98 protein-coding genes, 1 tRNA gene and 1 pseudogene (1 of these 100 running past the window's edge) are annotated in these 104,671 nt (G+C 54.2%); 41 read left to right on the top strand and 59 right to left on the bottom strand.

Annotated elements, in window-relative coordinates:
- Positions 1–335: 335 nt before the first annotated feature.
- Together msrQ and msrP are read right to left on the bottom strand one after the other, a co-directional pair.
- The gene (gene msrQ, locus ACR0I8_RS05835) at positions 336–950 is read right to left on the bottom strand and encodes a protein-methionine-sulfoxide reductase heme-binding subunit MsrQ (protein WP_170689299.1); all 615 of its coding nucleotides are present in this window, start codon (positions 948–950) and stop codon (positions 336–338) included.
- 3 nt (positions 951–953) lie between these two features.
- Positions 954–1,856 (bottom strand): protein-methionine-sulfoxide reductase catalytic subunit MsrP, encoded by a 903-nt coding sequence (gene msrP, locus ACR0I8_RS05830; protein ID WP_170689300.1) that lies wholly within the window; start codon positions 1,854–1,856, stop codon positions 954–956.
- A gap of 198 nt (positions 1,857–2,054) precedes the next feature.
- On the opposite strand from msrP, the gene ACR0I8_RS05825 reads away from it, so the two are divergent.
- From ACR0I8_RS05825 to ACR0I8_RS05815, 3 genes are all read left to right on the top strand, one after another.
- Complete coding sequence (locus ACR0I8_RS05825) at positions 2,055–3,014, top strand: hypothetical protein (protein ID WP_170689301.1); 960 nt, start codon at positions 2,055–2,057, stop codon at positions 3,012–3,014.
- A 128-nt stretch (positions 3,015–3,142) separates the two neighbouring features.
- Positions 3,143–3,958 (top strand): cyclase family protein, encoded by an 816-nt coding sequence (locus ACR0I8_RS05820; protein ID WP_170689302.1) that lies wholly within the window; start codon positions 3,143–3,145, stop codon positions 3,956–3,958.
- 102 nt (positions 3,959–4,060) lie between these two features.
- Complete coding sequence (locus ACR0I8_RS05815; RefSeq protein WP_170689303.1) at positions 4,061–4,819, top strand: class I SAM-dependent methyltransferase; 759 nt, start codon at positions 4,061–4,063, stop codon at positions 4,817–4,819.
- Positions 4,820–4,964: 145 nt separating this feature from the next.
- Here the strand turns inward: ACR0I8_RS05815 and clpB are convergent, their stop codons facing one another.
- Positions 4,965–7,583, bottom strand: coding sequence for an ATP-dependent chaperone ClpB (gene clpB / locus ACR0I8_RS05810; protein ID WP_170689304.1), 2,619 nt, complete (start codon positions 7,581–7,583; stop codon positions 4,965–4,967).
- Between the two features lie 192 nt (positions 7,584–7,775).
- Here clpB and ACR0I8_RS05805 point away from each other — a divergent pair, with 192 nt between their 5' ends.
- Positions 7,776–8,360 (top strand): isopropylmalate isomerase, encoded by a 585-nt coding sequence (locus ACR0I8_RS05805; RefSeq protein WP_170689305.1) that lies wholly within the window; start codon positions 7,776–7,778, stop codon positions 8,358–8,360.
- On the opposite strand, the gene ACR0I8_RS05800 is transcribed toward ACR0I8_RS05805, so the two are convergent.
- On the bottom strand, positions 8,330–8,647 hold the full coding sequence (locus tag ACR0I8_RS05800) for a hypothetical protein (RefSeq protein WP_170689306.1): 318 nt from the start codon (positions 8,645–8,647) through the stop codon (positions 8,330–8,332). The two genes, ACR0I8_RS05805 and ACR0I8_RS05800, sit on opposite strands and share 31 nt — an antisense overlap.
- A 139-nt stretch (positions 8,648–8,786) precedes the next feature.
- Here ACR0I8_RS05800 and pyrF point away from each other — a divergent pair, with 139 nt between their 5' ends.
- Both pyrF and ACR0I8_RS05790 read left to right on the top strand, forming a co-directional pair.
- A complete protein-coding gene (gene pyrF, locus ACR0I8_RS05795) occupies positions 8,787–9,491 on the top strand; it encodes an orotidine-5'-phosphate decarboxylase (RefSeq protein ID WP_170689307.1) in 705 nt (234 codons plus the stop codon).
- 388 nt (positions 9,492–9,879) lie between these two features.
- Positions 9,880–11,133 carry a DNA polymerase IV gene (locus ACR0I8_RS05790; protein ID WP_170689308.1) on the top strand — a complete coding sequence of 418 codons (1,254 nt, stop codon included), beginning with the start codon at positions 9,880–9,882 and terminating at the stop codon, positions 11,131–11,133.
- A 3-nt stretch (positions 11,134–11,136) separates the two neighbouring features.
- Here ACR0I8_RS05790 and ACR0I8_RS05785 read toward each other — a convergent pair whose 3' ends face one another.
- Entirely contained in the window at positions 11,137–11,997 is an 861-nt protein-coding gene (locus ACR0I8_RS05785; RefSeq protein WP_170689309.1) for an N-formylglutamate amidohydrolase, read from the bottom strand.
- Between the two features lie 147 nt (positions 11,998–12,144).
- On the opposite strand from ACR0I8_RS05785, the gene ACR0I8_RS05780 reads away from it, so the two are divergent.
- The 5 genes from ACR0I8_RS05780 (at position 12,145) to ACR0I8_RS05760 (ending at position 14,860) form a co-directional block, all read left to right on the top strand.
- Positions 12,145–12,219 (top strand) — tRNA-Val (locus ACR0I8_RS05780).
- Between the two features lie 91 nt (positions 12,220–12,310).
- Positions 12,311–12,436 carry a type B 50S ribosomal protein L36 gene (gene ykgO / locus ACR0I8_RS05775; RefSeq protein WP_008755722.1) on the top strand — a complete coding sequence of 42 codons (126 nt, stop codon included), beginning with the start codon at positions 12,311–12,313 and terminating at the stop codon, positions 12,434–12,436.
- A 203-nt stretch (positions 12,437–12,639) separates the two neighbouring features.
- Positions 12,640–13,656, top strand: coding sequence for a Fe(3+) ABC transporter substrate-binding protein (locus ACR0I8_RS05770; RefSeq protein ID WP_170689310.1), 1,017 nt, complete (start codon positions 12,640–12,642; stop codon positions 13,654–13,656).
- 119 nt (positions 13,657–13,775) lie between these two features.
- On the top strand, positions 13,776–14,330 hold the full coding sequence (locus tag ACR0I8_RS05765) for a helix-turn-helix transcriptional regulator (protein WP_170380113.1): 555 nt from the start codon (positions 13,776–13,778) through the stop codon (positions 14,328–14,330).
- Positions 14,327–14,860 carry a GNAT family N-acetyltransferase gene (locus ACR0I8_RS05760; protein ID WP_170380112.1) on the top strand — a complete coding sequence of 178 codons (534 nt, stop codon included), beginning with the start codon at positions 14,327–14,329 and terminating at the stop codon, positions 14,858–14,860. The genes ACR0I8_RS05765 and ACR0I8_RS05760 overlap by 4 nt, the downstream gene beginning before the upstream one ends.
- A 164-nt stretch (positions 14,861–15,024) precedes the next feature.
- Here ACR0I8_RS05760 and ACR0I8_RS05755 read toward each other — a convergent pair whose 3' ends face one another.
- From ACR0I8_RS05755 to ACR0I8_RS05745, 3 genes are all read right to left on the bottom strand, one after another.
- On the bottom strand, positions 15,025–15,681 hold the full coding sequence (locus ACR0I8_RS05755; RefSeq protein WP_480702853.1) for a lipid-binding SYLF domain-containing protein: 657 nt from the start codon (positions 15,679–15,681) through the stop codon (positions 15,025–15,027).
- A 166-nt stretch (positions 15,682–15,847) separates the two neighbouring features.
- Positions 15,848–16,708, bottom strand: a complete 861-nt coding sequence (locus tag ACR0I8_RS05750) for a tyrosine-protein phosphatase (RefSeq protein WP_170689311.1) — start codon at positions 16,706–16,708, stop codon at positions 15,848–15,850.
- A 67-nt stretch (positions 16,709–16,775) separates the two neighbouring features.
- Positions 16,776–18,434: a sulfatase-like hydrolase/transferase gene (locus tag ACR0I8_RS05745; protein WP_480702851.1), complete on the bottom strand. Its 1,659-nt coding sequence runs from the start codon at positions 18,432–18,434 to the stop codon at positions 16,776–16,778.
- 342 nt (positions 18,435–18,776) lie between these two features.
- Between ACR0I8_RS05745 and ACR0I8_RS05740 the strand changes: the two genes are divergently transcribed.
- A complete protein-coding gene (locus ACR0I8_RS05740; protein WP_170689312.1) occupies positions 18,777–19,670 on the top strand; it encodes a helix-turn-helix domain-containing protein in 894 nt (297 codons plus the stop codon).
- A gap of 21 nt (positions 19,671–19,691) precedes the next feature.
- Here the strand turns inward: ACR0I8_RS05740 and ACR0I8_RS05735 are convergent, their stop codons facing one another.
- Together ACR0I8_RS05735 and ACR0I8_RS05730 are read right to left on the bottom strand one after the other, a co-directional pair.
- Positions 19,692–20,462, bottom strand: coding sequence for a hypothetical protein (locus ACR0I8_RS05735; protein WP_170689313.1), 771 nt, complete (start codon positions 20,460–20,462; stop codon positions 19,692–19,694).
- A 74-nt stretch (positions 20,463–20,536) separates the two neighbouring features.
- On the bottom strand, positions 20,537–21,052 hold the full coding sequence (locus ACR0I8_RS05730; protein ID WP_170689314.1) for a DUF805 domain-containing protein: 516 nt from the start codon (positions 21,050–21,052) through the stop codon (positions 20,537–20,539).
- A 392-nt stretch (positions 21,053–21,444) separates the two neighbouring features.
- Here ACR0I8_RS05730 and ACR0I8_RS05725 point away from each other — a divergent pair, with 392 nt between their 5' ends.
- Positions 21,445–21,744, top strand: coding sequence for a hypothetical protein (locus ACR0I8_RS05725; RefSeq protein ID WP_170550033.1), 300 nt, complete (start codon positions 21,445–21,447; stop codon positions 21,742–21,744).
- A 124-nt stretch (positions 21,745–21,868) separates the two neighbouring features.
- The gene (locus ACR0I8_RS05720) at positions 21,869–23,413 is read left to right on the top strand and encodes a ShlB/FhaC/HecB family hemolysin secretion/activation protein (RefSeq protein WP_170689315.1); all 1,545 of its coding nucleotides are present in this window, start codon (positions 21,869–21,871) and stop codon (positions 23,411–23,413) included.
- A 1,524-nt stretch (positions 23,414–24,937) separates the two neighbouring features.
- On the opposite strand, the gene ACR0I8_RS05715 is transcribed toward ACR0I8_RS05720, so the two are convergent.
- Positions 24,938–25,963 carry a helix-turn-helix domain-containing protein gene (locus ACR0I8_RS05715; RefSeq protein WP_170689316.1) on the bottom strand — a complete coding sequence of 342 codons (1,026 nt, stop codon included), beginning with the start codon at positions 25,961–25,963 and terminating at the stop codon, positions 24,938–24,940.
- Between the two features lie 182 nt (positions 25,964–26,145).
- Between ACR0I8_RS05715 and ACR0I8_RS05710 the strand changes: the two genes are divergently transcribed.
- The 6 genes from ACR0I8_RS05710 to ACR0I8_RS05685 all read left to right on the top strand — a co-directional run bounded on the left by ACR0I8_RS05710 (position 26,146) and on the right by ACR0I8_RS05685 (position 33,701).
- Positions 26,146–27,507 (top strand): amidohydrolase family protein, encoded by a 1,362-nt coding sequence (locus ACR0I8_RS05710; RefSeq protein WP_170689317.1) that lies wholly within the window; start codon positions 26,146–26,148, stop codon positions 27,505–27,507.
- Positions 27,508–27,575: 68 nt separating this feature from the next.
- Positions 27,576–28,967 (top strand): amidohydrolase family protein, encoded by a 1,392-nt coding sequence (locus ACR0I8_RS05705; protein WP_170643603.1) that lies wholly within the window; start codon positions 27,576–27,578, stop codon positions 28,965–28,967.
- 64 nt (positions 28,968–29,031) lie between these two features.
- Positions 29,032–29,430 (top strand): hypothetical protein, encoded by a 399-nt coding sequence (locus ACR0I8_RS05700; protein WP_170380100.1) that lies wholly within the window; start codon positions 29,032–29,034, stop codon positions 29,428–29,430.
- 24 nt (positions 29,431–29,454) lie between these two features.
- Positions 29,455–29,835 carry a hypothetical protein gene (locus tag ACR0I8_RS05695; RefSeq protein WP_170380099.1) on the top strand — a complete coding sequence of 127 codons (381 nt, stop codon included), beginning with the start codon at positions 29,455–29,457 and terminating at the stop codon, positions 29,833–29,835.
- A 188-nt stretch (positions 29,836–30,023) separates the two neighbouring features.
- Positions 30,024–30,848 carry a DUF3299 domain-containing protein gene (locus ACR0I8_RS05690; RefSeq protein ID WP_170689318.1) on the top strand — a complete coding sequence of 275 codons (825 nt, stop codon included), beginning with the start codon at positions 30,024–30,026 and terminating at the stop codon, positions 30,846–30,848.
- Positions 30,849–30,956: 108 nt separating this feature from the next.
- Positions 30,957–33,701, top strand: a complete 2,745-nt coding sequence (locus tag ACR0I8_RS05685; RefSeq protein ID WP_170689319.1) for an AsmA family protein — start codon at positions 30,957–30,959, stop codon at positions 33,699–33,701.
- Positions 33,702–33,712: 11 nt separating this feature from the next.
- Here ACR0I8_RS05685 and ACR0I8_RS05680 read toward each other — a convergent pair whose 3' ends face one another.
- Both ACR0I8_RS05680 and ACR0I8_RS05675 read right to left on the bottom strand, forming a co-directional pair.
- A complete protein-coding gene (locus tag ACR0I8_RS05680; protein WP_170689320.1) occupies positions 33,713–34,213 on the bottom strand; it encodes a hypothetical protein in 501 nt (166 codons plus the stop codon).
- A 577-nt stretch (positions 34,214–34,790) separates the two neighbouring features.
- On the bottom strand, positions 34,791–35,972 hold the full coding sequence (locus ACR0I8_RS05675; RefSeq protein WP_480523911.1) for an adenylate/guanylate cyclase domain-containing protein: 1,182 nt from the start codon (positions 35,970–35,972) through the stop codon (positions 34,791–34,793).
- A 194-nt stretch (positions 35,973–36,166) separates the two neighbouring features.
- Here ACR0I8_RS05675 and ACR0I8_RS05670 point away from each other — a divergent pair, with 194 nt between their 5' ends.
- Positions 36,167–37,699 (top strand): phospholipase D family protein, encoded by a 1,533-nt coding sequence (locus ACR0I8_RS05670; RefSeq protein ID WP_170689322.1) that lies wholly within the window; start codon positions 36,167–36,169, stop codon positions 37,697–37,699.
- A 488-nt stretch (positions 37,700–38,187) separates the two neighbouring features.
- Here the strand turns inward: ACR0I8_RS05670 and otnC are convergent, their stop codons facing one another.
- From otnC to ACR0I8_RS05635, 7 genes are read right to left on the bottom strand one after another with little or no spacing between them, the layout of a single operon-like run.
- On the bottom strand, positions 38,188–38,829 hold the full coding sequence (otnC, locus tag ACR0I8_RS05665) for a 3-oxo-tetronate 4-phosphate decarboxylase (protein WP_170689323.1): 642 nt from the start codon (positions 38,827–38,829) through the stop codon (positions 38,188–38,190).
- Complete coding sequence (gene otnK / locus ACR0I8_RS05660) at positions 38,826–40,103, bottom strand: 3-oxo-tetronate kinase (RefSeq protein ID WP_170689324.1); 1,278 nt, start codon at positions 40,101–40,103, stop codon at positions 38,826–38,828. The genes otnC and otnK overlap by 4 nt, the downstream gene beginning before the upstream one ends.
- Entirely contained in the window at positions 40,100–40,897 is a 798-nt protein-coding gene (locus tag ACR0I8_RS05655) for an N-acyl homoserine lactonase family protein (protein ID WP_170689325.1), read from the bottom strand. Before ACR0I8_RS05655 ends, otnK begins: the two co-directional genes overlap by 4 nt.
- Complete coding sequence (locus ACR0I8_RS05650; protein WP_170689326.1) at positions 40,894–41,181, bottom strand: putative quinol monooxygenase; 288 nt, start codon at positions 41,179–41,181, stop codon at positions 40,894–40,896. Before ACR0I8_RS05650 ends, ACR0I8_RS05655 begins: the two co-directional genes overlap by 4 nt.
- Positions 41,181–42,692: a tripartite tricarboxylate transporter permease gene (locus ACR0I8_RS05645; RefSeq protein ID WP_170689327.1), complete on the bottom strand. Its 1,512-nt coding sequence runs from the start codon at positions 42,690–42,692 to the stop codon at positions 41,181–41,183. The genes ACR0I8_RS05650 and ACR0I8_RS05645 overlap by 1 nt, the downstream gene beginning before the upstream one ends.
- A gap of 4 nt (positions 42,693–42,696) precedes the next feature.
- Complete coding sequence (locus tag ACR0I8_RS05640; RefSeq protein ID WP_170689328.1) at positions 42,697–43,446, bottom strand: hypothetical protein; 750 nt, start codon at positions 43,444–43,446, stop codon at positions 42,697–42,699.
- 57 nt (positions 43,447–43,503) lie between these two features.
- Complete coding sequence (locus ACR0I8_RS05635; protein ID WP_170689329.1) at positions 43,504–44,511, bottom strand: tripartite tricarboxylate transporter substrate binding protein; 1,008 nt, start codon at positions 44,509–44,511, stop codon at positions 43,504–43,506.
- Positions 44,512–44,646: 135 nt separating this feature from the next.
- Between ACR0I8_RS05635 and ACR0I8_RS05630 the strand changes: the two genes are divergently transcribed.
- The 6 genes and pseudogenes from ACR0I8_RS05630 (at position 44,647) to ACR0I8_RS05605 (ending at position 49,192) form a co-directional block, all read left to right on the top strand.
- Complete coding sequence (locus tag ACR0I8_RS05630; RefSeq protein ID WP_170641690.1) at positions 44,647–45,735, top strand: isocitrate/isopropylmalate family dehydrogenase; 1,089 nt, start codon at positions 44,647–44,649, stop codon at positions 45,733–45,735.
- A complete protein-coding gene (locus tag ACR0I8_RS05625; protein ID WP_170689330.1) occupies positions 45,732–46,763 on the top strand; it encodes a Gfo/Idh/MocA family protein in 1,032 nt (343 codons plus the stop codon). The genes ACR0I8_RS05630 and ACR0I8_RS05625 overlap by 4 nt, the downstream gene beginning before the upstream one ends.
- Positions 46,760–46,966: pseudogene (locus ACR0I8_RS05620) on the top strand (winged helix-turn-helix domain-containing protein); the annotation flags it as partial. The gene ACR0I8_RS05625 and the pseudogene ACR0I8_RS05620, both read left to right, overlap by 4 nt.
- 33 nt (positions 46,967–46,999) lie before the next feature.
- A complete protein-coding gene (locus ACR0I8_RS05615) occupies positions 47,000–47,437 on the top strand; it encodes a GntR family transcriptional regulator (RefSeq protein WP_480702869.1) in 438 nt (145 codons plus the stop codon).
- Between the two features lie 215 nt (positions 47,438–47,652).
- Positions 47,653–48,753, top strand: a complete 1,101-nt coding sequence (locus tag ACR0I8_RS05610; RefSeq protein ID WP_170689332.1) for an Acg family FMN-binding oxidoreductase — start codon at positions 47,653–47,655, stop codon at positions 48,751–48,753.
- Positions 48,743–49,192 (top strand): MarR family transcriptional regulator, encoded by a 450-nt coding sequence (locus ACR0I8_RS05605; protein ID WP_170641682.1) that lies wholly within the window; start codon positions 48,743–48,745, stop codon positions 49,190–49,192. The genes ACR0I8_RS05610 and ACR0I8_RS05605 overlap by 11 nt, the downstream gene beginning before the upstream one ends.
- 38 nt (positions 49,193–49,230) lie before the next feature.
- Here the strand turns inward: ACR0I8_RS05605 and ACR0I8_RS05600 are convergent, their stop codons facing one another.
- The 9 genes from ACR0I8_RS05600 to ACR0I8_RS05560 form a co-directional block, all read right to left on the bottom strand.
- Positions 49,231–49,977 (bottom strand): hypothetical protein, encoded by a 747-nt coding sequence (locus tag ACR0I8_RS05600; protein WP_480702845.1) that lies wholly within the window; start codon positions 49,975–49,977, stop codon positions 49,231–49,233.
- Positions 49,978–50,362: 385 nt separating this feature from the next.
- Positions 50,363–50,533 carry a hypothetical protein gene (locus tag ACR0I8_RS05595; protein WP_170380082.1) on the bottom strand — a complete coding sequence of 57 codons (171 nt, stop codon included), beginning with the start codon at positions 50,531–50,533 and terminating at the stop codon, positions 50,363–50,365.
- 263 nt (positions 50,534–50,796) lie between these two features.
- Positions 50,797–51,351, bottom strand: a complete 555-nt coding sequence (locus ACR0I8_RS05590; protein WP_480702843.1) for a CIA30 family protein — start codon at positions 51,349–51,351, stop codon at positions 50,797–50,799.
- Between the two features lie 11 nt (positions 51,352–51,362).
- Complete coding sequence (locus ACR0I8_RS05585) at positions 51,363–51,776, bottom strand: TspO/MBR family protein (protein WP_480702867.1); 414 nt, start codon at positions 51,774–51,776, stop codon at positions 51,363–51,365.
- Positions 51,777–51,828: 52 nt separating this feature from the next.
- On the bottom strand, positions 51,829–52,332 hold the full coding sequence (locus ACR0I8_RS05580) for an aggregation factor core (RefSeq protein WP_170380079.1): 504 nt from the start codon (positions 52,330–52,332) through the stop codon (positions 51,829–51,831).
- Positions 52,333–52,468: 136 nt separating this feature from the next.
- A complete protein-coding gene (locus ACR0I8_RS05575; protein WP_170380078.1) occupies positions 52,469–52,852 on the bottom strand; it encodes a nuclear transport factor 2 family protein in 384 nt (127 codons plus the stop codon).
- 143 nt (positions 52,853–52,995) lie between these two features.
- Positions 52,996–53,376 carry a VOC family protein gene (locus ACR0I8_RS05570; RefSeq protein ID WP_170380077.1) on the bottom strand — a complete coding sequence of 127 codons (381 nt, stop codon included), beginning with the start codon at positions 53,374–53,376 and terminating at the stop codon, positions 52,996–52,998.
- Complete coding sequence (locus tag ACR0I8_RS05565; protein WP_170689335.1) at positions 53,377–54,390, bottom strand: zinc-binding alcohol dehydrogenase family protein; 1,014 nt, start codon at positions 54,388–54,390, stop codon at positions 53,377–53,379.
- A 26-nt stretch (positions 54,391–54,416) separates the two neighbouring features.
- Complete coding sequence (locus tag ACR0I8_RS05560; RefSeq protein ID WP_170507787.1) at positions 54,417–54,707, bottom strand: putative quinol monooxygenase; 291 nt, start codon at positions 54,705–54,707, stop codon at positions 54,417–54,419.
- Positions 54,708–54,811: 104 nt separating this feature from the next.
- Here ACR0I8_RS05560 and ACR0I8_RS05555 point away from each other — a divergent pair, with 104 nt between their 5' ends.
- Positions 54,812–55,699: a LysR family transcriptional regulator gene (locus tag ACR0I8_RS05555; protein WP_170689336.1), complete on the top strand. Its 888-nt coding sequence runs from the start codon at positions 54,812–54,814 to the stop codon at positions 55,697–55,699.
- A gap of 31 nt (positions 55,700–55,730) precedes the next feature.
- Here the strand turns inward: ACR0I8_RS05555 and ACR0I8_RS05550 are convergent, their stop codons facing one another.
- The 9 genes from ACR0I8_RS05550 to ACR0I8_RS05510 form a co-directional block, all read right to left on the bottom strand.
- Complete coding sequence (locus ACR0I8_RS05550; protein WP_480702840.1) at positions 55,731–56,714, bottom strand: haloalkane dehalogenase; 984 nt, start codon at positions 56,712–56,714, stop codon at positions 55,731–55,733.
- A 172-nt stretch (positions 56,715–56,886) separates the two neighbouring features.
- Positions 56,887–58,776 carry an SLC13 family permease gene (locus tag ACR0I8_RS05545; RefSeq protein ID WP_170689337.1) on the bottom strand — a complete coding sequence of 630 codons (1,890 nt, stop codon included), beginning with the start codon at positions 58,774–58,776 and terminating at the stop codon, positions 56,887–56,889.
- 340 nt (positions 58,777–59,116) lie between these two features.
- Positions 59,117–60,223: an alkene reductase gene (locus ACR0I8_RS05540; protein WP_170689338.1), complete on the bottom strand. Its 1,107-nt coding sequence runs from the start codon at positions 60,221–60,223 to the stop codon at positions 59,117–59,119.
- A 112-nt stretch (positions 60,224–60,335) separates the two neighbouring features.
- Positions 60,336–60,932, bottom strand: a complete 597-nt coding sequence (locus ACR0I8_RS05535) for a TetR/AcrR family transcriptional regulator (RefSeq protein WP_170689339.1) — start codon at positions 60,930–60,932, stop codon at positions 60,336–60,338.
- Between the two features lie 213 nt (positions 60,933–61,145).
- Positions 61,146–61,337 (bottom strand): hypothetical protein, encoded by a 192-nt coding sequence (locus ACR0I8_RS05530; protein WP_480523943.1) that lies wholly within the window; start codon positions 61,335–61,337, stop codon positions 61,146–61,148.
- A gap of 36 nt (positions 61,338–61,373) precedes the next feature.
- Complete coding sequence (locus ACR0I8_RS05525; protein WP_480702838.1) at positions 61,374–61,682, bottom strand: aspartate/glutamate racemase family protein; 309 nt, start codon at positions 61,680–61,682, stop codon at positions 61,374–61,376.
- Between the two features lie 45 nt (positions 61,683–61,727).
- Positions 61,728–61,850, bottom strand: coding sequence for a hypothetical protein (locus tag ACR0I8_RS05520; protein WP_480702836.1), 123 nt, complete (start codon positions 61,848–61,850; stop codon positions 61,728–61,730).
- A gap of 149 nt (positions 61,851–61,999) precedes the next feature.
- Complete coding sequence (locus ACR0I8_RS05515) at positions 62,000–62,848, bottom strand: alpha/beta fold hydrolase (protein WP_170689340.1); 849 nt, start codon at positions 62,846–62,848, stop codon at positions 62,000–62,002.
- A 75-nt stretch (positions 62,849–62,923) separates the two neighbouring features.
- Positions 62,924–63,157 (bottom strand): hypothetical protein, encoded by a 234-nt coding sequence (locus ACR0I8_RS05510; protein ID WP_170689341.1) that lies wholly within the window; start codon positions 63,155–63,157, stop codon positions 62,924–62,926.
- Between the two features lie 105 nt (positions 63,158–63,262).
- On the opposite strand from ACR0I8_RS05510, the gene ACR0I8_RS05505 reads away from it, so the two are divergent.
- Together ACR0I8_RS05505 and ACR0I8_RS05500 are read left to right on the top strand one after the other, a co-directional pair.
- Positions 63,263–64,138: a LysR family transcriptional regulator gene (locus ACR0I8_RS05505; RefSeq protein ID WP_170689342.1), complete on the top strand. Its 876-nt coding sequence runs from the start codon at positions 63,263–63,265 to the stop codon at positions 64,136–64,138.
- On the top strand, positions 64,113–65,255 hold the full coding sequence (locus tag ACR0I8_RS05500) for a trimethylamine methyltransferase family protein (protein ID WP_170689343.1): 1,143 nt from the start codon (positions 64,113–64,115) through the stop codon (positions 65,253–65,255). Before ACR0I8_RS05505 ends, ACR0I8_RS05500 begins: the two co-directional genes overlap by 26 nt.
- Positions 65,256–65,541: 286 nt before the next feature.
- Here ACR0I8_RS05500 and ACR0I8_RS05495 read toward each other — a convergent pair whose 3' ends face one another.
- From ACR0I8_RS05495 to ACR0I8_RS05485, 3 genes are read right to left on the bottom strand one after another with little or no spacing between them, the layout of a single operon-like run.
- On the bottom strand, positions 65,542–66,567 hold the full coding sequence (locus ACR0I8_RS05495; RefSeq protein ID WP_170380065.1) for a response regulator: 1,026 nt from the start codon (positions 66,565–66,567) through the stop codon (positions 65,542–65,544).
- Complete coding sequence (locus ACR0I8_RS05490; protein WP_170380064.1) at positions 66,560–66,901, bottom strand: Hpt domain-containing protein; 342 nt, start codon at positions 66,899–66,901, stop codon at positions 66,560–66,562. Before ACR0I8_RS05490 ends, ACR0I8_RS05495 begins: the two co-directional genes overlap by 8 nt.
- A gap of 3 nt (positions 66,902–66,904) precedes the next feature.
- Positions 66,905–73,900 carry a GAF domain-containing protein gene (locus tag ACR0I8_RS05485; protein WP_480702833.1) on the bottom strand — a complete coding sequence of 2,332 codons (6,996 nt, stop codon included), beginning with the start codon at positions 73,898–73,900 and terminating at the stop codon, positions 66,905–66,907.
- A gap of 397 nt (positions 73,901–74,297) precedes the next feature.
- Here ACR0I8_RS05485 and ACR0I8_RS05480 point away from each other — a divergent pair, with 397 nt between their 5' ends.
- From ACR0I8_RS05480 to ACR0I8_RS05465, 4 genes are all read left to right on the top strand, one after another.
- Positions 74,298–75,008 carry a M48 family metalloprotease gene (locus tag ACR0I8_RS05480; protein ID WP_170689345.1) on the top strand — a complete coding sequence of 237 codons (711 nt, stop codon included), beginning with the start codon at positions 74,298–74,300 and terminating at the stop codon, positions 75,006–75,008.
- Between the two features lie 365 nt (positions 75,009–75,373).
- Positions 75,374–75,913, top strand: coding sequence for a dihydrofolate reductase family protein (locus tag ACR0I8_RS05475; RefSeq protein ID WP_170689346.1), 540 nt, complete (start codon positions 75,374–75,376; stop codon positions 75,911–75,913).
- A complete protein-coding gene (locus ACR0I8_RS05470; protein ID WP_170689347.1) occupies positions 75,910–76,488 on the top strand; it encodes a TetR family transcriptional regulator in 579 nt (192 codons plus the stop codon). Before ACR0I8_RS05475 ends, ACR0I8_RS05470 begins: the two co-directional genes overlap by 4 nt.
- Before the next feature lie 858 nt (positions 76,489–77,346).
- The gene (locus ACR0I8_RS05465) at positions 77,347–78,441 is read left to right on the top strand and encodes an AI-2E family transporter (RefSeq protein ID WP_170380059.1); all 1,095 of its coding nucleotides are present in this window, start codon (positions 77,347–77,349) and stop codon (positions 78,439–78,441) included.
- A 121-nt stretch (positions 78,442–78,562) separates the two neighbouring features.
- On the opposite strand, the gene ACR0I8_RS05460 is transcribed toward ACR0I8_RS05465, so the two are convergent.
- Positions 78,563–79,456, bottom strand: coding sequence for a YegS/Rv2252/BmrU family lipid kinase (locus ACR0I8_RS05460; protein ID WP_170380058.1), 894 nt, complete (start codon positions 79,454–79,456; stop codon positions 78,563–78,565).
- Between the two features lie 934 nt (positions 79,457–80,390).
- Here ACR0I8_RS05460 and ACR0I8_RS05455 point away from each other — a divergent pair.
- Together ACR0I8_RS05455 and ACR0I8_RS05450 are read left to right on the top strand one after the other, a co-directional pair.
- Positions 80,391–81,314 carry an MBL fold metallo-hydrolase gene (locus tag ACR0I8_RS05455; RefSeq protein ID WP_170380057.1) on the top strand — a complete coding sequence of 308 codons (924 nt, stop codon included), beginning with the start codon at positions 80,391–80,393 and terminating at the stop codon, positions 81,312–81,314.
- A 2-nt stretch (positions 81,315–81,316) separates the two neighbouring features.
- Entirely contained in the window at positions 81,317–82,258 is a 942-nt protein-coding gene (locus ACR0I8_RS05450) for an MBL fold metallo-hydrolase (RefSeq protein ID WP_480702865.1), read from the top strand.
- 1 nt (position 82,259) lies between these two features.
- Here ACR0I8_RS05450 and ACR0I8_RS05445 read toward each other — a convergent pair whose 3' ends face one another.
- The 14 genes from ACR0I8_RS05445 to ACR0I8_RS05380 all read right to left on the bottom strand — a co-directional run bounded on the left by ACR0I8_RS05445 (position 82,260) and on the right by ACR0I8_RS05380 (position 95,182).
- Entirely contained in the window at positions 82,260–83,318 is a 1,059-nt protein-coding gene (locus ACR0I8_RS05445; RefSeq protein ID WP_480702831.1) for a YeeE/YedE family protein, read from the bottom strand.
- Between the two features lie 58 nt (positions 83,319–83,376).
- Positions 83,377–84,600, bottom strand: coding sequence for a 5-aminolevulinate synthase (hemA, locus tag ACR0I8_RS05440; RefSeq protein WP_170689350.1), 1,224 nt, complete (start codon positions 84,598–84,600; stop codon positions 83,377–83,379).
- 1 nt (position 84,601) lies between these two features.
- The gene (locus ACR0I8_RS05435) at positions 84,602–85,036 is read right to left on the bottom strand and encodes a DUF302 domain-containing protein (protein ID WP_170689638.1); all 435 of its coding nucleotides are present in this window, start codon (positions 85,034–85,036) and stop codon (positions 84,602–84,604) included.
- An 80-nt stretch (positions 85,037–85,116) separates the two neighbouring features.
- On the bottom strand, positions 85,117–86,379 hold the full coding sequence (locus ACR0I8_RS05430) for an NAD(P)/FAD-dependent oxidoreductase (RefSeq protein WP_170689351.1): 1,263 nt from the start codon (positions 86,377–86,379) through the stop codon (positions 85,117–85,119).
- A gap of 24 nt (positions 86,380–86,403) precedes the next feature.
- Complete coding sequence (locus ACR0I8_RS05425) at positions 86,404–87,075, bottom strand: c-type cytochrome (RefSeq protein ID WP_475217571.1); 672 nt, start codon at positions 87,073–87,075, stop codon at positions 86,404–86,406.
- 41 nt (positions 87,076–87,116) lie between these two features.
- Positions 87,117–88,442, bottom strand: a complete 1,326-nt coding sequence (locus ACR0I8_RS05420; protein ID WP_170689353.1) for a c-type cytochrome — start codon at positions 88,440–88,442, stop codon at positions 87,117–87,119.
- Positions 88,426–89,688, bottom strand: a complete 1,263-nt coding sequence (gene soxC, locus ACR0I8_RS05415) for a sulfite dehydrogenase (RefSeq protein ID WP_170689354.1) — start codon at positions 89,686–89,688, stop codon at positions 88,426–88,428. Before soxC ends, ACR0I8_RS05420 begins: the two co-directional genes overlap by 17 nt.
- A gap of 24 nt (positions 89,689–89,712) precedes the next feature.
- Complete coding sequence (soxB, locus tag ACR0I8_RS05410; protein WP_170689355.1) at positions 89,713–91,410, bottom strand: thiosulfohydrolase SoxB; 1,698 nt, start codon at positions 91,408–91,410, stop codon at positions 89,713–89,715.
- An 87-nt stretch (positions 91,411–91,497) separates the two neighbouring features.
- Positions 91,498–92,343 carry a sulfur oxidation c-type cytochrome SoxA gene (gene soxA / locus ACR0I8_RS05405; protein WP_170471064.1) on the bottom strand — a complete coding sequence of 282 codons (846 nt, stop codon included), beginning with the start codon at positions 92,341–92,343 and terminating at the stop codon, positions 91,498–91,500.
- A 70-nt stretch (positions 92,344–92,413) separates the two neighbouring features.
- A complete protein-coding gene (soxZ, locus tag ACR0I8_RS05400; RefSeq protein WP_170380046.1) occupies positions 92,414–92,743 on the bottom strand; it encodes a thiosulfate oxidation carrier complex protein SoxZ in 330 nt (109 codons plus the stop codon).
- 34 nt (positions 92,744–92,777) lie between these two features.
- The gene (soxY, locus tag ACR0I8_RS05395) at positions 92,778–93,194 is read right to left on the bottom strand and encodes a thiosulfate oxidation carrier protein SoxY (protein WP_058275041.1); all 417 of its coding nucleotides are present in this window, start codon (positions 93,192–93,194) and stop codon (positions 92,778–92,780) included.
- Between the two features lie 46 nt (positions 93,195–93,240).
- Positions 93,241–93,717 (bottom strand): sulfur oxidation c-type cytochrome SoxX, encoded by a 477-nt coding sequence (gene soxX / locus ACR0I8_RS05390; protein WP_170689356.1) that lies wholly within the window; start codon positions 93,715–93,717, stop codon positions 93,241–93,243.
- Between the two features lie 131 nt (positions 93,718–93,848).
- The gene (locus tag ACR0I8_RS05385; protein WP_170689357.1) at positions 93,849–94,427 is read right to left on the bottom strand and encodes a SoxW family protein; all 579 of its coding nucleotides are present in this window, start codon (positions 94,425–94,427) and stop codon (positions 93,849–93,851) included.
- Positions 94,428–94,441: 14 nt separating this feature from the next.
- Positions 94,442–95,182 (bottom strand): cytochrome c biogenesis protein CcdA, encoded by a 741-nt coding sequence (locus tag ACR0I8_RS05380; RefSeq protein WP_170689358.1) that lies wholly within the window; start codon positions 95,180–95,182, stop codon positions 94,442–94,444.
- A gap of 80 nt (positions 95,183–95,262) precedes the next feature.
- Between ACR0I8_RS05380 and ACR0I8_RS05375 the strand changes: the two genes are divergently transcribed.
- The 5 genes from ACR0I8_RS05375 (at position 95,263) to ACR0I8_RS05355 (ending at position 100,080) form a co-directional block, all read left to right on the top strand.
- The gene (locus ACR0I8_RS05375; RefSeq protein ID WP_170689359.1) at positions 95,263–95,637 is read left to right on the top strand and encodes a thioredoxin domain-containing protein; all 375 of its coding nucleotides are present in this window, start codon (positions 95,263–95,265) and stop codon (positions 95,635–95,637) included.
- A gap of 100 nt (positions 95,638–95,737) precedes the next feature.
- The gene (locus ACR0I8_RS05370) at positions 95,738–96,046 is read left to right on the top strand and encodes an ArsR/SmtB family transcription factor (protein ID WP_170380040.1); all 309 of its coding nucleotides are present in this window, start codon (positions 95,738–95,740) and stop codon (positions 96,044–96,046) included.
- A 42-nt stretch (positions 96,047–96,088) separates the two neighbouring features.
- On the top strand, positions 96,089–97,150 hold the full coding sequence (locus ACR0I8_RS05365; RefSeq protein ID WP_170689360.1) for a YeeE/YedE family protein: 1,062 nt from the start codon (positions 96,089–96,091) through the stop codon (positions 97,148–97,150).
- A 440-nt stretch (positions 97,151–97,590) separates the two neighbouring features.
- Positions 97,591–98,622 carry an L-glyceraldehyde 3-phosphate reductase gene (gene mgrA / locus ACR0I8_RS05360; RefSeq protein WP_480702862.1) on the top strand — a complete coding sequence of 344 codons (1,032 nt, stop codon included), beginning with the start codon at positions 97,591–97,593 and terminating at the stop codon, positions 98,620–98,622.
- A 273-nt stretch (positions 98,623–98,895) separates the two neighbouring features.
- A complete protein-coding gene (locus tag ACR0I8_RS05355) occupies positions 98,896–100,080 on the top strand; it encodes an alpha/beta hydrolase (protein WP_170689362.1) in 1,185 nt (394 codons plus the stop codon).
- Positions 100,081–100,774: 694 nt separating this feature from the next.
- Here ACR0I8_RS05355 and ACR0I8_RS05350 read toward each other — a convergent pair.
- The 3 genes in view from ACR0I8_RS05350 to ACR0I8_RS05340 are tightly spaced (each overlapping or abutting the next) and all read right to left on the bottom strand, a layout consistent with a single transcriptional unit that may run on beyond the window.
- Positions 100,775–101,899 (bottom strand): ABC transporter permease, encoded by a 1,125-nt coding sequence (locus ACR0I8_RS05350; protein ID WP_170689363.1) that lies wholly within the window; start codon positions 101,897–101,899, stop codon positions 100,775–100,777.
- Complete coding sequence (gene rbbA / locus ACR0I8_RS05345) at positions 101,900–104,599, bottom strand: ribosome-associated ATPase/putative transporter RbbA (protein ID WP_170689364.1); 2,700 nt, start codon at positions 104,597–104,599, stop codon at positions 101,900–101,902.
- A protein-coding gene (locus tag ACR0I8_RS05340; protein ID WP_170689365.1) for an HlyD family secretion protein crosses the window boundary here: on the bottom strand, positions 104,596–104,671 show its end. The gene runs 920 nt beyond the window's last position; the window shows 76 of its 996 coding nt (coding positions 921–996); its start codon lies beyond the right edge, outside the window; its stop codon occupies positions 104,596–104,598. Before ACR0I8_RS05340 ends, rbbA begins: the two co-directional genes overlap by 4 nt.

The following is a 104,671-nucleotide window of genomic DNA, read 5'->3' as shown; positions in this document are numbered from 1 at the left end:
AGCCAAAAACCAGACCGTTGCGCCAATCCCTCAGCGCGCCCGCCTAAAACTCAACCTCAGATGCCCCCAGTCTATCCTGAGCGTCCCCGCCACCTCAGCAGCGCCCCAGCGCCTCAGCAGCGCCGGTGAAGGGGGTTCTAAGGTTTACCCCACAAAGCCGCAAGCGGAAAAAGCAAAAAAGTGGAGAAAAGTTTGAAATCTCCATTTTACAACATAAAAACAAAAACTTAATGGATGCAATTACCGCGCAGGCACACCCAATCACCGCTCCAACTACCCGGAATCACTGCCACCAGATCATTGTCCACACAGTTACCCACAGACTCGGTCAAAGCTCACGCGGAATCGGCCTGCCTCAGCCGGGTCAGCAGGCCCGGTATCGGCAGACGCGCGAGCAGCAGCCCTATGATCGCGGCGAGATAGAGAAGTGGCTCCAGCTGGAAACCCTTCGCCAACATCACATAGTGGATACCGCCAAGCAGAACGGCCGGATAGACCAGTTTGTGCAGCTTGCGCCAGCGCGGGCCAAGTTTGCGTACTGACCAATTGTTCGATGTCACGGCCAAAGGCAGCAGCAGAATGAACCCGGTCATGCCGACAGTTATATAAGGACGCTTGAGGATATCAGCCCAAATCTGGCCAAGCAGCTGAACGTCCAGCACCAGCCAGACCAGCAGGTGCAGCGCAACATAGGCAAAAGCCAGCACGCCGATCGCTCGACGGAACTTCACAAGGCTCAAGCCAAGATGCTGGCGTAGCGGGGTTACCGCCAGACCAAGAATGAGCAGTTGCAGGGCCAGCTCCCCCAACTTATGTTCGAGCGCTGTGATCGGCTCGACCCCGAGCCCCCCTGTGAGCGCAAGATACAGGAACCAAGGGGCCGGAAGGGCCCCAGCCAGATAGACCGCCCAAACGGGGATCTTGCGTATGGCCTGGTTCACTGCTTGCATGGCTCAATAGTATTCCTTGAGGTCCATACCTTCATACAGGCTGGCGACCTCTTGTTCATAGCCATTGAACATGAGGGTCGGGATACGCTTGGCAAACAGACCGCCGCCGATCTGGCGCTCGGACGCCTGCGACCAACGCGGATGGTCCACATTCGGGTTCACGTTACTATAGAAGCCATACTCGCGCGGTGCGGACATGTTCCAGCTGGTGGGCGGCTCATCCTCGGTCAGAGTGATCTTCACGATCGACTTGATCGACTTGAACCCGTATTTCCACGGCACCACCAACCGCAGCGGAGCGCCGTTCTGGTTGGGGATCGGACGGTCATAGATGCCTGTCGCCATGATGGTCAGCGGGTGCATCGCCTCATCCAGACGCAGACCCTCGCGGTAGGGCCATTCCAGAATCGGGAAGCGCGTGCCGGGCATCTCATCGGGACGGTAGGCCGTTTCAAAGGCCACATACTTCGCGCCCTCCTGCACACCCGCCATATTCAACAGGTCGGCCAGTTCGAACCCGTTCCACGGAATCACCATCGACCAGGCCTCGACACAGCGGAAGCGGTAGATGCGTTCTTCGACTGTCATCTCGGAAATGATGTCCTTGAAGTCATATGTTCCGGGGCGATCCACCAGACCGTCGATCTCAATGCTCCAGGGTTCGGTCACGAGGGTATGGGCATACTTGGCCGGGTCGTCCTTGCCAGTGCCAAACTCGTAAAAGTTATTGTAGCTGGTGATCTCTTCCCAGGTGTTCGGCTCCAGCGCCTCTTGCGCCGCAGCGGGGCGGGCCATCGCGGTCAGCCCGACACCTGCCAGCCCGGACATAACCTGCCGCCGGTTCAGAAACGCCGCCCTTGGGGTGACGTCGGCATGTGTCAAAGTGTTGGTCCAGCGATGCGCCATTTGGGTCTCCGTATTGAATCCGCCTCAGGGTGAGGTAGTCCGCTGATAGCACAGAGCCAAGGAAACAGGCGTCACGATTGAGCGAACAGACTGTAACGCAACTGCGTCAGCCCGCGACTAATGCGTTTTGGGCGGCTGGTTCTAACAGTCTCAATTAGGTATGCGGGAATCATCCAATAGTTGATCAGAGTTGATCCCGTGCTCGTATTTCAGGCCTTTCCTTTTTCGCTGTCCGTTTTGTGGCGCTATATCATTGTCTTTCCCGTCCTGCTGGTCGCGCTTATCGTCTACGGGTTGATAGGCGGGATACTGAGCGCGCTGATCGGGCTGCTCATTCCGGGACTGTCGGTTTTGATTTCGTTTTTTGTAGGCGCATCCTCAGGCGTCATCCCGATGTTGGTCGGCAGCCGTTTGGGCCTGCAAGCCTGCGAGGTTTCTCCGAGTAACAGTTACCGCAAGTTTGTCTTTCCGGCGGTTATCTACGGCGCCGTCGAAGCCATTGGGATCAGTGTGGCCGCCGCGCTAATCGCCGCGCTCTCCATCGGTGCCGTCAGCGTAGGGGGCGGCGTTCCCGAGGACCCGGCCGCGTTCTTCGCGACCCTGTCGCCCGTGCATATCCTGATGTTCTCGGGTGTTGTGATCCTGCTCTTTGCAGCGATCTGCGCGCTAAGGGCCGGGTTTCTGGTGCCAATTGCCGCGGCCTCGATCGGGCGGGACCCCAATGGCCGCCCTTATACCCCATTCAACCATTTCGGTGCTTTCTTTCTGCAGCTTTTCGCCGTGGTGGCGATCAGCTTTGTCGGTGCTATCTTTTTCTTTGCTCTGTTTATCGTTGGACTTACCGCAATCTACGGTCCGAGCACACTGGTCAACGACGTTCAATTGATCGGCGAGATGACGGCCGGGACAGCCCCGTTTTCCGTCACTGCGCCGATGATCGCAACTGTCGTGGCCTATATCCTCCTTGCCAGCTGGGCCTTCAGCTATCAATGCGCAGGCGGGGTTCTGGCTTATCTGCGCCTCAGCGGTGGTGCCGCGCGCAAGACCCCAAGCACCGAGACATTGATTCAACCCACGCCGCAGCCCACGACCAGCTCAGGCCCCAAAATGAGTTCGGAAGAGCTGCGCGCCCTGCGTAAAAGCCGTGAGTTCCGCTAGGACGCCCCGTACGCCACAACAGACAGCACCCTTTACACAGAAGGGGTCAGCGCGGCACTCTACTTGACAGGTGGTACGGTCCGCGACACCGGTCGCCCGACCCTGCCACCCATCAGGGAGGATACCGTATGTGTGATATCTGCGTAGTGAATGCCGTCAAAGACAAGATGCTGTCCCGTCGGAGCTTCTTCAGGGCCGCCGCAGCCACTGGCGTGGCAGCCGCCGCAACAGGCGCGCGTGCTCCGGCGGCCTTGGCCGCAGGGCATGGCGGGGTCGAGGACATGACCCACACCCTCAGCCCCGAGTTTCCGACATGGGGAGGAGAACCCGGCGTCTCCGCCGAACAGGCGTTCAACTTTGCGGATCACGGGTTCAACCTGTTCAACCTGTCGATCAACGAACATACTGGCACCCATATCGATGCGCCCCTGCATTTCTCGGCCGACGGAACCTCAGTCGATGAGATTCCAGTGACAGATCTGGTTGCGCCGCTCTGCGTCGTGGATATCGCCGCCCGCGCCGCCGAAGATGCCGATACTCGCGTGACGCCCGATGACCTCAAGGCATGGATCGCGGCGAACGGAGACATCCCCGACGGCGCCTGTGTCGCCATGCATTCCGGCTGGGGTGGAAAAACGGCGACCGACGAGTTTCGCAATTTCGACGGAGAAGCGCAGCACTATCCCGGCTTCCACGTCGAGGCCGCCCAGATGCTGATGGAGGAAACCGGCGCGCGATCCTTGGCGGTCGACACGCTGTCGCTGGATCACGGCATGTCCGCCGATTTCGCCACCCACTACGCCTGGCTGCCCACCGGCCGGTTCGGGATCGAGTGTCTGGCCAATCTCGACCGCGTCCCAGCCGCCGGGGCCACCCTGGTGATAGGAGCGCCCAAACACAAGGGCGGCACCGGAGGCCCCGCCCGGATTTTCGCGTTGATCTAGAGGCATCTAAACGCAGAGACTTGTTCGACCTTCTCTTGTAAGCCGGGTGGATCTGCATCATCGTCCAAAATCCACCCGGTTCCTTGAGAAGACGCAAAACCAATGATCACAAGTCAACAAATGATGGATGCAACGGCCCTGCCCCCCGTGGCCGAACTCTGCTTTGATGCTTTTTCCGAACAGGATCTTGTGAACCTGATCATGCAAAGATCCAGGATTATTTTCGACCAACCTCGCTCTGGTAGAATAACCAAGGCATGGAGCGCCGGAAACACTGACCCCGCTCTATCGCTGGTCGAAAAACACGGTATCGAGTTGGCCAAACGAGCCGCTGCTGTCATTTATCTTGAATACCTGCAGATCCGAGACACGATCCAGGACCTGAATCCACGATCTGTCGCCGACATCGGGTGCGGCTACGCCATGTTTGATCTGTTTTTGTGGAAAGATCGCCAATGCAGCCTGAACCTCATTGATCTAGAAACCTCTGAGGAAAGGCATTTCGGTTATCAGGAAAAGGGAGCAGCCTATTCGAGCTTGTCTGTCGCTCATTCGTTTTTGACACAAAATGGCGTCGACAGTAGCGACATAACTTGCTTGAATCCCAGAACAGACGATCTGGGCGAGGTTGGAACGATCGACCTTGCCATGAGTTTCATCTCCTGCGGCTTTCACTATCCGGTAAAAACCTACGAGACGTTCTTCAAGACCGCCGTCAAACCGAACGGTGCCATAATTCTTGACCTGAGACCGCGTCAATCAAGAGAGGGCAGGCGAATCCTCAAAGAACTTGGATCAGTTTCTAGCCTTATTGACACTGAAACAGGTGGTACGGATCGGGTGCTGGTCAGAAAACAGTAGCAGATTGCCAATCTTTTGCTCATCTGCGTGACTATGAGTAGATCCGCGAACCTTTTGTTTTACGGTCCAGATTGAACGGTTTGGAACTCAACACCTTAAAGTGGCGACCCGCCGCGTTTGGCGGGTCGCCTTTCACTCAACGTATTTAATGCACTACGGCATCATCCGGGCGGGGCCGGTCGGAGGTGCCCAGCCGATCGCCGATGATCAGGCCTTCAGCGCCAGCGGTGACGGGGACGGTCTCGCCATCCTTGATCTCACCGGCCAGCAGTGCCTCGGCCAAGGGGTTCTGCAACGCACGCTGGATCACGCGCTTCAGTGGGCGCGCACCGAAGACCGGGTCATACCCTTCATCGGCCAGCCACTGTTTTGCGCCCTCGTCCAGAACCAGCTCGATCTTTCGAGCGGCCAGACGTTTTTGCAGACGTGCCATCTGGATATCGACGATACCATCCATATCGGCCCGCTTGAGCCTGTCAAAGATGATCGTTTCATCGAGTCGGTTCAGGAATTCCGGCCGGAAATGTGCCCGGACCGCGTCCATCACGTCGCGCCGCGCCTGCGCGCTGTCTGCACCTTCGGGCAACTGGCTGAGCGCCTGAGACCCGAGGTTCGACGTCAGGATGATCAGCGTCTGCTTGAAGTCTACGGTACGGCCCTGACCGTCAGTCAGTACGCCATCATCGAGAACCTGCAACAGCACGTTGAACACATCCGGGTGCGCCTTTTCAACCTCATCGAACAGCACGACCTGATAGGGTCTGCGCCGCACGGCTTCGGTCAGCACACCGCCTTCGTCATACCCGACATAGCCGGGAGGGGCACCAATCAGACGAGCGACCGCGTGTTTCTCCATGAATTCGGACATGTCGATGCGCACCATCGCATTGTCGTCATCGAACAGGAAGTTCGCCACGGCCTTGGTCAGTTCGGTCTTACCCACACCGGTCGGGCCTAGGAACAGGAACGAGCCCAGCGGGCGGTTCTCGTCATTCAGACCCGCACGCGCTCGGCGAACGGCGTTGGACACGGCGGTCACGGCGGCATCCTGGCCGATCACACGGGAATGCAGATCGTCTTCCATCCGCAGCAGCTTCTCGCGCTCCCCTTCCAGCATCTTGGCGGTTGGAATACCGGTCCAGCGTTCGACCACGGATGCGATCTGTTCCGGGCGCACCGTTTCCTCGGCCATCATGGCGTTGCTTTCGGCGTTTTCGGCCTCGGTCAGCTTTTTCTCAAGCTCGGGGATGATGCCGTAGGACAGCTCACCGGCCTTTGCCAGATTGCCTTCGCGTTTGGCGATTTCCAGATCAGCCCGCGCCTTGTCGAGCTGTTCTTTCAGATCACGCGCACCCGCGAGCTTGTCACGTTCGGCCTGCCACTGGGCGGTCATCTCGGCGGATTGCTCCTGCAGATCAGCCAGATCCTTTTGCAAGGTTTCCAGACGATCCTTCGAGGCCGCGTCGTCTTCCAGTTTCAGCGCCTCTTCCTCGATCTGCATCTGCAGGATCTGGCGATCCAACTGATCGAGCTCTTCCGGCTTGGAGTCCACCTCCATCCGCAACCGCGACGCCGCCTCATCGACAAGGTCAATGGCCTTGTCGGGCAGGAACCGGTCGGTGATATAACGATGCGACAAGGTCGCCGCCGACACCAATGCGGAATCCGAAATACGCACACCGTGGTGCAGCTCGTACTTTTCCTTGATGCCTCGCAGTATGCTGATCGTGTCCTCGACGGTCGGTTCGGTGACCATCACGGGCTGGAACCGGCGCGCAAGGGCCGCGTCTTTTTCCACGTACTTGCGATACTCATCCAACGTGGTCGCGCCGATACAATGCAGCTCACCCCGAGCAAGCGCAGGCTTGATCAGATTGGCGGCATCCATCGCGCCGTCAGATTTGCCGGCACCGACCAGCGTGTGCATCTCGTCGATGAAAAGGATGATCTCACCAGCGGCCTCGGTCACTTCGGTCAGCACCGCCTTGAGGCGCTCTTCGAACTCACCGCGATACTTCGCACCAGCAATCAGCGCGCCCATGTCAAGCGCCAGCAGCTTCTTTTCTTTCAGCGATTCCGGCACGTCACCGTTGATGATGCGCAGGGCCATACCCTCGGCAATCGCGGTTTTACCAACGCCGGGTTCCCCGATCAGAACAGGGTTGTTCTTGGTACGGCGCGACAGAACCTGCATCGAGCGGCGAATTTCCTCATCCCGCCCGATGATCGGATCGATCTTACCCTCGGCCGCGGCCTCGGTCAGATCGCGCGCATATTTCTTGAGCGCGTCATAGCCCTCTTCCGCCGACGCGGTGTCCGCGGTGCGACCCTTACGGATATCATTGATGGCTTCGTTCAGTTTCTGAGCAGAAACGGCCCCGGCTTCCAAAGCGTCCTTGGCTTTGGATTTGACCATGCAGAGCGCCATCAGCACCCGTTCCACGGGCACAAAGCTATCGCCCGCCTTGGTGGCAATCTTCTCGGCCTCGTCCAAAACCTTGGCGGTCTGGCCATCCATGTAAATCTGGCTCGCGTCGCCGCTGACCTGCGGGATTTTCCCCATCGCAACGTCCAGCGCTTCAACCACGCGGTTCGGCGCTCCGCCCGCGCGGGTGATCAGGTTGCTCGCCAGCCCCTGATCGTCATCCATCAATGCCTTTAGTATGTGTGTGGGCTCCAACCTCTGGTGCCCCTCGCGCAACGCAATGGTCTGCGCGCCCTGCACGAATCCCCGTGCCCGCTCGGTGAACTTGTTCAAGTCCATAGCATTCTCCTTTTCTCAAGCGCCCCGTTTTGATGCGCCCGCTTGGCGGCACGCGTCGATTGAGGCCTCACATTCAATTTGGGTAATGTCGGCGTGTATTCAAGATTGTCTTGGCAGAATAACATGATGCATGCTGGGAACCTGAATGATCTCGGTCAATTGCGAAAAAAACCGTCTTAGGAGCGCGCCTCTATGATCTCAGCCACCGCGCTACGCAGCTGCATTGCAGAACAATGGTCGCCCACCATTGGCGACCCAAGCGTGATCGGTTGGCTCACGGTTGCCGCATACGGTTTCGCCGCACTGCTATGCCTGCGCGCAAGGCGAAATTCCCACGTCCGATGGTTCTGGCTGATCCTCGCGCTGCTGTTGTTTGCTTTGATGATCAACAAACAACTGGATCTGCAATCCGCGCTTACGGCCAGCGCCCGCTGTCTGTCGCAGATGCAAGGCTGGTACGAGGATCGCAAGTCTGTCCAGATCGGCTTTATCATTGTTGTCGTGTTCAGCGGCTTCTGGGTCTCACTTGTCAGCCTCTGGTTCCTTCGTAAACACTTGCGAGAGGTCGGCATCGCCCTGATCGGCTTTGTCACTCTTATCTGCTTTGTGATGATCCGCGCCGCCGGGTTTCACAACTTCGATGCGTTTTTGGGTGCCGAGATCATGTCGATCCGAATGAACTGGCTTCTGGAACTATCCGGAATCGCCCTGATTGCGGCGAATGCAGCATGGGTGGGCAGACGCCGTCAGCCGCGCGGAATGGAGTATACCGAATAGCCGCCGGTTTGCGCCACCGGCTCTAACGTATATGTCTCGACCAAGGATTGTTCGGCGCTGCTGCCGGTCGGGCACGAGACAAGATCGGCGGTGTGATCCAGAAATTCGACGGTAAAGGCGCTCTCACCTGTAAGCTGGCACCAATCATCCTCGGATCGGTAGCCGCGGACCAGAGGCAGGTTGTCATTGGTCGGCGCGGGCGCCGCGCCTGTGTCAGATGTGCCTGAGGCGGGTTCATCGCAGGCGCCCATCATCAGCGCCACTCCCAGCAAGGCAAGCTTTCTCATCTTCTGTCCCTTCATGTGAGCTATTGATCGATTTGAGCCACTGTAACACAGATCATCCTCTTTCGATTGGACGGACCCGCATGGACAGTTGCGCCCGAACCCGCTAGGAGGCAGACGTTTGCCAGCAAGGAGACCCAACATGTCCGATGACCGCCTGATCGTAGCCCTTGACGTCCCGAACGCTCTGCAAGGTTTGGCGATGGCCGAACGGCTGGGTGATGCGGTGTCGTTCTACAAGATCGGGCTGGGAATGCTGACGGGCGGCGGTCTGGCTCTGGCCAATGAACTGAAACAGGACCATGGCAAGCGCATCTTTCTGGACATGAAGCTGTTCGACATCAGCAACACGGTGGAAAACGCGGTGCGTGGTCTGGCGCAGTTCGATCTTGATTTCCTGACCGTTCATGGCGACCCGCATGTGGTACGCGCGGCGAAAGAAGGTGCATCCGGCAAAGACCTGAAGATCCTTGCAGTAACTATCCTCACCTCGCTCAACCGCGATGATTTGGATGCCAGCCTGTTGAAGGCAGGCGATGTGCAGGATCTGGTGGTTGAGCGCGCGACCAAAGCGCTGGAGGCCGGAGCCGACGGTGTGATCGCCAGCCCGCAAGAGGCCGCGCTGATCCGCGCCCTGCCCCAGGCCGAGGGCCGCTTGATCGTGACACCGGGCGTGCGCCCTGCCGGGGCTGCTCTGGGCGATCAAAAACGCGTCGCAACGCCGGCCAGTGCGATCGGAGATGGGGCGGATCATATTGTTGTCGGGCGTCCTATCTATCAGGCGGAGGACCCGAAAGCCGCAGCCGAGGCCGTTCTGGCCGAGTTAAAATCATTGACACGCCACTGATCGCGGACGGGCATTCAACGCCTCAGACCTCCGAAACAGCAGTGATATCTTTACCTTAGGTCAATAGAGGGAATGTTCCCCTGATTTCCCCCTGTGCCCGAAAACACACAAACCCGGCACAAGTTTTAGGGAATAACGCGGCCACCTATCTAAATATAGCGTTTTGAGCGATTCTGGGGCGGAGTTACTCCCCAACGAACTACCTCTTCCTGTGGTTCGTTACCTTCCCCCCGCCCCAAGCGGGGGGTTTTCTTGACAGTGCGACTCTCAGCTCAAACCACTAGATTTCTGAAGACTGTCCAAGCCTCTGTTGCGTTCACACGAAAGCCGATAGACACTATAGCTTCGAACACCCAGAGCCACCCTTTTCGGGTCGCGAAAAGTAGCCATGCCCACGATCTGCCGCGAATGCCTGACCAGTTTCCCGGACGCGCCGCGCTGCCCGTCCTGCGGTAGCCCGCGGCTGAAATCGCACCCTGAGCTGTTTGACCTTTCGATTGCGCACATGGATTGTGACGCGTTCTATGCCTCGGTTGAAAAGCGCGACAATCCTGAATTGGCGGACAAGGCAGTGATTGTGGGGGGCGGGAGACGCGGGGTCGTTTCGACCGCTTGCTACGTGGCGCGCATCCGGGGCGTGCGCTCGGCCATGCCGATGTTCAAAGCGCTGCAACTGTGTCCGGACGCTGTGGTGATCAAACCGCGCATGTCGGTCTACGCCGAGGTATCTCGTCAGATCCGCGCGATGATGGATGAGCTGACGCCCAAGGTCGAACCACTGTCGCTGGACGAGGCTTTCCTCGATCTGTCCGGCACCGAACGCCTGCATGGCGCGCCGCCTGCGGTGATGCTGGCGCGTTTGGTCAAGCGCATGAAGGATGAATTGGGGCTGACAGGCTCCATCGGTTTAAGCCACAACAAGTTTCTGGCCAAGGTCGCCTCGGACCTCGACAAGCCGCGCGGGTTTTCCGTGATCGGGAAGGCCGAAACGGCTGACTTCCTGCACGACAAACCTGTATGGCTGATCTGGGGCATCGGCCCGGCAGCGCAGGAATCGTTGGAGCGCGCGGGGATCCGTACCTTCTCGGACCTGCTGCGCTGGGATCAGGAGGCGCTGACCGCGCGGTTCGGATCGATGGGGTATCGCCTGTGGCATCTGGCACGCGGCCAGGACAAGCGCCGGGTCTCGGCCCACGAACCGATGAAATCGATCAGCAACGAAACCACGTTTTTCGAAGACACCTCCAACCTCGAGATTCTGGATGGGCATCTGTGGCGCATGGCGCTGAAGGTCTCGGACCGGGCCAAGGCCAAGGATCTGGCGGGTCGGGTGGTGACGCTGAAGCTGAAAAAGGCCAATCACAAGATCATCACGCGCCGCGTTTCGCTGCGCGATGCGACGCAAATCGCGGATCGCATCTACAGAACCGCTCGCGGGCTGTTCGATCAGGTGGGAGATAAGGGTCCCTATCGCCTGTTGGGATGCGGGCTGTCCGATCTGTGCCCAGCGGAGCAGGCAGACATCTCAGGCGACTTACTGGACCCTAACGCGACACGCAGGTCTCAGGCCGAACGCGCCACGGATGAGATTCGCAAACGGTTTGGAACCGATGCAATCGTTAAAGGCCGCGCGCTGCGGTGACGCCTATTCCGCCGCCAGCCGCTGCGGTTCGGAACCGATCTCGGCAATCTCCGCGATCACTTGCCGCAGTATCTTGGAGAACGCCATGAAATTGGCATTGGGCGAGATCGTGTCTTCGTTCATGTAGATCGAGCGGTCGATTTCAACCTGAATCGCGTGTTGCTGACGACCAGGGCGACCGTAGGTTTGGGTCACATAAGCCCCAGCAAAGGGCGCGTTCCGCGCGACGACCAATCCCGCCGAGGTAAAGGCAGCCTCAATTCGGTCCACGATCTCGGTTGATGCCGATGCACCGAAACGATCGCCCAGCACGATCTCGGGGCGTGTGTTGCGTGCGGTACTGGCCATGGCCACCGCCTCATGCGGCATCGAATGGCAATCGACCAGAATCGCCTGCCCGAATTTCGCATGTGACTCCGCCAGCAAGGTCTTGAGGCGGCTGTGATAGGGGCGCCAATAGGTGTCGATGCGCAGGCGCGCCTCATCCATGGTCAGTTTGCCACGATAAATCGCACGCCCATTTGCCACCACGCGGGGAATCACCCCAAGCCCCGAGGCCACGCGCGGATTGTGCCCTTGCCGTTTTGCGCCTTGAATCAGGGCTGGGTCCAGTTCATCCGCGCTGCGGTTGAGGTCCAAATAAGCCCGTGGCATTGCCGCCTTGATCAGCGGCGCCCCGAAATCCGAGGCCGAGGCAAAGAGCTGATCTACAAAGGCATCTTCCGAGGATCGAATCACATCAGACCCCAAAACCGAGCGCTTCAGAAACGCCTCTGGATAGTCACGGCCACTATGCGGCGATGAAAAAACAACGCATGAACTGCGGTTTTCGGGCATATCCAGAAAATAGGAAGGGTTCTTCATGGTCTCTCCGTGTTCAGGATTAACATAGACTGGAAAATAGTTCTTCCAAACCCCTTGAACCCATTTGCGACTCCTTTTATAGACCCCGCTACCGGCGCGGGTATCCGCGCCCCATTTCGTTATGGGGCAGGACACGCAAAGGGACGTGGGCGGTTAGCTCAGCGGTAGAGCACTTCGTTGACATCGAAGGGGTCACAAGTTCGATCCTTGTACCGCCCACCATCTATTCACTGCTTCGGCTTGCCGGGGCACCCGACAAACCCAGGCGCTGGCCACGTCTTTGATGAAGGCGCCGCAGATTGGAGACAGACCCATGAAGGTCAAGAACTCGCTCCGCTCGCTCAAGAACCGGCACCGCGATTGCCGTATTGTGCGTCGCAAAGGCCGCGTCTACGTGATCAACAAGACGCAGCGCAAGTTCAAAGCTCGCCAGGGCTAAGAACTGCACTTATATCCTCGAAAGAACCGCGCCTTTGGGTGCGGTTTTTTTTGTGCCTGTTGGCTTTGTTCACCGTCGCTGCCCAAAGCGCTCCATATGTCGCACGATTTTTGTCGGGTTTCGCTTGCAAACGATATCCAATGCGTTAATTGAGTGTTTAACTCGGGTTTACCCCGGTGGAATACTCAATGTTGGGAGCAATCATGTTTAAATCCACGACCTGTATCGCGGCTGGCCTTGCGGCCATGGTCGCCACGTCCGCAGCAGCAGAAGGCGAGCTGAACATCTACTCTTCGCGCCACTACGACACCGACGAGCGCCTTTATTCGGATTTCGAGGATGCAACCGGCATCACCATCAACCGAATCGAAGGCAAAGCAGACGAGCTGATCGCGCGTATGGAAGCCGAGGGTGTGAACTCCCCTGCTGATATTCTGCTGACCGTCGACACCTCGCGGCTTGCGCGCGCGAAGAACGCGGGCGTACTGCAGACAATTGACAGCGCCGTATTGGAAGAGCGTATCCCGTCGAACCTTCAGGACAGCGACAACCAGTGGTTCGGTTTCTCGCAGCGGGCGCGCATCATATTCTACAACAAGAACGCGGTCTCTGAGCCGCCGCAAACCTACGCTGATCTGGCAGACCCCAAATACAAAGGTCAGCTGTGCATCCGCTCCAGCACCAATGTCTATAACCAGACCCTGCTGGCTTCGATCATCGAAAACGCCGGATCCGATGCCGCCAAAACCTGGGCTGAGGGCGTAGTAGCCAACATGGCGCGTGACCCGCAAGGCGGTGACACCGACCAGCTGCGCGGAGTCGTTTCGGGTGAGTGTGACCTTGCCGTGTCCAACACCTACTACTTTGCCCGTGCGATCCGGAAAGACGTCGATGGCGTCTCGGCCGAGCGGGACGTGATCGGCTGGGTGTTCCCGGATCAGGACGGCAATGGCGCGCATGTGAACCTGTCGGGTGGCGGTGTAGCAGCCAATGCGCCGCACAAGGACAACGCCATCAAATTCCTTGAGTATCTGGCAAGCGATCAGGCGCAGCAGTATTTCTCGGCCGGCAACGACGAATATCCAACGGTCGAAAGTGTCGCGGTATCCGAGTCCGTGGCCGAGCTGGGCGATTTCAAAGCAGACGATGTTGATCTGTCGGCCGTCGCCAAGAACCTGCCCGAAGCGCAGAAAACCTTCAACGAGGTTGGCTGGAAGTAAGACGCCTCCAAACTCAAGAAGTACAAAGGGCGCGGTAAATTTCGCGCCCTTTTTATTTTGCAATATTATATTTCAGAGCTATTATTCTCACATACGGAAACTATTCTCACAATTGATCAATGCTGGATTCCCTCTCAAGCCGCCTTGCCATCCGCCTAAAGGAGCTGCGCCAAAGCCGTGGCTGGTCATTGGATCAGCTGGCGGACAACAGCGGCGTCAGCCGGGCAACCCTGTCGCGTATGGAAAAGGCTGGGGTCAGCCCGACGGCAGAAACACTCGGCCGACTTTGCGCCGCGTATGGTCTGCCCATGTCGCGTTTGCTGATGATGGTCGAGGACAGTTTCGACCCCAAGGTCCCGTTTGAACGGCAACCCGAATGGCGCGATCCGGAAACAGGGTTCACGCGCCGATCCGTCTCACCCCCTTCAACCGGGTTGAGCGGTGAGGTGCTGGAATGCCACCTGCCGCCGGATACGGTGGTTCGGTACGAAACGCCTCCGAAACCGGGGCAGGAACACCACCTGATCGTTCTGGATGGAAGCCTAACGCTCACCGTGGACGGCACCGCGCATGCGCTCGGTGGAGGTGACTGCCTGCGATACCATCTATCCGGCCCAACACAATTTGAAACCGGCGCCACCCGGGGCGCGCGCTACATGCTGGTGCTGATATGATCACACGACTGACCGATGCCACCTTCGACGCGGCGCTCAATGACCTGACCGAGATCCTGCATGGTTGCGTGCATGCGGGCGCGAGTATCGGGTTCATCTTGCCGTTCCAACACGCAGACGCCCAGCGCTATTGGGAGACTCGCGTTCGCCCTGAACTGCGCGCAGGGGCCTTGGACCTGTTTGTTGCGGAAAGCGGAGGGCGTATCCGTGGGACGGTACAGTTGATTCCGGCCTCAATGCCCAATCAGCCGCACCGCGCCGATGTCGCCAAGCTTTTGGTCCATCCCGATGCGCGACGCCAGGGCCTGGGGCGCAGCTTGATGAACGCGCTCTTCGCTCGCTCATCTGAGCTGGGCAGAACAACGCTTGTGCTCGATACGCGCAGCACCGACCCATCGCGGATTCTCTACCAAGGCCTTGGCTTTCAAACCGCAGGAGAGATTCCGAACTATTGCCGCAACCCGTTCGAACCCGCGCTGGAGCCGACAACCTTCATGTTCAAAGACCTCCCCCAAGCGCCAAAGCCATAGACCGGAGACGCACATTGAGTTGATCTGTCCAGGTCGTCAGGTTTTCGGACGGAAAGCAGGCGACCCTCGCGACAGATCAAGAGGGACTATTTGAACAGAGGCCATGGGTGCCTCGTATCAAGAAATGAGCGATCCTTGCATGTGTAACGCAGTCACCCCGCAGTTCACTTTTCGATCTTGGTGATCTTAGTGCCCTGAAGACCGGCGCCTGCCATAAGCCCTTCTTGCCCAAAGATGATTGGCACGATGTCGCCCTGCAGATCGTTTGTTCCCATCGATGCCGACCAGCCTTCGTCACCGCCAACGAGCGTGGGACCACTGCCGACCTCCCACCCATCGTTGTTCTGCATATAGGCAAGGGCGTCGGAGTTGAGGAAAAAGAGAGCGTAAGAGAAATGCTGAATGCCAGCCTGAAAACCATAGGACGCACCGGCAATATTGTAGTACCCGGTCGTGACGCCGTTTTCGCGCATCGCGCCTTCTCCAAACTGACCTCCAACCATCAGGCCACCTTTGGTGATCCTGGGAAAAACCAAAATTGCGACTGCTTTGTTGGACAGATCCGCCGCCTCAGGGGAACTCGCGAGAAGTTGCGCCAGTGCTGTATCTACACTGGCGTCGATCTCAGACGCACTCGCCCCGTCCGCCGCATGCAGTACGGTCTCGCCTGCCGATTCAGCGACATCCCCAACCTTTTTGGCCGCATCAGAAACCCCTTCTGTCACTTTGTCTAAGAAGTTCTGAGCGTTGGCAGTTGAACTGCTTGAAAGGTGGAAAAAAACCACCATCGCGATGAAAGCCAAAGGCATAAAGCGCAGCATTTCTTCCTCCTCTCGGTTTTGTTTTTTGCAGAAACGTACCTGAGACCCTTCGCAGTGAAAACCCGTTGGCTAGCATGTGGTACGAACGCTTGCTTCGCATGGCTTTGGTGTCCGAAACCGCCAGCCTTCGACCGATTGTTTTCACAAGTGAATTTTCGCGGCCAGCCTAGTTCAGATACCGGTTGCGGAGGGTTTCAATATCCGCGTCCGTCAACCCAAGTCCCTCACGCAGGTAGTCCTCCACCGAGCCGTAGCTAGCCTCAACGCTCTTGTAGAACTCATCAAGATAGGCCTCTCGCACCCCCAACGACGGCCAGACTGCTTCCGACGTCATATTTGTCCCTTCGGCCGCATTGACCTCGGCTGCGATCTGCTGGGCCTTGTTGTCCGCGTCCTTGAGCGTATTGCTCATCATGAAATCCGATTGGATCTCGTCTTTGGAAACACCAAGCGCTGTCAGTACGAGCGCGGTCGCGACACCGGTACGATCCTTGCCGCCCGAACAATGATACAGAACCGCCTCACCCTCGGGCTGGTCCAGCAACACGTCGAACAGATCTCGATACTCTTCGGTGTAGTTAGTTGCGATATAGCCAAAGGTCCCTAAGAACAAACCATCTGTTTTTGCTTCGGTTGCCGTGCCCGCCCTGATGCTGGCACGCATATCATCAATCATCTGGCTTTCATTCTCCATCACTGGGAAGTGATGGCGCGCAGGCCCCTCTCCTTCGGGCCATTGCGCGGGATGCGCCGTTGCCTCGGACGTTGTTCGCAAATCAACGATTGCGCTGACACCCATATCGTCCAGGCGCTGCATGCTGGTTGCGCTGATCTGGTCGATCTCACCGGATCTGATGAGCTGCCCTGCGCGTACGGTGCGACCGTCCTGTGTTTCCAGGCCACCCAGGTCGCGTGTATTCAAGACACCCTCTAGCGGGATGGCACGATCCTCGGTCGCGAGAACTGGATGAAAGGTACCGGCGACAAACAGCAGGGTCGCAGCACCGATAGATCTGAATAGTCTCATGTCTCTCTCCATTGCTGTGTCGAGCGGGACCGTGATCGACGCGCCCCGAAGGGCGCGCCGTTGAAGGCTATTCTTGCCAGCTCATGAACACCTCGCGGGCCTCTTGGCTTTCAGGCCGCAGGTTTTCGATGCCGCCATAGGGGATATCTTTGCCGATCTCGGAGTTTGGATACTTGGCGATCATTTTCTGATGGCGCTTGATCATATCCTGGAACGAGGCACCGGCCCAAAGAGAGTATCCAACCAGCGGGTGTTCTTCGCGGGGGTCGCGATAGACGTTATAGGTCGGCGCTGCGGCCCCGGGGGCGCCGGGCGCGGGTAGATGCATCTTGAATTCCTGCTTGACGACCGAACGCAGAACCGGCCCCTCGTAGACGTACACGTAGTCGCGGCGGCCATTGCCCTCACCCTCAAGAAGCAGGGCGGTCTGGTCGATACCGTCAATCACCCGGTCGCGCGGGATGAAATCCGTTGCACCTGCGATGCGGGCCATCGTCGTGTAGATATCCGAGACGTGAAAGATGTCACCGGCAGCACTGTCAGCTTCAATCACTCCGGGCCAGCGAATGAAGGCATCTGTGCGGACGCCGCCCTCAAGATGCTGGGTCTTGCCGCCGCGATAGATCAACTGGTTCAGGCCCGACGTCCCCTCGTAATGATACATCAACCCGTTATCCGCCATGATCATGACGATGGTGTTGTCGACCTCGCCGGTCTCATCCAGTTTGGCCAGCACCTCTCCGATCCAGCCGTCGAGCAGTTGCAGCTTGTCGGCATGGAAGCCGCCGTTCCGCGACAGCGCCTGATCCGGGTAGGCGAAGTTCAGCGGGTAGAGCGGCCAGTATTGCAGAAAAAACGGCTCATCCTGCGCGGCGACTTGTTCAAGCTGCTCCAGTGCCTGCGCCTGATAGCGTTCGTTCATCTGTTCGTACTTGGCCTGCGTCCATTCTTCGCCCGCTTCCATGTCAACTTCGCGCGCGGCGCCGCCTGCCTGTGCCTCGACACCGGTGACCAGACCATAGGGCTTGAACCGTTCATCCAGCAGAAACTGGTTGTTCTGCCCCGAGGAGTGATATCCCAGCATGTTGTTGGCCTCCATGGCCTCGCGGGTCATCAGGCTGAGTTGAACCTGCTGGTGCAGCGGAAAAACCGCGTAGTCAAAGCCCTGATTGTGCGGATAGGCTTCTTCGATATCGCCCTGATGCCACTTCCCTACATGCGACGTGTTGTAACCGGCCTGTTTCAGGATCTCCGGCAGGGTAACCTCGCTTGCGGGCAGTCCCTCGCCGACCAGGGCAACCTTAACCTCTTCCACTCCGGCCCGGATCGGGTGCCGACCGGTCAGCATGGCCGTGCGTGTTGGCGTGCAGGAGGGCTCCGTATACATGCGCATCAGCGACATGCCTTCACTGGCGAAGTCGTTGATATTGGGGGTCTCGATCCCCATCACATAGTTCATCTTGCGCTCGCCCATCTGGCCGAAGCTGATGTCGTCGATAAGAATATACAGAAAGTTCGGAGGCTTGCCGTCATTGGCCTCGCGGATCTCGGCCAACCTAGCCTCAATCTCAGCATCCTGCGCGTCCCATTGATCCCCGAACTGGGCCCGCAGGAATTCGAACTCACCATCATGAACGATCGCCTCTTGCTGCGCGCTTGCAGGCATGACGCCCAGCATGGCAAACAAACAGGCTGCGACACTGGTCTTACCTAAGGCTTTAGTCACTCTCGGACCTCCTTTTGACACTCGTAGATTCCAACGCCTGAACGATCAGTTCGTGGCATTTTGCGGAAAGGGATTGATTTGACTGTTTTGCCAGCTCTGAAAGCTGGCAATGTTCCGAAGGCGTCAGGAACGTCACCACACGTTCGGATCGGGCATCCCCCTTCGGTAGCCGAGGGCGGCCCATTGTCGTATCGCTTGAAGACTCCGGCTTCACTTGACATTCCACCTATCGAATTCGTTACATTACCGGTAAACTGTCAGGATCTGGGGGTGGACCACATCAAGAATTCGCCAAATATGCGAAACGCGGCGCCGTCCGGTTGGGACGGAGCGTCACCGGCGATGGCCCTATCTCTTGATCATCCAAACAGAATCGGAGAGCTCACGCATTGGGAGATCGACTTTCGGCAGCTTGATCCCGGGCGGTTGTCCACGGCGATAACCGTGCGTTCAGGACAGGCTGTTTCTGCCCTCAACATCGCGATGAACCAGCGTGTCCACCAGCGTGGTGTCTCGCCTGACGGATGGAAGACGTTTGGAATCCCCACGCGCGGTGCAATCGAAAAGTGGCAGGCCAAAGACGTCACGGACAGCGCCTTTCTGGTCTTCGGTGATCGGGATGGCTTTGATGGCATCACGACCGCAGGGTTTTCAGGAAGCGTTGTTTCGTTTGCAACCGAAAGGCTGGAAAAGCTGGCCGAAACCTGCGGGTTTTACATCGAGGGCAACGAACCGGAAGCCCGCAAATTGGGCACCAATGCGGGGTTGGCCAGCATGGCGCGACTGCAGGGGGCTGTCGTCCGGTTGCTGAACGACGCAACTGCCAACTGGTCTCAGGACACTGAAGAGGCGCTGATGCTTGAGGCCCTCAAGATCCTGACCGATACGGACGCGCATTTTGACAAAAGCCAAGCCGAGACCAGGCGGCGCGCCCTGAGCCGCGCAATTGATCTGATGCTTGCCAATCTGGAGGACCCGATCTCAATCGAAGAGATCTGCAAAGAATGCGCGGCCTCGTGGCGCACATTGGACCGCGCCTTCAAGGAACAGTTCGGTCTTGGTCCAAAGGCGTACTATATGCGGCTCCGACTAAACCGGGTTCGCGAGGACCTGCTGAACAGATCCTTCGATGGCTCAATAGCGGATGCTGCCAACCGCTACGGGTTTTGGCATATGGGTCAGTTTGCGAAAGACTACCGACTGTTTTTCGGCGAGCTGCCTTCGGATACAAAATGAGGTGACGGCTGGAGGATGGCATCAATTGCATTGATCATACCTGTAGTCCCCGTATTCCAGCCAGTTTGCCGAGCCTTCGCTAAAAATCAGAAACTCGGATCTGTCTTCCCCAAGCAGGGCAACGACAAATCCGGCGGGCGGCTCATAGCTTCCGAAATAGCTGTAGGCCGTCATAGCTCTGATCGACTCACCATTGACCGTTACTCGCGCGTCCCATTCTCCCTCCGGGTTATCCAAAATTACGGGTTCAATGACACGCTCTACCGCTCCGCCACCACAATAGACGATGCCTTCAGGGGGTTCGTAGGAGGCGCCCTGGCTAGCACCTGAATCGCAGGCGGAACGAAGGGACCGAATTGCCGCGCTGGAACCTTTCAATTCAAAGATTCCGTAGCTCACATCTTGATCAATCATAGACAGATTAACGGATGCATTGGCTGCAAGCTGGTCCAGTACAAAACCATAATCCTGCTGGCTATTGAAACTGACTTCGACAGGATAATTGTCGACGATCTGCACAGCAGCGTTTTCTGCGCCAACCTGAAATGCGCCAACTTCAGTGGTACCGTTCTTCAAAAATCGAATGGAGAGCCCCTGCTTATCCACGATGTCCTGGCTGTCCTCATATCCGGCCGGAGCAAAGTGGATACGGTTACACTGAAGTTCCAGCGTCATGTTTCCGGTCTGAATAAAAGCATTAGGATTAGGCCCGGAGTTGAACGACCACTCCGCTGATGCTGTGGTCGCCATAGCCATCAGTAGCATTCCAATGGAAATCGTTTTGAAACTCATTTTCTCTCTCCATGGTGTTGTGGTTCGTGCCGTCATTCAGCCAGAGTTGCCGGCCCGTTACCCAGGCAACAAGGTTAGGAAACAGGTGCACCGTATTCGTTTGCGCCTTCTTGGGAAGGTCGCGTCAGCCACCAGATCATCAGGATGGACAGAACCAATTGAAGAATTGAGACAACAACAATACCGGTCACGCCCAGGACGGCCGCAGGTCCTCGTAATGCATCGGGGTTTTCGGTCCCTTGCTCCAATACCGAAAAGAACGCCACCCCACCCAGCATAACAAAAAGCGTTGTAATGCTGAGCGCCATAGGCAGTAGCAAGTACCAGCCAGGTCGTCCTGTATCATGCAACCTCCGCCAACCGGCGGCCAGCATTGGTATGAGAACGGCCAGTTGGAAAACAGAGGAAAGAACCCGAGATCCCTGCCCGGTTTCGGGGTTGGTCCCGAATATGATTGTATCCAGCACAGCTAAAGCCGCACTCACGAGTACCACAAACAAGAAGAACCACCAGTATTCTGAGCGCATAGCCCGACCGGAGAACTGGAAGTATTTCGAGAAACACGTTTTAACGGCTTCACCAAATCCCATTTTTCAATCCTTTCTTCGTTTCTGTGCGGCCTCAGAACGCCTCGCGGACCCAAAAGCACGCATTCGCCCTTCTGGGTTTTCCCGCCTTCTATTTTTTTGAACGCCAAAAAACCTATCTTTCAAAAAGGTAGCGAAATTTACGCGCGGAAAAAATGTTGATTTATGAAAAATAAGATTCAAACATGCGAATTCTACTAAGCATTATTTGACCCCAGTTGTTATCGGCCCCGGCAATCAACTCAATATCGTTCTCCCGACCAATCCGTTGGCGACAAATCTTTGGGATAGGTAAGCATCGGATCGAGCTGTGCTCAATTGGCTGAATAGAAACGGGCGCTTCAAAAAGGAGCATCCAATTTCATTAACTTCGAAGGACCCTGATGGAGAAGAAAATGACCAAAAAGACAGTGATGATTGCAGGCACAACTTTGTTTGCATTGCTTGCGGCATGTGACGAAACGAGTACGTCGGGCGCATCTGCCGAACCCACACCTGCTCAGCAGGCATGTTTGCGAGATGTGGCCAAAACCACGAACAACTCGCAAGTCGTTGTTCTCTCGTCCGCGTTTAGCGAAGCTGGAACACAAGTCACTGTCGGTGTTGGTGAGGATCGCGCTCCTTGGAATTGTATTGCTTACACCGATGGCGCGACAGCTGGTATCGAGTTCCTGGGCGACGAAGGCGCACTGTAATCTGGTCGCTGTGTATCTCGAAAGCACCAGTCGAGATCAAATTTGAACAACGGTAAGCTCAGACATTCAAACCTCGTAATAGGATTGGGTTCTAACATGCTCAATCATGCTAAGGTTGTGGAAAATGCCCGTATCAAACTCGGTTGTATTTGCGATCATCTGCACTTTTGTGGCTATTGTATCGGTCCCAAAATACAGCATGGCCCAAACTTGGGACATAGCATCCCAGCACTCTGTCAGCGGCGTAACGGTGTATGATACGGATGAGCTGCTAACTTTTGCCGGTCAGTTGGCCTTTGATCGCTCAGGGCGCATCACGGCGGCGGATGTCGCATCAACGATCACGCAGATCTACCGAGAAGACGGTTACTTCTTGGCTGAGGCCTGGCCTGGTCCCGATGGGCAGAGCATTGTTGTTGATGAAGGGCGTATTCAAACCATCGAAATTGAGGGTGTAGATACGCGCACGTTCCAAACCTTGGAAAAGATCTTTCGCCCCCTCACCACCGCATACCCAATAACTCTCAAACGATTTGAGCGGGCAGTTATGCTCGCCGAGGACATACCAGACTTGGACGTGTCGACCGAACTTGATTACCCGGATCAGGGTGGTGCTCGGCTTAGGGTATTGGGAGAGCCCTTGCGCAAACAAGCCGGCAGCGCTACACTAGACAACCCTCCGCGTGAGCTTGGAGAAGCGCTCAGCTTCTATATCGTACAAGAATTTTATTCGACGCTGACCGTCGGGGATTTGCTTCGATTTGAGGGGTCAGGCAACTACAATTGGGACAAAGACGACGAACACTCATTGTGGGGCGCTGTTACCTATCGCACGCCGCTGAACAGCAATGGTCTGTACGGTGAGGTTTTCTACGGAAACATAAACGCAAAACGTGACCTCTCGGGGGATTTTGCGAGAACAGATGTTGATGGCGAGAACTTCACCGTCGCGTTGGGTTACCCCGTGATCCGCGACGTGGCCCGCTATGGTTATCTTCTGCTGGATTATCGCCTTTCCGAAGCGGACTCAGTCAGTGGTGGCGTTCCACTATCCAGTGACGCAAGTGTTGTTGGCCTGACATATCTCTACGGCCAAAACTATCCAAAAGGACAAGCTCTGGAAGCGGGGATAACCTTGTCTTTTGGCGACAATGACAACGACACGACAGACGCGAATTTTGACGACGGAGACTCTTCGTTCTGGCATCTGCGGGGCGGCATTGGATACGAAAGCCCGCTTACGAGCTTGTCGCCCAACACAGCTTGGCGCACTGAGATTTGGGGGCAGTACACAACCGACCGGCTGCCCTCAGTCGAGGAATACTTCCTTGGTGATCGCTATGCTTTGCGTGGGTATCGGTTTGACGAAGTGGATGGTGATTCCGGGATTTCCGCGATTTTCGAAGTGTCTCACTCCTACTTTCCAAGTTCCCAAAGCATTCATCGCTTAACGCCCTTTGTCTTTTTCGACGTGGGCTACATCTCGAACAATGACCCTGCGAGTTTTGAAGTTGATAATGCTACACTGGCCTCGACAGGTCTGGGTTTGGACATTGAGTTTAAGCAAAACCTATTCCTGTCCGGATATGTCGGTGTCCCTTTGAGAGACGGTCCGTTGACTGACTCTGGAGATCCTGGCGCGTATCTTGCTCTGACAACAAGTTGGTGAGGATGTTATGAAACTGAACCGCATTGCTTTAATTGCCGCAGCTTGTTTGTTTGCAGAACTGGCCGCGACGCAGGTCGCCGCGCAGGGAAATCATTACGGTTGGTGCCGTGGCGTAGGGAATCCGCACCGGTCGAGCCAAGGATGTGGGCAGGCCGGTGGGCAAGGGGTAGGCAATCAAATTACCGGCCCAACGCAACCGGTAGCAAATCAATTGCCGCCTCAGGGAACACAGCAAACACCCACGTCCGTTGCTGTGCCGGTCCTTGCGCCGGGCGCGGTCCCGAACGCAATTCCCGGTCGGGTTCCGATCGCAACGCCAATAGCGGTTCCGGGGCAAGTTCCAACGCCGATCGTAGCGCCGACGCTCGCTCCGCCCTTGGTGCCAAATCCGACACCAAACCGGGTTCCGACAGCCGTTCCCAATCAGGTTCCGCCATTGGCTAATGTGCCGCCGCAAGTTCCGACTGCGACTCCTAATCAAGTTCCGATAGCTGTCCCTGGTCAGGTTCCACCTCAACCCAATGTGCCGCCCCTTGTGCCAACAGCGACACCCAACCAAATACCAGTCGCTGTTCCCGGTCAGATCCCGCCTCAGCCTACCGGTCAAACTGCTGTGCCACCGCTCGTACCGACTGCAACTCCTAATCAGGTTCCCATTGCGGTTCCTGGCCAGGTTCCACAGTTAACACCAAGACCCACGGCTACTCATGTGGCCGTCCCAGGACATCAGAATCCACAAGGTGTCGTGACAATCATGCGCCCAAGGCCGAGGCCGACAACCGGTACTGTTCAGCAACCTGGCTCAACACAAGTGACCCACCATTTTACCCGCCAAAGCAATTCAAAGAAACACGATCACGTCGCAGCAACACCCGGACGGCATGACCCGCACGATCTACCGAGATTCCGCAACGCGGCAGCCAACGAAAACTGGGAATGCGTTGCCAGCGGATTTGGACAGCGCCGGTATGATGCTGGTCGAGGCGTGTTGCTGAACAACGGAGCGTTGCGGCACCTTGGAAACGTGGACGCAATGGCACGGGATGTACCTGCAAGGCATCCAAAACACTCAGGCTGCATTATATCGGTCAAACGAAAGCGGCGGTGACAAGGTTTGTTGGATTGTAGGTTTACGAATTGCATTTCACACACCTAAATCTTGTGTAGGTGAGCGCGGAACGCTGCGCCGCCGTCACTGACTACATTCAGAAAATTACTGAGTACACGCCCATAATCTTGCGCGCCGTTTGCGCAATAGTTTGCACGATTTACCCAAAACGCTGCTCTGTTCAAAGAGCCTATCAATTGCTGGCAGTTGTCAGGCAAACCCATCAATTATAGGCGTTATTTCTCAATCAAAGTTGCACTTTGACTAGCAGAGTTCAGTCCCTTCGAGAAGGATGCAAGGCAACTGACAACGACTTGGGACTAGTTCACCGATCTTCTTGCCGAGCATCAAGACCAGTATTTGGTACAGTCTTGTTACAAGAACAGAAACCTTGATCAGCGTTGGAACCGAGCTGGTCAGCCCCGCCCTTTCACCTCGTTCCTATAAGTCGACGGCGACATCCCAGACCATTTTCGGAAGGCCCTCGAAAACGCGGTGGAGTCTGCGTAACCAAGCCGCAGTGCGGTCTCACTAACGGACTTCCCAACCGGACCGAGCAGCTTCCTTGCTTCTTCCAGTTTGACACCAGATATGACCTGAGATGCTGATAGTCCATAAGGGGCCAGCCGATTGTTCAAAGTCTCCCGGTGGAAACCGCACAGGCGCGCCAGTTCGTCTACGCCAAATCCCGGCTCGCCAAGATGAATCTGGATTAGGCCCTGAAGCCCGGCTAAGAAATCTTGAGGCGCATGCTGATCGAGGGTAGCGCTTGTCAGGTCTGACGGGTTTTCCAATGTTTCCGAGAGCAACTGATGGCTCAGCCAGGTTGAAGGAAACCGGATCGAAAAACCCTGTGGGCCGCACTTGATGGCTTGAACACCATGAAAGTGCCTAGGTAGCACGTCAGGTTCGCTTACCCGTAAAATGATCTGGCTCGGGTCCCACCTGAAATCGAGAACCCGATGCAGCAAGGATATCCAAATGCTCGCCAGAAATGCGTCGGTCTGTCCGGGCGAAACCGAAATGTTGAAGTTCCGCTTGGCACTGAAATAAGCGTGCTCGCCTTCCACTAGCAGCGATTGCGTGACAGCGTTGGATTCTTTCGAGACGGCTTGAGTGTAGCGCGTAAAGAAGTCGCCCAGCGTCAACGCCTCGGCCAACATGTCACCAAGAGGCAGAAACCGAACAAGGTCAATTGATTGACCAACTTGCGCGCAGAAGTCTGGTGATGTTGCGTCAGCAGCGGCTTGATGGATTTTATAAATCGTCTCGTGTGGCAGGAAATTCTGGCGATCCATCACCTGAGCTTCGCTCACGCCCAGAGGGTCCAGAACAAAAGCCGGTTCAACACCGGCGCCACGCAAAGCAGCTACTACGGGTGCAGCAACCGATGCCCGAACCAACGGCAAGGCCTTCTTGGTGTTTTGGTCAAATGCGTCCATGCCGCCCTCAAATATCATGAAGGTAACGACAGAAAGACAGAAAGCACACAAAAAGGTGCCAAAAGCATGCAGAATGCCAAATCAATTTGGCCAAGCCCGCCATACTGTCAGGCAAAATTCGGCAATCACTCTAAGATCATATTCAGAAACATACATCTGTGATTCGTATTTGGAGGGCCTCAATGACACCGAAATTCAAACACCTGGTGGCCACGACAGCCTTTTCTGCAAGCCTGGCAATCGCGGGTCAAGGCTTGGCGCAGGAAGAGAGCTTTCCGATCCTATTTACCAATGTGCACGTATTTAACGGTGTCGATGAACAGCGAATTGAGAACGCAAACGTTCTGGTCGTGGACAACTTGATCGCGGAAGTATCGGCGGAACCACTGGCCGTCGCCAATGCCCAGATCATTGACGGCGGTGGTCGCACGCTGATGCCGGGCTTGATCGACGCACATGTGCATATGACGGTCACCGAACCGGTGGCTGACCTGCGCGATAACTTCGACTGGATGTATTGGGGTGCAGTTTCGACGATTGAAGCTGAGAAAATGCTTCTGCGAGGGTTCACAACCGTGCGGGATGCGGGCGGCCCGGCAATTGGTCTTCAAAAAGCGATTGATCGGGGCAAGGCCGTTGGCCCGCGTATCTACGCCTCTGGGCCTGTGATCTCGCAAACCTCGGGGCATGGAGAGCATCGCGTCTACACCGAGCCCCATCCTAATTTCATGGGGGCGCAACCATCCTTCTTTAACCAGCACTTGGAGTTCCTAGCAGACGGCGTGCCGGAAACACTGCGCGCGACCCGCGAAGCCCTGCGCCTTGGCGCTGTCCAGATCAAGGTGATGGCTGGCGGTGGGGTATCCTCTCAGGTTGATCCCCTACACACCGTTCAGGGTCTGCCGGAAGAGCTTGAGGCGTCTGTCCGGGCCGCTGCCGATTGGGGAACCTATGTCATGGTCCACGCCTATACGGACGAATCCATCGTGCGCTCGATTGAGGCAGGTGTGATCAGCATTGAACATGGACAACTGATGACAGAAGTCGGTGCGCAAGCGATCAAGGACGCGAATGCCTGGATCGTTCCGTTCTATTCTCTTTTAGGACTGGACGAACAAACCGTTATTTCCGCTCTTGGATCAGGGGCCGCCGAAAAGTTCCTCAGCGTGCAAGCGGGTGCACGAAATCAGATGCAGTTGATCAAAGACTTCGGGATCGAGAACGTGGCTTTCTCAACTGACATTATCGGCGATCCCGTCGCGCTGACCAAGCAAAACGATGAGTTCAAATACCGGCTGGAGGCATGGACTTCGCACGAAATCCTGCAACAGGCGACGTCAAAATCGGCCGCACTTCTGGCACTGTCAGGAAAACTCAATCCCTACACAGCAGGCCCGCTGGGCGTGATCGAACAGGGTGCATACGCCGATCTGTTGCTAGTTGAAGGTAACCCAGTCGAGGATGCCGAGATCCTGGTCGACTACACCAACAACATCGACCTCATCATGAAAGATGGCGTGATCTACAAGAATACACTCGATTGAGTGTCGCGCGGGGTGAATTTACCTCGACATCCCGCGCCCCCTTAGCTTGGAAATGGGAGTACTGACACGTGAAGACACTGACCTCACTGACAGCAATCGCTGGACTTGTTTCCTTGGCAGCAAGCGGCGCGTTGGCGCAGGACGCACTCCCGCAGACCTTGTTAACCAATGTGCATATCTTTGACGGAATTAGTGAAGAGCGGATCGAAAACGCAAATGTTCTGGTTGAAGGCAATCTCATAAAGACAGTCTCGACCGACGGTATTGATGCGCCTGGCGCGACACTTGTTGACGGCGGTGGGCGCACGCTGATGCCAGGCCTTATCGACAGCCATACCCACATTTATGCTACTGGTGTGTTTCAGACATTCGCCGGCATGCAGGCGGCTAAATGGGATCAGATTGGAGCGGTCTCTACCGAGAACGCAGCCGACTATCTTTATGATGGCTACACGACTATTCGAGATACCGGTGGAATGGGTTCCGGTTTGAGAGAACTGATTGATCGAGGCGTTGTAGAAGGTCCCAGAATTTACACCGCAGGGGCAGTGATCGGACCGACCTCCGGACATGGTGACTGGCGCAACCCAACTCAGCGGACCTATGACTATGAAGCTGACGAATTGGGAAAGAGACTGAATCTTTCTTACATCGCTGACGGCCCGGATGAAATTCGCAAGGCATCGCGACTGAACTTCGCCCATGGCGCAAGCTTCCTGAAGCTGATGGCCGGTGGGGGAGTGTCGTCAGAACTCGATCCACTTTGGTCAGTGGCATACAGCGTTGATGAAATTGCTGCAGCAGTTGAAGCGGCTTCATTCTTTGATACCTACGTGACTGTCCACGCCTATACGGATGAGACAGTGAACATTGCGCTGGACGCAGGTGTGAAATCACTGGAACACGGCCAGATGGTGAGCGAAGAGAGCGTCAAGCGCATTGCGGATGAGGGGATTTTCTGGGCGCTGAATGTTGCGGGTTTGGGTCCACAGCTGCTCAATCATCCAAACTATGCGATGCCGACGGTGAAACCGAAACTGGAGTCCTATCTTGATGGGTCAAAAAATCTTGCTGACTACATCAAGAAACACAAGCCCAAGGTTGTGCACAACGTAGATACGGTATTGTCGACAATTGGTTTTGGTAGTTCGCACCGGGATTTTGAGAAGTACTTTTTCTCTCAGATGTTTGGAAACCACGCGATGTTGGTGTCCGCAACGTCAACCGGTGGCGAGTTGGCGCAGCTGACGGGCAAGCGGAACCCGTACCCTGGCAAACTGGGGGTGATCCAAGAAGGGGCCTATGCAGACATCCTGATCGCCGACGGAAACCCGCTGGAGGATCTGTCGGTTCTTGGAGCAAATCCAAAGTGGTTTGATGCAGCACCGCGGGATCGGGGGTTCGAGACCATTCGCGTGATCATGAAAGACGGCGTCTTCTACAAGAATACACTCGAATGAGCGGAGTATTCGGGAATTTGACACCTGCGCCTTGCATCGTCGATCCTGAACAGGGGAGCGATCAATGAACAAGGCAATCGCAGTAGCTCTTTGCGTATTTGGGATCGGCGTTGCTGAAGCAGCAGCGGAACAAACCCAAAGCCGATACTATCTGGGGATCGGGGAACCAAACCCCGATGCCTGGCAAATCATGATCGACAACCCGACCGACCGGGAAAAGGACATGGGCGCTGCACTCGCCGCAATGGGCGGTGAGATGATCAGCTATTTCTGGGGACTGGCCGATGGCAAGAACTACATCACCGTCCGTTTCCCAGACGATCCGGGCATGGTGCAGGCCATGTATGTTTCGCGTCTGAGCCAAGGGGTTCTGAAAGACTACAGGTTCATCGAACTGATGACGAGCGCGGACAGGGTTGAAGCCCTGAAGCGCGTGCCGGAATTTTCAACTCCGGTCGAATGAAGTTAGGAAGCAAAGGAACAGTCTATGAAGATCGTGTACGGAATTCTCGCAGCCTTATCAGTTGTGTTTTTCATCCTTGGAGGCAGCGAAGCTTATGCCAAAGACAACAAGGGTAAGAAGCCGAACAAGGGGGGTAAAGACCGTGATGTAAGCATTCAGATTGAAGACAAACCCGGCAAAGGCCCAAAGGCTGTGCCACCTGGTCAGATCAAGCGCTACACGCGCGGTGCCAAGCTCCCGTCTGACCTGGAGTTCGAAGAAATCGGGGACCTTTCCAAATGGAAGCTGAAGGAGCCGGGCAATGGAAACCGCTACATTCAGGTCGATGGTGAAGTTCTCGAAGTTACGAATGACCTGTCTACCGTTGTGGATGCCGTCGGCATCGTCGGTGATCTTCTCAACTAGACGAAAGTACGATGTTTCAGGGCAAGAATTACCTCGTTTGCCCTGACGCTGGCCGGGGCGATCTTTCTGTGAACCCCGGCCCAAGGTCAAAACCCGGACACCAGACCTAGCGATGGAAAAAGCCCTTCTTGTACTTTTTGCGCTTGCTACCCTTTCGTCAGCACGCGTCCGACTCTCGCAGGAATCCGTTGGAACTTAATGATGACCCGCCGAAGCACGTGGCAATGGGCGCTGTTTTGCGGACAATTGAGGAGCATATGACAATGCGTCTTTCCTTTGCAGTAATAACCGCGTGCTTTCTGGCTTTGCCGGTTCATTCAGAGGTCACGCGTGTCGAGTGGTCAGACCTAATTGATGAATCCGCTCAAGACTACGAAGATCCTTTCGTTAAATTGACTGACAAACAGCTTAACGCGCTTCGTAAATTGGTCCGGTTGCGCGCACGGCAAGAAAAAGGCGGAGCCACACCAGAACAGCTGGACCAGATTCAAGTGGATATCGAGGCGATCGAAGCAACCCTTGCTGAGGAAGGCATTGATGCGAACTGGCTGATTTCCCAACGCTGGGTTGTAATGGAAAGACGTGAGAAGGCGGGCACGGCCGCCAATGTCGACATCGATGGCGTGACCGTTTCATTGGGCGGATTTGTGATCCCGGCACCCCGCGACGAAGATGGCTCCCAAATGGCGTATATCGTGCCGGAACGTGGAATGTGCAGCCACGTACCGCCTCCGCCTCCGAACCAGATGGTGCGTTTGCGCCTCAGTGATTCCTGGAGGCCCTCGACGGTTTACGAGCCCATCGTTGTAACCGGTCAAATCAGGATCGACCCGACGCAGAAAGAAATGCTGGTTGTTGATGGTCCCGTCCTCATGAAGGCTGCGTTTACTTTAGAGGTCGATAACGTTCAGATTTTTGGACCAACCAAGACTTCCGAAGAGGCTACGACCAATAGGGCAAGTGTACTGATGGGAAGAATAAAAGCGACTGGCGGGGCTATCAAAGACGAATAGTGACACGGCCCAACTGGCCCGAATAAGGTTCAGAAAGGGCATTCAGTTTAGTGGGCCGAATATCTGCTTGTGAGCGACTGAACGGCGAAGGCGGCGATAGGGTAGCGCATGAGGGTTTGGCTTTTTAGGATAATTGGGCTTGTTGCACTTCTCGCTTTCGCAGCAGTCGCGTTTGTTTGGTTGTTGTTTGCTGCTCCGATGTTCTCGGACATGCGGCGCGACCTTGTGGAAAGAGTTCTTTCGGAACAAATTGGTCGGCCACTTCTTGTCAATGATGATGTAAGCGTCGCGCTTGGCCGAACGAGTTACATTTACGTCGGTGGTGTGGTCATCCCGAGCCTGACAATGCCGGAGGAAGCTCTTGTGGAATTGAACCTGCTGGAGCTGGAACTGGATATTGCCGCTTTGGCCAACAGGCGCCTGCACTTTGACAATCTCGTCGTGGAAGGCCTCCAAGCAAATCTTCTGACGGCAGAAGACGGCACCACAAGCTGGCGAAAAGGCGAGCCAACACCCAAGCCAACTTCAGAGGAAACTGTATCAGCGGATGATCAAAAAGACGTCGCGAGCGCTGATGGTACCGATAAGACCGACACGGAAAGCAGTGGAATCCTGAACTTCCTGAGCGACAAGAACGTCAGTTTCAAGTCAATCGGGTTAAACATTGACGACAAGGTCTCGGGCTTTTCATTTGTATTTGACCTTCAGTCACTCGCGCTCGAACAAGTAGACAATGGACAAAGAACAAAGGTCTCTGGTTCCGGCTCCGTCAACGGTCAGGTTTTCGAAATCGAAGGCGACTACCCACACGCCGCACCGTTTACGACACGCGCCAGTTTTGGCGAAATGACCGTAAGCTACGATGGCGAGCCCTTCTCGGCAGACGAAGGGGGCGGTTATCGGGCAGTCTTGGAAATGGACACAGGTGAGTTCGGTGATTTTCTGGACGTCATCGGGCTGGAACGCGTTCTGGAAGGCAATGGTCAGCTGCAAGCAGAACTCGTGTCTCAGGACGCTCTGAAGATCGAGGCGTTTACAACAACTGTAAGCTTGGAGGATGGGCAAAAACTCGAAGCTGAGGGTTCAATAGATGACCTCTACACCGCTCAGGGCGTTGAACTGATCTTCAACGCGCGGCTTCATCCCGAAGGACAGCCTCCGCCAGCAGCAAAAAGTATCCAGGAACTTAAATTCACCGGCTTTGAAATGCATATGGTCGGATCCCTGGCTTCCTTCGAATTTGAGAAGTTGCTGTTCCAAACCAATGCATTTGACCAAGGGCTGGACGTAATCGGCCCAGCCTCAATCGAAAGTATTCGCCGCATGCCAGACGGACGGCTTGCCATGCTGGGCATTGCGCTACAAGCCGGTCCAATTGAACAGCCTGTCCTGAAAGCCGAAGGTGAAATCCTCGATCTGCTTCAGCTTCAGGACGTGACTTTCGATGGGGAGCTAAACGGGCCCGCCAAGTTAATTTTGCCCAACCTCGATGAAGACTACGTTGACCAGTTCGGCGGCATCAAAGCCGATTTCAACATATCCAACGCGGGTGGGCCGGTTTCACTCAACAGGTTTAACGCGACCACCCACGGCACCGATCTCTGGGCGCTCGATCTCGCACTATCTGTCAACGAGCTAAAAGGGCTTTCCGGTCTCGATTTCGACGTGGAACTGGACATCGACGACAGCGCCAAGTTTCTGACCGCAGTGAATCTGCAGCCTGTCGAGATCGGAGCACTAGCTATTGATGCGGAAACCTCCAAACAGGGCGAGGACTTTGATGCCGCAATCCAGTTCGAAGCCGGGTCCTCGCATCTTCTTGCAGCATTGGACGCAAATTTCCCCGAGGGCGCTACTGTTGTTCGGGGCAACATCACCAGCGAAAAGCTTGATCTCAACGACCTGAAGAACCTGACTGCCGTGCTGGACCAACTGAAAAGCTTGGTAGGCGAGACCACAAAGGAAGCTGAAGCCGAAGTTCAGCCTTTGGTTTTACCGAAGGAGACAGACGTCCAGCCCTTGGTATTGCCAAAGGAAAAAGGGAAACCTGCCGATCTTCTGGATGTGCGGCGCGTGCTGCGAGAAGCTGACGTCGAGGTACAGATCGAATTCAAAGAGATTGTAGGCCAGCAAGGCGTAACGTCTGTTTCAAGCCAATTGTCTGCCAAAGACGGAACCGTGGATTTCGGGCCTCTTCAGATGGCTTATGGTGGCGGAAACTTCAGCCTGCGGGCGGTCATGGATGTGATTGACTCTCCTGATTGGCTTTCATTGTCGGGATCGACCTCGGGATGGGAATTCGGCGAAATCTTGGATGAGTTGGGCATTGGTATTGAGGCCTATGGACGTTTGAGCGGTGAGTTCAACGTTTCTGGCAGTACCGCCTCGGGCAAGGCCTTCGTCAATTCGATGCGTGGCAATGCGTCGTTGTCGATGTCGCAAGGTTACATTAGTACCAGTCTACTAGAGTTGGCCGGGCTAGGTATTTTCCCTTGGCTCTTTTCAGAAGAGTTCCGACAAGGCTATACCGACATCACTTGCGTGGTCGCCCCGGTTGATATCCAGGCCGGACGGGTCAGTTCAAACTCCATCGTCATCGAAACAGGATCGGTTCAACTGGTGGCTAGGGGGCAAGTGGACTGGCTGAACGATAGCATCGCATTAAGAGCAGAGCCTCGTCGCGTCGGCAAACCCCTATCCCGGAGTGCTTGGCCATTTGATGTAACGGGTCAGCTTTCGTCGCCAAAGTTCAAGCTGGATGTGGGTGGGTCGAGAAGCAAGGCTCCAGAGGGCGCTGACGCTATGCCTGTCGACAGGCAACCCTGTGTGCCGGACATCAATCAATTGCAGTAGTCGGGCGTGACCTAGTTCTTCAGTGGTTCCGGCTGTTCGGCCTGACACGTCAGAACGGCCTCAATGGCTTTTGCGGACCCGCTGAGGTCGAGTTCAACCTCGGCGCCACTTTCGCCAATAATCGTAACGCTTTGGCGTTTTCCAAACTCGGTCACAAACGCTGGGTTGTCGAAAAAGGCATAGCCACCGGGAACTCCATTCTTGTAGACACCAACCGCTTCGCCTTCGAATTTTGCATCACCAAAGTCGAACTTTACGATGCCGGTCGCGCCGTCCTCGATCTGCACCCAGGCCGGATTGTAGGCGGCAAAAAAACCGCCGGCCTGATTGGGCGCCGCGCCAATTTCAACGGTCATTTCGTCTTCAAAGGGCTTCCAAGCAAGACAGCCGTTGCCCTTTTCGGGATCAATCAGGATTGTCCAGTCACCGGATTCACCCCACCGTTCCATACCAGCGGCCAACACCGCGCCAGTGGAGATCAATGCCATTGCTGTCAGCGCCAACCTTTTCATTTAATACTCCACAAATGTTCCGCTAATCCTTCGATGCAATCAGGTTATCGCGCGGGGTCAATCAAATACAACCAATCGATTTCTGGAATGTTGAACCATCTCTAATGCGCCCTTGCCTTGAAAAAGAAATCATCTTTGGCCTCAGCCGCGAAAACATGACGCTCAAATTCCCTAGAATTTGACAGAGTTGTTCCAAGTCTCTTTCCGGCCAATCTGTTCCTGAACACTCCAGTGTTCGACGATCTTTCCACCCTAGAGCTGGAATAGGTCAAAAACGGCCCAGTCGTGCTCGTCTTGTTTTAAATGGCTAAAAGCGACCACAAAATTTCCTTGGCCGAGTGGTCGGTGAACTTTGATGTATTGCGCGGTTTTTCCGCCACTTGTCACTTCTCCAAGATGCTTGGAAAAAACTTCCAATCCATCGGCTACGCCCGTTGAGTGTAGCGTTTAGCGATCCGTAGGATTGCCGCCGCGCGTTCAGTGCTGCCGTTCTCCGAAAAGTACGTAAAGGCCGCTAGCAGCGTAAGGCAGACCTAGAAAATACGAAAATCCATTGGATTCCCAAAAAGATAGAGCATCATTTGGCTTGGTGGGATAGGCTGATAACACGAAAAATCTGCACAGGGTTGCCGATGCCCTTCAGTTCCCGTTCTCCCATTTCTTCTGTCTCCACATGTTCTTCTATGTCTAAAAGCGCCCGTTGGTTCAAAAGGATCTGCCCGTCGCTGGCAAAGTCGCAAAGCCTAGATGCGGTGTTCACAACCCCACCTATTGCCGTGTAGTCGGCGCGACCATGAAACCCGATAAGCCCAAGCGTCGCGTAACCACTACTGATCCCAATACCTAAACCCATCGCATGTCCGAGTTTCTGCCAGGGTGCTCGGATTCCTTCGAAAGCTTCGCTTATTGCCTTGGCCAGCCGCACGGCTTGCAGAACGGGCTGATCGCACGGAACCGGGTCATTGAAGAAGACCATCAATCCGTCTCCGGCTCGGTATCCGATTGTTCCCTTGTGTCGGGCAACTAAATGGCCAACCTCATCATGGAAATGCTGGAGAAGCGTAATGACATCTTCCGGCTCAATCGCCTCGGAAATGGCGGTGAAATTCCGGATGTCGCAGAATAGGCAAGCGATGTATTGACGATGAGTATTCAAAAGCTCGTCAGCGTTTTCTTCGACGACAAGCTCCGCAACTTGAGGCGCAAGGAATTGTTTGAGACGCCCCAGCCTGTCAATCTCGCCTTCCTGGCGCTTTACCTTCTCAGTCAGTCTTTCGTTCAATGCTTCTATTTCATGTGTCTGGTTGCGAACCGTGTGGTTCAAAGCATCGAGTATAAAGTTCTGGTTTAGCAAAGCAGCGATCACCAAAAGCACATAGGCAAGCGCTTCTACGCGTTCATCATAGCCGAAGTACAGTGTGACAATCAGGATGACGGCAGCAATCCCACCGAGGACGAGTGGAAGCTCCTTGGCATGCCGTTTCCGGTCTCTCCACAAGAAACTAACCGCCAACAATGCAAACACCCACATGAGCACCGCTTGCGCATGTGGGTTTATAGAAAGCGCTTCGTAGCCAACCAAATAGGTCAGTAAAATCCCGGAATAGCACGTGGCCAAAGAAGCCAAAGCAGCCAAGACAGCTCCGATCCCGATTGGCATCGAGATTTTGAACTCCTCCGTTGCCACGCCGATACCGTCGGCCACAGCACGCCGCGAAGGCTCCGCAGCGGAGTTATTTCTGTGTTCGGGATCAGGCATGGTCCTCGTTCGCACTTGGTCGCTGGTAGAGTACGTTTGATTTGAGATTGCGTCAAAATCACATGCCAGCATGCGAAAGCTAAGGGTTTCACCAAAACAACAACGCCCGGCGAAACAGTCTCATGCTTCACAGAACAGACTTGCAATCACCCGTCTCGGCGTAGTCACCTAATTTTAGGGGATGGAGGAAACTGATGACACAATGGAAGTTGGTGGTCTGTATCTTGTGCACGCTGACCCTTGTTGCTTGCGCCCCCAAAACTCGCACATATGAAAAGACGGTATCGGCTTCGCTGCCGGCAGACTCGCGCACAGCTCTCAGTCGGGCGGCCAATCGGCTTGGCGATCCCAAAGACGGTCGGTCGGGCGTAAAGCTGATCAGTGACGGCGAAGAAGCTCTTGTCTCGCGGCTGTTGCTCGCTGCGGCGGCCGAGCAAACGATAGATGCGCAATACTACCTTCTACACGACGACCCAACGGGCCACCTATTCGCCGCCAGTCTTTTGCAGGCAGCCGATCGGGGTGTTCGTGTCCGATTGTTGCTGGATGACATGGATACGTCCAGCTATGATGCGATGACCGCCGCGTTGGACAATCACAAAAATATTGAAATTCGGCTGTTCAATCCATTCTGGCGGGAACAAAGCCTTCTGATCGCAGGTTTGACCGATTTCAAACGCATCAATCGCAGAATGCATAACAAGTCCATGACGGCAGACAATGTGTTCACGATTGTGGGTGGGAGGAACATCGGCGCCGAGTACTTTCTCGCGCGAGAAGAAATGAACTACGCTGATTTGGATGTCCTGGCCGCAGGCCCCGTTGTACGCGAGGTGTCGCAAAGCTTTGACTCATACTGGAACAGCGAATTCGCCGTTCCGGCTCGGGTAGTCGTTGGAGAACCCCAGGAATTTGACCTTGTTGATGCGCGAGTCAGGTTGAACGAACTGGTCGAGGAAGCGAAGCAGACTCAGTATGGCGCGGCCCTCAGAAAGTCAGCGCAAGAGAACTTCGCAGATGGAGCCCTATCACTGGATTGGCTGCCTGCAAAGCTTTACGCTGATCCGCCATCAAAAGCCGCCGGTCTCGAGAACTCAGGTCCCGTTCTGGCATCTCAGTTGCTTCCATACTTTGAGAATGCCAGCAGTGAGGTGAACATCGTCTCCGCCTATTTCGTGCCGCGTAACAACGGTGTGAAATGGCTGACCGAATTGGAAAGCCGCGGCGTCGACGTAAAGGTTGTAACCAATTCACTTGCCTCTAACGACGTCGCACCCGTCTACGCGCACTATGCCAAGAAACGCCGTGCACTTCTACGCGGTGGAGTAGAGCTCTATGAGCTGCGACCGGACGCCTATCAGGTCCAACGCCGCGGTATTAACTGGGCTCAATCCAGGTCAGGCCTGCATTCCAAGGCATTTGCAGTCGATGACCGATACTTGTTCGTAGGGTCGTTCAACTGGGATCCGCGATCTGTCAACATCAACACCGAGATGGGAATTCTGATTGACTCGCCAGTATTGGCGACACAGACCATGGGTGCCTTGGACGACGCGCTACCCGCATACACATATAACGTGACGCTCGAGAAAGCTGGTCAGCTTAAATGGACGACAAGAGGCGATGATGGCAACGTTCTTGAGTACCAATCGGAACCGACAGGATCGACCTGGGATCACATAGTTGCCGGATTTTTAAGTATTTTACCAATTGGGTCTCAGCTGTAGGTTTTTGGCAAATACCCGACGCTACCAGAGAACTCCGGCCTGCAAAAACGGCTGGATTGGGTTCATAACGTCCGTTGCTCTTTTCCAGCCGGTCGTTTGGTTCATCCGCCCGCCAGAATTTGCAAACTTCGCTTTCAGCGCATTGCAGGCCTTCGCGAGAATCCGAGCAAAAAGGCTGCATGGCACCCAAGGTTCCTTAGAGAGGCCCTTTGCGGGATTAAGCGCAGCAAAGGCCATAACCGCTACGACTACGCCAAAAACCAATTGAATTCATCGCTAAGGCAGACAATCGGGCAGCGCAAAACTATGTGCAAACTAAGCAAACATATGGGGTGTGCGTAGTGTTATGCGCAAACCTAAGCATCATGTAAGCGCGCTCATAACGGTGCGTTCCTGCAATTGATTGCATTCATTAAACTCAAGCGTGCTTGCGCATAACTTTTCACGATTTTCCCAATTGTTTGCACACTCCTCTTATCGGCGTCCGACTACATCTTTCCGAAAGCCTCTTTGAGTTCTGTGACTTGTTCAGCATCCAGTAGGCGGGTTGGCAGACCGCGCAAAGCCACTAGCAGCTTGGCCGTTTCTTCCAGCTCTTCTGCTGCACAGACAGCAGAGAAGAGGTCCTTTCCCGACACGACCGGGCCATGATTGGCCAACAGAACCGCACTGTACTTGCCGCCCAGTTCGCGGATCAAATCACCGGATTTCGGGTCACCCGGCTTAACGTATCGAACCAGTTTGACCGTGCCAACGCGCATCACCACGTATGGTGTCAGCGGTGGAATACAGTCGTCTGGATCGGTGTCTTCAAGGCAGGACAGAGCAGTGGCCCAGGTCGAATGCAGATGCACCACGGCGCCAGCCTCAGGTCTTGTCTCATAGAAGGCTTGATGTAGAAAAACTTCCTTGGTCGGCTTGTCGCCGGAGACATGGTTCCCATCCAAATCAATCTTGGCGATGCGCTCGGGATCGATATTCCCCAAGGTGGAGTTGGTTGGTGTCATGAGAATCCAGTCATGTAAACGCGCGGAGACATTGCCAGCAGTGCCAACGGAAAAGCCACGCACAAACAGCGAGGCGCACAGCTCTGACATCTGCCGTCGCAGTGCCTGTTCTTCAGAACTCATTTGCCTGCCTCCATCATTTTCAGCGCTTTCGAGAAGAAATCTGGAGCACCAAAGTTTCCAGACTTCAAAGCCAGTGCAATGGGTTCAGATTTTCCAACGCTCAAGACTGGCACGCCGGGATCAATCTCTGGCCCAATTGACATGGCTGGAGACCCCACTGCCTCAGAGATGACCTTAGCAACAGCTCCCGACGTCTCACCTCCGGCCACGACAAAGCGCTTGTACCCCGTTTCGGCAAGTTGTCGGGCTGTATCTGCAAAGAGATTGTCCAACCTGTCCGCAACTGCTTCCTGACCAAATTGATTTTGGATCGCTCGTACATCCTCCGGGCTTCCCGATGAGTATGCGAGTGGCGCCTGATCGGGATTCGCTTCGAAGAAATCCAGAAGCGTTTGCGTGGTCACATCCCCGGACATGACACTTGGCACATCGATGGCGAAGGACGGATGGAATTTCGAGTGAACATCAATCTGCCCACGGGTTGCACCCGAGCACGACCCGGCAAGGATCGCTGCAGGTCCAGCGATACCAGTGAACACACTGCCAGCACTTTTAGGCGAAGTCTCTCTCAAGAAGTTTCTTGGTAACCCCAATGCTAGGCCGGATCCCCCAGTAATAAGCTCCGCATCCTTTAGAGCCTCGCCCCAGACCAACAAATCCTCGTCCGAAATCGCATCGCCGATTACAAAGCGTTCGTCGACGTTCCACAAAGCAGCAGCAATCGCCTCTGACCCTTGCTTCACAGTGCCAATTGACACCAAACCAACCGCCTCTTCGGCCTGATGCTGCAACCATCGCCTGATGTTTGCATCCGTCATCGGAGTAAGTGGGTGGTTTTCCATCCCGGACTCGTTCAACGGCTTGTCGAACACAAAAAGATGGCCGTGATAGACAGTGCGACCCGTGGTCGGAAAGGCCGGGCAGAAAATCACTTTTTGCGCGCCCAGTTCGTTGGCCAGCGCTTCCGCAACGGGACCGATGTTTCCCTCCATCGTGGAATCAAAGGTCGAGCAATACTTGAAGATGAACTGCTGGCATCCTTGGTCCGCGAGCCATCGCAGGGCCCGCAGGCTATCCGCAACAGCTTGCTCGACAGGTGCGGTACGGCTTTTGAGCGAGATCACTCCCGCTTCAATCTCTTCGTCGACCGGGGTCGTTGGAACGCCTGGGAACTGCGCCGTTCGCAATCCACCTTCCGGCTCAACGCCCTTCGCCAAAGTGTTCGCAATGTCGCTCGCACCTGTAAAATCGTCAGCTATGACGCCGATCTTCATAATTTGATGTCCCTGGTTGGCCCGGGATCCAGCCTGTGGATATGCGGTGCTGCTCCGACGGGGAATATCTTACGCACAAGTGGATCATGGCCGGGCACGATAAGTCGAGGATGCGAGGCCAATCTCTCTAGCGTCCCAAAACCATCCATCATGTCTTGCAGGTCGACGACGATGGGAAAGGCTTTGCGTGCCATGAAATTCTCGTAGTAATGCGAGGCATCAGAGGCGAGTACCATCCACCCAGCTCCCGTTCTTACGCGAACGCATTGCAATCCGCGCGAGTGTCCACCGATGCAGTGCACCGTGACCCCATCTGCAATCTCAGCTTCTCCATCGTAGAACACGACCTTGCCTGAATAGAGACGCTTTACGACCTCGCAGACGTGGCCAGCCGTGAAAGGAGCACGCAGGTGATCCTGGCACATGCATGGACCTGTGGCGAAGGCCATTTCCGCCGACTGCATGTGCAATTTCGCGTTAGGGAACATATGCAGCCCCCCTGCGTGGTCATAGTGAAGATGGGTCACGATGACTTCGGTCACTGCTTCCGGCGCAATGCCTAGGGGCCGCAGAGCCTCGCGAGGGTCCAGCGCGATAGGACGACCACGGGCGGCAGCCTCATCGGAATCGTAGCCAGTATCGACCAGAATGACTTTGTTGCCGCGTTTGAGCACCCAAACGAAATAGTCCATCGCATGAGGCGCGTCGTGATTATCGTCGACGATGAAACTATCAGCGCGCGTCCGGGCATTTCGATCCGCGTATTTCACCGCGTGAATTTCCCAATCGTTCATCGGATGACCTCGGAATACTGGTGAACCACCTTGGTGGCGATCATATCAGCCACTGCCGTCTCGAAGGACTGAAAATGCACGCTTTCTAGGTGGTCAGAGAACGCCACGCTGTCATCATAAACCTCATAGAGAAAAACTGTCTCGGGATCGTCACCGAGGCAAACGTCAAACTGATGGCATCCGGGTTCTTCACGCAAAGAGGTTGAAGCGTTTTCTGCCATCAGCGGCAAAAAGATGTCTCTCGTACCGGGTTTGAGCGTGAAAGTGACCGTAACAACGAACATCAGACAGAAAGTCCTTTCAGACGTGAGAAAGCGCGCTTTGCGACGGGCAGTTGGCTGAGGATCAGACCAATGTTGAGCACCAGAAGAATGGCCGCACCGGGTCGTGAAAAGAAGACCAAAAGATCCCCGTCCGACAAGAACAGTGACCGGCGGAAGGTTTCATCGAACAGGCTGCCCAGAATAACCCCGATCACCAACGGAGCGATTGGGTACTTCATGAGGTTCATAAAGTAGGCAACGGCGCCGACGCCGAGCATCAAGTATAGATCATTAATGCCACCACCGACGCTGCAAGACCCAATCGTTGTCAGAACCATCACGACTGGCAAGAAGATGGTCTGCGGGATGGCGAGTATCTTGATAAAGACGCGAGCCGTGAAAAGCCCCATAAGAAACATCGTCAGCGAGGCGAGCACCAAAATCGCAACCACGCGCAGAATGATCTCGGGATCAATCGTTGGCCCCGGGATCACGTTGTTGATCTTGAAGGCCCCCATCAAAGCGGCGGCGGGTGGTGAACCGGGAATGCCCAACACCAAAAGCGGGATCAGCGCGCCGCCAATACAGGCGTTGTTTGCGGTCTCAGAACACAGCAGACCCTCCAATGACCCTTTGCCGTACTTGTCGCCCTCGGCGGACACCGTCTTGCCAACACCGTAGCTGACCCAACCGGCTACATCTTCGCCTACTCCGGGAAGTGCTCCGACCCCTGTCCCAATCACGCCTGACCGGCCAATGGTGGGCAGGTAGCATCGAATTGAGCGAAGGTTCGGAAGGATACGACCTTTCAGGGCCAGAACCTTCCCGGCCTCAACATGCCTCAAACCGTCGATGATTTGGGGAATGGCAAAAGCCCCCATCAAAACTGGTACGACCTGAAATCCGCTCATCAGGTAAGACCAGCCAAAGGTATAGCGTGGTTCAGACAACAGAGGGTCGAGCCCCACCATGGACATCGCAAGCCCGATCAGACCGGCGATCCATCCCTTAATCACCAGGTCTTCGCTCATCAAAGTGCCAGAAAGCAGAATGCCGAAAAGGGCCAGTAGTGCTTTCTCCGGGCTTGCGATGTTCTTTGAAACCAAAAGCAGCGCCCAGACAAAAATCAAAAGCGTGATGGTCCCGATAACTGTACCAATAAAACTGGCCGTCGTGGTCAGCCCGAGCGCTTCGCCCCCTCGACCCGCTTTGGCCAGAGGGTAGCCATCCATGGCCGTGGCCGCGCTGGCTGCCGTGCCCGGTATATTCAATAGAATTGAGGGGTAAGAGCCGCCGTAGATCGCGCCAACATAGGCGCCGAGCAACGCGATGAGCGAATAGTCCAGCGGGATTTTGTTGCCGAAGAAACCTGTCAGGATCGTCACCGCCAGGGTTGCCGTAAGGCCGGGCAATGCACCGAACGTGATGCCCAGGAATACGGATGCGATCAAATACAGATAGGTCAGCGGGTCCACTGCCAGGCCCACGAAGGCGGCCCCAAATCCAGCCAGTTGCGAAAGGATAAAGTCCATCCAGTCAATCTTTCCAAAGCGGACGAAGCGTCACGTAGTAGTGGTATTCGATTTGCTTGAAGATCAGCCCGCCGCGCGCGGGCACGTTCTGCCGGAAAACAAAGGCCATCGCGCAAACAAGGATGAGCGGGGCAAGTATTGCCACCAAAGGAACGTACCGCAAAACACGTTCGGAAGCCGCTTTGGTCAACACTACAAATGTTAGCGAGACCCATAGGGCCAGCGTAAACCAATCATCACCGTGTGCGTTCCAGTCCGCCTGCGCGGGAAAAACAGCAAACGCAAATAGTCCTGCAGAGACAACCGCGATACAGGCAACCAAAGCACGCCTAGCATGGCCGCCGTAGTAGCCGTAAGTCAAAGCTGTAATCAGCAACCCAGAACACAGAATGAAGTCCACTCTGGGAACGAGCCCGACGACATATGCAAGAAGGATCAAGCCTATTGTTGAAGCTCGATAGGCTTCCGACTTGTCCCACCCGATCCCCAAAGAACTGAGCGCGTTTTCGGCCCCACCAGAGCGGATCGAAATAGCCAGCAAAACGAAGGACAACGCAAGCAACCCTCCGAAGATGAACAGCGGTACAATTGCAGCCGAGTTGTACCAATCCGACCCACTTACGCCTGCGCGGTTTTCACCCCAAAGGGGGATGTCCAACGTCTTCCAAAGAAAGAAGACGGACATTGTTACCAGAACAATTGCTGCCCAAAAGTCGCGCGTCCGCATGACCAGTGTTTCGTCAGGTTTGACCATTGCCTGCCTCCTTAGGGAAAGGGCGCGATCAAACGCGCCCTTTCAAAATTGATCGGATTAGGGCTTCTCGATACCCAGCGAGGCCGGATCGACGGTCGCGGCACCCAAATCTTGCAAGGTGTAGGCAAAGGTAGCTTCGAGGTTCGCAAACAGCTCTTGAGCCTCTTCGCCGTGCTGACCACCGACGTCGTAGTTGTTTGCCGCAGCCCATTCGGCGACAGTGTCAGACGCAATAGCCTGCTCGAACGCATCGCCTAAGGCAGCCTTAACGTCATCCCCGGCCGAGCTGTGAACCGCAAACCCGATCGCCTGTTTGAGCGGCAAATACTGGTCGAGACCGTCATAGATGCCAAAGGCAGACGGCACGGTTGACCCTGCGATCTGCGCGTCCTCAGGCGTCAACATAGCAAGCGGTTTAAGTTGACCGCCTTCGATCAACGGAGCCTGTTCAGCCAGTGAGGTCACAACCAACGCAACTTCACCCGCTATCGCTGCCTCCTGCCCGGGCGCGGAGCCTTTGTATGGAACAAACTTGAATTCTGCACCGGACCCTTTTTCGATGGCCAGAAGGTTCAAGTGGTGGATCGAACCTGCGCCCGAAGCCGCGGCTGGAATAGTGCCCGGAGCAGCTTTCGCGGCGTCGACCAGTTCTTCCAGAGTATTGTAAGGGCTGTCCGCCGGAACCGAGATCAGATCAGGTGATCCGCCAACAATGAATGGATACCAAAAGTCAAATTTCTTATCCCAACCACCCTGCACAGCAGCGGTGACATTCGATTCAGACAGACCAACCAGTGTGTAGCCATCATCTGGTTGGTTCATAACGTAGACCATACCGTTGGAGCCTGCGACACCACCTGTTTGATTGATCACATTGATCGAGACCGGAAGGTGTTTTTCCATCTCGGCCATGATCATACGGTTGATCGTGTCCGTACCGCCACCGGCCCCCCAGACCACAGCTGTGGTGATATCACGATAGGGGTAATCCTGCGCAGCAGCTGCGCCTGCAATACTGGTCGCCATCACAGCTGCGGCCGCCAACCGCCCTAGCATTAGTTTCATTTCCAAGTCCTCCCAAACAACTTCGCGTTTATTATTGCATTTATTTGCGTATACATTAAAGAATGCGTTGTCAACGGACTGTAGTGAAAGCTGCGATCGCGCTATAAATGCGAAACAGGAAGGAAGCGGGGCAAAATGAAAAAGACTTACGATATTGCAGTGTTCCACGGGGACGGGATTGGCCCAGAAATTATGGGCCCCACGCTTGAAATCCTGCGCCAGCTCTCGCTCAGCAATCCCACCTATGAACTGGTGTTTACAGACGCTCCGGCTGGCGCAGGCCACTACGCCAAAACGAGAGAATCGTTTCCGGCAGGATCACTCGAGACTGCACGAAATGCTGACGCGATTCTGCTGTCGGCAATGGGTTTGCCGGATGTTCGATACCCGGACGGAACCGAGATTTCACCGCAGATTGATTTGCGAAAGCAACTGGGACTTTTCGCTGGCGTACGGCCAGTGAAGGTAAGCAGCGGACAAAGGACTCCCTTGGCGCTGCCTCCGGGAAAAGAGATCGACTTTGTGTTGATACGCGAAAGCACAGAAGGGCTGTTCTTCACCCAAGGCGCTGGCGAAGTTTCCGAAGACGAAGCGCGTGAAACTCTGCTGATCACTCGTGAGGTGTCCGAAAAACTGTTCCGTTTCGCGTTTGATCTGGCCCAGAACCGCAAAAGAACCGGGCGCGGCCGAGGGCGAGTTACATGTGTCGACAAGGCCAATGTATTTCGCGCCTTTGCGTTCTTTAGATCAATTTTTGATGCAGAAGCCGCCCTCCATCCCGAATTACAGGCAGACCATGCTTATGTTGATGCCACCGCTCTGTGGATGGTTCAAAAACCTTGGGAATTTGATGTTTTGGTCACTGAGAACATGTTCGGAGACATCCTCTCCGACCTTGGTGCCGGTCTCATGGGTGGTCTTGGGCTGGCTCCCTCAGCGGATATCGGATTGAATCACGCTGTATTCCAACCCTGTCATGGTTCCGCTCCGGACATTGCGGGACAGGGTGTCGCCAACCCTTTTGCAATGATCCTGTCCGCAGCAATGATGCTTGAATGGTTGGGGCTGACCCATGATCACCCAGGCCTGTCCAACGACGGCGAACGATTGCGTGAAGCCGTGGAAAAAGTGACTGCGAACGGACAGAACCTGACGCGTGACCTAGGTGGCACCGCCGGAACGCAGGATGCAGCCGCATCGGTATTAGAAGCAATACGGGCATGAATACTCGACAAACCATCAGGGTCGCTTGTGTGGGCGCGGGATATTTCAGCAGGTTCCACTACGAAAGCTGGTCCCGAATGCCCGGAGCGGTTCCGATTGCGTCCTGCAACCGTGATATCAACAAGGCTAAAGAAACAGGACTTGCCGCTTACGATGATCTGTCACAAATGCTGGAGGCGGAAAAACCAGATCTCGTGGACATCATCCTTCCACCTGTAGCGCAGGCCGAAGCCATCCGAACGGTACTGAACTCTGGTATCAAGTGGCTGATCTGTCAAAAGCCATTCTGCATGTCTCTGGATGAAGCGGAGAAGATCGTCTCCGAGGCTGAAGCGGTAGGCGCAACTATCGTCGTGCACGAGAATTTTCGATTTCAGCCCTGGTATCGTGCGATCAAGGTGGCGATGACCGAGGGTCGAATTGGCACACCTCTTCAAGCGACTTTCCGGCTTCGGCCCGGCGACGGACAGGGACCACGAGCCTACCTTGACCGGCAACCGTATTTTCAGGACATGCCGCGTTTCCTGGTGCATGAAACAGCGGTTCACTGGGTAGACACATTCCGATTTTTGTTCGATGCGCCCAGCGCAGTTTATGCGGACTTGCGCCAAGTTAACCCCTTTATCGCGGGCGAGGATGCAGGTTTCATCCTATTTGATCACCCCAACGGCTTGAAAGCCCTTTTCGATGGCAACAGATGCCTTGACCACAGTGCCGAAAACCTGCGTCAAACCATGGGTGAGGCTCTCATCGAAGGAACCGAAGGATCACTGGTTCTTTACGGCGACGGTTCAGTTGAACTCCGCGCTTTTGGAAAACAGGAGCGACAGCAGATTTTTCCTCCGAGCGATCATGATGGGTTTGGAGGAGACTGCGTACACGCCTTGCAAAGTCACGTCGTTTCAGGCCTTGTAAAGGGCACGCCGTTGGAAAACACGGCCCGAGACTATTTGGACGTGATCCGCATTGAAGAGAACATCTATCTCTCGGCTGCGGAGGGACGAAAGATCAACCTGGAGACGCCGTGAAGGGTCAGGACGCAAAAACTCTTTCCAATACCCAACGCGCTGTTAGGGATTTGCGACAGATGATCCTGTCTGGCGAACTAGCAGCCGGAACTGACCATCTGGAATCGGAACTTGCCGAGACCCTTGGCATGTCCCGCACCCCGATACGGGAAGCTGCGCTGATGTTGGAGAGTAAGGGCTTGCTTGAAATGCGGCCCCGTAAGGGCGTGCGGATACTGCCTGTTTCATCAGATGATATGCGTGAAATCTACGACATACTGACGGAACTCGAGAGTCTCGCAGCACAGCGCGCTGCCGAAGCGGGTTATTCAGAAGATGAACTGGCGGTCCTTGCTGGATCAATTTCAAAGATGGACCAAGCCATCGAAGCCGAAGACCTTGAAGCCTGGGCCGAGGCTGACGAGTTGTTTCATCAGGAGCTCGTTCGGTTGGGCGGCAACAAACGGGTCGAAGCGATTGTCGCCATGATGAGCGACCAGGTGCGCCGCGCACGCGCAACGACGTTGTTCATCAGGCCCCTGCCCGTCAAATCCAACGAAGATCACCGGGTTGTTTTTCAAGCGATTAGTGAAGGTCGACCGGATGTTGCCCGTGAACGTCATCGAGAACACAGGCTGCAAGCACAGGCTATGCTTTGCGGGATACTCGAAAAGCATCGGCTCAACAGCCTCTGATCTTCTCGTATCCGATCGTTAATCAACTAAAATAACTGCTTTTTTGGCGACATAAAAGGCGCTCCGAGTACTTGTCGATAGCGGCAGTCCGCGGTTGCGTCCGGCTGTTCTGCTTTCCTTTTTTCAAATCACTTAACCAATCACTACATCGATTGGGGTTGATTTAGTACGATTTCGTATTATTTAGTTCGATATCGTACTATTGGAGACTCAAGATGCCAAATCGAAGACGTTTTCTTAAGATTCTAGGCGGAGGCACAATTCTGGCGGCAACGGGCGCGGTTGGGTTCCTCGCTACACGCACGCCGCATGACGCGCTGGCTCCGTGGACGCCAAAACCGTATGACGACCCACGCAAAGCTGCTTTGTCCTACGCAATTCTCGCCCCCAATCCACACAACTTGCAACCTTGGCTGGTCGAGTTGGTTGGGCAAGACACGGTGCGCATCCACCGTGATCCTGATCGCGAGCTTCCGGAAACCGATCCTTACCACCGTCAGCTCTTTATTGGCCTCGGCGCATTTGTTGAGACGATGGTTCTGGCGGCAGGTGCACAGGGATTTGATACCGAGGCCAAACTTCTGCCAAATGGAGATGACGGACCTATCGCAGAAGCAGTGTTTGTTCATGGCGGAGCGCTCGATCCACTCTCAGATCAAATCCTCAACCGACATTCCAACAAGGAACCGTACACTGAACAGCGCCTCTCAGCCGATCAAGTGTTTGCGCTTAGCGACTATGCAACTTTGATTACTGATGAGGATCTGGTGGTCCGAGTTCGAGACCTCACGAAACGCGCTTTCGAAATCGAAATGCGAACACCCCAGACCCTAAAAGAATCCGTCGACCTCATGCGGATCGGGAAAGCAGAAATCAACGCCAACCCGGACGGGATTGAGTTACGCGATCCTATGCTGGAAACGCTGCGACTTACCGGCCTATTGGACAATGAGACCCTTATGAATGTTGACCACCCAGGCACTCAGTCTCACATGCGAGGCTACTTCGCTATGCTAGACGCGACGCCGCAATACGCAGTCCTCACGACAGCTACAAATACGCGAAGCGATCAACTCGAAGCCGGACGTCAATTGATGCGTTTCTACCTGAAAACAACTGAAATGGGCCTAGGCGTTCATCCAGTCAGTCAAGCACTTCAGGAATATCCTGAGATGGCTGATGAATACGCTCTTGCGCATGAGCTTCTTGCGTCACCGGGCCACACGGTGCAAATGTTGCTGCGTTTGGGGTACGGACCCGAGCCAATTGCCACACCCCGCTGGCCTCTGGAGACACGAATTCTGAATGAAGCCTGAAGAAGAGACCAACGAAGTCTACCGGTTCTTCACCGAGGTCGGGATCATCAACCAGCTGATCTCGACCAAGCTTGAGGCGTTCTTACCTGGCAGAATGACCGCAACCCAATTTGGTATATTGGGCCACCTGGTCCGGCGCCCCGAGGGGGAAACGCCACTACAGCTATCGAACGCTTTTCAAGTGCCCAAGACGTCAATGACGCACATGCTCGCGAGCCTTGAAAATCATGCTCTTATTACCCTTGAAGCCAACCCCGATGACAAGCGTTCGAAAATAGCCCGGTCCACGCCACAAGGCGCGGAGTTTTTGCAAGCTTGTACGAAGCGGATGTCGGAATCCCTAGCTCCAGTTTTGTCCGAACTCGGGTCAGGTCCGTTTCACAATTCGCTGCCGAATCTGACGCTCATACGCGAAGCTTTGGATAGCGAACGGGACTAGGCAAAAACCAGTGTTGGCCAGAATACGAAACCAAATTCTCAGAACATCATGCAATCTCCGCCCGGCGGAAGCGGCGGAGATCCTTCAGGCAAGGTGGGCGTGTAGTCAAATGTCACAATCTTCGCGCCGCCGTCGAATGCTACAAACAGTTGGTTAGATCCCGGCCTGATGGCGATGCCTTCAGGGTCAGTTCCGAATTCCAACAGGCTTTGCTGGGCGAGCAGTTGACCATCTGCCGTGAACTCATACAAGCTGTTTGACCCTTCCCAGTCATCAACAATCAACATGTGACCGGTGCGTGGGTCAATCGCGATGCCTTGTGCCTCACTTAAGGGGGGAGAGAGCTTCATGGTATCCAACCTCGCCGTCAAAGCACCCTCTGAAGTGAACCAGGACAACCGTTCCGGGTCATCTTCTACGGTCACGATCTGCCCCTTGGCGTTGATCGCGATCCCCTCGGTGTCTGCGAATCCGCCTTCCAGAGTGAAAGGCGCTCCGAGTGGCTCTCCATCTTTGGTGACACGTTGAAGACTGCCGAGACCATCGCCCAACAACAAGTGATCCCCTTCGATAGCAATTGCTTTGATACGGAAGAGATCGCTGGATATGCGGCGCAACTCATCACCTTGCAATGTAACGAGAATGGCCTCGGGCCCCTCGTTCGCAATCCACAACCCACAAAACGTCGGATCGTAGTCAAGACTTGCGGGTTGATTGAGCTCATACCGCCCTGTTTCGCGAAGCTGCAATGCCGTGGCCGGGGTCGACACAGCAAAAAACAACAAGGCGGTGGTCCTCACAAACACTCAGGATGCTCCTAACTGAGTTAGAAAGGTGGGGCGGTGTCGTGACGGGTCAATACAAAGAACGATTGGTCTCCTTCCAACAGTGTCCACCACATTGCCTGGTCAAAAAGATGCAGAACACCAAGAATCGGCGCAAGGTTGCGTGAGTTTGAAATATCCATCGACGCAAACCAAGTCGAAGAACTGGAGTAGTTTCTTGCATCGCAGCGGGAGCGGAGGTCCCCTACCACGCAATAACTATAGACGAGTCTGTCGCGTCACCACTCTCGGTGCCAAGTGCTACTTGGCTTTGGTGCTACCAATTTCAGAATTCGATCTGATTTAACCAAATTCACAGACAATTTGGTGTCGAACCCCGAAACGCTTAAGCTTCGGCGATCAATGTGCCCCAACTGGAAAAGCCACCGTCTGTCTCGCAGATGATCGTCTCCATCCCGGTTACCGCATCGTTCCCAAAATAGCAGTCCGCAAACGCACCGGTGCCAACAAATGATAGGGTCAGGGCAACAAGGCCCAAAGCTGCAATCCTCTTCATGATACTCACTCCTTTAGATGAGCTTCATTTGGGAGTTGTCTTTTGCTGAATGTATTTTGCTTTGATTAAGTTTTTTTAACTGAAGACTGTCTGTGGAGTCGTCTCTTCGGAACGCAGCACGCTCTGAATGTTCGCTCAGAAAAGACAGGTTCAGCATCTAAAATGAAGAAACAGCGCATCCGCGTTCAGGCATCGGCACAACTCGATCTCAACCGGTGTCAAGTAGGCCTATCTGAATATCACAGCCCTTTCTTGAGAGGCCTTCAGTAGAAACCAATCTCACTGACATCTACGCGGGCCTCGTGATCGCGCCCGAAGGCTACAACTCCAATTGAAGTGATTTCATCAGCAACGGGAATAGCGCGTAATATGGTGCCAGAAGCCTTGAAACCTGACAGAGGCAAATAGACTTCGGCCCAGTCTTTAGAAGTTGCGAACGCGGCCTGATAGTATTGCCACGGAAGCACCGTGCCGCGTGTTCTGAGGTGAACGAAATATTGCTCACCGTTCCCCCGTACCAATAATCTGACGCCTGATACACCCTCATCTGGCCGATCAGACAACTTGCGCCGGAACTGGATGAAGCCGCCGTTGTTTTCCGTACTGACCGTTCCGGTCAGCCGCGCGAATGCAACATCACCTTCCGAACGAAACTGCACTTGTCCTGAGGAAACTCCTCCCATGACGGTGTCGGCAACGTAGTCCCAACGCGTCTCCCGAGACTTGGAAAAGTCTTCAGTCAGTTTTTCATCAGCCTGAGCCATTGTGCATCCAATGATAACAAGACCTGAAACAAGCCCAATGAAGTTGGCAAGCATTTCGTTCCTTCTCAGTTCAGTATCGCAATGGAAAGGTTCAGCGCCGTGGCAAATGCGACCCATGCAAAGTACGGCAGGAAGGCCAGCGTAGAAACCCGATCCGAATTCCTGACCTGAACGATGAACATGACGATGACAGCCAACAACGCGACAATGACCACAAGGGCAATCCACGGCAGTTGCAGTACGAAAAAGGCTGGGGACCACAAAAAGTTCAGACCCATCTGCGCCCACCACAGCTTCATGGCGGTCGAGCTTCGGTCCGCTTCGAACTGACGCCAACCAACCATAGCGATCAAAACATATAGCACTGTCCAAACTGGCCCAAAAATCCAATTAGGTGGATTGAAAGCCGGTTTAGAAAGCTGCGCATACCAATCGCCGGGTGCAGTCAGTGTCCCAATAAGGATGCCGCCTCCCACCATGAGCGCAAGGAATACTATGCGGATCAACCAATTCGACATTTTGGGATAGCTTTCAGCAGTCCTTGGTGGTCACATTGACAAATGCCTCGGAAGAGAAGGTCGCCGTACTGGTCTTATCCGCATCAGTATACGAAACCGTGGCGCCTTCGATCTCCGACCCCGTTACGGTGATTTCGCGTTGCCCGATTGTGTCATCGACATCGATGGTAAAGGCTAGTGTGTCACCGGCTGCGAGGGAGGCGATCTCAAGTTCTATTGTATCTTGCCCGTCCACGACCGCTGGAATTTGCCGCAGAGCATCCGAACCCTCAACGAATTCGAGAGGTTGGAATACCTCCACTCCAGCACCCTTTTCGGTAACGTCGAAAATCAGACGTCCGGCAGATTGCGACAAGTCAATTTTGAGGGTCGAGGCTTCTACTTCGCAAGCTCCGACATTTGTCAGAACAAAACGGTCCTTGGGTGCGCTTTCTATAAAGCGAATTTGTACACCAGCTTGAAGCGAAGTAGCTGAAATCAATCCAAGGGTCGCCGCAAGAATACTCTTCGAGAACATATTTATCTCCTAACTAAACGGTTCTTGATAGATACGCCTCGGCGGGTTTCCTGGATCAGACTTATACCCTTCGACTATCGTGGTTTAGCTGATAGGAGCTTTCGAAGTTCAATGCTCCGTAACCAGAACGGCGAAGTCAGAACATGCCATTGTCATTCTCGCTTTTTGCTGGAACTTCCTGAAGAACGTCCCAGTGTTCGACAACCTTGCCATCAGCATCCAGGCGAAAAATATCGATCCCGGCGTACTCGAGGTCATCGGGCCAGATTTGATGGCAATGCAGAACAACGTGATCGCCTTCAGCAAACGCACGTTTGATGTCCACACGCTTTCCCGGGTATTCGGCGGCCATGCGCTCGAAGTACTCGACAAAGGCTTGCTTGCCGTCGCCAACATGCGGGTTGTGCTGCGTATAGGTTTCCCCAACAAAGGTCGCTATGGCCTCGGCAGGTCGACACGCGTTGAACATCATTTCATAAAAGGCGATGACGTTTTTCTTGTTTGTTTCTAGGTCCCGCATGCTGATCTCCAAATCGACGTTATTACCGCCCAAAAATGTTGACCCACGTAATTCTTGGAAGCAACCCGGCAAGGATCTCGATCATTGATCGGCAAAGAGTTACGAGCTTGATTTTGCGGCCCGACTATTCCGAGGGTTTTCACTTACTCGGTTTCTTCGAAATCAATATGAATATGATTTCCATCAGGATCGGCCACGTGGATTTGGACCATTCGGGCGCCGGGGACGTCAGTTTTGCGGTACTTGATCTGACTCGAATTCAATTTTTCTTCGAACGCGCTCAACCCCGTGGCTGAGAGTGCAAAATGCTCGAGCTTGAGCTTCACTTCGGAGCCGACACTTGGCGTTCCTTCGTGCCCCACAAGGTGAACCACCGCGTGATCACCCGCATACAACCAAGCTCCGGCAAACGGAAAATCAGGGCGGGCCCCGAGTTTCAAACCCAGGACCTCTTCATACCAAGTAACCATCTCAGGCAACCTGTTCGTCACAATATTCACATGATCCAGCCGCTCAATTCTCATCTAAAAACCCTCAAGCACAAGCTTCCCTTTGGCCTTGCCGCTTTCGAGGATAGCATGGGCTTTCATTAAGTTTGTAGCATTGATCCTACCGAGTGTATCAGTCGCTGTGGATCTGATCTTTCCATCATCTATCAACCCGGCGACCTGATTCAGGATTTCGCTTTGACGACTCATATCTCCAGTCCCGAAAAGCGACCGAGTGTACATGAACTCCCAATGCAATGAGATCGATTTGGGTTTGAACGGCGCGATGTCGAAGGTCTCAGGATCGTCGATCAACCCAAAGCGACCTTGTGGGGTCATCACCTCTCCGCCTTGAGAGGCATAAAGCTGGGAATGGTTTGTCGAATAGATGAAATCCACGCTGTCGATACCGAGAGCCTCGAGTTGTGAGCCAAAAGGTTCCGCATGGTTGATGACATAGTGCGCGCCTAGCTCTCGAACCCAGTCTTGTGTCTCGGGTCTGGACGCAGTGGCAATCACTGTCAAGTCAGTGAGAGCCCGCGCCAATTGAATCGTGATTGACCCGACACCACCTGCGCCACCAATCACCAGCAACGTCTTGGTCCCGCCGGAAACGGCATCTTGTACTCGCAAGCGGTCGAACAGCATCTCAAAGGCAGTAAGCGTCGTGAGCGGCATAGCCGCCGCCGCTTTCGCCGGTATGGATTTTGGCGCGGCTCCGACAATACGTTCATCCACCAGATGAAACTCGGCATTGGTTCCCGGTCGGTTGATCGCCCCGGCATACCAAACTGTATCTGCCGGACTGAAAGTCTCCACCGTTTCACCAACGGCTTCGACGATCCCTACTGCGTCCCACCCCAGAATATCAGGTGCTGGACCAACAGGAGCACGGTTTTGCCGAATTTTCGTATCGACCGGGTTTACTGAAACGGCCTGCACCTTCACCAACAAGTCGCGCCCCTTCGGCGTCGGTTTGTCGGCCTCGAAGTCGATCAAGGCGTCCGCTCGATCAATCGACCCTGTCTCACGGTATCCCACGGCTTTCATAGCGTGCTCCTTTGTCCGGTTCTGCGTCAACCAATGACTGTCATTTCATTCAACGTGAATTCTGCAACGGCGCCCTCTGTAGCTTCCAGGTAAGCCGCAAGGTGCTGAGCACCCATGTGGGTTTGCCAAAGCTCGCGGCTTTCCCAATTTTCGTAGAACACGAAATGAGCCGGGTTGTCGTTGTCCTGGTGCAGGTCGTAGTTAATGCAACCCTCTTCGGCACGGGTTATGTCGATGAGCTTGATCAGCTCACCCTTTACGAGGTCGATCTTGTCGGGGTTGGCTTTGATGTTGGCGAGGATTGTCAGCTTGGCCATTGGAATACGTCCCTTGTGTTCTTGAGCGATGAGCAAGATTTACGCCGCATTACTCTCGGGATAAACAGGTCAGGATCGAACATATAATCCGGAATTTCCGTTTAATGCTCTTAGACAATCTTCGCTTGTTTCTGACCATAGCCGAGAAAGGCAGTCTGGTGGCTGCGGCGCGCGAGATAGGGATGTCGAGTACGACAGTGTCCGAGCGGCTCGCGGCTCTTGAGGCACATTACGGTGTGGTTTTATTCAACCGCACCACCCGTTCCATTAGCCTGACCGAAGAAGGACGAGTACTAGCCGATGGGGCAAGAAACGTCCTCAGTGAGGTTGCGGACTTGAATACACTTGTTCGGCACGGCGCCGAAACTCTGTCTGGTCCAATTCGCATAAGCGCACCGATTGACTTGGGGCGGAGCATTGTTTCCGAGGTTATCGCCGAATTCACCGAAGGGAACCCTGCCGTCTCAATCGAACTGTCCCTCTCAGACGGCTATGTCGATCTTGTCGGCCAGGGTTTCGACCTCGCCGTTCGCTTCGGCAACATCACAGACAGCTCGCTCAGGTTGCGAAATCTAGGAAGCTACCAACGTTTCGTATGTGCGTCCCCAAGTTACCTGGCCTCATTCGGAACGCCTGAAAAACCAGAAGATCTATTGAACCACAACTGCTTGGTCATGAGGTTTGGGGACATGATTGACAACGTTTGGGAGTTTGGATCAGGACCAAATGCCCAGCGCGTATCAGTAAAGGGAAATCGAATAGTCAATGATGGCTCACTCATCCGCGATTGGGCAATCGCAGGCCATGGGGTCGTCTTGAAGTCAGAGCTGGATGTCGGCGACGATGTTCGATCTGGCAGACTTGTTTCAGTCTTGCGCGACTTCCTCCCGCCCCCGAAACCTTTGCAAATGATGTTTCCGCCGAGCCGAGCCCAACCACGCCGCATAACGGCCTTGGCTGAGCATTTGCGTCGCAAATTTGGTGTGAGTTGAGGCCGCAGGGGAAGACACTAACTGATAGCCGCTATGTTTGCTCAATGAATTTCAACGTTGCGTGTGCTAGCTCTCTGCCAGCATCTTCTTGAATGAAATGCCCAGCTTTTGGCACAACGATATGGTTTTGACCAACTGCCCCAGGGATCGACTTTTGGAACAGCTTGTCTACGCCCGCCATGACCCTGTCATCTTCTCCAAAAACAGTCAGAAACGGGGTGTTGAGGGTCTTGAGGGTTTCCCATGCGGCTCGGTTGGCTTCTGAAGCTGGATTGTCAGGCGAGTCGGGCACCAGCATTGGAAACTCTCGAGCGCCTGCCAGATAGCGCGCGTCCGGGAATGGTGCGTTGTAGGCTGCGACCTCTTCCTTTGAAATCTTGGATGTAGTGCCGCCAAAAACGATACGGCCCGAATTAAATTCAGGCACAGATTGTGAGTATTCCCGCCAAGAAAGAAATGCGTTGCCCAAAGGCACGTCACCGGTGGGTAAGGCCGTGTTCGCAACAACCACACGAGAGAACCGCTCGGGCATACTCGCAACCAGCCGCAAGCCAATGAGTCCGCCCCAGTCCTGACAAACCAATGTGATGCCGGTCAGGTCAACTTTCCGCAACCACTCGGACATCCAGTCTACATGGCGTTGGTAGGTGTAGTCGGATCGCTCAGTGGGCTTGTCCGACCGGCCAAACCCAATCAAATCAGGAGCCAGAACTCGATGACCCGCATCTTTGAATAACGGAATCATGTGCCGATACAGGAAGCACCAGGTTGGCTCTCCATGCATCAACAATACTGGCGGTGCCTGTGCCGGTCCCTCGTCCAAATAGTGCAGTCGGAGAAGACCGCCCTCGGTATCATCCACATCAAGATAGTTCGGTCCAAATTCGAAATCTGGCAACCCGTCAAACTGGCGGTCCGGTGTGCGAAGGAACTTCATCGTGAACTCTCCAAAATTTCCGACGGTCTTGGTCCGACAACAGTGATCGATAAAACTAAAACGGTCCAGTTCCAGCATATGTCGACTTCAGGTTTGGTTGAGTTGGACGCATTGCTTCGGTCCTTCGCGGAGGAGGCCCTATTTGCAGACGTCTTGAATCTGCACCAAAAAAATTGGTCTCAAAAACCTTATCTTTTGAGTTCCTCTGAGATGAAGCAGAGTTCATCTGTACGGATCGCCGAGGGGCGGCTCAGAAGAAAATCGCAAGCCCGGTCATTGATACAACCAAGAAAAGGAGAGTCATGATTCCGCCCGAGCGAACAAAATCGACCACCCGGTAGCCTGCTGGGCCCATGATCAACGCGTTCACCTGGTGTGTTGGGATCAAAAATGAGTTGGACGTTGATATTGCCACGGTTAGAGCAAATACAGCCGGGTTACCACCCGCCGATACAGCAATAGAAACTGCTAGCGGCACCAGTAAAACAGTTGCACCTACGTTCGACATGACCAGCGTGAACGCCGTTGCCAAAATGGCGATACCTGCTTGTAAAGACCAGATCGGCCACCCCTTCAGAAGGGCCAACACATGCGCTGCAATCCAATCCGCAGTGCCGGTGTTCTGAACCGCCTGACCTAACGGGATGAGTGAAGCAAGTAGAAAAACTGTGCTCCAACTTATCGACTCGTAGGCCTCATCGATCGACAGCACCCGGCTCAAAACCATGCCAACAGCGCCAACTAGCAGGCACAACGACAAGCGCAGGTCAGAAAATAGAATTAAGCTCAACGCTATTAGGAAGAAGGCGAGCGCCCATCCGACCTTGTGTGGCCGCAACTCTTCCTGGGGAAAGTCCGAGGTGACAACGACGAAATCCCTGTCTGACTTCACTCGTGTCAGACGGTCCCACTGCACATGCACCACACACGTGTCACCGGCTTGCAAAGGAACTTGCCCTATATGAGTGGCTGAATGATCTTCGGTCTCAACGTGGCTTAGTGTTTCTTCGCCACGCTGAATGGCCAACAAAGACAAACCATGTGTTTGGCGGAGACGTAAATCGATCGGAGTCTGGCCGATCACTGAAGAACCGGGAGGAATAACAACCTCGGCCACACCCGATTGGGTCGCGGCGAAATCGTCTGCAAAGACATCTAGTTGGGGCAGGATCTCCAAGCCGTAAGGCTCAGCAAACTGGTGCTCAACCACCCGACGCAGGCCAAGCACGGCGAGCCGCGCCGGGGCTTCAATCTTAGTATCAGCCATCGGCGCGATGACCTTGTGGCCGCGATAAGATGTGCCCAGAATGTACATGTTATGGGCGACCATCAGATCCGAAAGCGTTTGCCCGATAATGATCGAGCCTTCAGGGACACGTATCTCAAACATATCGGCCCGAAGCCCGTATGTGGCTTCGACATAAGCCTGCATGGATCGCGCCGAGCTTGCGTCTTCTCCACGTTCCCGCCGCGCTGGAAGGACCCAACGACCAAAGAGCACAAAGTATAGTACCCCTGTCAGCACCAGCATCACACCGATAGGCGTTACTGAAAACAACCCAAACGTCTCCATTTGTTGATCAGCTGGAAGGGATGAGTTTGCCGAAACAATCAGGTCATTCAACAGGATGAGGGGCGACGACCCGACCAATGTGATCGTACCACCCAGAATCGCGCAAAACCCCATGGGCATCAGCAACCTACTCATCGGGATTTCCGTACGTGCTGAGATGCGGCTTACAACAGGCAGAAAAAGCGCGGCAGCTCCGACGTTCTGCATGAAGGAGCTGATGACACCAACCGTTGTTGATATGATTGGGATTATCCGGGCCTCTGTCGTGCCACCGTTCTTAAGGATCAAGGCCGCAACTTTTGACATAAGTCCGGTCTTATCAAGCCCAGCGCCAATTATCATAACTGCGATGATGGACATCACTGCGTTTGAGGAAAAACCTTCAAAGAGCCTGGAGACATCGGCAAGATTACCCAGCCCCGGTAGATAGCTCAGTGCGCCAAGCAGCACCATTACGAGAATTGCTGCGACATCGATCCGAATAATCTCAGTAACAAAAAGTAAGACCGTGAAAGACAATAGACTCAGTACGACTATCATTTCGTACGTCAGTGTTGGTAATTCCATATCGCACTCCCAAACTAACGTTACCTGATTGGTAGCAAATGCGAAGGACCAACTCTGCGCCGAAGGTAAGGCCAAATTCTATCAGGCCGGCTCATGAAGCTCGTTTTCTCGGACATGATATCTTCTGAAACATGGAATTCGCCAACTCAAAGAGACCCTGATGATAAACTCAAAAGTGTCTCTTAGTCACCTCAATCGGAGGGAAGGCGTCCATTCCCAGACTTGTGATAAATCCCCGCATCCAGAATATCTATTGCCTTACTCGAGAAATGAGCGCGTCCAAACCGGCGCGCTCACTCTATTTGCTATTGCCTGTCACCAAGGAGTTAAGAGTGATGCATCACTCTGCGGCAACCACTTCCTCTTCCAGTGCCGGGTAGTCGGTATATCCTCTTTCATTGCCGCCGTAGAGGGTCGTTTCATCCAACTCACTCAGCGAGGCATCTTTCTCCAGCCGACTGACAAGATCCGGGTTGGAAATAAACGGTCGGCCAAAGGCCACCAGATCGACGGCGCCGGTATCAACCGCTTCTATTGCCATTTCGCGGTCATAGGCATTGTTGCCCATCTTCGGACCGTCAAACAAATCATAGAGCGCCTTTAGATCGCCACCTTCGGGAATACCGCGCGGGCCACCGGTCTGTCCTTCTACGAGATGGAGATAGGCCAACCCATAACTATTCAACAATTTGATCGCATGCGAGAACGTCGCCTGTGGGTCACTGTCGGAAATGTTGTTGGCGTTCGAGAAGGGGCTGAGGCGGACACCAACACGGTCGGCGCCCCATACGTCGACAACTGCGTCCATGACTTCTTTGAGGAACCGTGCTCTGTTCTCGACAGGACCGCCATATTTGTCTTCACGCTTGTTGGACTCGTCCCGCAGAAACTGATCAATAAGATATCCGTTGGCTGCATGAACTTCGACACCGTCAAATCCAGCTTTCTTGGCGTTTTCTGCGGCCCTCCGGTAGTCGCCAACAATGCCAGCTATTTCTTCGATCGCCAGAGCACGCGGCTCAGACGTTTCAACAAACTGCTCACCATCAAAGGTCTTGGCCTTAGCGCCAATCGCGGATGGCGCAACAGGGGCACCGCCATCCTGCTGCAAGCTGTTGTGCGAAATTCTGCCCACATGCCAAAGCTGGATCACAATCTTTCCGCCCTCAGCATGGACGGCTTCAGTCACTTTTTTCCAGCCGTCGATCTGTGCTTTGGAATAAACACCGGGCGTCCATGCATAGCCTTTGCCTTGGGGCGAAATTTGCGAAGCTTCCGTGATGATCAGACCAGCACCCGCCCTTTGCGCGTAGTACTTGGCCTGCAATTCATGGACGCTGTCATCCTCGGCTCTTGCCCGGTTGCGGGTCAGTGGCGCCATGACAACGCGGTTTTTCAGTTCAATTGCGCCAGCTTTGATGCCGGAGAACAGTTTTTCATCAGCCATTGCTGCTTCCTTCTTTGGTTTACTTCTATCAGACAGTTTTGGACTATTTGGTCCAAAATTAGGGCTGCGATTTCTTCATGTTTTTGATTTCAAAACATTAAGTTAGGTGTAGCTAAGGTGATATCACCAACCGAGCTTGATTCAGAGTTTGCGATATCTGCTCCGCGGGAACACCCGCCTTCCGCAAAGCTAAAGTACCGATTGCAAGGGAGGCAAAGGCACGCGCCTTGTCGAGGGCCTGTCCCGGATTCGAAGGCTCAAGCGCTTTCGCAATAATCTCGTCAATACTTTCTAAATGTTGTCGCCCGAGAGCCGCGACTTCCTCATCATGAGGAGCAAGCTCCGTTAGGCAGTTGATCAGCATGCAGCCGTCACGACCGCCTTGCGGGTTCGCCAAAGCTTCCATTATTGCACCAACGGGGTCATCTCCGCCCGTGTCCGCGACCTCACGCAGAGTTTTTAAACCACGCCTGGAATAGTGGCTGAGGGCTTTGTGAAACAAAGCTCGCTTGCTGCCGAACGTTCCATAGAAGCTGGATCGGCTCAAACCCATGGCCTTGGTCAGATCATCCACAGATGCGGTCTCATATCCCTTGTGCCAGAATACGCACAGGGCTTTTTCCAAAGCCTCGGCTTCATCAAAGCCACGAGGCCGACCCGGGCCAACAGGCGAATTGTTGTCGCCAACTATAAGAGTATCTTCGCTCATGCGCTAGATTTGGAATGGTCGGTCCAGAAATTCAAGGGGCCTGTTGAGGATTCTGGTTTAATCAGTCCGAATTGTAGCCAACAACAGGATTTTAGGTTTGTAGGAATACCGGACCCGCCCGTCGCGCTCGCTATATGGCTGATGTACGCCAAAACTGCCGACGGAGACCTATGCATTCCGGAGTTGATTGACCACGAAGTTGGACAAACCCAATCAAACATGACCGTAGTAGTCGCGAGAAACGACTGCTGAGTAGGCATAGTACAGCAAGGTCCCCCAATCGAAAATCGGCATGCCAACCTCGCGCTGTGCTGCACGAGAAAACGGTTGCATCCCTGTGCATTCATAAACGATGGCGCCGACATTCGGATCGCGTGCCACGAGTGCCTTTGTCGCTTCGACCACCTGTATTTCGCAGGCTTCGTAACGTGCGTGCGGCTCTTACGGGCGTTTTTCCGGATCCCAGAGTTTGTCGAACTCGGTCACCCCCAGCTCGTCCTGGGCGCCGCCAACGATCAGGTTGGAATTCGGATCAATTCCGACGGCTTCGAGGTGGCGATCAGTCAGGAAGCGGCGTTGAGCACAAAGGATTACCACCTTCTTGCGGCTGCCTATGACGGTCTGGGCAAATGGCGACAGCAGCAGGCTGGACGTGAACACTGGCACGCTTACGGCGGTGGCGACATCCTGCTGGAAATAGGCAAAGAAATCACATTCTGCGGCAATGGCGCGGCATCCGTATCTTTCCAACCGCTTTGCGGATGCAATGATCGGCGCGCGAAGTGGTGTTGTGTCCTAGTCCCAAACCAAGGTTTTGTTGCTGACGTCCGTGGCGATCTCGTATTGGATCGGAAAGGGAAACGCGCTTGGGTTTCGCACGTCGCCGGGGAAGCCCGGATAGGCGTCTTCCAGAAGCATGACGCCAAGGCCATCCCATAGCCCACATGGTTCTGACGCACGCGGATATCTTGGATGCCGGGGTCAGGGGAGCATAAAACATTTGGTTGAGCCTTTTCCTGGCAGGAAATTTAGGCAGGCCAAAATACAGTCGACCCGCCCCAGCCCGATCAGCTGTCGCGTTTGAGGAAGTCGACTAGCAGGGTCGAGATCTTCTCAGGCTGGTCTTCCATCGAGAAGTGGCCGCAGTCCTCGAGCACATGCAGTTCCGAGCCGGGGATGGCGGCGTTCAGCTTATGGGCCCACGCAACCACCTGCCAGGCGTCATCCGCGCCCCAGATCAATTGAACCGGGCGCTCACCGAGCTCGGCGTAGCGCGGTGCGACTTCATCGGTGTGCCTGGGGTCGTAGTGCATAACCTGATGCTGAAAGAAACTGCCCTGGCCTACGGGACCACAGATGAAATCGAGGTAGGTTTCCATTGAGGTCTCGGCAAGACGTTTCTTGTTCTGTACTGTCGAATAGAGCCAATCCCGGAAATGCTCACGGTGTTCTGCATCCGGTGCCTTGATCAGCTTCTCAAGACCCGCTTGCATCTGTTCATGGGTACGCTTCGAGGGCCAGCTGTCATAGCTTACCACGTCGATCATGGTCAGCGTGTGGACACGCTCAGAGGATTGGATGCCGAACCGCTGGGCGATACCACCACCGATGTCATGGGCGATAACATGCAGGTTATCCAGCCCCCAGATGTCGAGCAGCCCTTCAAGGATCGGAACCTGTCCGGTGACTGAGGTGTCGATGTTCGGGTCGCGTGGACGCTCCGACAGACCACACCCGAGCAGGTCGAATACATGCACCTTGTATCCGGCCTCGACCAGCGAAGGCAGGATGTTGCGCCAGATCCAGGACGAGGACGGAGTGCCGTGGATGAGGACCACGGGTTCGCCTTCACCATGCACGCCGTGGGCGATGCGGTTTCCGTTTATCACACAGTGTCGGTCAACAAGTTGGGTCATGATGTTTCTCCTGCTTAGGTGGGCTGGACGGGCAGCTATTGGGGATGATTTCAAGGAAAGGGAGCGCAGGACCGGTCAGACGCTCCAAGCAAAGATGCCGTAGGCGCCGGCGGCGATGTAGAAGCCCTGCATCGTCGTCCAGCCCCACATCCGCTTGCGCACCGCAAGGGTGAAAAGAAGGAGCGCCGACAACAGGAAAAATACGAAGGAAAGCACCTCGTATCCAGTATTGGAAGTGATGAGCAGGGAATAGGCGATGGACAAAAAGGCTCCACCCCACTCAAGCGATTTGTTTGCATCGGTTGTCATGTTTCAATCCGTTTTTTGACTTTCCCCGATTGTAATTTCAGAGCAATCAATCTATCAAATGAATGATCTTTATGAATCGATAAGATATTCGAATGGGAACATGCCATGGCTGAACGGCTGGAAATAGATGGCCTACGGGCGCTTCTGGCAATCTCGTCTCATGGGGGCGTCACCCGCGCGGCCGAACATCTTGCGCTGTCGCAACCGGCGGTCAGTCACAAGGTCAGACGGTTGGAAAAGGTGCTGGATTGCGATCTTCTGGCGCGCCGAGCTGGCGGGCCGCTGTTCACCGAGGCGGGTGAGCGGTTGCTGGGATATGCACAGCGCATGATGGATCTGCATGACGAGGCGCTGGCGGCGTTGGGCAAGAAACCACTCAAAGGTATGATCCAACTGGGCATGACTGAAGACACAACGGGCGGCGACGTGGCCCGCATTTTGGGTCGCTTCACCCGGCTACACCCAGAAACCCAAGTGCGTACACGGATCAGCCAGAGCCTGACCCTCGCAGGCTGGTTGGAGGCCGGTGAAATCGACGTTGCAGTCATGCAGGTCTTCAGCCGCGATGTGCTCCCTGACGATCTGGTTCTCTATGAAGACCAGTTGCATTGGATCAAATCGCATGACCTTCCATTGGACCTGTCGGTCCCGGTGCCGTTTATCGCCTTTGACAGCAACTGTTTCTACAAACACTGGGCCAGTGCCGAAGGGGCGCGGGGCGGGCAGCGGTTTGAAACGGTCTTCGAATGCCCCAGTGCGGCGGGTATCCTATCGTCCGTGCGCTCGGGGTTGGGGGTCGCGCTGATGAACGGGCTGCACCTGTCGCCTGACCTGGAGGTTGTCGAAGATGTGTTCCCAGAGCCGCCTTCCATCGCCTATGTCGCGCGAACTCGCCCCAAGAACCGGAATGATGCAGTCAAGGCGCTCATCCAGGAAATCTCCAGACAGGTCAGAAATGCAATTCCCCTACGCGTTGCTTGAAGAACCAGCCCTGGCCTCTATCGAAGCACAGGCAGCCCAAATTCTCGACGAAATAGGGATTGAGTTGCGGGGCGATCCCGACAGCCTCGACGCCATGACGTCGGTCGGGGCACGGATCGAAGGCGAGCGTGTGCGTATCGGTGCTGACCGTCTGCGCGATCTGATTGCACATGCGCCCGCCTCCTTTATCTGGCAAGGAAAGACCGAAGCGACTTCGGTCACGGTCGGAGGCGACCGCCCGGTGGTCGTCCCCTTCTATGGCCCGCCGAGTGTCCGTCACGCGGACGACACCATCCGCCAGGGCACGCTCGAGGACTACCGCGAACTCGTGCGCCTATGCAAAGCTTCACCGGCAATCGACAGCACCGGCTTTCAGCTTTGCATCGCCCATGAGGGCGACGCACTCGTGCCCTACATGGAGCTCGCCCGCGCCCATCTGGAGCTTTCAGATAAGCCGATGATGGGCACCGTCTTGTCCGAAGACGCTCTGCGCGAGGTTGCCAGCGCGGCTGGCGTCAAGGATACGGACGAAGACTGTCGGTTGCTTCACCTGATCAACCTGACGCCGCCGTTGGTCTTTCAGGCCAATCCGCTGCGCTGCCTGCGTGCATCGGCTGAATTGGGTCAGGCCAGCCTTGTTGCCTCTTACATGATGATGGGGGCCACGGCGCCGGTGACCATTGCCGGGGCGCTGGCTCAGGGGCTTGCGGAAATCATGGTTGGACTGGCTTTGACGCAAGTCTATCGCCCCGGGGCACCGGTAGTGGGCGGGATCTTCGCAACCCCGTTTTCGATGCAGTTCATGGGTCCGATCTTTGGAACACCAGAATCTCACCTGGCCCAATTGGCAAGTTGCCAGTTGGTGCGCCGACTTGGGGTCCCCTGCCGTGGCGACGGTTTGGTCACGTCGTCCAAGATCAATGACGCTCAGGCCGGATATGAAGGCGTCAACGCCTTCGGAGCATCTTTGGCCGGAGGAGCCGACCTGATCCTGCATGCGGCGGGCTGGCTGGAGTTTGGCCGGACCGTCGGTGTTGATAAGTTCGCTTCTGATGAGGCGATCCTGCAGGCGCAGCTCTCAAATCTCCAAAGCTGCCATTCATCAGGAGACTTCTGAACAACGGCTGTAGGCCGTTCGTTAAACTTTGCAAAACCTGGTTTCTGTGCGTCACAGACCTTCGCGAGAATCCAAGCAAAAGGCCTCATGGAACCCAAAGTTCCTTAGGGAGACCCTTTGCGGGATTGAGCAACACAAAGGGCCGTAACCGCAACGACTTCGCTAAAAACTGATTGAATTCATCGCAATGGCAGACAACCGCGCAGCGCAAAAGCTATGGGCAAACTACGCAGACATATGGGTGCACATAACTTTGCACGATTTGCCCAAAGCGTTGCATGAATGGTCATAGCGCATGGATGTCGAACGGATCGGAGAAACCTTTGATCCTAGTGCCGACAAATGTCTCCAGTACATTAACCGTTTCCAACAGATCGCAGGTTTCTTGATCAACCAGAATTCGACTTCCAGTTTTCTGCGTTTCTGCTTCCAGGCGAGCAGCAAGGTTTACGGTCGATCCGATACAAGTATACGTCGCCCTGTTGTCTGTACCGGCATAACCAGCGACGACTTCTCCAGTCGCTATTCCGATACCGATTTTTAGGTCACTTTTCCCTTCCGAGCGCCGTTCGAGATTTAATATCTCAATCATGTTGTGCATTTCATGCCCTGCCGCCACTGCGCTTTGCGCGGAGTTGGACAGCGACTGCGGAACTCCGAACAGAGCCATCAAACCGTCTCCCAACATCAGGCTGACAATCCCGCCATTGCTGGTAACAGCCTCGAACATCAGCGTGTAGAAAGTGTTGAGCAGGTCGATTGTTTCCTCGGGAGCGAGATCTTCCGATAGGGTCGTGAAGCCGCGAATGTCACAGAAAAGGACCGAAGCGTTGGCACGTTTGCCTCCTATCGCAAAACCGGATTCTTGCAGGTCTTGTGCAACCTCCGTTGTTGCAAAGCGCTCTAGCAGTCTCTTTTGTTCGTCCCTGAGCCTTTTCTTTTCAAGACCGCTGGAGACGCGTGCACTGAGGAGTGTCTTATTGACTGGTTTTGGCAGGTAGTCTTCAGCGCCCAATTCAATGCACCGCACGACATTGTCCAGACCCTCAACAGAAGACGTTACAATTACCGGCAGATCGCGCAGGTCGGTGTCGGATTTGACGGCTTCCAAAACCTGAAAGCCGTCCATTTCCGGCATTTCGATATCCAGTAGAAGCAAGTCAAACGGCTGGCTAGACAGCATCTCCATAGCAACCCGGCCGTTTTCCGCGACCGATGCTTGGTGACCCAAAAGCTCTACGCTGCGCGACAAAAGCAAGCGGTTCACCTTGTTGTCGTCGACGATGAGCAAATGGCCGGGAGCGTCAGTCATCAATCAGACTCCGTAAAGCCGTGGCCGCAGTGGTGAGGGCTGTCTCCAACGCCGTCGCATCTTTTAGGTCTCCAGCCTCGGGCAGTTCTCCAAGCTCGACTTTCTTGGCCAGTTCGGCAAGAGCCGTCGCACCAAATGTGTTGGCGTTTGACTTGATAGAATGCGCAGCACGCCGGTAACGGTCGGCATCGGCCGCAGCCGCAGCCGCTTTCAATTCGTCAATCATGCCGGGCGCTTCGTCGAGAAAGGTGTTCACAAGTTCGGCTGCAAATTCTTCGCCTGTGGCGTCTTTAAGCTCTGCCAAGATTTCATGATCAATTGGGCTGTCAGTCATGAATCACCTTCTTATTCTTGGGGAATTTAACAGGGCTTCGATTAGGACAGGTACACGGATCGGTTTGGTGATATAGTCGTCCATCCCTGCATCCAGGCACATCTCACGGTCCCCCTGCATTGCGTTCGCGGTCATCGCGATTATGCGAGGGCGACTTCCGTCCGAATGCGATTTGTTGATACGACGAGACGCTTCAAGACCATCCATCTCGGGCATTTGCACATCCATAAAAACGACATCGTATGTTTGCCGGTTTACGCTTTCGACCGCCTCAGCACCATTGCTGGCCAAATCCGCGCGGTAACCCATCTGCTCGAGCAGTCGGAGTGCAAGTTTCTGGTTCACCAAATTATCCTCAGCCAGCAAAATGCGCAGTGGATGTCGCGTTGCCATATCCGGATCTGTTTGAGGTTTGTCCTGTGGTTTGGACGGCTTTACGCGCACCTTTTCAGTCGCGAACAGTGTGACCAGGGTGTCGAACAAGTGGGATTGGCGCAAAGGTTTGGCGAGGTTGGCGGCGAAGAGCCCATCTTCCAGGTCTATATCTCGCGGGCCAAGTGAACTGAAAAGGATGAGTGGCAAACCTGGCTTCTTGGCGCGAACCTTTTTGGCAAGCTCTTCTCCATCCATTTCGGGCATATGCATGTCGAGAATAGCCAAATCGAACTCGACGCCTTCTTCTAGTATGCTCAGCGCCTCGAACGGAGACTCACAGGTCGTGGTCTGCGTGCCCCATTTCTCGGTTTGAAGAGACAGGATTTTACGATTGGTGGCATTGTCGTCCACCATCAAAATTCGTTTGCCTTCGAGTTCAGGCTGAACGCCGACGAGAATGCGTGAAGATGACTTAACCGGCTTTGCAGGTTTTGCCTGGATCTTGAAAACAAAAGTGGAACCGCTCCCCTCGCCATCGCTTTCAGCCCACATGGTCCCGCCCATGAGTTCCGCAAGACGTTTTGAGATCGCAAGACCCAGACCAGTGCCGCCATATTTCCTGGTCGTTGAACTATCTGCCTGACTGAATGACTGAAATAATCGACTCATGCCTTTTTTGGATAGGCCGATTCCGGTGTCTCGGACTTTAAACGTCAGTTCGAGCATTCCCTGTACCTTGGCAGGTTGCTCAACAGACAGAACCACTTCGCCGCTTTCGGTAAACTTCACTGCGTTGGAAAGAAGGTTTAGCAGAATCTGCCGCAATCTCGTTAGATCGGCGCTGATCGCCAGCGGCAGCGCGTCATCGAACTCATAGGCCAAATCGAGTTGTTTCTCGGCAGCCTTGCCGCTGATTAAGTCGAGCGCGCTTTCTACACACTCGCGCAGGTCAAACGGATGGTTTTCGATATCCATCTGTCCGGCCTCAATTTTCGAGAAGTCGAGGATCTCGTTGATGATTCCCAAAAGCGCATCGCCGCTATCGCGGATCGTATTGGCATAGTCGCTTTGTTCTGCATCCAACTCTGTGTCCATTAACAGCCCGCTCATCCCGATTACGGCATTCATGGGGGTTCGAATTTCGTGAGACATCGTCGCCAGGAAAGCGCTTTTTGCTTCGTTTGCTTCCTCAGCAACTTTTCGCGCCTCTTCAGCCTCGCGGAATAGACGCACATTCTCGATGGCAATTACCGCCTGGTCTGCAAACGAGTAGGCGAGGTCGATCTCATCTTTGGTAAAGGCGCCAGCTGTTTTCCGAGCGAACACCAACACACCCAAACACGCCTTGCCTTTTATTAGTGGCAGCAACAGAGCCGCGCGAACGCCATGCCTGTCATACGTAATCTGTTCGAATGGTGAGAGTTCGAGAGTATCCCAATCCGGAAGGTGGAGCATCTTCTTCTCATGAAGAACCTGCGCGGGAAAACTGGACATCGGATCCGGATCGATAGGGAAACTTTGGTTCCCTTCAAGGGTGGCAACACCGTCTGCACTCACCCGCGCAAGCACCTCGAACGTATTACCTTGAGCGGTCATGGCCGCAACCATATCAGAGGAAACCAACCGCACACCTGCTTCTGCAATTGCCTCGAAGACTGGCTTGATGTCGTCAGGAGATTGGCTGATCACCCGTAGAACGTCCGCACTCGCAGTCTGACGTGCCAAGGAAGCCTGAGTTTCATTAAACAGGCGAACGTTTTCCAGCGCGATGATGGCTTGATCGGCGAAGGACTCGGCAATGGCGACCTCATCTTCGCTGAAAACTTTGGCCGTTTTTCGGATGAACACCAAGGCACCGAAACATTCCGTCCCGCGCATCAGAGGCACTGTCAGCGAAGACTTGAACCCTTTCCTGCGGATGATTTCTTGATCGCGTGGGGGTAGCTCATCGTACCGCCATTCGGGCAAATGCAAGGTCTTGCCGCTCTTGATTGCCCTTGAGGGCAAATTGTCTTCGGGATCAATTGGCAGGCGCTCGTTCCATGTGATTTCTTCGACGCCATCGGGTGTCGCGGCGGCGATTTGCCAAAGTTCAGTCTTGTTCGCCTGAATAGCAATCGACAGGTCGCAATCTATGAGGGTCGTCGCCAGTCCGACAATCTTTTCAAAAACCGGCTTGGTATCTGTTGGGGACTCAGAGATTACTCTTAAGACATCCGCGCTTGCGGTTTGGCGCGCGAGGGCGGTCTGCGTTTCGTTGAAGAGTTGCGAGTTCTGAATTGCGATTATTGCCTGAGACGCGAAGGTCTCCATTTGCTTGATTTGTTTTTCGTCAAAAGCAGCCGCTGTTCGGCTCCCCATACTGATAACACCAATTGTGTCACCGTCACGGATCAGTGGCACGGAAAGTACGGATCGATAGCCTTCGAGATTAGACTTGAGCAGCGGATCATAATTGGTGTCGGCTTGAGTGTCCTCAACATAGTCAGCCCGTCCATGCAGAAGCGCACGCGCTGTGGCCGACGTTTCCCCGGGTTCAAAAGGATGCGCTCTTAGAAAATCCGCAAAATTGTCCGACACATCGTGTCCGGCAAAATAATGGTACTTCCCATCTTCGGGTGTCTTAAGTGCCACGAAGGCATCCTGTAGGCGGCAAATGCGGGATGAGACGGCCAGCAATGCTTCCAGTACAGGCTCCAATGCATCAGGAGACCGAGAAATAACTTCGAGTACTTCGTTTGTGGCTTTTTGGTACTCTAACGATTCCTCAACTTCCGCCGTTCGGGCTGTCACCTCGTCGAATAGGTGCGCATTTCCAAGTGCAATTACCGCTTGCGAGGCGAATGTTTCAACCAAGGCTATCTGCTTGTCTGAAAACGCCGCAATTTTCGAATGAGCAAGTGAAATCACGCCGAGCGTGACCCCATCCTTGACCAGCGGAACCCCCAAAGATGAACGAAATCCGGCACCCAGCGCTTCTTCTTTCCAAGCATAATCCGGGTCGTGCTCAAAATCTTCAATGTAGACCGTTTTGCCTGTTAGCGCGACGCGTCCCGTGGTCGTGCCTTTGTCTGGAACAAACACCTGACGGTTTATGATGTCGTTGTGAGCTGCGGCGGAATTGTGGGTCGCAGCAACGTCATAAACTCCGGTTTCTTCGTTTAGAAGTGCGACGTAAGAAGCTTCGGGTTTGCAGATGCGAACCGCCACTTGCAAAATGGCTTTGAGAACAGGATCAAGTTCATTTGGCGAGCGTGAGATCACTCCCAGCACTTCAGACGTGGCGGTTTGATAGTCCAGCGCTTCTTCAACTTCTGCGGTGCGTGCCTGTACTTCTTTGAACAAACGGGTGTTGTTGATGGCGATCACAGCCTGGGATGCGAATGTCTCCAACAGGTTGACCTGTTTTTCACTAAACGCCCCAGGCTTCCGGTGGGCCATGACAATAACACCAACGGTCACGCCGTCGCTGACTAAAGGGACACCGAGGGTGGTGAGGTAATCACCGATCTCCGCCGCCACCTTCCATGTGTAAGTTGGATCCTTGCTCGTATCTTTTATGTAAACAGTCTTGCCATGAAGAGCCGTGCGGCCGATGCACGAGCCTTCCTCTGGGGCAATAGGGTTGTCTGACAGATAGTTAAGAAACGCATCACTCACGTTGTGGGACATGGCCACACGGTACAAACCATTGTCAGCATCCCGCATTGCGAAGAATGCATATTCTGGGTCGCAGATACGTGAGGAAACTTCCAGGATTGCATCCAGCACTCGTGGAAGATCGTTAGGCGAGCGAGAGATGACATCCAATACTTCTGAAGTGGCAGTTTGGTATTCTAGTGACTGCACGACTTCGGCAGTGCGTTCCTCCACTTCCCGGAACAGGTTGGCATTCGTAATGGCGATAGTGGCTTGGTCGGCAAAGGTTTCTAACAACTGAATCTGTTTGGTGGAAAATCCCGAAACCTCGGTTGAGCCAACCGAAATCACACCCACGACCTCGCCATTCTTAACCAATGGGACCCCGAGCACGGACCGATATTCCCCGACGCCGCTGTCTTCTATCCAGGTATAAGAGGCCTCGGTTTCAATATCTTCGATATAGACAGTGCGTTTCGACAGAATGGCACGCCCGCTTACACCGCTTTCATCAGGCGAAATAGGATGCGCTTTGACATAATCCGCAAAGGTCGTGTCCTGCGTGAGTATCGCATGAACATGAAAAAGCTGATCGTCGGGGTTCAGCATCGCAACATAGGCATCCTGCAATTCGCAGATCCGCGACGCCTCTTTGAGGATAGCGTCGAGAACAGGGGCCAACTCATTTGGTGATGCCGAAATCACCCGCAGCACTTCGGATGTGGAAGTCTGGTATTCCAATGCCTGCGTCACTTCCGCCGTGCGATCCTGGACTTCGCGGAACTGGCGCACGTTCTCCATTGCGATCACGGCTTGAGCCGCGAAGGTTTGAACCAGTGCCACGTCGTCGTCTGAGAAAGGTGCAACTTCACGGCGGTAGAGGACAATTACACCGAGACCCACGCCATCCTTCATCAACGGAACTGCCAGAACCGAGCGGGCTCCTTCAATCTCAACCATCTGAACCCGTTTCGGGTCACGATCCCTGAAGTACAGGGGGTCGTCCGCGATATCGTCCTGACGTATGACTTCGCCATCGATCATTGGTTTGATCGCAATTAATTCCGTGCGTGTAAGAGGCTCAACAAAGTTTTTGAGCGCTTCGTCAAAATCGGTTCTTGCGCCGATATTGGCCGGGATCGTTGCGAGCCCGCGGTCATTGTCAGCGACACATAAAAACGCGAGCGGGGCTTTGCACAAGCGGCTGGAGTTTTCGAGAATGCTTTGGAACACAGGTCTTTCGTCGTCGCGGCTACGGCTGATGACTTCGAGGATTTCTCGCGAGGCTTTTTCGCGCTCCAGTCGTTCCTGAACCTCTCGAAACTGGCGCGTGTTTTCTATCGCTATGACTGCGTGTTTGGCGAACTCTTCGATGAATTGCACGTCGGGATCAGAAAACGGGCGGACTTCGCGGCGGCTAACCGCAATAGCACCTATCGCCTGTTCCCCCTGCATCAGGGGCACAACGACCCGTGACCTGATGCCTTCGACCTCGACCATTGTAACAGCAGTAGGATCACCCGAGCGGTAGAACTCTGTGTCGGCGATGTCCTCGACGCGTACAACCTTGCAATTTCGTATCGCAGCCGCCGCCGTGACCGAACCATCAAGAGGCCACTCTTCTCCCAATTCGACGTCGGTTCTATCGTGCCCCCATGCACCGGCCAATTGAATATGGGTTCCCGCAGCGTTGACCAAAACCAGCGCCGCCTGATCTGCGTCACAGATTTCAGTGGCCTGCTGAAGCACGGCTTCAAAGACTCGTGCATCATTGTCCCGGCTTTTGCTGATAACACTTAGAACCTCCTGCGTCGCCGCTTGGCGTTCCAGCTGAGTGTGCAGCTCTTTCAGTTGACGAGTGTTATCGAGGGCAATGACGGCTTGCGCGGCAAAGCTCTCGACCAAAGAAATCTCGTCATCAGAAAAGGGTCGCACTTCGCGCCGGTAGATCCCGATGACACCTACAGGGTCACCATTTGCTGACATCAAAGGAACCGTCAGAAACGAACGGACACCTTCCTCATCAACCAATTGCCGACGCCAAGGATCCCCGTTGATGTAGTGGTCTGTCTCGCGCAAATCGACGTTGTGAATGACGCGCGCTTCCCGCACGGACTCGGCAATTTGTAAATTTGAGTCCAGAGACCAGCGATCCACGCCGACCTTGTATGTAGCCAATTGATCACCAAAATGGGCGGCGTATTCCAAATGCGTTCCTGCCTCATTTAGCAGGCTCAACGTGGCTACATCTGTTTCGCAAAGCCGGGCCGTGTTTTCCAAGATCGTCTGAAATACCGGCGCTTCATCATCCCGGGACCGACTGATCGTCTCCAGAACATCACGCGTGGCACCTTCACGCGCCAGACGCACCTGCAACTCGCTAAACTGTCGAACATTTTCGATTGCAATGACCGCTTGTGCGGCGAAAGTTTCAACCAGCTGGACCTGATCATCGGAATAAGGTCGCACCTCATCCCGTGCCAACATCAGGCATCCGATTGCGCTGCCACCCACTTTCAATGGAACAAAGAGATTGCTCCTGCACCCATGCGTGTCGACTATGAGCTTAAAGCGCTCATCTCCCGATTTATGAAAATCGGTGTCGCCCATATCGACAACACGTTTTGTCTCACCGCTGAGAATAGTGTCAGTCACGATGGAGTTGCCTGGCTCCATCGTGTATTTGCCGTCGAGCCAGAGCTGTTGAATATCCGGGTGTAAATTGACGCTGGCAACCAGTTGCTGACGAACATCCCCTTCTTGCCCGAGTACCAGACCGGCAAAAAAGGCATCACACAGATCTTTTGCCAGCGTTACAATCAGGTCGCATACTGGCTGGATGTCTTCCTTGGTCTCGGAGATCGCTTGCATAACCCGCGCGGTGGCTTCGAACCGAGCCTGCTGATCATCCGCGCTGAGCCCAGAGCTTTGCGCAGATGACGACGCTGAGTCAGCAGTCTCTGTTGATGCCTTCTTTCCACCCACCTGCGTTCGTGCCCCCACGCAAACTAATGAAACACACAAGACTGGAGTTTAGAGGGCATACGATAGAAGTCACAGTGTTTCTTTTTGGACTGTATCCGCGACTGAGCTGCCTCTTCTGACTAGTGCATTTTTTTCAGCTAGGATAGCTACGACAATGTGAGCGAATGCCACCAATAGGTATAATAATTTAATACCCGAGGGACAGTTGCGATCCTTCGACTCAAGGCCGTTTACGTTGCCTACCATTTTGGTCGCATCGGAGTCGGGTGCGGCTACAGCGAACCTCCTCTGTTATTGAATATCAATTTTTGCAGGCCTTAAGATTCGGGTATCGGCGTTGGTTATCGACGCCTGAGGGCTCTATTAAGGATCTCCAAAAAGGTAGGAAGGCTTAGGTATGAAGCGGATTGCCTCGGTATTGTCTGCATTTTTGCTGGCGGGATGCGTTTCAACCGTGCCTCCGCCATCGGCACCCATCCCAAATCTCGGTCGCACGAGTGCCCAGGTCAATTCACAACAGGCACAAGCTAGATTTCAGCAGGTTGCTTCTCGAATTGAGCCCGTTGCCGAAAACGAGTGTCGCCGCCAAACTCGGGGCGTGAATTGCGATTTTTTGATCCGTATCGATCCAAACAAAAATGCGCCCTCAAACGCGTATCAGAGTTTAAGCAAGTCAGGGCGCCCTGTCATAACAATGACCCAAGCACTGACGCGAGATGTGAACAATGCCGATGAGCTTGCATTTGTTATGGCGCATGAAGCCGCTCACCACATTCAAGGGCATTTGGCCCAACAGACCCAAAATGCAGCGGCTGGTGCGGTACTTTTGGCAGGTCTGGCAACAATTGCGGGGACTGGGTCGAATGACATTGCCGCAGCACAAGATCTCGGAGCCTTTGTGGGCAGTCGCAGCTATTCAAAAAACTTTGAATTGGAAGCTGATCGACTAGGCACGGTAATAGCCTACAAAGCTGGCTATGATCCACTCAATGGTGCGCTTTACTTTGCGCGCGTTCCTGATCCCGGTGATCGTTTTCTAGGAACGCATCCTCCTAACGCACAAAGATACTATGCGGTGCAGGATACAATGGCTCAGATCAGTCGCTAACCATTTTGAGTTCAGGTCTTCACCGGGCCTCAAAGTCTGATCGCGGCTAGAGAGAGCTTCGAACCCGGGTTAATTCGACGTTCTCTAGGTCGCCCCACTGACGCTCGCTTTGATGCCGCAATGGCCGTGATGCGCTCGCGTGCAAATGCTGCGCCAGCAACATAAAATCGTGCATTAAAGCGGCTTTTTGCGCAAACCGGTCACTCTTGGAACGTCGGGATTTCCCCGCCGAACCTAATTCACTTGGGTTACTGAATAGGCAAATGTCCCCTTTCTTCGTTAGAGCGGCGCATCTTGACTTATCAAGTTGCAGGTATTTGTCTAATTATTTATACGATGTATAATTTAGAGGAAAAGAGAACGCCATGCCAAGCGGACACATTATGATGGCCATGAGCCTCGACGGTTTCGTTGCAAGAAAAGACCATTCGCTCGATTGGCTAAATAAACAGCCCGCTGAAAATGAAGACCACGGGTTCATCGAGTTTATTAACAGCGTAGATGCTCTTGTTATGGGGACCGGATCACTGCGAACAGTCCTTGGATTTGGTGAATGGCCATATGAGAAACCCGTCGTGGTACTCAGCCGCTCCATGACGAAACAGGACGTACCTGAGAACCTACACGACAAAATTGAGTTCTCCACTGCCAGCCCCGAAGAGTTATGGGGAATCTTTCGCGAGCGCGGTTACAACCGCGTATATGTCGATGGCGGTGCGATCATTCGGTCGTTCCTTCAGGCCGGATTTGTACAAGACATGAAGATTACGTTGGTTCCTATTCTACTAGGTGATGGCATTCGCATTTTCGGTGAAACGGATGGCGATATTGATCTTGAACTGATCTCTGCCACACCCTTTCCATCGGGTATGGTCGATCTGGTTTACGAAGTGAAAAGCGCATGACCAAAGCACCAACTGCCGGGCGACCAAAAAAGTCCAAGGAACGTCTGTCGAAACAGCTTATCCTGCAAACAGCCCTGCCCATTGTTCAAAAGCAGGGAGCCGATGCGCTTTCGTTTCGGTTGCTTGCGGATAAGCTTGAGGTCACGCCGATGGCGGTAACTTACCATTCTGGCAGCAAGCGAAAGCTGCTGACTGACCTGGTTGAACTGGCCTTTGCAAACACGCTTCAGGCCACCGTTGAAGAAGGAGCCAGCGCAAAAGCGCGTAGCATACTAAGTGCCTACTATCTTCGGGCCTTGCCGAATGCCAACCTACTGCGCGCAGTTCTGGAAGACGTCACACTTATCAGCAAAGATCTCTTGGACGTCACAGATAAGCTGCGGGCATGCACGCGGGAAATTGACGATAGTGACGAAAACGATGTGCTTTTGCATCTTCTTATCGACTACACGCATGGTTTTGTCCTCTCTGCGTCAAGCGGCAAAAACAAACCGTTAACAATCGATGACTTTTTACGAGGTATTGATTGGGTACTGGCGCGTGCGATCGGCGGCGCGCAGGGCCGTTCAGAATGAGGCATTCAAGTCTTTGAGAATTTGACCGGTCTCGATTGAACGCCTACGTTCGCCAAACGTTTGAGGCAGAGCGCCTCGCACAAAGGAGATTTTATGAAAGAGACCCGGGTCTAACGCCTGATCCTGGCGATCCAAATTCAGGAGCGCCAACATTTACGAGCACACTCACGCGCGATGCTGAGTGTCCTTTCTGTTTTGCTTTCGTACAATCGAGACTTCCCAATGAATGTCTCAATGCACGAGCAACGTATTTTGCGTGAATTCGCCCTTGTCGGGTCCATCCACTCCAAGCGCTTAGAAAACGGAAATATGGAAGCCATCATTGTCGACAAGGCTGTGCACGCCGTTAGCGACGGTCGTAAAGTCGAAGCCACGCTGTGCCATCTTAGGTGAAACCGCGAGAATGTCGGCGTCGTTGTAGGACCGGCGGGCGATGTCGACGGCGGAAAGCTGCTACGCGAGTTCATGACTGTCAGCCGGATTCCTGCACAAGCGGTCAGCGGGACGTAAATACAGACGCTGCCGAGGTGCTGACCGGTTTTGAGAGCCCAGTTTCAGTCGCTTTGCGGGCACCCGACAAAGGTGCTCAGATGACAGAACCGAGCCAAAAGCGACCCATCCGACATCCGATCTCAAAAGGAGGCTGAAACAAGACTATTTCTGATAATCTTGCAGCCTAAGGTTTCTGATCAACGGCCAGTTCAAGGCAACGAAATGAGGGCCATCATCTAAAAATCTCAGCTATTCGCGCTAGAGAGAAGTACCAGAGCCACTTGCCAAGTCACGACCAAGGCGAGCAAATACACTATCATTGCAGAAAGCGGCTGGACAACGCTCAGTCCTGTAGGGAGCCTACAAATGAAAAAGGGTATGCATCATCAAGATCCTTCATCAGGTTTCTTGGGACTCACGTTCTGGTATCAGTTGGTCGTCCTTGTGTTCTTGACCATAGCCTCGCTAGTCCTCGCCTCCTCTGTGCTGGTTCCCCTGTCTTTTGCGGCTCTCCTGTTCGTTCTTCTCACCGCGACTGCGGATCGCATTGGCAGATTCAAGATATTTGGCAGCACCGTCCCGAAGTGGCTTGCGCATTTGGCAGCAATTTCAATTGTGTTGATCGGCCTCTCGCTTGTGTTGTCGATACTATCCAGTCAAGCCGGCGAGGTTTCGGAAGCGTTTCCGCGCTATGAGGAACGGTTTTCCAGCATAGTCGCAAAGCTGGTGTCACTGGTTGGGCAAGACAACTATGCAGCCGCGATCAAAGCGTTGGAGCAGATCAACCTGGCTGGGCTCGCGACAGGAGTGATCGGCTCTGCTGGGGCATTCCTAAGCGCTTTCTTCCTGGTGCTGCTTTATGTGCCATTCATGTTGGTCGAACGTGTTCCAATGCGCGCCAAAATCAAGCTCGCAATCAAAGACAGGGAAGCCGCTGAAAAAGTTCGCCGCGTTCTTGAAAGCACGTCCGACAGCATTCAAAGATATGTTGGCATCAAAACGCTGGTGAGTGCACTAACTGGCTTGGGCAGCTATGCCGTGATGGCATCCGTCGGCCTGGACTTCTCTGAAACTTGGGCCGTTTTTGCGTTTTTGTTGAATTTTATCCCGACAGTCGGCTCCATCGTGGGCGTCGCGCTTCCTTCCATTGTCGCACTGGTACAGTTTGAAGAAGTCGTGCCATTTCTTGTGGTTCTAATTGGTTGTGGAGCAGTTCAATTCTCTATCGGCAATATTCTGGAGCCAATGCTACTTGGGAAAAGCCTGAATTTGTCGCCATTCATGGTCATTTTGGCGCTCACGTTTTGGACTGCGATCTGGGGCATTGCCGGAGCGTTGATGAGCGTCCCTATCACCGTGTGCATAATGATTGTACTATCGAATATCCCGTCTACCCAGCCAATCGCGATACTGATGTCCGGTGATGGGAAAATAAACAACACTGACGCCGTGAACAGCTAAGCGAGAGACGTTCACCGACTGGATGGCGGCTTTTTAACTAACTATATCATCGAATATATGAAGCAGCCCCGCACATATTTCGAAACAGCGTGCGACGTTTGAGTTTAATGAGAAACCCGAGCTACTTACCGCTTGGGAAAACGAAGTTCAGCGCATTTGGTTTAATTGAAACCTCAAAGCGTTGATCGATCAACGGCTCGCCGTCCAAATTCATATGAAACGGTTGGGAGGTTTCCAAGACCATAGATCTCAGACGAGAGCGCTGTACGACACCATCTTTGGGATCCGATATATCTGGCAGTCTGCCAAAGGGCAGGTTTTCTGGCATTAAACGCTCTGCGGAAAGCACGCTTAAATCAAGTAACCCGTCGGATACTTCCGCTTCAGGCGCCACGTCAAAACCGCCACCTGCATAGCGGCTGTTCGCAATCGCGATAGCGGAAATGGAAACGTCGTACGGGTCTTCATCATCAATTGAGATTTTTGCGGGAACAGATTTTGCATCAGATAAACGAGCAAGCCCAAACAGAGTGTACGCGAGTCCCCCCAGTCTTTTCTTCATTTCCTTGGGAGTCGTTGCGGTGATCATCGCGCCAAAACCGCCGCTTGCAACATTCACAAACGGACGGCCGTTTATGTATCCGACATCGATAGGTCGCGCGTCTCCCGATGCAGCAACTCGAATAGATTTTGCCAAGTCCAAACCCTTATCGCCATACGATCGAGCGAAATCGTTCGCTGTTCCCAAGGGAACAAGACCTAGCGAGACAGGCGACTTTGTCTTCAACTTCAAAACTGCACTCGCGACCGAGTTCAAAGTGCCGTCACCACCGCCCGCGATCACCCTGGTTACTCCATCGCCTACGGCTTCTCGAAGGGTCTTCCTCAAGTCTTTTCCTGACCAAGGAATACTTACCCTAATGCCTAGCTCTTTTTCCAATGGGCGGACAGCAGAACGCAGATCCGGTCTTGCTGCGGACTTCCTATTGAGAATTAGCAGGGTACGTTTGGCCATGGTTCCAGCATAAAGCTCTCGCACGTTGGAGCAACTGCTTTAAAAGTTCTAAAGGCAGAGGCGCTCAAGCAATTGAAACCTTATTTGTGCTAGCCAACCTCTAAGTGACGATAGTCAGCTTTCTCCGCATCTCGGAGTATACAAAGCTTAGTAGTGAAGGTCCTCTTCGGGCTGTAAGTGGCTATCCGAAGATCTTCCCTGATACTACGTGCATGCCGCGAACGCGTTCACGTCGCTTCTCAAAATCATTGAGGAATTTTGCGTGCAGCAGCCCAAATAAATTCTCGCCGATTGTCCAAAACAATTCGCGCTTCAATCTCACTCGTGAACTCCTATGGGAGAAAACAAAGTCGTTTTGCGAGATTCACAAACGAGCTCATTTCCCTAATTTTCCATCTGAACAACCTGAACATAGAAAGATGATTTTGCGCATTTTCTTGAGGCTTCGGGGATCCCTAACGCCTATACAGCACCGTCATCCTGAGCGTCCAAACTCACAAGCCCTAAAGCTAGGCACCCTCAGTTTCCTTTCGCGCATGCAACACAAATCAGTGCGCTGCTTAAAAGTAACACGCGTTTCAAGAGAAACATGGAAGAATGTATCTGTTTGGGAGAACTAACGGAAGAGGCGCTCAAGGCGCATCTGCAGTCTGAAATGAGGGTACCGCCAGAGCAGCCGACGACGAAATCTCTGCTCGAGTCCCGGCTTTTTCTCAAAAAGTTCTCTCACCATCTCATCGGGTGTCTTGGCAACACAGTTCTGTGGATTCACTGATTCAGGAAACGCCTGAGGTCGCGAACCTTGAATCTTCGTCTTTGCGTTGAAATCAACAACTCTTCTAAATGCCCCCCGCCTACAGATAGCTTGGCCGAATTCCATCCTTCTCCATCTTTCTTCATTTACAAATTAAAACATTCATTTTATTGATTGTGTATGGGTAAAAATTCATTTTCTCGACGTACTTTCTTACACAACGCCGCGTGTATCGCGGCACTTGGTGTTCAGTCCAAAATCGCTTGGGCAGAGCTACAACTCGGTTCCTCGGCTCGGATTGCAACTATGTCAGACGGGTACCTTTCATTGCCTCCGGAAATGGTCTTCGGCGCCATGCCGAAGGAAGAACTCAGGCAGCTTCTGGACAGCTACAAGGTGGACGCGACCAAGTACGAGCCAGATTGCAATGTCGCACTTTATCGAGATGGTCAAAACACGGTGCTGTTCGATGTGGGAGCCGGGCCCGATTTCATGTCAACATCTGGCAAGCTTCTGGAATCTCTTGAAACTATCAACCTGTCGCCCGAAGACATCTCGCACGTGATCTTCACCCATGCGCACCCGGATCACATCTGGGGCGTTTTGGATGACTTCGATGACCTTCTTTTCCCCAACGCCACGCATCACTTTGGCCGCGATGAGTGGGATTACTGGTGGAATCCCTCGACGGTGGATACCATTGGAGAAGATCGCGCTGCGTTCGCTTTAGGCGCGAAGCGGCGTATGGCAGCAATTGAGGATCAGGTCACGTTTTTTGACGACGGACAAGAGATTCTTCCCGGTATTGCCGCACGCGCAAGCTTTGGACACACACCCGGCCACATGGCTTTTGAAATTCGCAGCGGCAGTGAATCCGTGATGGTTGTGGGCGACGCGTTGGGAAATCCACACGTAGCTTTTGAACGCCCCGACTGGCCCAGCGGCACGGATCAGGATCAACAGGCAGCCGCAGCAACGCGGAACTCACTGCTGGATCAGATTTCCCACGAGCAAATGAAGATAGTTGGATTCCACTTGCCAAATGGTGGGATCGGCCGGGTCGAGAAGACTGGCTCTGCTTATAAGTTCATTGGAGAACCATAATGATGCGATCGCTGGCGAGTATCTTGGCCCTGGCTACACCAGCTTGGGCAAGCGAGGATATTGCAGACCAATACCCGCAAAGTGTGCTGTATTCCAAACCGGTCGAATACGTCCCCGGCGTCTACTCTGCCATTGGCGCAACCGCCCCGCCGACCTACGAGAACTCTGGTCATAACAACAATCTCAGTTTTATCGTAACCGGGGAGGGCGTGATCGTCATAAACGGCGGCGCGGCCTATGTGCTTGCTGAAGCGCTTCACCAGGAAATTCAGTCGATCACGGATCAGCCGGTTAAGCTTGTCTTCAACGAGAATGGCCAGGGGCACGCGATGCTTGGCAACGCCTACTGGTCAGAGCTCGGCGTTCCAATCATCGCCCATTCGAATGCTGCGGCTGAGTTCGAGGAATACGGCCCTCAGATCCTTGCAGGAATGCAACGGTACAATCAGGACAAGGCGGAAAGAACCTTTCTGGCTGGCCCAACCGAGACATTCGAGGATGAATACGTGGTTGAAATGGGTGATTTCCGGATTGAGGCCAAATATCTCGGGCCTGCCCATAGTCCCGGCGATATCTCGATTTGGCTGCCGAACCAAAGCCTTGTCATCGCGGGTGACATGGCGTTTCACGAGCGCATGCTGCCGATCTTTCAAGAGACCTACACGGCGGATTGGCTTGAGACTTGGGACAACGAGTTCGAAGCTTTGGGAGCCACATATGTCATCCCCGGCCACGGCCATCCGACGAACATGGATCAGGTGCGCCGTTATACACGCGACTACCTGGCCTATCTGCGCGGCAAGATCCAAGAGCATATGGATGCTGGCGGCGATCTGGCAGAGGCTTACTATGTCGATCAGTCACCATATGCCCATTTGGACACGTTTGAGGAACTGGCGACAAAAAATGCCGGGCGCGTATTTGAGCAGATGGAATTCGAATAGCTCAGGACGTTTGTAGAACAGGCATTCGCCTCAATAACCTATGCGTGCTGATCGCTCCAACCCACATGAAGAATACGGCAAGCCACGCCGTCAATGACAGGGCGGACCCTCCCGAAAGCCCTGCTCCCACGGCGCAACCTCCGGCCAGCATGGCTCCAAACCCCATGAGGACAGCTCCAGCAAGGTAGCGCTCCATCGGAGTATCAGGGCCAAAACGTTCGATCTTCCACTCCCCTGCCGTTAGGGCTGAGCCTGCAGCACCTATTGCTACGCCTGGAACAAGGCCGATACCGAAAGACAAAACAACGTTCCTCTCCGCAACTAACGCCATCAATGTATCCGTGGCCGGTCCGGTAAATGTGATGGACGACACGAGCACGACGTTAAAAGATGCTTGCGCGATCGCAAAGGTCATCATCCAGCCAAGCGCCACAGCCACGCCAACGCCTGCCGCTGTTATGATTCTGACAGGCACGACTCTCCGGTGGAATGCGAATGCAATTGCCGACACCAATCCCAACGCTGCAACGGCTGTATAAGCCACTGGCGAATATCCAAGTATTTCCGAAAGATCCCTCGAGGCGCCTCCTGAGACAGTCCAGATCCCGGAAAGCAATTCGCGGGCGGGACTAAGAACGCCCGTGTAAGCAGCCTGAGCCACCAAGGTTAAAACCAATCCTGTAATCAGCGCGCGCAAATTACCGCAGGAGGCCAATACCAATAGGCGAGATGCACACCCACGCGCAAGAACCATGCCAACGCCGAACATCGCCCCGCCAATTATTGCGCCGCTAAGGCTGCCCCTCGACGCGATCGCGCGTGTCTCGGAAAGGTTTAACCACTCAAACGCGACAAAGGCCTGTACTAAGGTGAGCGCGGCGGTGAAGGCGATCAGCCAAACCGCAAGGCGCGGACCAAGCTCGCCTTCGGCGACTTCGATGGTCGACGCTCGCAAGCAAAAGTGAGACTTCTGGGCCGTCACGCCGAACAAGATACCGACAAGCGCACCGGCAAATGCCAAAGCGCCAGGGTCTCCCAACAAATCGATGAGCCTTTCCATCAAGAGAAACTCTCACTTCGTTGCTTGCGCGTCCTCGTTTTCGGTCAAATTGTCATTGTCACTGCGCAGCCATTGGCCTGCGCGCCAATTGGCATTGAGTCCATAACTCACCCAAGGCAGATACCAGTCGATCCACGTCTTCGGTGGAATGCACTGGCGAAGGTGTAATCCGCAGACGTTCCGTTCCCTTGGGGACGGTAGGATAGTTGATCGGCTGGATGTAAATCCCATAGTCACGCATCAGCACGTCAGAGATGAAGCGACACTTGACCGGATCGCCGACCATGACAGGAATGATGTGACTTGGGTTCGGTGTATGCGGAATACCCAGATCGTCCAGCCTGTCTCGCACCTCGCGCACGCGCTGCTGGTGTAGATGTCGTTCCGAATTGCTTTGCTTCAGGTGCCGAACCGACGCAGCAGCTCCTGCGGCCACGGCGGGAGGTAGTGCAGTGGTGAAGATAAACCCACTAGCAAAGGATCGGACAAAGTCGACAAGCTCTGTCGACGCGGCGATGTATCCACCAACCACGCCAAACGCTTTGCCCAATGTCCCCTCGATGACTGTTAGCCGATCCATCAGGCCTTCGCGCTCAGCTATGCCGCCGCCGCGCGGTCCATAAAGTCCTACGGCGTGAACCTCATCCAAATAGGTCATCGCGCCGTAGCGATCGGCCAGATCACAGATCTCGGCAATTGGTGCAATGTCGCCATCCATGGAATAGACGCTCTCAAACGCAATGAGCTTTGGGGCATTGGCAGGCAGTTCAGCAAGGTGCCTTTCAAGGTCCGCCACGTCGTTGTGTTTCCAGATACGCTTCTGACACCGACTGTAGCGAATGCCCTCGATCATCGAGGCATGGTTCAACTCGTCAGACAAGACTGTGATGCCAGGAATGCGAGACGCCAAGGTTCCCAGCGCGGCCCAGTTCGAGACGTACCCGGAGGTAAACAGGAGCGCAGCGTCCTTGCCATGCAAATCAGCAAGCTCTTGCTCCAGCAAAACATGCTGGTGGGTGGTTCCAGAGATATTCCGCGTTCCTCCCGCCCCGGCACCGACCTCATCGATCACCTTGTGCATTGCCGCAATAACACTGGGGTGCTGACCCATCCCCAGATAATCATTTGAGCACCACACAGTGACTTTCTCGGGGCCATTTTCCGCGTAGCTACGTGCTGTCGGGAACGCGCCGCGCTGTCGTTCGAGATCCGCAAAGACCCGGTAGTTCCCTTCCTCCTGAAGCTGGTCGAGTTGACCACGGAAAAACTGCTGATAGTTCATTTCAGTTCCCAACGGCTTCTTCGACGATTCCTGACAACAGAGACTGGACCTTTTGCATTGGCCCGTCAGGGTAGCTTCGGTACCCAACCATCACGCCACTGTCGTCTTCAGCCACAAATATCCCGTAAGGGCAAAAGCCAATATTCATTGGGTCAGCTTCCATGACCTCACGCGAAATTTTTGCCGAGCAGAAAATGAAGATGTCTGCGGCCGAAAATATCTGCTTGTCGCTGCCAACATCTGCGCCTGTTCGATTCAGCATTTCCCCAACATGGCTCACATAGTCGATGACCAGCCCCTGTCCCACAATCGCGGACTCGACGGCAAACGTTGCATCATCAAAACTGCCGTCGAAGGCGATAGTGATGATCTCTTCTGCAAGCCCTTGGCTCGCCAGAACAGTGGAAAACGCGGCTGCGGCGATAAAGTGTTTCATGGTTTTAGTCCTCCTCCTGAACCGCATTTTCTCAGATTGATCATCGGGGTCTTTGACACTGGTCAAAGCCCCCAATTGCCTCAACCAAACATGTCCGACGTGATACCGGCGTACCAACCAAGAGACTCTTCGTAAGTTGCTTTCCTCAGGTCGGCATCTTCTCCGGTCTGGCTGATAAAGCCATCGACTTTGGCGATCTTTTCAGGCGTCGCCTCATAAGTCGCGCCAACTTTCACACCATCATCGGTGTCAATGAGCGACCAGCATGTGTTCGAGAACTTGGCCGGGAATACTTTAGACCCGGTCAACGCACCTCTTACTGCGTTCGCACAGACCTTTGCCTGGCTGTTTGCTGAAAAACCGGATTTCGGCATGTCACCCTGCTGGCTGGCATCACCAAGAACGTAGATATCCGGATCGGCTTTGGAAGACATGTCCACAGCGTTTACTGGTGCCCAGTTGCCATCGGTCACTCCCGCCATTTCCGCAATTCGACCGGCTTTCATCGCTGGGATCACGTTGCAGACATCAACCTTCGTCTCTTCGCCGTCGATAGTCACCGTCATTGCTTCCGGATTCACAGATACATTGCCGCCGCCGAAATCTTCGCCGATCCAGTCAACCATTCCTTCATAGTTGTTTCCCCAGCCTTCTTGGAACAATGCCATTTTCGAGAATTTCGGCTTCGGATCAGCTACAATGATCTTTGCTGTTGGGTTGTTTGCCTTCAGCACATGCGCCACCATCGAAACCCTTTCATACGGCCCGGGCGGGCAACGGTACGGGTTAGGAGGAGCGACCATCGCGAAGGTACCACCTTCGGGCATCGCCATGATCTGCGCTTTCAAAAGCTCAGTCTGAGAACCAGCCTTGTACGCATGTGGCATCTTGTTTTGGGCCGAGAGGTCCCAGCCTTCGACCGCGCCATCAACAAAGTCGATACCGGGGCTGAGGATCAGCTTGTCATAAGGAACTGACCCGCCACCTGCCAAGGACACCGTCTTTGCGTCGCGGTCGACCCCAGTGGCCCAATCATGCACGACGTTGATACCGTAGTTCGCGGCAAGCGTGCCGTAGCTGTGGGCGATGTCCGAAAGCTCCTGAAAACCTCCCAGATAGAGGTTTGAGAAGAAACAGGTGTAGTAGGTCCGAGACGGCTCGATCAGAGTCACGTCAATCTCACCTTTGCTGTCCTTTGCGATGTAACGCGCGGCGGTCGCACCGCCCGCACCACCGCCAACAACCACCACGCGGGGCTTGCCTTGAGCCAGCACCATCGGAGCAGATAGTCCGGCGGCTACTACCCCGGCGGCTCCAAGAAATACTCGTCTATTGAGTGTCATCGCGTTTCCTCCCCTTAGGCACTTTCATTCTGGATTATTGAAGTAGGCGGCCAATGCTGCGATCTCGTCATTGCTCAGCCGTCCGGCAATCATTTGCATGACCGGATGTGGCCGCTGTTTGTCCTTGTAAGCGTGCATGGCGACCACGAAGTCTTCGTCAGGCCAATACACAATCGAAGGAATGCCCTCATCGCCCCCTTCGATCTGGTGACACGTTGTGCATTCGCTGCTGAGATATGCGCCGTACTCAGGATCTCCTTGTATCGCCAGGATCGCGGGATCGATCGAATGATCCGTGCCTTTCGCGGTTGGGTCCGCTTCCGGGATGTCCTGAGGATTGTCAGAAAACGCCCGCAAATAGGCGATCACGTTGGCGCGGTCTTCCGGGTTTTTCAAACCGGGAAAACTCATCCGCGTGCCTGACGCAAATGCGCGTGGGTTTTCGATGTAGGCGGACAGAGTATCAGCGTGCCATTCCAGACCCGAGTTACCCGCACGCTCTAGGCTCTTTGAGTAATTGAAACCATCCAGACCTGCGGCTTTCCGACCAAAAACACCGTTCAGATGCGGCCCGATTTTGTTTTCGGCTCCTTCGCCCACCTGATGGCAGCCTTTGCATTTGGCGAACACTTCTTTCCCGGCTTCGGCGTCGCCGAGGTCTTCTGTTGCGTGGGTCGATGGAGCAACAGCAACCATAACCGCCGCGCAGGTCAAAAAAATGTTCAACCACCGCATGATCAGCTTCCGAACGACTTGAGGTAAACGATCACGGCTTCAATATCGTCTGGTTTCTTAAGCCCAGCAAAGGACATGCGTGTGCCCTTCATGTAGTCCTTTGGTTTTGCCAGGAAGGCCGCCATTTCTTCTTCGGTCCAAACAAGACCAGCCTCGGCAGCTGTTTTCATAGCTTTGGAGTATTTGAACCCTTCAACCGACCCTGCGTTGGCTCCGATAACCCCGTTCAGCGCAGGACCCGTGCTGTCCTTAGCACCGTCACCAACCTGATGGCAGGATTTGCACTTCTTGAAGACCTTCTCACCGGCTGCGAACAGTTCCGTAGTCTGGTCAGCCTCGTCGATTTCCTGAACAGCCGGTGTTGCGGCGGCTTCTTCCTCAGGCTTTGGCGTTGCGGTCGGAATGAACGAGGGCCCTTCCGCCGTAAACGTCGGCAACCCGTCCGCGCTGGCTTCATTCATGACCGAATTCGAACCGCCTTCTGGTGGCGTCTCAACCAGAAAGACAGAACGCATTGTAACCGCGGCCTCTGTCTTGCAGTTTTCCATGCAAGGCTCTTCTCGCCATTCTGCGTACTCAGTCTCGGGTCGAACATCGACGACAAAACCGTCCATATTGTACATCTCGAAATCGGCGAAGTTTTCGTTACTAAGAACGAAGTCGTCATCCACCAGATCATTGGAATAAAGGATGTAGGCGACGATTGCGTAGGTCTCATCCGCTGTCAGCGTGCCCGCTTCGCCAAATGGCATTGAGCGGGAAATGTAATCCCAAGCAGTCGACAAATGCGGCCAATAAGACCCAACGGTTTTCACAGGATCTTCGTCGGCAAGCGTGTCGAAACCGCCGGCCAGAACAGGCCAATTGTCGGCGCCTTCGGCAAACTCTCCGTGACAAGACGCACAGCGATCAACAAACACTTCTTCTCCTGTCCAGACATCGCCTGATCCAACCGGCAAACCGCGCCCGTCGGGCAAGACATCGACGTCCCAGGCTGCGATCTCTTGCTCAAGGGCGGGGCGCCCAAGCCCGTATGTGCCCTCGCTCCTGCGCGCAGGCGCGGTCAGGTTCATCCCGTTCGCGACCCGATCAGCCGCTGCAGTCTGGATTTCTTCGACCTTGGCCGCCAGTTCGGCTGCCCGGCTGGCCTCTGCTTGCGCGTTTTCCTGGGCTGTAGCTGCGTGCGCCTCTACCTGACTGATCCGGGTTTCCAAGGTTTCTATCTGCGATTGGCCATAGTTCCGGTTCGCAATAGCCACTGCCGCCGCAAGCACCAACGCCGTGCCGCCGAATACAGGCAGGAAAACATGACTAAGAGACTTCGACATTCTCAGCGATCCCTTCTGCGCTCACGTACCAAGTCTGGATACAGTTGTTGTGGTAGACCGAGTTTTCTCCGCGCTTTTCACGCAGTTGGTCTTTGGTCGGCTGCACATAGCCGGTCTCATCTATCGCCCGGGCCTGTAACAACATTGGTGCTCCGTCCCAGTTCGTATCGAGATAGAAGCGCGTCAAAGCCTTGCTGTCGCCCTGCTTGCCAAGACGCGCCGTCTCCCAGGTGATCCCACCGTCCTTGGACACATCGACCCGCGTAATTTGACCGTGGCCTGACCAGGCAAGTCCGGAAACAACCAAGGGTCCCGGTCCATGTTTGATGGGCATTTGCGGACTGGGTGAAGTGATGACAGATTTTGCATCCATCACCCACGTCCATTTCTGGGCCCTGCCATCGGCGTAGACATCAGTGTATTTTGATGTTTCTTCGCGGCTTTCGACCGCCATATCGACGATCTCAATGCGGCGCAGCCACTTGACCCACATGTTGCCTTCCCAACCCGGAACAACCAGTCGCACGGGGTATCCATGTTCCATGCGCAGTGCTTCACCATTTGCCTTGAAAGCCACCAACACGTCATCCAGTGCTTTTTCCATCGGGATGGATCGGCCATTGGATGACGCGTCTGCGCCCTCAACATAGACCCATTTGTCGGGTGAGATATCGGCGCCTGCTTCCTGCAACAGCGTACGCAGCGGAACACCGGTGTATTCCATGTTGTGAATCATGCCGTGCGTAAATTGGACGCCGTTGAGTTGCGCACCCGCCCACTCCATACCCGTATTCGCCGCACATTCGCAGAAATACACGTGATTTTCGCGCGGAAACCGCTCAATGTCGTCGTAGGTAAAAACCAGCGGGCGATCGACCAGCCCGTTGATCATCAGGCGATAGTCCTCTTTGCGCAGCTCAATCGCGCCCGAATGATGACGCTCAAAGGCGCATCCTTGCGGAGTGATCGTGCCATCAAGCGCGTGGATCGGCGTGAAGTTGATCGACGAAATCGGAGAGGCGGTCAGCCATTCCACGTTGCGCCGAACGACATGAGATTCGAAGCTGATCGGCATGCCATAAGGTGACTCATCAACTCCGGCACCCGTGTAAGACGCCCAATCCTGAAGCTCTGTTATCAGTGGGTCGGGCGTGTCTGCCGCTGCCGCACCCGCAACTGATCCTGCGGCGACCGCAGCACTGCCTTTCAAGAAGGCCCGGCGGGACGGTTTGAACGCGTCATCCATATCTCTTAGGTCTCCATCTGTTTCTTAAGCGCCGACGACATCGACGCTGGTGTTCTCATGCACCGTGACGGTGCCAAGGTTGCGAATGTGGTTTTCGACGACATCCCAGATCGGCGGACCCTCAGTGCCTTCGTTGACACTGGCCCAACCAGCCACGACGTAGGTTTTCGACGGATCAATCGCTTCACCCGTTTTGAGCAGAGTCATTTCGCTGATCCGCTGCCCTTGTGGTTTGGTCACATCGATGCGGTAGCCAAGCCCACCGACGCGGACCATATCGCCGCCCTGCTGGTAGTAAGGGTCGGGATTGAACAGGTTGTCACCGACATCCTCGAGGATTACATGGATGAATTCGCCTGTCATTTCAGTGCGATAGGCATTGGGATACGACATCGATGTGACGTTCCAGATGTCCTCGCGCGTGATATCTTGTCCCGGCAGGATTGAGGGTCCCCAACGGACGCCGGGCGACATCGCGATGTCTGCCTCACGCTCATTGATCAGGGCATCGCAAATCAGGTCATCCCACGTGCCGTTAAAATTGCCGCGGCGGTAGAGCAACGAATCCGTTTTGCCAATCACCTCGCTCAGCGCAGCCTCGTACGGCGCGCGCTGATCATTTATCAGAGCGGTGATCGCAGGATCAGGAGCAATGACGTCAGAGAAGATCGGGATCAGCTTGTGCTTCAGCCCCATCATCTGCCCGTCCCTCACGTCGAGATCGACGCGGCTGACGAATTTTCCGTTCGAGCCAGACGCGATGATATGCGTTTTACCGACCAGGACCGGCTCGGGAAGTGCGTCGTGGGTGTGACCGCTGAGGATCACGTCGATCCCTTGCACGCGGCCCGCCATCTTCTTGTCCACGTCAAAGCCGTTGTGGCTGAGGACAACAACGACATCGGCACCGGCATCGCGAACCTCGTCGACCATGGCCTGCATGTTTTCATCCCGGATACCGAATGAGTACTCGGGGAACATCCAACCTGGGTTCGCGATTGGCATGTAAGGAAACGCTTGCCCGATAACAGCGACCTTTGCACCGCCCCGATCAAAGAACTTATAGGGTTGGAACAATTCTGCAGGTTCGTCCCACTCGGCATCAAAGATGTTCTGACCCAAGGCTGCAAAGGGCAAACCTTCGACGATTTCGTTTACCCTGTCGCTGCCCAACGTGAACTCCCAATGGAAGGTCATAGCATCGGGTTTCAGCGCGTTCATGACATTGACCATGTCCTGACCGGCAGTCTGATAGCAGGTGTAGGAACCGTGCCAGGTATCGCCCCCGTCCAGTAGAAGGGCATCAGGACGGTCAGCACGAATGGCCTTGATGACAGTTGAGACGCGGTCCAATCCACCAACCCGACCGTAGGTCTTGGCCAGCGCAGAGAAATCATTGTAGGTCAGCGCATAGGCCGACGGGCTCCCATCTTCGATCTCGTAGGCCTTGCGGAAAGCCGCCCCTGTGACATGCGGCATCTGCCCTCGCGCATCGCCAATACCAAGGTTTATCTCGGGTTCGCGGAAATAGATCGGTTTGAGTTGCGCGTGAATATCGGTGACATGGATCAAGCTGATATTGCCGAAGGTCTCGAACTCCAGCAATTGATCCTGCGTTAGGCTTTGCTGAGCGGCAAGCCTGGCCCATTTGCCAAACCCGGATGCCCCGTACAGAGCCGAGGCTGCCATTGAAACCTGCAAGAAGTCACGTCGAGAAATCATCTATCAGCTTTCCTGTAACACATATAAATGTGTGAATGTTATATGCATGAAAAACCCGCGCAGGACAACGCCCGCGCGGCTCGTTCGTTATTGACGTACAGCAGGAGTTTCGACTGAAAGCCCGTTGCCACGCGAGGCCACGTAGAGCTCAAGCGCGCGAAACTCGTCCGAACCTTCAGCAAAAGTTTCCGCCCGCGTATCGCGAATACAGCCGCGGAAACGATTGTGACGCGAGATCAGCTTGGCCTGTTTCAGACGATATGTCGGGAACCCGTTGATCATACCTTGGCTCAGGTGGTCGGCACGGATCATGTTGCCCCAGTTGTCTTCATGACAATTGGCGCAACTCAACTCCAACTGACCATAGCGGGTATAATACATCTCCTTGCCTTGCTCCCAGTACGGGGCGGCATCGCCATCGATCGCGACATTCATTGGCAACCCACGTGATTGCAGACCGATCAAAGCGACCATGCCTTGCATATCGCCCCCGGACCATTTCCAGGCATCCGCTTCCATGCGGTCCGTACGACACTTGTTGATCAGATCTTCCATGACGACCAGCTTGCCGGTTTCGGCATCCACCTTCGGCATGGACGCCTGCAATCCCTTGAAGCTTTCCACCCCATCGTGGCATGAAGCACAGCTCTCGCCAGCGGCACCATCAACGGTCTCGAAGAGATCGGCGGCCTGATCGACGAAGATCATTGCAGGATTGTCGAAGTCATCAATTTGAAGCGCTTGCGTTTCATCCGTGCGAAAATGCCAACCCGAATAGATCGTGTCCAAATTTTCCAGATGTGCCGGAGCTTCAGTGACCGAGGTCATGTCCAGCTCATCATTGATAGTGAGATTGTCTTCGTCCGGTCCAGCCATCGCTGCAGCCGGGAAAACCAGAATTGCCGCGATCGCCGTAATTGCCTTGGTATTCATTGCGTTCCTCCCTTGGTGGATCAGCGCCAATTCCTCGGACCCGCGCTGATCTGCCTTAGTCGTCGAGCCGTCAGGCGATCTCGATCGTTTTCTTCTCATCGTAGACAGAGCCGTCATCATCGTACCAGGTGAAGACAAACTCACCGGCCTCGGGTACAGTCGCTTCGAACTGAAAGTACGGGTTGGTCGAAATCGCCGGCTCCATCGTCACATCAACCACCATTTCTCCGTTAAACTCGCAGGTGAAACGGTTAATGATCGAACGGGGGATGACGTTGCCTTCTTTGTCCTTGCGCTGGCCGCTTTCCATCTTGTGGCTGATCAATGTCTTGATCGTAACGGTTTCTCCAGCAGCGGCTGTCTTTGGAACCTTGACGCGGGGTTTAACACCGGATGCCATTGGTTAGTCTCCTGTTCTTCAGGGCGCGTGGCGATCAGCCGCCGCAGCCGCCGATTGTCACTTTTACGGTCGCGGACGCTTTGGCAAAGCTGCCATCTGCCATCTTCGCCACGGCAATGACATCCTGCGTTCCGGCAAGACGAATACGGGTTGATGCGGCTTGTTCAGCAGCCAACGGACCGAAATTGAAAGTTGCAACGCCCGGTTCGGGGTTACCTGCAGCCACGATCAGAATTGCAGCTGCGCCCGGAGCACTGACTTCGATTGGTACGGTATTGCCGTTTTCTGCGATTTCCGGTGCAGTCAATGTAACACCGCCGTCAGCCACATCTGCGCCGCCTGTAAATGCCGCGATGGCATCTTCAGCAGCTGCATTTGCGCGTAGCGGCATAATTGTCAGGAACGCGGCGCCCAGCCCAAGGGCCAGTGTCTCGCGGCGAGAGAGTTCCATTTTCAATCTCCTTTGAAACTTCGAAAATTCACGCATCAATGCGCGACTATTCCCCTTTCAGGGTCGCAAGAAACGCGACCACGTCCTCGATTTCCTGCGCTGTCAGGATCGACGTCAAAGGCGCGGTTGGAGCTTTTCCGGTATAGGCGTCACCCGGGCGGATATAGCCGTCATCCTTGTAGAAAGCTGGCATCACCGTGCCTTCAAATGTCATCTTTGCGTTTGCGACCAACCCTCGAAGCTCTGCTTCGGTCCAACGATCACCGGCACCATCCAGCATCGGGCCGACTTCACCGTGGAACGGGATGTCTGCTAAAACCGTGACCGCGTGGCACGCGACGCAGTTGCCTTTTGACTTGTCACCAACGATGAGCGCGCCATTAGCCGCGTCGCCAGCAGCACCGGTCAACGAAGCCTCAATGGCACCATAGTCGTCATAGGTTACGTCCTGCGGATCTGTATCTGCCGCATATGCAGCAACGCCCGTCAATGCGCAGACCAATGTTAAGAGTCTCAGCTTCATGATCCCTCCCATTTGCTAACGCGCCGACGGCGCCTTGCGACCCAAAGCCTCTGTGTACCGTAGTCGACGAGTACCGCTTGTCGCAACATTAAATTCATAATAATGAATTTTTTTATTTATAACGGCAGCGCTCAATCTTGAGAAATATTGTTTCGCTCTTGAATGCGCCGCGCATGATACCGTTGGAAATCTTCACCGTTATCAAGCTCATATCGCTTTTCATCGACCCAGGTGAAAAGGTCTAAGGTTGTTCCCTTTGAGAACGCTCCGGGCATAACAGCGACCGCAGCATCGATGGCTGTCGCGCCCTCCGGCACCTCTTCCGGCAGAAAAACAAGCGTCGGGGTAAACAGAATCCCCCATTTTCGCATCAGCGCTCTTTGCTCATTTTCTTCCCCGTCAAAGTCGGTAGCGGTGGTGCTGCCATGCAGATCCAGTTGGACGACAAAGAAATTCTCTTCGATGAACGCTGCAAGGTCAGGCTGGGGGAACACCTCTTCATGCATTTTTTTGCAGTAGATGCAGCCTTGTTGCTCAATAAATAAAACCAACCGCTTGTCCTCGCTTGAGGCCTCTTCAAGATCCTCGCGGAGGTCTTTGAACGTGTCGCGCATCCACGGTGTTTTATGCAAACCGTCGTCGCCCAGCTCAGCGGCGGAAACTGTCCCGCCGATCAGACACGCGATCAATACTGACAAAACTCGTTTCATGTCTTCCTCCCGGATTATCCAATGGCTGCGAGCCAAGGCATATGGTCGAGCATCCATTGTGCGATGTAGTTGATGGAATTGGTTGCGATGAGGATGCCGAAGAGCACCAGAAAGCCACCCATGGCCTTTTCGATGAGGGGCAAGTGCTTTCTGAACTGCGCCATCCATTGCATGAAAGGGCGGACCAGAAAGGCCGCCAGAACAAACGGTGCGGTCATTCCAACCCCGTAGACGAATAGAAGTACCGCTCCACGCCAAGACGTCTCGGTTCCGGCCGCTGTAAACAGGATCGCAGCGAGCACTGGCCCAACACAGGGGGTCCAGCCAAAAGCAAATGCTAATCCAAGAACATATGCCCCAACAAGGCTTACATTTGATGTCTCACCGACGTCCGCACGAAATTGGCGATACAGGAACCCAATGCGAATGAACCCCAGGAAATGCAGCCCCATCGCAAGGATGATCGCCGCTGCAATCCAGCGCAGGATGTCGAAATACTCTCGGACCAGCTGCCCGAAGATCGAAGCTGTCGCCCCTAGCGTCATGAAGATCGTTATGATCCCAGCAGCAAATGCTATCGCAGAAAGCGTTGCCCTGCGACGAACGCCGGCGGAAAGTGTTGAGCCCGCAGATATCTGATCAATCCCGACGCCTGCCAGATAGCTAAGATAAAACGGCACGATAGGTAGGATGCAGGGCGACAGGAAAGACAACAGTCCTGCGACCAAAGCTCCTGCAAATGTAATGTCGAGCATGGTCAAACCTGTCCTGGCGCGCTATCATTCACATATTCAAAATAATAAAGATATGTCGCTGCGGTCAATCGGAGCTTAAGATGCGCCACCTACTTCTGCCTTTACTTGCAATCACGTTGCTCGTTTCTCCGGTGATTTCACGGGCAGAAATGACGCTTCTGATGGCCGAAGAAGATGGATGTATGTGGTGCGCACGTTGGGACACCGAAATCTCGGAGATCTATCCCAAGACATCCGAAGGACATGCGGCGCCACTTCAACGCATCGATATCCACGCAGCTATGCCTGAAGGCATCGTGTTGGAGCGGCCTCTCTACTACACGCCGACCTTTGTTCTGCTGGACAATGGTCAAGAGGTTGGACGGATCGAAGGCTATCCCGGCGAAGACTTTTTCTGGGGGTTGCTGGGCGTTTTGCTGCGTGACGCTGGGGTTACGATTGAGACCTCTGGATAAAACGTGGCCAATAAAATAAACTGTTTCGAATGCGTGAAGCTATGAAAGCGAGGCGATCTTGTTGGACAAATCTTCGAAACTGCCTGTGTTCTCCAAGGACATGTGCGCCGAAGACCTGGACAGAATGATGGAAAATGCTCAGACGGCGTCAAATTTCCTCAAGGCAATCAGCCATGAAGGGCGCTTGATGATCTTGTGCTACCTGTCTTCGGGTGAAAAATCTGTCACGCAGATGGAAGAAATGCTCTCGGCACGCCAGGCCGCCGTGTCTCAGCAACTATCTCGCTTACGCTTCGAGGGCTTGGTCAAAACGCGACGCGAGGGGAAAACGATCTATTACAGATTGGCGGATGATCGATCGACACAGATTCTGGAAGTCGTCTACGATCTATTCTGCAGGGAAAAGTAGAAGCCGCCAAAAATACCCGCCAGCTTTGGGAGGAGACTGGCAATGTTTGAAGCATTGGGAGACGCCAACACCGTCGCCCTGATCGGTTTGATCGGTGGCATTGTGTTGGGCTTGGCCGCACGCATAGGCCGTTTTTGCACGCTGGGTGCAATCGAAGACTACCTCTACGCAGATGATGACCGGCGGCTGCGCATGTGGGCAATTGCGATCGGCGTAGCAATTGTCGGCAGCCACTTGGCTATGGCTTTAGGATGGCTGGACCCTGTTGGAACAAGGTACCTTGCACAGACCTGGAACCCAATTGGGTCGATCGTAGGTGGCCTCATGTTCGGATACGGAATGGCCATCAGCGGAAATTGCGGCTATGGCGCGCTGGCAAGGCTTGGGGGCGGCGACCTTCGATCATTCGTCATAGTATTGATCATGGGTCTATCTGCTTACGTTGTCATGTCCGGGCCCCTGGCCTATTTGCGCGTTTGGGTCTTCCCCGAGGAGATGGGTCTTAGTGGCCCCCAAAGCATCAGCTTCCTTGCCGAACAACTGACCTCTATCCCTGCTTGGCTCATTGGCTCCGTTTTTGGCGTTGCATTGGTGATTTTCGCCTTGGCAAACCAGCGCTTCCGCCGAACTCCCGCACAGGTGTTCTGGGGATCTGTAGTTGGACTGGCGATCGTATCAGGGTGGCTCGGCACGAATTGGGTTGCGACGCACGGTTTCGATGGTGAGCCGGTTCAAACCCATACCTTCGCTGCGCCTCTCGGCGACACAATATTCTACCTTATGACGGCCTCCGGAAACACTTTGTCCTTTGCGGTCGGATCAGTCTCCGGCGTTCTCATTGGCGCATTCTTGGGGTCCTGGTCCAAAGGTCATTTCCGATGGGAAGCATGCGAGGATCCACGTGAACTCAAGCGTCAAATGCTCGGCGCAGCGATTATGGGGCCAGGCGCGATCATCGCAGTAGGTTGCAGCGTCGGGCAAGGTATATCTGCCTTCTCACTTTTGGCCTACAGCGCGCCCGTAACATTCGCTGCCATCTTCGCCGGCGCGGCGATTGGGTTGAAACAACTCGTGTCTGGGCTGTCCTTCATAGCTGAGCGTTGACGTCACAGTTCAAACTAGAAATCACGTGTGGAGGACGGTTTCAGTAGTTCGCTCTTGTTGAGAAACCGATCGCTTTTGAAGGCAAATAGTCCGCAAACCATGCCCGTTAGCAGTTCGAAAAGTCAGATGACCATCGCGGTGCAAGCCGCCGGTGTCTAAACGACAGACCCGCAACTTCCGGTTTACGCCTCAAAACCTTCCCGTTTGTTTTGCCCATCGCTGCGGTGTGGTTCACCATAGGAGGCATCCGCTGCCTTTGAGAGTTGGCATTGAATCCGAATGATCGGATCGTGAAATCTTTCACACGTGGAGCAAGGCTAACCACGAGAACGAATATGAGCTCGCGTCGATCTTGCTAAAGGTGATCCGTTTGACAGGCCCAACAATCCATTGATTATGTGCGCATGACCAAAGCTCAAAGACCGCCAAAGCCAAAACCAATTCCTTACACCCCGGAGCCGGACCGCTATGAGCGGATGGTGTATCGTCGATGTGGGCGATCCGGATTAAAGCTTCCGGTTGTCAGCCTAGGGCTGTGGCATAATTTCGGTGCGGACTCGACGCACGAAAACAAGCGTGCCATGTGTCGAACCGCGTTTGATCATGGGATCACTCACTTTGATCTGGCGAACAACTACGGTCCACCACCCGGTTCAGCCGAAGAGGCATTTGGCGAGATCCTCAAAACGGATTTCGCGGGTTACAGGGATGAGCTGATTATTTCCTCCAAAGCAGGCTACGACATGTGGCCGGGACCCTATGGGGAATGGGGGTCACGCAAGTACATGATTGCGTCCTGTGACCAATCACTCGCGCGCATGGGGCTTGATTACATGGACATCTTTTATTCCCACCGCTTTGACCCCGACACCCCGCTCGAAGAGACGATGGGCGCGTTGGATCATATCGTACGATCGGGCCGCGCGCTCTACGCAGGTATCTCTAGCTACAACTCCCAACGCACGCGCGAGGCGGTGAAAATTCTCAACGACCTTGGGACACCTTGTCTGATTCACCAGCCTTCTTACAATCTGCTCAATCGGTGGGTGGAGCGAGACGGTTTGCTCGATACCCTAGACGACCTTGGGGTAGGATCGATTGCATTCACGCCGCTGGCACAAGGCATTCTGACGTCCAAATATCTGACCGATATTCCGAGTGGCAGCCGTGCCACGCAAGGGAAGTCATTGCTTGATGGCATGATCAACGCGCGGTCGCTGGCAAGTGTCCGGGCGTTAAATGATATGGCCCAGGCACGTGGGCAGACTCTGGCGCAAATGGCGCTGGCCTGGGTACTCAGAGGTGGACGGGTGACGACCGCTCTGATTGGTGCGTCCCGGCCGGAACAGATCATAGATTGCGCAGGCGTCGTTGATAATCTCGACTTCAGTGCTGACGAGCTCAAAAAGATCGATGAAATCAGTTCGGAAGAAGATATCAATTTGTGGGCGCGGTCGTCAGAAACAGAATGACCATAATTTGAACGTACGCAGAACCCTGGTTCTTTGAGGCTTACGATCTTTGGCGGATTGAACGTTTTTAGTTCGGCCTACCTGCTAACATGAGCCATCGGCCTAATATGTTCATTGGCCAAAGAACCACTCTTCTGCAATTTGACCCTCCCAAACCACCAATCGCTGAAGCAGCATGAATTGATGGAGAGTGAAGTCAAAACGTTTGTACAGAAATCACCACTCGGATCAAAAAGAGGGCCGTTATCGCTAGTCTGTTGACAGACAAGCAGCATGCTAAAAAATATTGATCTAGTCATGTTGCATGAACATTTGAAGATGAAGCCTCTTTGGAATGGGATTTCAGGTCTAACTAAAACGCTAGGGCTACGCTTCTTTTTTTTAGTAGTAGTTCTAAGCGTAACTTCATGCATTCGACCTCCAGAACTCGTAGGCGTCGAAAATCCCCAATATCCTGCGTCAGATGTAGTTGAGGCCAAACGCCAGACAGTCTTTATTGCCACAACGCGACAGGCGTCCGGAGCAGAGGGTGTTTTTTATTCGGGCGACCGCAGCGATACACTTGGACTAGCTTCGGTGGTAGTCACCATTCCGCCAATTCACAAAGTTGGAAAAATAGAAAGAACCAACGCTCTCCCCCCCAACCCTTCGAAGCATTTCACTATCATCGACCCAAAGGTTTATGCATCGGAAAACGCTTTTGTTTCGGGCATTGACAAACAACTTCTTGCACTTGGTACTTCGGAGCGAAACGTCCTATTTTTTGTTCACGGCTACAATACGACCCTAAGTGACGCCATTCTTAGATTGGCACAATTTGTTGAGGATACCGAGTACGATGGGGTTCCGGTGTTAATGTCTTGGGCTTCTGCGGCAGAAACCCTCAAGTATGTTTACGATATCAACAGTGCGCTTGCTGCTAGATCGGACTTCTTGAAAGCTGGTGAAATAGTTACGCGATCAAAAGCTCAGCAATTCGATATTCTTGCATTCTCAATGGGAGCGTTTCTTACAATGGAAGCAATCTCGCAAGCGGAGTTGGCCGGAGAATTCAATCCTCGAAAAAGAGTGCGAAACATTATTTTAGCGGCGCCGGATATAGACTTGGCCGTTTTTGAGAACCAGCTTTCCAAAATAAAACACGACAATCAAAAGATCTTTGTTCTCGTGTCGTCAGACGATAAGATTCTAAACTTCTCAAAATTCGTTTCTGGTGGAGTAGATCGCGTTGGCGCAACAGATGCAGCGGAACTCGCGAAGTCCGGAGTAACCGTTATCGATCTAAGCCAAGTAAGAGATTCCAAGAGCACCAGCCACTCAAAATTCGCTGCTTCGCCAGAAGTCGTTCGAATATCTGGTGAAGCAATCCGGACAAGCAAACGTTCCAGTAGACGATCGACTGTAGAACTTCAGGATCTGATCGGAGACGCTTCTGTGGAAATCGTGGGCACACGATAGTCTGATCGTTTTCCCCTATGTTTTAAGTCTTCTTCGATTAGAAATGTAAACGGCGGCTTTGTACGCAATGCTGTCATTGGCGCCAAGCGCAGCGAATGCCTGTTTACGCCCGCACTCGACGTTGGGGTGCAGCTAGGTGGGAAATTTTAAGCGAAGTCTAGGGCATTCCTTTTGCAAGATTGCGTTAGTGTCAGTCATGGCTACTACCAAAGCTAACAACGCTTGCCATAGTACGTTCTCGAACGATTTTGCGTAATCCTAAAAGTTCTGTAGGTACGCGCATAACGCTGCATTCCTATCATTGAGTTTATTCAGAAATATCTGGGTGTCGTCGCCCATAATTTTGCACAGCAATTGCGCATAAGTTTGCACGATTTGCTCATAAGTATGCACTGTTCACCATACGCGCTCCATTGTCGATTGACTTAGCGTAGCTCGATCAACTTGAACGCATCAGAACTCAATCTAAAGTGCATTTTTTGCTGGAATAATTCAACCCAAGACCGAACAACGCACCTCAATTGCAAGGTTGTGGTAGATGCCTTTCAACGTAGTGCGGCCAGGTCGGCCTTCTCGCAGGCAGCCAACTAGTACTTTGGCGACACAAAAAGATTGTAGGGACGCGCATTTCCAAACTTTCTTCAGAGGCAGATCAGCTAGCGCTCCAATCTGTCACAGCCAACAAGTTGGATTGCTAGCTGATCTGAGCAAGAGAACGCCGAAAAAGCCGTAGGCTCATTAGTAACAAAGCAATTCCCAACAACGTCATCCAAACGAATTCCGGCCAGACAATCTCAATACCAGCGCCTTTGAAAACAATAGCCTGACTTGCTGACATGTAATGGCGTGACGGCAGAACCAAAGTACCTGCCTGCAACCACGCCGGCTGACCTTCAATTGGGGTCTCTCCACCAGACAGCATTAGCATTGGCAACACAATCAACATGACCAGAAGCGCGAACTGCGCCATAGAGCGCGCAATGGTTGCCAGAAACACCCCAAGCGCCGTCGCAGTAAAAAGAAACAACGCCGTGCCAACCAAAAACAACATCTTGGATCCAGCGATACTAATGCCCAGAGAACCCTGCATCACAAAGGTTAGTGAAAGACCAGCCGCTGCCAAAACCACTGCTGCATTCGCCCAAATTTTAGCAATAGCAATGTCAAATGGAGTAAGCGGCATGGCAAGGAGATGTTCAATAGTCCCGTGCTCTCGCTCTCTGATCATCGCAGCTCCGGTCAATATAGTTGTGAGCCACATGATCTGGCCTATCAAAGAAACGATACCAGCAAAACGTACAGTATCTCTATTTGGGTTGAAGGCGCTTCTAAGAATGACACTGATCGACGGAGCATCTACTAGATCGATACCAATTGCATAGCGATGTATTTCAGCGCTCAGGATACTGGTGATGTAGTTTGCGCCAATACCGGCCTGTTCCATAGCGGTTGCGTCAATAAGAACTTGAATCTCCGGACTGCGCCCTGCGCGCAGATCCTTTTCGAATCCGGGGGGCACAGCCACAACGAAAATAAAGCGCCCAGCATCCATGTACGCAGGTCCTTTTCCGGGTTCGATTTGGACGACTGGTTGGAACTCTGGTGGGAAAAACGCTGTAGCAAGTGCTCGAGATAGTGGCGAGTCGTCTTCATCTGCAAACGCAATCGAGGCGTTGTTTACAGAACTTGCCACTCCCGTTGCTTCCATGATCGGGGCCAGCGTGAAAGACCAAACCAACAATGCCATCATCACCCAATCACGGCGCAGGCTCATCACTTCCTTCAAGCCTAGCCAGAATATGCAGTAGAAGCGCTGCATTCACTTCTCCTGCGCCCGAAGACATACGGCTGCGATCAGTGTCAGAACTGGTCCGAAGCAGGCGAGGGCCAGAATGTCCGGCGCAAGGGCCTCCCAACCCAAACCTTTAGTGAAGGCACCAACGTTTAGGTGTAGGAAATATGAGGAAGGCCAAAGTGAGCCCACCACTTGTGCGCCTCCTTCAAGCGTTGAAACAGGTTGCAACAGACCTGAGAACTGGATTGTTGGGACAACTGAGGCGATGGCAGTTGCAAATGTGGCGGCCACCTGACTGGATGTCATTGTAGCGATCAACAACCCGTAGGATGTTGTTGCCCAAACGTAAAGAAGGGCACCAACAGCCAAAGGGAAAGGATTTCCTTTTAACGGCACCCCGAAAAGAAAAACGGTCATTCCGGCCAAAAGCAGAAAATTTGCGTAGGCGATCAAAATGTACGGAATTTGTTTGCCAATTAGAAATTCAAGCCGCGTGGTTGGTGTCACGTAGAAATTGACAACTGACCCCAGCTCTCGTTCCCTTGCTACGCTTACGGCAGTCAAAACAGCTGGCAGCATAATCAATAGGATAGCAGGCATTGCCGGAGCCATCGCGGCGATGCTTTCAAAGCTTTGATTGTAGCGAAACCGGGGTTCGATCCTGGCGATATCTATCTGGCTTTTGCCGTTGTTAACGGCAAATTCCGCGAGAAATGATTGGTGCAGTCCGGAAACATAGCCTTCAACCGTCTCACCCTTAAATGGGATAGCACCGTCTACAGTCGCAAGTATCTGGGTCGGTTCACCCGTACTCATCTTTCGGTCAAAGTCAGGTGGTAACTCAACAACCAGAGAGACCTCACCTGCCACTAGACGGTCGCGCCCTTCGCTGGCGCTTTGCAGCGGCGATGTGGCTTTAAAGTAGGACGATCCGGCGAATTCAGCCGAATAAGCACGACTCTCCGGCCCCTGAGAAAGGTCAAGTACAGCGAATTCAAGCTCATCGATATCCAGCGTAATTCCAAAGCAAAAAACCAACATTAGGATAGCAGAACCCAGAAACGCGAAAGCCAGACGCACCGGGTCGCGAGCTACTTCAACGGTTTCGCGCCGCGCATATGCCAATATACGAGAAAACGCTCCTCCCCCGGCGTGGGATTTGGTTCTAAAACCCACCTTTGGCGCGACAACAGAGACTGGTTTTTCTGCTGCTTCCAATATCGAAATGAAGGCGTCTTCAAGGTTTTCCGCCTTTTCAACAGCGATCAGGTCAGCCGGAGTACCTTCGGCTAGAACTCTACCAGCATGCATAAAAGAAACGCGATCACAGCGTTCCGCCTCACCCATGAAATGAGTGGAAACAAAGATTGTAACCGACTCATTTCGAGAGAGCTCAATCAGCAAGTCCCAGAAGGAATCGCGTGCCTCTGGATCCACACCTGATGTTGGTTCGTCGAGTATTAGCACTCGCGGACGGTGGATCACTGCTACGGCTAGCGACAGTCGCTGTTTGATCCCTAAGGGCAGTGCCGTCGCCAACGTATGCCGGTGCTCCCCAAGCCCAAAGCGCTCAGTGAGTTCCGAAACACGTTGTTCTCGGTCGGCAATTGCAAATATCCGCGCGTGCAATTGTAGGTTCTGATGGACCGACAACTCGCCATACAAGGAAAAGGCCTGGCTCATGTAGCCTATTTCACGCCTCATTTTTCGGTCATATGCATCGACAGGGTTGCCAAACAGCAGAGCTTCACCTGAGCTGGAAGGTAACAAGCCAGTCAACATCTTCATTGTCGTGGACTTGCCGCAACCGTTTGATCCTAGAAACCCGAATATCTCTCCGCGATTGATTGTGAAGTCGACGTTGTCTACGGCCGTGAAATCACCAAAGCGTCGTGTAAGTCCACGCGCAACTATCACTGGGCTAGATTCTATCTGTTCATTCTTCTCTTTTTTCCCCGCCGGTTCGACGGGCAACTTCCGTGCTCTCAGACGCCGATATGCTACTTCGAGGTCGACATCGCTCCCTTTAAATTCAGCGGGCTTCCCCTGAAAGATGACTTGACCCGCGTCCATCGCGACAATCCGGTCAAAACCGTCGGCTTCTTCCATGTACGCCGTCGACACTAACACCGACAGTTCAGGGTTTTTTTCTCGGATTGCGTCAATCAAAGCCCAGAACTGCCGACGCGACAACGGGTCGACCCCGGTCGTTGGCTCATCCAAAACCAATAGTTTGGGGTCATGGATTAAAGCACAGCAAAGACCTAGTTTTTGCTTCATCCCACCCGAGAGCTTGCCCATCAGACGGTCTTCAAACTGCGCAAGCCCTGTCGCAGCCAATAGCGCTGCGATACGTTCGTCCCGCTCTGAATGCCCTTGAGCAAAGAGACCTGAGAAGAACTCGAGGTTCTCGCGTACAGACAGCTCCGGATACAGGTTTCGACCCAGCCCTTGCGGCATGAAAGCGATGGCTGGGCAAATGCTGTGTCGATGGCGAGAATTGCCAATCGGGCCGCCTAAAACGTCGATATTGCCGGATTGCAGTTTCTTTGCGCCGGTGATCAAACCAAGCAGTGTAGACTTTCCCACCCCATCCGGCCCGACAAAGCCAACAAGCTGGCCGCCTGGCAGTTCCAACGAAACAGAATCCAGTGCAACATGCTTGCGATAACGGTGCGTAACACCTGAAATGTGAATATCGCAGGCGTCATCCTCTACTCTCATTCGAACAACTCTTCTGGGATGCGTTGTTCAAGCGCCTCAGGCCAAGCAGCGGCTGGGTTTAGCCGGATCACC

The sequence above is a fragment of the Ruegeria sp. BG9 genome, assembly GCF_056538305.1.
Note: the sequence above shows the minus strand (reverse complement) of the source record. Positions and strands in the feature narration are given on the sequence as shown.

Coding starts and splice junctions, on each gene's coding strand:
- msrQ (WP_170689299.1), bottom strand. CDS start 950: ATGCAAGCAGTGAACCAGGCCATACGCAAGATCCCCGTTTGGGCGGTC.
- msrP (WP_170689300.1), bottom strand. CDS start 1,856: ATGGCGCATCGCTGGACCAACACTTTGACACATGCCGACGTCACCCCA.
- ACR0I8_RS05820 (WP_170689302.1), top strand. CDS start 3,143: ATGTGTGATATCTGCGTAGTGAATGCCGTCAAAGACAAGATGCTGTCC.
- ACR0I8_RS05815 (WP_170689303.1), top strand. CDS start 4,061: ATGATCACAAGTCAACAAATGATGGATGCAACGGCCCTGCCCCCCGTG.
- clpB (WP_170689304.1), bottom strand. CDS start 7,583: ATGGACTTGAACAAGTTCACCGAGCGGGCACGGGGATTCGTGCAGGGC.
- ACR0I8_RS05805 (WP_170689305.1), top strand. CDS start 7,776: ATGATCTCAGCCACCGCGCTACGCAGCTGCATTGCAGAACAATGGTCG.
- ACR0I8_RS05800 (WP_170689306.1), bottom strand. CDS start 8,647: ATGAGAAAGCTTGCCTTGCTGGGAGTGGCGCTGATGATGGGCGCCTGC.
- pyrF (WP_170689307.1), top strand. CDS start 8,787: ATGTCCGATGACCGCCTGATCGTAGCCCTTGACGTCCCGAACGCTCTG.
- ACR0I8_RS05790 (WP_170689308.1), top strand. CDS start 9,880: ATGCCCACGATCTGCCGCGAATGCCTGACCAGTTTCCCGGACGCGCCG.
- ACR0I8_RS05785 (WP_170689309.1), bottom strand. CDS start 11,997: ATGAAGAACCCTTCCTATTTTCTGGATATGCCCGAAAACCGCAGTTCA.
- ykgO (WP_008755722.1), top strand. CDS start 12,311: ATGAAGGTCAAGAACTCGCTCCGCTCGCTCAAGAACCGGCACCGCGAT.
- ACR0I8_RS05770 (WP_170689310.1), top strand. CDS start 12,640: ATGTTTAAATCCACGACCTGTATCGCGGCTGGCCTTGCGGCCATGGTC.
- ACR0I8_RS05765 (WP_170380113.1), top strand. CDS start 13,776: ATGCTGGATTCCCTCTCAAGCCGCCTTGCCATCCGCCTAAAGGAGCTG.
- ACR0I8_RS05760 (WP_170380112.1), top strand. CDS start 14,327: ATGATCACACGACTGACCGATGCCACCTTCGACGCGGCGCTCAATGAC.
- ACR0I8_RS05755 (WP_480702853.1), bottom strand. CDS start 15,681: ATGCTGCGCTTTATGCCTTTGGCTTTCATCGCGATGGTGGTTTTTTTC.
- ACR0I8_RS05750 (WP_170689311.1), bottom strand. CDS start 16,708: ATGAGACTATTCAGATCTATCGGTGCTGCGACCCTGCTGTTTGTCGCC.
- ACR0I8_RS05740 (WP_170689312.1), top strand. CDS start 18,777: ATGGCCCTATCTCTTGATCATCCAAACAGAATCGGAGAGCTCACGCAT.
- ACR0I8_RS05735 (WP_170689313.1), bottom strand. CDS start 20,462: ATGAGTTTCAAAACGATTTCCATTGGAATGCTACTGATGGCTATGGCG.
- ACR0I8_RS05730 (WP_170689314.1), bottom strand. CDS start 21,052: ATGGGATTTGGTGAAGCCGTTAAAACGTGTTTCTCGAAATACTTCCAG.
- ACR0I8_RS05725 (WP_170550033.1), top strand. CDS start 21,445: ATGACCAAAAAGACAGTGATGATTGCAGGCACAACTTTGTTTGCATTG.
- ACR0I8_RS05720 (WP_170689315.1), top strand. CDS start 21,869: ATGCCCGTATCAAACTCGGTTGTATTTGCGATCATCTGCACTTTTGTG.
- ACR0I8_RS05715 (WP_170689316.1), bottom strand. CDS start 25,963: ATGGACGCATTTGACCAAAACACCAAGAAGGCCTTGCCGTTGGTTCGG.
- ACR0I8_RS05710 (WP_170689317.1), top strand. CDS start 26,146: ATGACACCGAAATTCAAACACCTGGTGGCCACGACAGCCTTTTCTGCA.
- ACR0I8_RS05700 (WP_170380100.1), top strand. CDS start 29,032: ATGAACAAGGCAATCGCAGTAGCTCTTTGCGTATTTGGGATCGGCGTT.
- ACR0I8_RS05695 (WP_170380099.1), top strand. CDS start 29,455: ATGAAGATCGTGTACGGAATTCTCGCAGCCTTATCAGTTGTGTTTTTC.
- ACR0I8_RS05685 (WP_170689319.1), top strand. CDS start 30,957: ATGAGGGTTTGGCTTTTTAGGATAATTGGGCTTGTTGCACTTCTCGCT.
- ACR0I8_RS05680 (WP_170689320.1), bottom strand. CDS start 34,213: ATGAAAAGGTTGGCGCTGACAGCAATGGCATTGATCTCCACTGGCGCG.
- ACR0I8_RS05675 (WP_480523911.1), bottom strand. CDS start 35,972: ATGCCTGATCCCGAACACAGAAATAACTCCGCTGCGGAGCCTTCGCGG.
- ACR0I8_RS05670 (WP_170689322.1), top strand. CDS start 36,167: ATGACACAATGGAAGTTGGTGGTCTGTATCTTGTGCACGCTGACCCTT.
- otnC (WP_170689323.1), bottom strand. CDS start 38,829: ATGAGTTCTGAAGAACAGGCACTGCGACGGCAGATGTCAGAGCTGTGC.
- otnK (WP_170689324.1), bottom strand. CDS start 40,103: ATGAAGATCGGCGTCATAGCTGACGATTTTACAGGTGCGAGCGACATT.
- ACR0I8_RS05655 (WP_170689325.1), bottom strand. CDS start 40,897: ATGAACGATTGGGAAATTCACGCGGTGAAATACGCGGATCGAAATGCC.
- ACR0I8_RS05650 (WP_170689326.1), bottom strand. CDS start 41,181: ATGTTCGTTGTTACGGTCACTTTCACGCTCAAACCCGGTACGAGAGAC.
- ACR0I8_RS05645 (WP_170689327.1), bottom strand. CDS start 42,692: ATGGACTTTATCCTTTCGCAACTGGCTGGATTTGGGGCCGCCTTCGTG.
- ACR0I8_RS05640 (WP_170689328.1), bottom strand. CDS start 43,446: ATGGTCAAACCTGACGAAACACTGGTCATGCGGACGCGCGACTTTTGG.
- ACR0I8_RS05635 (WP_170689329.1), bottom strand. CDS start 44,511: ATGAAACTAATGCTAGGGCGGTTGGCGGCCGCAGCTGTGATGGCGACC.
- ACR0I8_RS05630 (WP_170641690.1), top strand. CDS start 44,647: ATGAAAAAGACTTACGATATTGCAGTGTTCCACGGGGACGGGATTGGC.
- ACR0I8_RS05625 (WP_170689330.1), top strand. CDS start 45,732: ATGAATACTCGACAAACCATCAGGGTCGCTTGTGTGGGCGCGGGATAT.
- ACR0I8_RS05615 (WP_480702869.1), top strand. CDS start 47,000: ATGCGTGAAATCTACGACATACTGACGGAACTCGAGAGTCTCGCAGCA.
- ACR0I8_RS05610 (WP_170689332.1), top strand. CDS start 47,653: ATGCCAAATCGAAGACGTTTTCTTAAGATTCTAGGCGGAGGCACAATT.
- ACR0I8_RS05605 (WP_170641682.1), top strand. CDS start 48,743: ATGAAGCCTGAAGAAGAGACCAACGAAGTCTACCGGTTCTTCACCGAG.
- ACR0I8_RS05595 (WP_170380082.1), bottom strand. CDS start 50,533: ATGAAGAGGATTGCAGCTTTGGGCCTTGTTGCCCTGACCCTATCATTT.
- ACR0I8_RS05590 (WP_480702843.1), bottom strand. CDS start 51,351: ATGCTTGCCAACTTCATTGGGCTTGTTTCAGGTCTTGTTATCATTGGA.
- ACR0I8_RS05585 (WP_480702867.1), bottom strand. CDS start 51,776: ATGGTGGGAGGCGGCATCCTTATTGGGACACTGACTGCACCCGGCGAT.
- ACR0I8_RS05580 (WP_170380079.1), bottom strand. CDS start 52,332: ATGTTCTCGAAGAGTATTCTTGCGGCGACCCTTGGATTGATTTCAGCT.
- ACR0I8_RS05575 (WP_170380078.1), bottom strand. CDS start 52,852: ATGCGGGACCTAGAAACAAACAAGAAAAACGTCATCGCCTTTTATGAA.
- ACR0I8_RS05570 (WP_170380077.1), bottom strand. CDS start 53,376: ATGAGAATTGAGCGGCTGGATCATGTGAATATTGTGACGAACAGGTTG.
- ACR0I8_RS05565 (WP_170689335.1), bottom strand. CDS start 54,390: ATGAAAGCCGTGGGATACCGTGAGACAGGGTCGATTGATCGAGCGGAC.
- ACR0I8_RS05560 (WP_170507787.1), bottom strand. CDS start 54,707: ATGGCCAAGCTGACAATCCTCGCCAACATCAAAGCCAACCCCGACAAG.
- ACR0I8_RS05555 (WP_170689336.1), top strand. CDS start 54,812: ATGCTCTTAGACAATCTTCGCTTGTTTCTGACCATAGCCGAGAAAGGC.
- ACR0I8_RS05550 (WP_480702840.1), bottom strand. CDS start 56,714: ATGCTGGAACTGGACCGTTTTAGTTTTATCGATCACTGTTGTCGGACC.
- ACR0I8_RS05545 (WP_170689337.1), bottom strand. CDS start 58,776: ATGGAATTACCAACACTGACGTACGAAATGATAGTCGTACTGAGTCTA.
- ACR0I8_RS05540 (WP_170689338.1), bottom strand. CDS start 60,223: ATGGCTGATGAAAAACTGTTCTCCGGCATCAAAGCTGGCGCAATTGAA.
- ACR0I8_RS05535 (WP_170689339.1), bottom strand. CDS start 60,932: ATGAGCGAAGATACTCTTATAGTTGGCGACAACAATTCGCCTGTTGGC.
- ACR0I8_RS05520 (WP_480702836.1), bottom strand. CDS start 61,850: ATGCTTCTGGAAGACGCCTATCCGGGCTTCCCCGGCGACGTGCGAAAC.
- ACR0I8_RS05515 (WP_170689340.1), bottom strand. CDS start 62,848: ATGACCCAACTTGTTGACCGACACTGTGTGATAAACGGAAACCGCATC.
- ACR0I8_RS05510 (WP_170689341.1), bottom strand. CDS start 63,157: ATGACAACCGATGCAAACAAATCGCTTGAGTGGGGTGGAGCCTTTTTG.
- ACR0I8_RS05505 (WP_170689342.1), top strand. CDS start 63,263: ATGGCTGAACGGCTGGAAATAGATGGCCTACGGGCGCTTCTGGCAATC.
- ACR0I8_RS05500 (WP_170689343.1), top strand. CDS start 64,113: ATGCAATTCCCCTACGCGTTGCTTGAAGAACCAGCCCTGGCCTCTATC.
- ACR0I8_RS05495 (WP_170380065.1), bottom strand. CDS start 66,567: ATGACTGACGCTCCCGGCCATTTGCTCATCGTCGACGACAACAAGGTG.
- ACR0I8_RS05490 (WP_170380064.1), bottom strand. CDS start 66,901: ATGACTGACAGCCCAATTGATCATGAAATCTTGGCAGAGCTTAAAGAC.
- ACR0I8_RS05480 (WP_170689345.1), top strand. CDS start 74,298: ATGAAGCGGATTGCCTCGGTATTGTCTGCATTTTTGCTGGCGGGATGC.
- ACR0I8_RS05475 (WP_170689346.1), top strand. CDS start 75,374: ATGCCAAGCGGACACATTATGATGGCCATGAGCCTCGACGGTTTCGTT.
- ACR0I8_RS05470 (WP_170689347.1), top strand. CDS start 75,910: ATGACCAAAGCACCAACTGCCGGGCGACCAAAAAAGTCCAAGGAACGT.
- ACR0I8_RS05465 (WP_170380059.1), top strand. CDS start 77,347: ATGAAAAAGGGTATGCATCATCAAGATCCTTCATCAGGTTTCTTGGGA.
- ACR0I8_RS05460 (WP_170380058.1), bottom strand. CDS start 79,456: ATGGCCAAACGTACCCTGCTAATTCTCAATAGGAAGTCCGCAGCAAGA.
- ACR0I8_RS05455 (WP_170380057.1), top strand. CDS start 80,391: ATGGGTAAAAATTCATTTTCTCGACGTACTTTCTTACACAACGCCGCG.
- ACR0I8_RS05450 (WP_480702865.1), top strand. CDS start 81,317: ATGCGATCGCTGGCGAGTATCTTGGCCCTGGCTACACCAGCTTGGGCA.
- ACR0I8_RS05445 (WP_480702831.1), bottom strand. CDS start 83,318: ATGGAAAGGCTCATCGATTTGTTGGGAGACCCTGGCGCTTTGGCATTT.
- hemA (WP_170689350.1), bottom strand. CDS start 84,600: ATGAACTATCAGCAGTTTTTCCGTGGTCAACTCGACCAGCTTCAGGAG.
- ACR0I8_RS05435 (WP_170689638.1), bottom strand. CDS start 85,036: ATGAAACACTTTATCGCCGCAGCCGCGTTTTCCACTGTTCTGGCGAGC.
- ACR0I8_RS05430 (WP_170689351.1), bottom strand. CDS start 86,379: ATGACACTCAATAGACGAGTATTTCTTGGAGCCGCCGGGGTAGTAGCC.
- ACR0I8_RS05425 (WP_475217571.1), bottom strand. CDS start 87,075: ATGGTTGCTGTTGCTCCATCGACCCACGCAACAGAAGACCTCGGCGAC.
- ACR0I8_RS05420 (WP_170689353.1), bottom strand. CDS start 88,442: ATGTCGAAGTCTCTTAGTCATGTTTTCCTGCCTGTATTCGGCGGCACG.
- soxC (WP_170689354.1), bottom strand. CDS start 89,688: ATGGATGACGCGTTCAAACCGTCCCGCCGGGCCTTCTTGAAAGGCAGT.
- soxB (WP_170689355.1), bottom strand. CDS start 91,410: ATGATTTCTCGACGTGACTTCTTGCAGGTTTCAATGGCAGCCTCGGCT.
- soxA (WP_170471064.1), bottom strand. CDS start 92,343: ATGAATACCAAGGCAATTACGGCGATCGCGGCAATTCTGGTTTTCCCG.
- soxZ (WP_170380046.1), bottom strand. CDS start 92,743: ATGGCATCCGGTGTTAAACCCCGCGTCAAGGTTCCAAAGACAGCCGCT.
- soxY (WP_058275041.1), bottom strand. CDS start 93,194: ATGGAACTCTCTCGCCGCGAGACACTGGCCCTTGGGCTGGGCGCCGCG.
- soxX (WP_170689356.1), bottom strand. CDS start 93,717: ATGAAGCTGAGACTCTTAACATTGGTCTGCGCATTGACGGGCGTTGCT.
- ACR0I8_RS05385 (WP_170689357.1), bottom strand. CDS start 94,427: ATGAAACGAGTTTTGTCAGTATTGATCGCGTGTCTGATCGGCGGGACA.
- ACR0I8_RS05380 (WP_170689358.1), bottom strand. CDS start 95,182: ATGCTCGACATTACATTTGCAGGAGCTTTGGTCGCAGGACTGTTGTCT.
- ACR0I8_RS05375 (WP_170689359.1), top strand. CDS start 95,263: ATGCGCCACCTACTTCTGCCTTTACTTGCAATCACGTTGCTCGTTTCT.
- ACR0I8_RS05370 (WP_170380040.1), top strand. CDS start 95,738: ATGTGCGCCGAAGACCTGGACAGAATGATGGAAAATGCTCAGACGGCG.
- ACR0I8_RS05365 (WP_170689360.1), top strand. CDS start 96,089: ATGTTTGAAGCATTGGGAGACGCCAACACCGTCGCCCTGATCGGTTTG.
- ACR0I8_RS05355 (WP_170689362.1), top strand. CDS start 98,896: ATGCTAAAAAATATTGATCTAGTCATGTTGCATGAACATTTGAAGATG.
- ACR0I8_RS05350 (WP_170689363.1), bottom strand. CDS start 101,899: ATGCAGCGCTTCTACTGCATATTCTGGCTAGGCTTGAAGGAAGTGATG.
- rbbA (WP_170689364.1), bottom strand. CDS start 104,599: ATGAGAGTAGAGGATGACGCCTGCGATATTCACATTTCAGGTGTTACG.